We start from the raw sequence: 89,733 nt of genomic DNA, 5'->3' as shown, positions 1-89,733 counted from the left end.
CCGAGCGGACGCACCAGCAGTCCGCGCTCGAGGAAAAAAGCGCGCAGTTTTGGCCCGATCTCGGCCAGATAGCCGGCTGAGCCGGCGTGCAGATCGAGGGCCGCGATCGTGCCGGTCACCCGACTGTCGGTGAAGTTGGCATTGTCGCGAAAGCGCTGAAGCCCGGCGGCCTGCATCCCGCTCAAGGCCGCGATCCGCTCGGCCACTGGTTCGTCGCGCCAGATCTCGACATTGGCGAGCGCTGCCGCGCAGGCAATCGGATTGGCGGTGTATGAGCTCGAATGAAAGAAGGTTTTCTTACGGTCTTCGGAATAATGGGCCTGGAAGATGGCATCGGTGGCGAGCGTGGCGGCTAGCGGGATCACGCCGCCGGTCAAGCCCTTCGAGGTGCACAGGATATCCGGAGAGATCGCGGCCTGATCGCAGGCGAACATGGTTCCAGTGCGGCCCCAGCCGGTCATCACTTCGTCGGCGATCAGCAGCGTGCCGGAGGCTTCGGCAATCTTCTTCAGTTCGGCCAGAACCCAGGCCGGGTACATCAGCATGCCGCCCGCACCGAGCACCAGCGGCTCGACGATCAGCGCGGCGGCGTGCCGGTCGCGGCTGACGGCCTCGAACCGATCCAGCGTCTCCTGCTCTCGCCCGGCGGCCGGGAAGGGGATGGTATCGACCTCGAACAGCAACGGCTCGTAGGCAGCGTTGAACACACCGCGGGCGCCGACGCTCATCGTGCCGATCGTGTCGCCATGATAGCTGTGCTCCATGACGACGATGCGCGAGCGCGGTGCGCCGATGTTGCGGAAATAGCCGAGCGCCATCTTCAGCGCGACCTCGACGGAGGTCGAGCCGCTGTCGGAGTAGAACACCCAGTCAAGGCTGGCTGGCGCGAGGCCGACAAGCGCCCTGGCCAGGCGTTCGGCCGGCTCGTGGGTGAAGCCGGCGAAGATGATCTGATCGAGGCTCGACGCGGTTGTCTCGATAGCCTTCATGATGCGCGGATGGCGGTGGCCGTGCGTGACGACCCACCAGGAGGAGATGGCGTCCAGGATGCGCGTGCCGTCGGCCTTATGGAGATAGGCGCCTTCGGTCATGACGATTTCGGGGATCGTCGGCTCTAGCGCGTGCTGGGTGAACGGATGCCAGACTCGAGACTGCGACATCATTCGCCTCCGGCAATCGAGGCGAAGCCGAAGCCCGCAATCATTGCGTCTCTCAGCGTCTTGTCCGTTAGCGGATCGAGGTGCGGCAGCCTGCCGAGCTGCGGCACGCCGCCGAACTCCACGATTGTCTGTTGCGTGTCGGCCATCTCATCGCCGATGAAGGCGATACCGGCCAGCGGGATGGAGCGCGCCCGCAGGGCCTCGATCGACAGCAGGGTGTGGTTGATTGTGCCGAGCGCGGTGCGGGCGCACAGAATGACCGGCAGTCGCCACTGTGCGAATATGTCGATGAAGCTTGTGCGGCGGTTGAGCGGCACCATCAGCCCGCCCGCACCCTCGATGATGAGCGGCGCCGGCACGCAGGGAACCGAGAGGTCCGCCGCCTCGATCGAGACGCCGTCGATCTCGGCCGAGCGATGCGGCGAGAGCGGCTTCCTCAAACGGTAGACCTCCGGCAGCACGCGTCCCATGGGCAGGCCGGCAAGCCGCCCGACAATCTCGCTGTCGGTTTCGCCGTCAAGGCCCGATTGCACCGGCTTCCAGTAGAAGCCGTCAAGCAGGCCGGCGAGTCCAGCCGAGAAGACCGTCTTGCCAATTCCGGTATCTGTTCCGGTGATGACGAGGCGCAGGGTCATGCCGAGCCCAACCCCTCGGCGAGCACTTCGACCATGGCCGAGGTATCGGATTCGTCGACGTTGAGCGTCAGTGAAATGCGCAGACGCGACGTGCCCTCCGGCACCGTCGGCGGGCGGATGCCGCGTATGTCGAAGCCGCGCGCCTGTAGTGCCGCCGCCACCGCCATGGTGCGCCTGACGTCGCCAATGACAACCGGCTGGATCTGGGAGCCGCTGGGCTTCACGCCACAGCGCTCCGCCAATTTGCGACCGGCGAAGGCAACGCGCTCCTGCAACTGGAGACGGCGCAAAGGCTCATCGACGAGCATTGCGAGTGCTTCGCGCACTGCCACTGCCATCAGCGGCGATGGCGCTGTGGCGTAGATGAATGGCCGGCACCGGTTGACGAGGTAGTCGCACAACGTTCGTGGAGCGGTGACAAGCGCGCCCGACGCGCCGATCGCCTTGCCGCATGTGTGAAGCGCGACGATGTTGTCGCGGCCCTCGAATGCGGCGGCCAGCCCGCGACCGTCCGGTCCCCAGACGCCGGTGGCGTGTGCTTCGTCGACGACGATGAATGCCTCGTGCCGATCGGCAAGCGCGACGAGGCTCGCAAGAGGCGCGCGGTCGCCATCCATGCTGTAGAGGCTTTCGACTGCGATCCAGACACGGCCCAGGGCTCCGCCGGCGCGCCAGTGCGTGATCGCATCCTCGACAGCGTTGACGTCGTTGTGCGTGGCCAGCACGAACTGGGCGCGCCCGGCCTGCGCTCCCTCATGCATGCTGGCGTGAGCAAGCTCGTCGAGGACCAAAAGGTCGCCCTTTTGCGGCAGCGCGGTCAGCAGTGCGAAGTTGGCTATGTAGCCGCTGCCGAAGAACAGCGCGCGTTCGGCGCCGAAGAATGCCGCCGCGTCCGCCTCCAGTTCCTCATGCTCCGGTGCGTTGCCGCGTAACAGCCGCGACCCGGTGGCACCAACCGGCGTGCCCCGCGCAATCGCCGCCGCAACCGCCTCGCCAAGTCTCCTGGAGGCGGCAAGTCCGAGATAATCGTTCGACGAGAAGTCAAGCCCGGCGCGCGGCGAAAGCGTCCGCAGCCGGTCCCTACGCTCCAGCCCCTGCAAGGTCGCCTCGTGCCGGCCCAGCGGTGCCCCGTTCATTGCGCCTCGAGTTCCATCGGCTCTATGCCGAGACGGCAGAACAGCAGAGTATCCTTGTCTTCGCCCGGATTGTCCGCCGTCAGCAGCGTGTCGCCGACGAAGATCGAGTTGGCGCCGGCAAAGAAGCACAGCGCCTGCATTTCGTCGGTCATCGCGGTGCGGCCGGCGGAAAGGCGCACATGCGATTTCGGCATCATGATGCGCGCCAGTGCGATCACGCGCACGAATTCGATCGGCTCGATGGGCTTGGCTTCAGCCAGCGGCGTTCCGGCGATCGGGATAAGCATATTGATCGGAACGCTTTGCGGATGTTCCGGCAGATTGGCCAGCGTCACCAGCATGTCGATCCGGTCCACCGGCTCTTCACCCATGCCGACAATGCCGCCGCAGCAGACCTTGATGCCGGATTGGCGGACAAGCTCGAGCGTTTCGAGCCGGTCAGCAAAGCTGCGCGTGCTGATGATCTCGCTATAGTAGCGTTCCGACGTATCGATGTTGTGGTTGTAATAGTCGAGACCAGCCTGTTTCAGGCGAGCGGTCTGCTCGAGATCGAGCATGCCGAGTGTCATGCAGGTTTCCATGCCGAGCGCCTTGACGCCTTCGACCATCGCTACGACCGCATCCATGTCGCGCGCCTTGGGATTGCGCCACGCGGCACCCATGCAATAGCGGGTGGCGCCGGCGTCACGCGCCTTGGTCGCCTCGGCGATGACGCGCTTGACCTCCATCAGCTTCGAAGCCTTCAGCCCGGTCTCGTGATGGGCCGACTGGCTGCAATAGCCGCAATCCTCCGGGCATCCGCCGGTCTTGATGCTGAGAAGCCGGCTGAGCTGGACCTTGTTGGGATCGAAATTCTGGCGATGGATCGTTTGCGCCAGGAAGAGGAGATTGTTGAAAGGCGCATCGTGAAGTGCCCGAGCTTTCTCCGACGTCCACGTCCCATCGTCATCGGCTTGCTGTATCGTCGTCGTAGGACTCGTTGCGTGCAGGTCCATGCGGTTTCTCCGGTTCTGGCTTTTTCGGGGTCTTCACTTTCTGATTGACGAAGAGGGAGGTCATCGACCGCTCCCGTCCGTTCGCCGCGCGATCATGAGCTCCGATAGTCGAGGCCGATATCCAGGATCGGCGCGCTGTGGGTCAGTCGACCGATGGAAATCAGATCAACGCCGGTCGCGGCAATCGCTGGCGCCGTATCGGACGTGATCGTGCCTGAAGCCTCCGTGATCGCCCGACCGCCGACGATTGCGACGGCGCGACGCAGATCGTCGAGGGACATGTTATCGAGAAGGACTGCATCGGGAGCGAAACCAAGGACCTCCTCCAACTGGGCCAGGGTATCGACCTCGACTTCGATCTTGACGAGATGGCCGGCGCTGTTTCGTGCCCGCTCGAGCGCGGTGCGAATTCCGCCGGCGATGGCAATGTGGTTGTCCTTGATCAGGATGGCGTCGTCGAGGCCAAAGCGGTGATTGGCGCCACCTCCTGCGCGCACGGCGTACTTTTCGACTGCCCGCAAACCGGGCGTCGTCTTGCGGGTGCAGACGATCTTCGCACCATGTCCGCGAACCGCGGCCACGATCGATGCCGTTGCCGTGGCGATGCCGCTCAGATGGCACAGAAAATTGAGTGCCGTGCGTTCGGCCGTGAGAATGGCCCGGGCCGGGCCAATCACTGTTGCAATGATCTCGCCATCCACGACATTGCTGCCGTCTGCCCGCTCCACGGAGATTTCGACGTCAGGATCGATCAGCCGGAAAGCAAGCATCGCCAGATCGAGACCGGCCACAACGCCCGACTGGCGCGCCGCCAGCACGGTCCTCGCCTGGTGTTCTTTCGGGACGACGGCGTCCGTGGTCACGTCACCGGCTCTGCCAAGGTCTTCGAGAAGAGCCGCCCGGACAAGCGGCTCCAACATGACCGTGGGAAGTGGTGCGAGCTTCATAACCTGGCCCCCTCGAGGCTCGGGACGTGTGCGAGTTCCCGCGCTGCCGCCAGGGCATCGGCGAGAGTAAGTTCGAAACGTCTGGCAACGGCTTCACGATGCGGAAAGTCGGCGCGGTAGTGGGCGCCACGGCTTTCCTCGCGCGACAAGGCGGCGATCGTCATCATCAGCCCGACAGACGCGGAATCCGATGCCGCGTCGTTGGCCTCGGCGAGCGGCAACAAAGCACGCGCTGTTGCTTTCAAACATTCACCATTCCGGACGATGCCGAGTGCGCTCGAGAGGAGAGGGCGCACGGGTATGGGGTCGGGCGATGGGTAATCGCGTGCAAAGACAGGCTTTGTCCGGCGCGCAGGCGTACCGGCGACGCTTTCCGCGACCCAGCGCGCGCACACGATGGCCTCGGTCAGGGAGTTGCTAGCGAGCCTGTTCGCGCCATGCAATCCGGTGGAGGCTACCTCGCCGCAGGCCCAAAGTCCTGAAACAGAGGTGCGACCGGCGCCATCCACGGCGACGCCACCCATGTGGTAGTGCTGTGCGGGGCGGATAGGAATGAGGTCATGTGCCGGGTCGATGCCGACTACGCGGCAGGCTGCTGCGATCGTTGGAAACTGCCGCGCGAAGGTCGTGCCGGGCTTCCCTCGCGCATCGAGAAAGGCGCGGTGGCCTTTCGAGAGATGTTGCCAGATCGCTCGCGCCACCACGTCACGCGGCGCGAGCTCCGCACCTTGTAAGCCTTCGAGGAAGCGCTGGCCGGCTTCATCGACGATGATCGCGCCTTCGCCGCGAACCGCTTCGCTGATGAGCTGCATGGGGCGGCCCGGCCCGTCGAGCGCGGTCGGGTGGAACTGGATGAATTCCAGATCGGCAAGGACAGCACCTGCGCGCGCTGCAAGTGCCAGGCCTGGTCCGCAACTGCCCAAGGGATTGGTGGTGTCGATAAACAGGCCGCCAATCCCGCCTGTTGCGAGGACCACCCGTCGCGAGCCGAAGAATACCGAACCCATCGAACAGCTTGCCCAGACACCCCGGACCGCATTCTGCTTGACCGCCAGCCGACGCGCTTCCACACCTTCGACGACCACGATCGACGGGGCGGAACGCACAGCCGCGACCAAGGCACGCATGACTTCGCGTCCCGTGCCGTCGCCACCGGCATGAACGATGCGCCGTCGGCAGTGCGCAGCCTCCAGTCCAAGGCGCAATGACCTTTCCGGCGTGTAGTCGAAACGGACCCCAAAACCCTCCAGCGTTTCGATCGCGCCGGGCGCCGCGTGCAGGATTCGGCTTGCCATTTCCGCGTCGCACAGCCCATCGCCAGCGGCGAGTGTATCGGCCAGGTGCAGTGCCGGATTGTCGTCATCGGCGAGGCTGGCAGCCAGGCCGCCCTGTGCCCGCATGCTGGACGTGTCCGTTCCGAGTGGCGTCCTCGACAGAAGAAGCACCGGCTCAGGCGCCATATAAAGCGCAGTCATCAGCCCGGCGATGCCGCCGCCGATGATGATGGGTCTGCCAAAAAAGCTACGGACGTCCGCGTTCATACGGCCAGCATCCGCTCGACAGCCAGCCGCGCCCGGCTGGCGATCTCAGGATCGATGCTCACAACATGCCGATTTTGCTCGAGAGCCACGCGGATGTTGGTGAGCGTGATCCGCTTCATGTGTGGACACAAATTGCAGGGGCGGATGAATTCGATCTCGGGATGCTGGAGCGCGACATTGTCGCTCATCGAACATTCCGTCATCAGCACGACGCGTGGCGGCTTTTGCCTTTCGACATAGTCGGACATGGCAGCAGTTGAACCGGAAAAATCGGCCTCTGCGACCACGTCGGGCGGGCATTCGGGATGCGCGAGCACGATCACACCGGGATGGCTTTCGCGCAACTCTCGGATGTCGGCCGGTGTGAAGCGCTCATGCACCTCGCAGTGGCCTTTCCAGGCGATGATCTCGACCTCGGTCTGGGCGGCGATGTTCTGGGCCAGATATTCGTCCGGCAGCATGATGACACGCGGAACGCCAAGGGACTCCACCACGGCCTTCGCATTGCCGGAGGTGCAGCAGATATCGGACTCGGATTTCACTTCGGCCGATGTGTTGACGTAGGTGACAACAGGCACGCTCGGATAGCGTTGCCTCAGCAGCCGGATGTCCGCGGCAGTGATCGAATCCGCCAGCGAACAGCCTGCCCTGAGGTCGGGGATCAGCACCATCTTTTGCGGATTGAGCAGCTTTGCCGTCTCGGCCATGAAATGAACGCCGGCCAGCACAATGACATCCGCTTCAACCGTCATTGCCTTGCGGGCGAGCGCCAGGCTGTCGCCGACGATGTCGGCTACGCAATGGAAGATTTCCGGTGTCTGATAGTTGTGCGCCAGGATGACGGCGTTTCGCTGCCGCTTCAGATCAAGAATGGCATCGATATCATCGGCGAATACCGGCCATTCAATCGGGGGGATAACGCGCCGAACGCGGTCATACAAAGCCGCGCTCGAAGGCAGGATGGCGCTCATCGAGCCTCCGATTATAGTCTACAAGAATATAAGGTATATATCCTTTATGACTATAAGGGATGTCAAGCCCGCATAAGCGGCAATTTTGTCCCGGCCACCGGCCTCTCGTCGAGAATGTCGTGGCGGAAGCGGTAGAGCTGCGCCGGCCGGCCTCCGGTTTCGGTGGTCGTCTCCCCGGTCTTTTCGACCAGCTCCTGCTGTTCGATGAGCCGGCGAAAATTTGGTTTGTTGATGAGCCTGCCGGAGAGCGCTTCAACGGTTTGCTGCAACTGCAAGAGCGTAAAAAGCGGCGGCATCAGTTCGAACACGACGGGTCGGTATTTGATTTTGGAGCGCAGCCGCGCAATAGCCGTTGCTAGGATACGGCGATGATCGGCGATCATGGATTTACTTGGAACCGCGGTGGGCGCGGCTGAAGGTCCGACACGCACCGCTTCCTCCACAAGCGCTGCCTCATAGAGAAGCTCATAACGCTGCAGCGCGAACTCTTCGTTCCATGACCGGTCGTCGAAGCCGAAGGCGACAGCAGCGCGCCGCTGGCGGTCAAGCCGTACGGCTGTGTCGTCAGCGCTGCCCGCCCACTCCCTCAGACGTGGCCGCAGATCTTCCAACACCGCCGTCGGCGCGCCGGAGCGATGATCCTCCCATGGAAAATAGTCGTACCAGCTTGCCCAGCAGCGCTTGGCTGCGGCGCCCAGGTCTTCGGCCTGTGTGAGCGCGAGATAGCTGATCGAGATGACGCGCTCCTCAGCGCCGATCCTGTCGCGATCGGCGAAAGTGTAGAGTTGTTCGATATAGCCGAGCGGGTGGCCGGTCTGTTGTTCGACCCATCCCCTGAGGCCGGACTGCAGTGAGCGGTGAGCAAGTTCGAACGGACCTGATGGCAGGGCGTTTGCCTGCGGGATGGTGAGAACGCAGGGAACACTGTTGTTCATGGCGACGACGACGGCGATCAGGTCCGCATTGACGTTGTTGCCCCTCTTCCCTCCAGATTTGAGTTGCCTGGTCGGCTTTCCCTGATGGTCCATGATCCCTGATCCGGCTGGGCTGAGTTACGCTTACGGAAGCAGCTGAACCGATTTAGATTGGTTTTCCACGATAATGTCGGCGCGTCAACATCGTGCCCGTGCGTGATTTTAGCTCTTCGCACCTGCACACAAATGTGCCAAACGCGACACCCACGGTTGGTAACGTTAGGGAAGGAGGCGCGGGTTGAGCGCAGTTGGTGATACAAAGGCGATTACACCGCCAGATATTCGCTTCCGGAAAGGCCAGGCGCCGCTCGTCTGCCTGACGGCATATACCGCGCCGATCGCGAAGCTGGTTGATCGACACTGCGACATCGTTCTCGTCGGCGACAGCGTAGGCATGGTGCTGCACGGCCTGTCGTCGACCCTGGGCGTCACCCTCGACATGATGATCATGCACGGCCAGGCCGTGCGGCGCGGGCTCAAGCGCGCGCTCTTGGTCGTCGACCTGCCGTTCGGCTCCTACGAAGAGGGGCCGGAGCAGGCGTTCCGTAACGCTGCCCGCCTGATGGGAGAGGCCGGTTGTGCGGCAGTCAAGATCGAGGGCGGCGAGAACATGGCAGCAACCATCCGCTTCCTGACGGCTCGCGGCGTCCCGGTGATGGCCCATATCGGGCTGACTCCGCAGGCGGTGAACACATTGGGCGGCTATCGCTTGCAGGGACGGGGAGACGATGCGGACCGGATCAGGCGTGACGCCGCTTCGGTCACGGATGCCGGCGCTTTTTCGGTGGTCCTGGAGAAAGTGCCCGAGCCGCTTGCACGGCGGATCACCGCAGAGATCGCCATCCCCACAATCGGCATCGGCGCCTCGCCAGCGTGTGATGGCCAGATTCTGGTGGTCGACGACCTTCTGGGCATGTTCACCGACTTTCGACCGAAATTCGTCAAGCGCTATGCCGAACTAGGCGCTGGGGCCGAGGCGGCGATTGCCGCCTACGCCGCCGACGTGAGGGAACGGCGCTTTCCTTCCGCCGAACATGTTTACGCCACCGCCTCGAAGGCTGGAGAGGTCGCGTGAGCGTGGCAATCGCTCGAACTGTTACCGAGCTTCACGCTATGTGGCGGGATGGGGCCGCCCGGGCGCAAGTGTCGCGATGGTGCCGACCATGGGGGCATTGCATGAAGGACATCTGAGCCTCGTGCGTGCAGCGCTTGAGAAGGCCGATCGGGTAATCGTGACGCTGTTCGTCAACCCGAAACAGTTCAACAATGCCGCCGACATTGCGACCTATCCCCGGACAGAAGACGAAGATGCCGCAAAGCTCGTGCCGCAGAGTGCGCATTTACTCTATGTGCCGGATGCTGGGGCGATGTACCCGGAAGCCTTCGCCACGTTTCGGTGTCCGGTGTCGGCGACGGCCTGTGCGGCACCTTCCGGCGGGGCCATTTCGATGGCGTGGCGACCGTCGTCGCCAAGCTCTGCCTGCAGACCGGCGCTGACTTCGGCTTCTTTGGCGAGAAGGACTTTCAACAGCTTCAGCCTGGTCAGGCGCATGGTCCGTGACCTGGGAATTCCTATCACGATTGTTCCCTGTCCGACAGTCCGCGAAGCCGACGGTCTTGCACTATCATCGCACTATGTCCGGCTGTCGCCAGTGGAGCGTGCTGTTGTGCCCAAATTACCAACGGTCTTGCTCGAGACGGCTGAGGGGCTTGCGCGCGGCTCGCCTGTCCTGCCAACGCTTGCCGAAGCGCGCGAAGCAATTCTGGCTGCAGGCTATCGCGAGGACGAATACCTCGAACTTCGCGACGAGGCAGATTTGCGACCGACGACAATTCTTGACCGACCGGCACGCTTGGTGGTCGCGACCTGGGATCGCCAGTTCCCTGTTCGGGCGCGGCCTGTTGAAGAAGATCGGGCTCACCCGTTCGCGATCAGGTGCGTGCGCGATCCAACGTAGCTGCCACCTGAGGGGCGGCGGCTATAGACAGTTCCTGGCGTAATTGGTCACAGCTTCGTAACTGACTGGTCGACAATGCAATTGCCAGCGAGGTTATTGTGCATTGCACAAAACCTGATGCGCGGTTAGCCTTCTTCCATAGCGGGAATCGGGTTTGGGTAATACGGGACGAAGCACTGAGAACCGGTGCTTCGTTGATAGTGCATTCATACCTAAGGATCCTGATCACCGTGAAGAACCCCGACAAAGCCGGCGCCACAAGTCTGGAGGCGATCGCGCGGAACGGCAGCATGCTGCGTCGCATCGCCATACGCATTCCGACCTATCTGTCGGATCTTCGTGAAAACCCAGCGTGGCTGCCGATGTTCATGCTCGCCCGCACGATGCCGGCAAGGAAAATGCACTGGCGTGGTGCAAAGCCTGTTCGAGCGTCGCAGAAAGCCCAGGACACAATGTTTGTCGGCGTCAATCGCCGGGACGTCGTTGACGCGCTGCGGTCGGATGGGCTTTTTTCCGGACTCGTTTTGCCGACATTTGTCCATGAGGAGATCGCAGCCTTCGCGCGGTGCACACCTTGCTTCGGCAACTTCGATCGTCGTCTAGAATTCATGCCGACGGAACATGCGAAGGCTGAGGCCCAGTTCAGCCGTCCGTTACTCAGCGGGCACTATTTCGAACGCATCCTCGGCTGCACGGCAGCGGTCGCCATCCAGAACGACCCGCTGCTACTCGACATTGCAGCCCACTATCTCGGCGCTCAGGCGAAACTGATCACCACCCGTGTCTGGTGGAGCTTTCCGACCGGCCAAGCCTCCGACGCGGAGAAGAACCTTGCCTCCCTCGACAAATACCACTTCGACCTCGACGATTGGCGGATGCTCAAGTTCTTCTTTTACCTGATGCCGGTCGACGAAGGCACTGGCCCGCATGTCTATGTGCGCGGCAGCCACAAGCGCCGCAGCCTCAAGCATCAGTTGACCTTGCTTGTCGGCCATTCGGCCGAGGAAGTCCTCAAGTTCTACGGCGGCGACAGCCCGGTCACGCTGACCGGCGAGGCCGGCCTCGGCTTTGTTGAGGATCCGTTCGGCTTCCATATGGGCACCGTGCCTTTACGCACGCCGCGGCTGATGATGGAAGTTGGCTTCGGCGTTTCGCCACCCTCGCGCCGACGATTCCATGGCGAGCCGGTTGTCCGCTGATCTAAAAGAAGTCCCTAGCAGGGTGTTGAAGAAGTGGCCGGACTGCAAGCGATCACTTGCTGTCGGCTGACCACTCCATGTCATTTTTCAAATCATCGAAGCATGTCATGCAGACCCATTCATAGCAGGCACCCTTCGGGTAGTCGTCGCCGGTTGCGTAGCCTTCGTGCTCGATGTCCGGACCTTCGAATTCAGCGAATTTAGCCCAGCAAGCGGCGCAGTGGTCGTGATCCCACGTTTCGCTCCAGCGGGCGTAGCGGCGACGTTGCAATCGAAGCCCTTTGAGGTGGTTGGCGTTGTCGATCCGCCATTGCTTGTCTTGTTTGACCGTCATCTCGACTCCGCCATGAGTTTGGGCAGCCGCACCAGATTGTAGGCGGCGGCCGCGAAGGTGAAGGCCCACCCGACGCGATCGCGGCCGCGCAATTTGGTCTTCTCCTGCCCGGCGACGGTCTTGATCCATCCGAACGCCTCCTCGATGCGCTTGCGGATACGCTGGCTGACAGCATAGCCGCTATGCCTCGTCGTGCGCCCATCGATCGCCGAACAACGGCCGTTCGTGTTCTGCGCTACGTGTGGTGTTACCTTCATCGAGCGCAACTCGTTGACGAAGTCCTCTGCGTCATAGGCCTTGTCGGCGCCGAGAGTGATCGCGCGCGACCGGTCGGCGCGAGGTTCGATCATGTGCAGGGCCGCCACCCGCTCGGCATGTCCGTCGGCCAGTGTCAGACAGGCTTCGACCAGCAGGCCGTGGCGGTTCTCCATTAGCCCATGTCCCATAAAGCACAACCTGGCCTCCTTGCCCCGCCCTTTGCGGTAGAGCCTAGCGTCGGGGTCGGTGGTCGAGGCGTGCGTCTCGTTCGATCGCCTCTCGCCGTGGAAGTCCGCATCCGCATTGCGTCCGCCGCCGTCAGCCGGCGGTTCGCCGTGACCGCCGCTTGGGCCGCCCTTCGGCTTGACGCTCTTCATCGAAGCCCAGGCCTCGATCAGCGTGCCGTCGACCGAGAAGTGATCTGTGGACAGGAGCTTCGTGACTTTGGGCTGCGCCAGCACGGCCGCCAGGAACTTTGCCGCGATATCGCCTTCCAGCAACCGGGCTCGGTTTTTGGAGAACACTGAATGGTCCCAGGCTGCGTTGTCGACGCCGAGGCCAACGAACCAGCGGAACAGGAGGTCGTATTCCAGCCGCTCCATCAGAAGCCGCTCCGAGCGGATCGAATAGAACGCCTGCAAAAGCATCGCCCGCAGCAGCTTCTCCGGTGGGATCGATGGCCGTCCGATCGGCGAATACAGCGCCGCGAACTCACGCTCTAACGTCGACAGGGCTTCAGTCACGATGGTCCGGATCGCCCGCAATGGATGATTGCGCCGAACCCGGGCCTCAAGGTCCACGTAGCTGAACAGTTCGGCAGTTCGATCGTCGCCGCCGCGCACTCGTCACCTCCGAATCCCTTCGAAGCCAGTGAATCACCGCTGCGGTCCGGTGGCGAGTGCCTTTTTCAACAGCCTGCTAGACAGCCTTCCTGAGTGAAGGCCGATGCCTCGCAAGACAATAAAGCCACTGCGTCATCCTGAGTGATCGGCATCCACGGTTGGCGTTTTCCGCCACATGTGCCCATTCATCGGGGATGATCGCCAAAGCGACATGGATTCCTCGGGGCTTCTGCTACTCAAGTGCAGGGAGCCATCGCTCCATTGCATCTGCTCGATATTGTATTGCTCAGAGGCCACACGAGCCTACCAGTCGGCGGGAAGTAACCCTTCTCCTGCTCCCATGCCCACGGCGGCAGAACCAGCGAACTTCCCTTCCGCCGTGGATGCCGCGGCAGCCATCCGTTGACATGAGGGCGGACCGACAATCGCGCTGCGCATGGATCCCGTGACAATGTCTGCTGATCGAGGCTCGGATAATCATCAAGGATCTGCCGACGCGAGTGGGTTGAGAACATCGGGGACTGCAACGGCGGTTGCGTTGGGAATTCCCTGGCCGGGCGAAGGCCGGGCTGATGCCCGCTGAGCTGCTTCGGGCCGCAGGCGTGCGCCTGCGTTCACCTCATGAGAGCGTCAAGCGCAACGAGGAGATCTAAATCAGGGCCCTCAAACGAATCTTCATCTATCCACAGTATGGATGGTAGCCATTATAACTATCAATTTTACCAATATAACTGGATGCTACTATAACATCCATGATCAAAGCGAGCAGGTGAACGTCTCCGTGATTGCTGTGGGGCTGACGCTGACGGGAAGAATTCGGGGACGAACATGTGCGGGATTGTTGGCATCGTTGGGCTACAGCCAGTATCGGAGCGGTTGGTCGACGCGTTGAAGCGCCTGGAATATCGCGGCTATGATTCAGCCGGCGTTGCGACGATCACCGAGGGTGCCTTGCACCGCCGGCGCGCAGAGGGAAAGCTTGTCAATCTCGAAAAGAGGCTGAAGGAAGAGCCGCTGAGCGGCACCATCGGCATCGGCCACACGCGTTGGGCAACCCATGGCGCATCGACGGAACGCAATGCGCACCCACACTTTACCGACGGTGTGGCCGTCGTTCATAACGGCATCATCGAGAATTTCGCCGAGCTGAAGGACGAATTGACGGCAGCGGGAGCCCAGTTCCAGACCGACACCGACACCGAGGTTGTCGCGCATCTCTTGGCAAGATACCGCCGCGAGGGCATGACGAGGCAAGAGGCGATGCGTGCCATGCTGAAACGCGTCAAAGGCGCGTACGCGCTTGCCATCCTCTTCGAGGATGATCCGTCAACCATCATGGCGGCGCGCAACGGACCACCGCTGGCGATCGGTCACGGCGACAGTGAGATGTTCCTGGGCTCCGACGCGATCGCACTTGCTCCCTTCACGAATGAAATCACTTATCTTATCGACGGCGACTGGGCCGTTATCAGCAACACGGGCGCACATATCTTCGATTTCGATGGCCATCCTGTCGAGCGTGCGCGCCAGACCTCCATGGCCGCGGCCTATCTGGTCAACAAGGGCAACCATCGCCACTTCATGGAGAAGGAAATTTACGAGCAACCCGAGGTCATCTCCCAAGCGCTCGGTCATTATATCAACTTCACAGACAGTCGCGCTGATACGGTTTCTAGCATCGATTTCGCCAGGATACCGAGCTTGGCGATCTCTGCCTGCGGAACCGCCTATCTCGCCGGATCGATCGGAAAACACTGGTTCGAGCGCTACGCGCGCCTACCGGTCGAAATCGACGTTGCGTCCGAATTCCGTTACCGCGAGATCCCGTTGTCGCCGCAGTCGGCGGCTCTTTTCATTTCGCAGTCTGGTGAAACCGCCGATACGCTAGCGTCGCTGAGGTACTGCAAGGAGCTTGGGTTGAAAATTGGCGCCGTCGTCAATGCTGGCGAATCGACCATCGCTCGGGAGGCCGATGCGGTCTTCCCGATCCTTGCCGGCCCGGAGATCGGCGTGGCCTCCACCAAGGCTTTCACCTGCCAGCTTACCGTTCTTGCCGCACTCGCCATCGGCGCCGCCAGGGCCCGCGGAACCGTAACCGAAGACGAGGTGCAGGCTCTCGTCAGGAGCCTCGCCGAAATGCCGCGCATCATGGGCCAGGTACTAAACAGCATCCAGCCGGAGATCGAACTCCTATCGCGCGAACTGTCAAAATTTCATAACGTCCTGTATCTCGGCCGTGGCACCAGTGTCCCACTGGCGATGGAAGGTGCGCTGAAGCTCAAGGAGATTTCCTACATCCATGCCGAGGGCTATGCCGCGGGTGAATTGAAGCACGGCCCGATCGCATTGGTCGACGAGAACATGCCAGTGATCGTCATCGCGCCACATGATCGCTTTTTCGACAAGACCGTCTCCAACATGCAGGAGGTGGCTGCCCGTGGAGGTCGGATTATCCTCATCACCGATGAAACAGGGGCGGCCGCATCGAAACTCGACACCATGCACACGATCGTACTGCCGGCCGTCGACGAGATTATCGCGCCGATGATCTTTTCGCTGCCGATACAGCTTCTTGCCTATCACACGGCGCTCTTCATGGGCACAGATGTCGACCAGCCACGCAATCTCGCAAAATCGGTCACCGTCGAATGATTGTGAGGCTTTACAGGTCGCAACGTTCGTCCATCCGAAACTGCCAACATCTTTGTCTTTAGACCCGAAGCCCAGATGACCATTATTGCTCGCCGCAATTTCGGGAAACGCGCAGTCGCTGCAGTCATGAAAATCGCCTTTCTTTTTCGGCAGGTCGCATGATTGCGCAGGGCAACCGGATAGAGCTTGCTGAAGCTGGCGTCAGCACGGCCGTCCGGCAATACATGTCCCCTGGCCGTTGATTGCAAGAATGCGGTCGTTCAGAGTTGGGTTGGCTCGTGTCAGACCGTCGCCGCCGCTTCCTCTTTCGGATGCATGTGGCCGATGGGTTCCAGAGTTCGAACTCGGCAAATCGCAGGAAGCCCTGTTCTGCGATGCGCCCGCCGGCTCGCATCAAGTTGCAACCGGGTTGAGCCGCTTCGCGCGGCAGCCCAGTGACAACTGGCCTATGAGGCGAGCACGAACGAGGCATCAATCCGGGCTCGAGCATATTGGTCGAGACACCCATGATGACTATGGCGGCTGTGCCGACGAGCAATAGCCGGAACGAGAACGCGGCAAGCGCACCGTTGGCCTAAGGCGGCAGTTGGCGGCTCGACGCTGAAGCTGCTGGGCAACCAGGCGGCCGACGACTATCGATGGCTGAAGCCGATGATCTGCACCCTATGGTGCCTTTGATCTCCATCTCGCGCAGCGGATTGCTTTCGACGTGAAACGGGGGGCCTGGATTGAAAAGACGCAGCCTATTGGGGCCATCGCTTTTGCCACTCTCGTCAGAGGTATCGAGGATGACGCCATAGGCCGTTGAGTACCCGGGACTGGCTTCGATGGCTCGCCACCGTCGCGTGCATAAGGGATGTCTTTGAAGCGCCCGTAGCCGTGGAGCAGCTTGCCGGACACCGACCAAGCATGCCGGGTTCATTTTCCCAAGCACGGGTATGCTCGGCAAGTTGCACGAAACGCTGGCATTGTCTTTCGCTGGCATTGACTTTCAAAGACGACGGCAGCGGACGCAGATAGGCAAAGGTGACCAAGGAGGTGGTCAGAGCCCGCGGCGCTTTCGGCTATCCTCGGCCGGCCATCTCAGGGAAAGGAACCAAGATGTCGGCTTCACCATCCAGCATTCCATACGCCTGGCCGGAAGCGCAACGCCAATGTTTCGACTAGCACAGGTCGCGGTGTCCAACTCACATACCCACATCACGCAGCGTCCAATATGTCCGACTCTTCAAGAATTCCCACAGGCAGGGACAGCGATCTGGCGATGCGATGCCGATAGCCCTTGTTGTACCTCAGACCCGACTCGATGTTTTGGATTTCCTCAGCGGCTAGCCCGCATGCCACCGCCAGGTCCTCGATCGTATATCCGAGGTGCTCACGATAAGCGCGAATGACGTGGGTTCCCTCCGATATAGCCTTCAAAACCGGCTCGGGAATGCGCGAAGCCTTCATAAACACCTCCAAGAAGACCAGGGCACCTGACAAATCGGGAGACTTCTTCCCCCGATCTGGCGCTCCCGGCAATTCAAATAAATGGACGTCGATTCGGCCGATAGGCCCCATCCATGGAATGGGCCACCTGAAATTGGCAGCCAAATCGGGATATGGCGGTTCAGCTGGTTCTGATCAAGTCCAAGAACCTGCCCTAAGACGGGCCTGATCGGCTGAAGCATCACTCCCTGCGATTCCGCGGCTTGTCATCGCCGATGGCTTTTGCTGAACAGGAACTCGAACTCGCGCCTGCCGCCACGTCCAGTGGCGGGCCTGTGCACCGAGCCTGGCGGACGCTTACTCCATTGCTGACCACCGTCAAAAAAGCCCTGTTAACCAGATTTTTAATCCGCCAATCCTTATTCGCAGACTGAAAGGGTGAGGTGACCGATGTGTGATTCAAACATAAGCGCGTTTCCGCTGCATCGGCGGCGGAAATTGGTCGAAGGTATTGCCCGGGTCCTGCAATCCAGGAACAGAAAGGACGCACACGACTTCTGGCGCAGCACCGCCAAGAAAATTCTCGTTCAACTGTCCGAATCGGGAATTGCACCGGGGCTCGCCGAACAGGAAGTTAGAATGCTTCTTCATGCTGTCTTAGGCGATATAGCCACCCGCAGTGCTGCGACACGTGCGCGATAGCATCGGCTCGCGACGAAGGGATTGCTGACGGCGTGCTTGTGCTGGTCGGCAGGGCGATACTGACTGGAACATCAAGGTAGCCGGCGAGAGCGGCCCATCACGTTAGCAACGATCTGCCGACATCCCGCGCCGCTCGTACGAGCGCATAGCGCACCCAGACGTTACTGGGTTGACTATAGGCATCTAAATCGCGAAAAGGGGCCGCTCTTCGTGAGTGGCGTGCGCCGGCAGTCTAACCCCAAGCCCCCCGCCCAGGCTGCCGGCGCGCTTCTAGGAATGCCGAGGTAGGGCGCACCGACGCCTCCTTTGCCGATCCCCCAGCAGGCAGCCAGTGTGACCGTCGCATGCGCGTAAACTCTTGCGCTTCCTCTGGCGCGTCAAGCCCACCGCCATGGGGTGCGCCAGTTTGGTGTTCACCCACCTGCCATTTGCGATCATGTGTCGACGTGACCCAGCAAGAGCACCGGAAGCTCCTGCCTGCTTGAAAAAAGGCAGGGCGGCGCGGCGGCGCCGCTGTTGCCATGTCGGAGTTTCCCTTGGCATAGGATCAGAGCCCTTCGACTTCCGCCAGAAGGAGGCGATGGTGGTCGATTCTCCCGCCTCCGAATTCGGCGGCACCGGGGGCGGCAGGGCCAGGCCCCATTTGCGCGTTGCGAAAACCGCGGTGAATGTTGCTCGATGCCAGGCAGAGACCTCGCTCTAAACGATCGCATCGATGCAACGTAAGATTGGTCGCCATGGTCACGGTCACTGCTTTGCCGCGGTCGCCGGAGCCGTTGTCGAGCACGACTGTCATCCCGGCGATGTCGGCGCCGATGTCGCATGCAAAAATCCACAGATTCACTCCGGCCAAATGTTAGCTGCCAAGCATATGCCCGGCCTTTCGCAAGGCGCCCAGAAAGAGACTGGCATGGTCGTCGACATCGATCTTGGCCTGCATCGGCAGGGGCATGCTGGTCCAGTTCTCCAATGGCGCAATGAAACGTGAGAAAGCGCCGTTGACGATGCAATGGCGGGTAACATGGCCTTGTCTGTCCAAAGCCAGCACGCCGGCCTGGTCGCCCGGATATCGGATGGCTGCGACCCGCTGGACCTCAGCGTCGCCGTCGACTCGCACGTCGAAAAGCAGGATACCACGGCTCCTGGCGGCTATCGCCGCGGCTTTTTCAGTGAAGCTTAAGGGGAGTGAGCGGACGCTTTCGACCGCCATCTGGAAAACCATCAAGTCCAGTTCATTTACGGCCATAAGGGTAATTGCGCGCAACACAGGGGTGATTGCAATCGACGCCCACGGCTTGTTCACAGATGTAGGTCCACCGCCGATCATTTAGTTTGGATTTGCCATCGGCCCCTGACCGACGACGTGCTGCGGTTCGAACCGCTCCTGTAGCGGAAGGCGCGGGCAGTTCGTGAAGTTGGGCTTCTGCTCGACGACCGTTAATGACTTCCGTCACTGGAAGTTCGGGATCCGTGATTGAACCGTCGAGAACCTTGCCGTTTCGTGTGTCCGACTTTTCCAGGCTCAGCGTCACCTGTGAGCCCCGCGCACCGCGGCACGTCAGCGCATCAAACTCGTCCCCCCGTTCACAAACGAGACTCCCTGAGGTACTGCGAGCGCAGAGAAATCTCCGGTCGCAGCCTACCCGGTCAAAACAGGGACCCCACGATGAAGACTCTCGTCATCTGCTCCGGCGGACTGGACTCCGTTTCCCTTGCTCACAAGGTGGCGGCGGAGCACGAACTCGCCGGCCTCCTATCTTTCGATTACGGCCAACGACACAGGAAGGAGTTGCGCTTTGCCGCTCTTTGCGCGGAGCGACTGAGCGTCCCGCACCGCATCATCGACATTCGTGAAATCGGCCGCGGCCTGTCCGGGTCCGCGCTGACGGATAATGTGGCTGTGCCCGACGGCCACTACGCTGAAGACACGATGAAGACCACGGTCGTGCCGAACCGGAACGCCATCATGTTGGCCATCGCCTTCGGTCTCGCGGCCGCTCGCCGCGCTGACGCGGTGGCGACGGCCGTGCATGGTGGGGATCATTTTATCTATCCGGACTGCCGGCCAGCCTTCATCGACGCTTTCCAGGTGATGCAAGACCGCGCGCTCGACGGCTACGCGAACATCCGCCTCTATGCGCCTTATGTGAACCTCACGAAGGCGGACATCGTTGGTGATGGAGCAACATACGGCACGCCATTTGTCGAGACTTGGTCCTGCTACAAGGGCGCCGAGCGTCACTGTGGACGGTGCGGGACCTGCGTCGAGCGGCGCGAGGCGTTTCATCTCTCCGGGTGCCCGGACCCCACCGACTACGAGGACACCGACTTCTGGCTCGAGGCGCTGCGGAGGAGGAGCGTGTAATGTTCCGAATCACCAAGGAATTTCACTTCTCGGCCTCGCATCAGCTCATGTCTTTGCCGCCAGACCACCAGTGCGCGCGCCTGCACGGGCATAACTATATCGTCGAAGTGGAGCTTTCGGCGAAGGAACTGAACGAGCACGGCTTCGTGCGCGACTATCATGACTTGGCACCGCTCAAACGCTATATCGACGAGAGCTTCGACCACCGACATCTCAACGACGTGCTGGGACATGGGCAAGTCACGGCGGAATATCTGGCCAGACATTTTTATGAATGGTGCAAGGCACGCCTGCCCGAAACTTCGGCCGTGCGGGTAAGTGAAACGCCGAAAACATGGGCGGAATGCCGGCCATGACCGATACGCATCCCGCAATCCGCGTGAGTGAGATTTTCGGGCCGACGATCCAGGGCGAGGGAGTACTTATCGGTTTGCCGACCGTCTTCGTCAGAACCGGCGGGTGTGACTATCGCTGTTCCTGGTGCGACAGCCTGCATGCAGTGGACAATCAATTCCGCCATGAATGGGAGACGATGTCCATCGGCGCGGTATGGCAAAACGTGCTTGCGCTTTCCGGTGGCCGCCCGATGATGGTTTCGCTGTCAGGCGGCAATCCGGCCATCCAGCCGCTCGGCGCGCTGATCGAGCGCGGCCATGGTGACGGTTACCGTTTTGCGCTGGAAACCCAAGGGTCGGTGGTCAGGGACTGGTTTGCCGACCTTGACGTGCTGGTCCTCAGCCCAAAGCCGCCCTCAAGCGAAATGACGACCGATTGGGCCGCGCTCGAGGCGTGCCTCCAGGCGGCACAGGGGAAGCCGCAAATCGTGCTCAAGCTCGTTGTTTTCGATGAGAGTGACTACGCCTTCGCGAAAGACACCGCCGCCAGATTTCCTCGACTTCCGATCTATCTGCAACCTGGCAATCACACGCCGCCACGTCCGGGAAATGAACAGGCGCCTGTCGACCTTGAAGGAATAGTGAAACGCATGGAGTGGCTGGTTGATAACGTGACCCGCGACAGGTGGTTCGAAGCCCGCGTGCTGCCGCAGCTGCATGTTATGCTCTGGGGTAACAAGAGAGGCGTCTAGCCTGCCCCGGCTTTTTCACGCAAACTGCGCCTGCGGATATTCGGTTGGACGGTTGGCTATGTTCGACGGCGCAATCGGAAGACCTGGGGACTGCTGTCGCCGGCACCAAGAGCGTGGCCAGCTGCTTCGATAGTTCCCTCCCGATTCGGACTGTTGCCAAGGCGTCGACGAGTGTCGGCCTTGTTGGCGCAGATAGCGAATACGGTTGGCGCTTGCGATCAGGAGCAGTTCTACCTTCGAGGTCGTTTCTCACCCACTAAATTGGAGCCATCCGGGCTGTGCTGGCAACTGTCGAGGCCGCGGGCGCAGTTCTGGTCGATATTGAGATTCCCGATCTGATTGATCACATCGCCAAGACCTCGCTCTATGGCTGCCATTCCAGGCACGACATCAATGTCTTTTTGGCCTCGCGGCCCAATATGCCGACCGGCTCGCTCGAGGAAATCAAGGCAATGGTACCTACGATCCTGCGGTCGACCTGCTGGTTGGCATTTTCGACGGGCCAAACAAGCCGGAGGACGATCCGGACTACTATTTCAAGCTCGCCGCACGTGACCGCTTCCAGCGCGTTAGCAAACATGCGCTCGACGCCATCGTCTTCCCCTCGGTGCAGGTGCTTCCGCCGCTTCAGGACGAGATTCGCGCCGGCAACCATCCGTGTCTGACCTTCCCGACCAACACGCTGATTGGGTCGCAGACCTGGTTGCCCTCGATCTGCCTGCCCGCAGGCTTCTGTCAGGGCATTCCGGTTGGCCTCGAACTGCTCGTCCAGCCCTACCGGGAGGCCAATCTGTTCCGCCTCGGATACGGTTTCGAGCAAACGACCAAATATCGCAGGCCGCCAGTCTTCGATTAGTCCCTTCCGCCATTCGGGCTGCTGGCTGCCTGCACGAACTACTGAGCGGCCCGGCTAGGCGGATTTGGTCTGTTCCCATGGGAGGCCCATTTGACCACTACCATCCCGGGCTATTGCACGCTTTGCCGGTCGCGTTGCGGCACGTTGAATGAGGTAGACCGCGAGATGTTGATTGCGGTACGCCCCGATCCGTCTCACCCCACTGGCCAGGCCATGTGCATGAAGGGTCATGCCGCGCCGGAGATCGTTCACAGCCCGCATCGCCAGCTTTATCCGCTCAGGCGCACCACGCCCAAGGGCTCAGCCGGTCCAGGCTGGCAGCGCATCACCTGGGAAGAAGCACTCTCCGAGACAGCTCGGCGTCTTGGCGAAATCAAGGCCGAAAGCGGCGCTGAAGCAGTGGCCTTCGCCATCACATCGCCGAGCGGCACGCCGCTGTCTGACAGTATCGACTGGATCGAGCGTTTCATACGTCATTTCGGTAGTCCAAACATCTGCTTCGCCACCGAGATTTGCAACTGGCATAAGGACTTCGCCCACGCCTTCACCTTCGGTTGCGCTATGCCGACCGCGGATTATGAGAATGCCGACACGATCCTGCTCTGGGGCCACAATCCGGCCAATACATGGCTGGCGCAGGCCCATGCCATCGGACGCGGCCGCAAGAAGGGCGCCGCCATGGTGGTGGTCGATCCGCGTCCCATAGCACTGGCGCACCAAGCCGACGTCTGGCTGCCTGTCCGGCCGGGAACCGACGCCGCGCTCGCGCTCGGCCTGATCCGCATGCTCATCGAAACACGCCGCTACGATGAAGACTTCGTTCGACGCTGGACGAATGGGCCATTTCTGGTGCGCTCGAGCGCGCGATCTTTTACCGGGCGACGAGACTGAGCGCTACATCGTCTGGGACGAGCAGGCCGGATGTCCTATCGCGATCGATCCGGGTGCAGTGCGATCATCCATCGATCCGCAGCGCTTGGCACTGCGCGGCACCTTCACCGTCACTCTTGAAGCAGACGGACAACGCGTCGATATCGGCTGCATGCCAGCCTTCGAGCATCTGACACGCGAGGCTGAACCCTACGACGCGCTGCATGTGCAAGCCGTCACCAACGTACCCCCGGAGGCGCTGAGGGCGGCGGCCGACCTCCTCTGCGGGGGACGGCGTATCGCCTACCACGCCTGGAGCGGACTGGCACAGCACACCAACGCGACACAGGCCGATCGCGCAGTTGCTACACTCTACGCGCTCAGCGGCAGTTTCGATCGCATCGGCGGCAACCGTATCAGGCGCAGTCCACCCTACAATCCCGTCAACGCTTTCGGCTACATCCCGAAGGAGCAAATGGCGAAGGCCCTCGGCATCCGAACGGCCGATCGGCCCGCCCGCAATGGGCTGGGTCACCGCCCGCGACCTTTACCGGGCTGTGTCGGAAGGCGTGCCTTACAAGGTGCGCGGGATGATGGCGTTCGGGACGAACCTGTCGCTTTCGCAGGCGGATAGCAGGACGGCCGAAGCGGCGCTCAAGGCACTCGAATTCCATGTCCATTGCGATCTCTTCGAGACACCGGCCGCGCGTAACGCCGATATTTTTCTGCCGGTGAATTCTCCCTGGGAGCATGAGGGCCTCCGCATCGGCTTCGAGATCAGCGCCGCCGCCGCCTCCCTTATCCAGCTTCGCCCGCGGATGGTCGCTCCGCGTGGCCAGTCCCGCTCCGACAACGATATCGTCTTCGATCTTGCCAGCCGACTCGGCATGGGAGACGCATTCTTCGGCGGAAGTCTCGAGGCGGGCTGGAACCACATGCTGGCTCCGCTCGGCCTGACCGTGGATGAGCTGCGCGCGGCGCCCCGGGGCCTACGATGGCCGGTTGACGCGCCTGAGCGGAAATTTGCGCTGACACTTGCCGACGACCCCGAAAAGATACGCGGCTTCGACACGGAGACGCGTCGCGTCGAACTCTATTCCGAACGTCTGCATCGATGCGGCCAGCCGGCTATCGCCAGCTATGTTCCGCCGGCGGAACGTACCGGACCGGACAACATCCGCCGAGGCCGGAAGTATCCGTTAATCCTTAGTTCGGCGAAAAACGGCCTCTACTGCCACAGTCAGCACCGCAGCCTGGCTTCGCTGCGAAAGCGCGCGCCCGAGCCGATTGCCGAAATCAGCCCAGCGCTCTCAGCCGCGCGGGGCATCGCTGAAGGCGACGGGATCAGGATATCCACCCGAGAAGGCCAGGCGCGCTTCATAACCCGGGTCACGCCGGGCCTTGCCGATGACATCGTCGTTGCCGAATTCGGCTGGTGGCAGGCCTGCCCGGAGCTCGACCGCCCCGCTCTCGCCATCGAAGGTGGCGAAGGCAGCAATTTCAACAGCCTGATCTCTGGAGATGCCAGTGATCCCGTTAGCGGATCGACGCCGCTCCGATCCTTTCTCTGCGATATCGAGCCCGATCCGTTGTCGCAGAAGGGCCAGCGGCGGTGGCAGGGCTACCTGCCATTTCGCGTCTCCGCGCTCCAAGCCGACGCCGAAGGTGTCATGCGCGTTTGTCTCACAGCAGTGAACGGCGAGGCACTACCGGATTTCCACCCCGGGCAGCATGTAGAGATCAGAGCCCGGATCGGATCGGCGGTGGTCAGTCGAGCCTATTCGCTCATCGATGCCGCGCGCGTCGACCAGCGCCAGACCTATAACATCACCGTCCGGCTTCGGAACGTCGTTCTTGAGGACAGCACGGCGGTGTTCGGCGTTATGTCGAACCATATCCATACCGAACTGGCTGTCGGCGAAATCGTCGAATTGAAGTCACCGTCAGGCAGTTTCGTCCTGCCGCGCCAATCTCCGCAGCCGATGATATTGATGGCCAGCGGCATTGGCATCACGCCATTCATGAGTCTGCTGGAGTCTCTGCCGGACGGTGATCCAGCGGAAATCTGGCTCCATTATGGAAACACTAACAGCCGTACACATGCCTTCAGCGAGCGCATTGCCTTCCACGAACAGCGGCTACCGGGACTGACGGTCGTCAATTACTACAGCAAGCCGCTTGCCACGGACCGGCGCGGCGTAAACCACCAGGCGACAGGCCGGATCAGCGCAACCGTGGTTGCAGACGACCTCATTGCGCGCCGCGCCCGAGTCTATATGTGCGGGTCGGCGCCGATGATGGAGGACGTAAGAACAGGTTTGGTCGCGCGCGGGCTGCCGGCCTTCGATATTTTCAGCGAGGCCTTCACTTCTCCTGCAACTGCGATGGTCGATGACGGCAAGACGTTTCGGGTGTCCTTCAGTCTCTCGCGCAAGCAACCGGATACATGGTCTCCTGCAAGCGGCCCGCTGCTCAGTTTTGGTGAAGCACTGGGCGTGAATCTGCCGAGCGGGTGCCGGGTCGGGCAATGCGAAAGCTGCGAAGTCCGCATTCTGTCGGGCAATGTCCGTCATTTGCATGGAAGCGAGCCGGATGATCACACCGTCTGCCTGACTTGTCAGGCAGTGCCGATAACCGACATTGTCCTTGATGCCTGACTTAGCGGATCCCAGTACGGCTGTCTTCTCGACAAAATTGTCCAGCCGCACCGGAGGAGCAAGGCAGCCAAGCGTCTGCTAATTCGGTGAACGAAGACGCAGAGTTTTTCCTCACGCTGATCGTCTGCGACGGGTCTTGTTTCTCTAGAGCAACACGGCTGCCGGTGATAGCTACGGGAAAACATCACGCAAAAGAACATGCGCAGCGTCAATGGCGAGGATGAATCATGGAATCCGAACATATTAGATTTTGAGCGTGCTGCCGCGGCGCGGATACTGGCCGCAAGAAGCTTAAGGATGACGGCTCAACCGCTCGCTTCGAAACAAAAAGGCCCGTCCGGAGGCGTGCCCGCTGCCGGTAAGACGTAGGACGGCCAAGGCGCGAGCCGACGAGGCCAAGTGGCTGTTATAATGAGCTGCTACACCGTTACCTCACCGCCGTGCTTGAGAAGGTCAAGTTGAACGATCGACGCGGCCCGATTTTCGAAGCTTCGCCAGCAAGATTGATGCCGTGCCTCGGTAGCTAGCACTGACCTGCTCGGCCATGGGCAGTGAATTCCACGCGGTTAGTTTGGCCACTAGAAAATCGTTGTCTGGGTTTATTGGTGCGGAGCTAAGTTGACCCTCTTTGTCCATCATGATTGCCACGGTGCCGGTTGCGCCATATCCAATCGCCGCCATTCTGCGAATGCGGGTGTCGCCGTCCACGCGAATGTCGAACAAAACCGAGCCGCCAGTTTTCTCCGCGACGTCGTCCACCCGATCGGAAAACGGACGCTGTATGCCGCCTGTATTGGCGAGGGACTGCTCCAACAGCGCCAGTTCAACATACTCCGCCATCATCCCGCGAGAGTGCGCGGCATGCCGCGCAGGACCAATAGGCCGTGGACGGCTTATCCACACAAAACAGCCGCCAATCGAGACGGCGCCTGGGAACCCCATGACCAAGAACCAACGCGCCGCCGCGCGACGGCACAGCCGTGCGAAACACAAGGCGACGCATTCGCTAAACCAGATAGCGGTCAAGCAGACCGCAACGCTGGAGCGGATGATGTTGCAGACCAGCCGGTCCGGTTCGCTTGCAGTATTGCAAGCGAAACAATTCTGAGACCCAAATGACCCGTCGAAGTCAGCACAAACGCGACGGTGGACCGCCTGTGGCAAGCAAGGTTGTGCGCTGGCGGCCTGCAGACCGCGCCGGAATGACTGCTCGCTGTTGGCCAGAGTTCGCCGACAATGCCGGGGCGAACGATTTCCTTGCAGGCGTGGCACCAACGTGGGAGTTTTCCACCCTCATGTCGGACTGCAAGGTGTTGCGGCTGACATTTGGTCGACGATCCCATCGAGCGGAAACCAGGGTTGCTATCCCAGCCGGGTTCAATTCGCGGATCGTCATGCCACCGCAGCCGCCGCACCTTGAAAAGGCGGCAGGCCGCTTTTACCGTCTTGCCTTGCGCCAGCCTGCCGCGACTGCCTCCGCCTCGGACCAGAACCAGCGCTCGCCATATCGAGGGCTAATCTTGGTTTCCCAATAATGTTCTTGACCAGGGATGTGGTAGATTCGTTCCCCGGTGTTGACGGAAATATTCCCCTTGATATCGCAACTGCCCGAGCCGGTCATGGCGCCGCCTGTCGCGACGCCTGGCACAACGAGATCTGCGACAGTTTCGAGGCTGCTTGGGCTCCCCGTGAGAAAGGCGGCTAAGGGAACTATCACCATCGCAATGAGAAATTGCGGTTGCCAGCGGCGACGCCGCTTCCTGGCGCGCTTTCGCCACCGGTCAGCCTGATTGGCACCCTGCTCGCGATTGACTTTGCCCATGCCCCTCTCTCCCAGACTGGAGGATGCGTCCTTTGCGAACGAGAGTCCATGCGCACGTGATGCCAAGGCTGATTACGGGGTCCGCCAGCGCGTTCCAAGCATATGAGGACAGGCGGCCCTTCTTTCGATGAAGGCACGCGCCTGCGGCGAGTGCAGAAATCCGCACATGCACGGCGTGAGAGATCCCGCGCGTTTCTCGCGCCACTGCGGTTTGGCACGGAGCTTGCGGCGGCATTGGTACAGCGTTCGACCGGAGCGCCGCGGTGGAAGAAGCCCGGGACGGTCGAAACTCGCCCCAATCCGGTCAGGGAGAGAAAAATGCTAGCTCCACCAGTCCGCAGCGCGAATCCCGCGCCTCGCAAGCCTCTCTACGCCCAGCTTTACGTGCAGGTGCTTGTCGCCATCGCCCTCGGCGTCGCAACTGGCTATTTCTGTCCGGGGATCGGCGAGAGCCTGAAGCCGCTGGGCGATGCCTTCATCAAGCTCGTCAAGATGATCATCGCGCCTGTCATCTTCCTGACAATTGCAACCGGCATTGCCGGTATGAACGATCTTCACAAGGTCGGCCGTGTCGCCGGCAAGACCATGGTCTACTTCCTGAGTTTCTCGACGCTCGCACTGATCGTCGGCCTCATCGTGGCCAATGTCGTTCAGCCCGGCGCCGGCCTCAATATCGATCCCGCCTCGCTCGACCTGCAGTCCGTGAACAGTTACGCCGCAAAGGCCCACGAGCAGTCCGTGACGGACTTCCTGATGAACATCATTCCGTCGACGATCGTCGGCGCGTTTGCGCAAGGCGACATCCTGCAGGTGCTGTTCTTCTCGGTTCTCTTCGGCATCGCGCTGGCGATGGCCGGTGAGGCGGGCAAGCCTGTCGTTTCCTTCCTTCAGGCGCTCATCGCGCCCGTCTTCAAGCTCGTCGGCATTCTGATGAAGGCTGCCCCGATCGGCGCTTTCGGCGCGATGGCCTTCACCATCGGCAAATATGGCATCGGCTCGGTTGTGAACCTGGCGATGCTGGTCGGGACGTTCTATTTCACCGCCTTCCTCTTCGTGTTCGTCATCCTCGGCGCGGTCTGCCGTTACAACGGCTTCTCGATCGTTGCTCTCATCGGCTACATCAAGGAAGAGCTGCTGCTTGTCCTCGCAACGTCCTCTTCAGAGGCCGCGCTACCCTCACTCATGGAGAAGATGGAGAAGGCCTGCGCCGCGCGTTCGGTCGTGGGCCTCGTCGTCCCGGCCGGATATTCCTTCAATCGGGATGGCACCAACATCAACCTGACGCTGGCGGCCCTCTTCATCGCGCAGGCGACGAATACGGATCTGTCGATCGGCGATCGGATCCTGCTGCTTCTTGTCACCATACTCTCGAAGGGAGCAACTCGCATTACCAATACCGGCTTCGTCACGTTGGCCGCGACGCTCCTTGTCGTCCCGACCGCTCCGTTCGCCGGCGTGGAGCTGATCCGTGCTGTCGAGCAATTCATGTTCGAATGTCGCGTGCTGAGGAATCTGCTCAGCAACGCTGTGGGAACGCTCGCCGTCGCCTGCCGGGAGGCCGAGCCGGATGAAATTCGTTTGGCAGGCGCCCTCGCGAGCAGACCTTCGGCGCTTTGGCGGTGGAAGGTCAGGTCACCCGGCATGGCGAAGGGCGGCCACGGTTGGCCGGCTCGCGCGAACGCCTATCAGGTATTGAGGGCAGGGCGCGAAGCCGTCGTAGAGGAGCCGTTCGCTGGTAACGCCACCAATAGAGCCCCGCAACTTATCGTACTCCGGGAACTGCGGGGCAAGCGATCAAAAGTAATGACCCACCTTTACGCCAAAGGCACCAATGCTGGCCTGCCGTCCGCCGCTCATTGGAGCCCGCCCCATGTCTAAGCCAAACTGCCGGCTCTGTTGCCACGATCGCACCGATGAGGACATCAATCTGGCGCATAATCTAGCGGAAAGCGGTCATCGGAGAATTTTGACTGGGTCTCCTCACTCCAGGACCACGAGCTCGCGCGCCAGGAGCCCTGTCACATCTTGGTTGCGATAGCGCGATGCGATGCATGTCCTATGCGCCAGTTCGAATCATTCGCACAACGCCAGGTCGGTGGGCTTCGAGCGGCATGTTATCGACAAGGTCGAGACCCCGATCCTGGATCCGGCGAAGACGATTGTTGTCTGCTTCCGATACAAAAAGGCGGCCGGACTCAACGTGGCGCTTGCGGGACTTCGAAATGAAATAGGGTGCCGGAAGGCACGACCGGACGATATCGTCGCTAATGCCATCGCATCTGGTCCGTTGTGAAATCCTATCTTGACGCGAAAGTGGTCGATGAAGAGTCAAAAACGTAGCGCAATCGGTTCACGATCGACTGAAAACCGTGACCTTTCCTCTGCGGTGCTCAGATTGCCGCCGAATGCCTGGCCGCTCCACTTTCGAAATATTTGTCGAACTTCACCGCAATGCTCCTCACGAACGGACGATTTTCCGCCGGCACGACGAAACTGTCGCCTTGGAGTTCAAGCAGTCGAGCGGGATCCTGAAGGGCGATGGAGCTTGCCTGAAGAAGCAGCTTTTGGCCGGCTTCCCCGAAGCTCTCCACCAGGTCGATCGCCGAGAAGGCGAAATCGCACATCAGCCGCTCGATGATCCAGCCCCGGCCGCGATCGTCGTCGGACAGCACGATCCCGCGCACAGCAGCCAACCTGCCGTCTGCAACCATGCGGCCGTACTCGCCGGTCGAAGGCATGTTCTGCACGTAGCCCTGGCGAAAACGGCCGATGGACGAAGGGCCAAGTCCGATCAACGTCTCGCAGCGATCCTCGGTGTAACCCTGAAAATTGCGATGCAAAGTCCCCGCGCGGGCCGCTATAGCCAACGCATCGCCCGGCTTTGCGAAATGGTCGAGCCCGATTGATTCGTACCCCTCGTCCACAATCGCTCGCGCGGCAAGTCGCGATTGAGCGAACCGCTCGGTGGTGTCGGGAAGCCATGCCTCGTCGATCATCGTCTGGTGTTTCTTGAACCACGGTACATGGGCGTAGCCAAAAAGCGCTATCCGGTCTGGCTCCAGGGTCAGCGCCCGCGCGACGGTGGAGGAGACGCTCTCCCTTGTCTGATGCGGCAAGCCGTAAAGCAGATCGAGGTTCACGGACTCGACACCGCGTGAGCGAACTCCGTCGACGACTGCCTTGGTCTGCAAAAAGCTTTGCTTGCGATTGATTGCCTTTTGCACGTTCGGATCGAAATCCTGCACGCCGAGGCTCGCCCGCGTCATCCCGATTTCAGCAAGTGCATCAAGGCGGGCTTCGTCCGTATTGTTCGGATCGATCTCGACGCTGATCGTCGCATCGCCGAGAAAATCGAAGCTGTCCCGCAGGACCGTGCCCAGTGTCATCATGTCCTCGGGCTTCAGCATCGTCGGCGAACCGCCCCCGAAATGAACTGCGCGAACTCGGCCCTTGCCGCTGACAAGGCCGCCAACAGTCGCAATCTCCGCATACAGCGAGCGCAGATATGCGGCCACTGGCTCATAGTGGCGGGTCTGCTTGGTATGGCACGCGCAGAACCAGCACAGCCTGTCGCAATAGGGAACATGCAGGTAAAGCGATATCTCGCCACCGCTTTCGAGCGCCTCCAACCAGCCGCGGTAAACGACAGCATCGATGCCCGGATGGAAATGCGGCGTGGTCGGATAACTGGTATAGCGCGGGACGTTCTCGCCAAGTCTGGCAGCTAGTTCCGGTAGCATGTCGTGACCCACGGTGTTTGCTTTTCGCTGGAACTCTGGAGGCATTGACGAGCCAAGCCCTGATTTGGGTCAACCTCCGGCACGGACAAACTGCCGCAAGGATTTTTCTACCGTCGATTGCTATCCTGCCGACAAATTGGGACCGGTAGAGCGATCAAATGACAGTACGGCAGGACATTCGCAGTTCCGGCATTCCCGCTCTTTGCCTGTCTTGCGAGGCACGGCACCACGGCGTCTGTGGTGCGCTCGATCCAGACCATTTGGCTCGGCTCGCCAAGACGTCGTCGCGGCACAAGATCGATCCGGGGGTCGAACTGATCGGCGACGCTGAGACTGTCGACAGCTATTCAAACCTGCTTTCAGGCGTGGTGAAGCTGACGAAGAGCCTTTCGGACGGCCGCCAGCAGATTGTCGGCCTCCAGTTCGCGCCGGATTTTCTGGGACGGCCCTTCAGAGTCAAAAGCACGATCAATGCGGAAGCCGCAACAGCTGTCTCGCTGTGCTCGTTTCCCAGGGCGGCCATCGAACGGACGATGAAGGAATCACCAGAATTTGAGCACCGCCTGCTCAAGCAGACGCTCTACGAACTCGACGAGGCACGTGAATGGATGGTGACTCTGGGGCGCAAGACCGCACCGGAGAAGGTGGCGAGCTTTCTCCTCATGATCGCCCGGAATATCGATTCCAGTCTTGAGCCTGGGGCCAGGTCGGCGTGCTTCGAGCTGCCGCTGACGCGTGCCGACATTTCTGATTTCCTTGGAACCACAAACGAGACGGTGAGCCGTCAGCTGACCAGACTGAGAATGGACGGTGTGATCCGGATCGAGAACAACCGCCATGTCACAGTGGACAGCATGAGCCGGCTGGAACAGCGCTGCGGCGGCCGAGGCGCAACCGCCCCTTGAATGAGCGATGTATCGCGCTTCGAAGAAGCCGCGTAGCATGAACCCGACTGCTTCCACACTCGCTATCGGATGACGATCTCCGATCGCCAGGAGCGTTTTGGCCACCTCGTCTTGCGAAGCATTGATCCCCGAGGTGCTCGACGCGCAACCGGCTGGTGGACGCAAGATTGGGCTCGGCCAAGGTCAGCACGCCTTATACGCGCAGGAAAAATGACCGTCTCCTCGAAGCGTTCGCGCTGGCTGTCCCAAGGCATTTGAAGGCGATCGACGTACGGCAAGGCACCGGCTATATTTTCCAGCGCGTCGCAGACGCGCGCTTCACCACATCGTCCGGAATCGCCTCCACACCGGCCCGGCCCGGGGAACCGGACTTGTCCATAAACGGGGCGGCCCGTTCGGCATTTTCTCGTTCAATCGCCATCTTCCAATCGCACCGAACTCAATGCTGCCCCGAAGCAAAAATCGTGCGGCTCTGACATGGATCAGGGCAAGCAGGCGGCGGCTGCGCAATTAGTGGACTGCGGATTTGGCGTCCGTCGGAATTGGAGATCGGAACTTGCGATGAAATTCGGCACAGAGATCGTCCTTCTAAGCCTGTTCGCGTTTGCGGCTTTTGTGGCTGCCGGCTTCGGCGTGGACGAGCCATTCCGACAGCATATGTTGGTGCTGCTCATCGCGCTGCTGGGTTTCGCCGCTGTTCTTCTACGCAACACGAGTTTCGCGCCGGCAGCCGCGGTCGATCCGTCAGCCTATATGGATGGTCCAATCCGATACGGCGCCATCGCGACCATGTTCTGGGGTATCGTCGGCATGACTGTCGGTGTGGTCATCGCGCTGCAGCTTGCCTACCCCGATCTCAACATCCAGCCCTGGTTCAATTTCGGCCGTTTGCGGCCGCTGCATACGTCGGGTGTCATTTTTGCTTTCGGCGGCAATGCCCTTCTGTGCACGTCAATGTATGTCGTGCAACGAACCTGCCGCGCGAGGCTATTCGGCGGCAATCTCGGCTGGTTCGTGTTCTGGGGCTACCAGCTCTTCATCGTCATGGCCGCGACTGGCTATCTGCTCGGCATCACCGAGAGCCGTGAATACGCCGAACCCGAATGGTATGTGGACATCTGGCTGACCATCGTTTGGGTCGCCTATCTCATCCTGTTCCTCGGCACGATCCTGAAGCGCAAGGAACCGCACATCTACGTCGCCAACTGGTTCTACCTCTCCTTCATCGTGACCATCGCGATGCTGCATGTGATCAACAACCTCTCGATGCCGGCGTCCTTCCTCGGTTCCAAGAGCTACTCCGCCTTTTCCGGCGTTCAGGACGCCTTGACGCAGTGGTGGTATGGCCACAATGCCGTCGGCTTCTTCCTGACCGCCGGCTTCCTCGGCATGATGTATTATTTCGTGCCAAAGCAGGCGAACCGACCGGTCTATTCCTACCGCCTTTCGATCATCCACTTCTGGGCGCTAATCTTCCTCTATATCTGGGCCGGTCCACATCACCTGCACTACACTGCCCTGCCTGACTGGGCGCAGACGCTCGGTATGGCATTCTCGATCATGCTGTGGATGCCTTCCTGGGGCGGCATGATCAACGGTCTGATGACGCTCTCCGGCGCATGGGACAAGCTCCGCACCGATCCGATCATCCGCATGATGGTGATGGCCATCGCCTTCTACGGCATGTCGACATTCGAAGGTCCGATGATGTCGATCAAGACGGTCAACTCGCTGTCGCACTACACCGACTGGACCATCGGGCACGTCCATTCCGGTGCGCTCGGCTGGGTCGGCATGATCTCGTTCGGCGCGATCTACTACATGGTGCCGAAGCTCTGGAACCGTGAACGGCTCTACTCCCTGAGGCTCGTCACCTGGCACTTCTGGCTGGCGACGCTCGGGATAGTAGTCTACGCCGCTGTCATGTGGGTCTCCGGCATCATGCAGGGCCTGATGTGGCGCGAATACGACGAGCAGGGTTTCCTGGTCTACTCCTTCGCCGAAACCGTGGCCGCCATGCACCCCTACTATGTCATGCGCGCCATCGGCGGAGCCATGTACCTCTCCGGCGCCCTCATCATGGCCTGGAACATCACCATGACGATCCTTGGCTACCAACGTGAGGAAGATCCGATGCCGGGCTCTGTTCCAGCCTTCCAGCCTAAGCGATCAGGAGCGAGAAATTGGGCTTGATGGACAAACACGCAATCATCGAGAAGAACGCCTCGCTTCTTCTCGTTGGTTCCCTTCTTGTAGTGACCGTCGGCGGCATCGTTGAGATCGCACCGCTCTTCTATCTCGACAACACGATCGAGAAGGTGGAGGGCATGCGTCCCTATTCGCCGCTCGAACTTGTCGGGCGCAACATCTATGTGCGCGAGGGCTGTTATCTCTGCCACAGCCAGATGATCAGGCCGTTCCGCGACGAAGTCGAGCGCTACGGTCACTATAGTCTCGCCGCCGAGTCGATGTACGATCACCCGTTCCAATGGGGATCGAAGCGCACGGGGCCGGATCTCGCACGGGTCGGTGACCGCTACTCGAATGTATGGCACGTCGAGCACCTTACGGATCCGCGTTCGGTGGTGCCGGAATCGATCATGCCGAGCTACGCGTTCCTCAAAGACGCATCGATCGACGTGAAGGACTTCTCGACGCATCTGGTCGCCAACAGGCGTGTCGGTGTCCCTTACAACGATGACATGATCGCGCACGCCAATGTCGACCTGATGGCGCAGGCCGATCCCAGCGCCGACACATCCGGCCTTGAGGCCCGCTATCCCAAAGCCAAGATCGGCGACTTTGACGGCAACCCGCAACAAGTCACCGAAATGGATGCCCTCGTCGCCTATCTGCAGATGCTCGGCACGCTGGTCGATTTCAAGAACTACGACGAAGCCACCGGCTACCGCTGAGGAGCTTTATCCATGGATTACAATTTGATGCGAGAGTTTGCCGACAGCTGGGGTCTGGTCGCCATGGCGCTTTTCTTTGTCGGTGCAATTGCCTTCGCGCTCCGCCCCGGCAGCCGCAAGATGGCCGACGAAGCTGCCCAGATTCCCCTTGAGGACGGCAGATCATGAGCAACAACGAGCACATCGACGAAGTGTCGGGAGTCTCCACGACTGGTCATGATTGGGACGGTATCAGGGAGCTGAACACCCCGCTTCCGCGCTGGTGGGTCGTAACCTTCTACGTCACGATTGTCTGGGCGATCGGCTACACCATCGCCTATCCGGCATGGCCGCTGCTGAACTCGGCGACGAAAGGTGTGCTCGGCTATTCCAGCCGCAACCAGGTCAAGAACGATCTGGCGGTGGCCGAAGCCGCCAAGGGCAAATATGTCGAGGCGGTAGGGTCCAAGAGCGTCTCGGAGATTGCCGCGGACGATGGCTTGCGCGAATTCGCGGTCGCCGCCGGTGGCGCCGCCTTCAAGGTCAATTGCGTCCAATGTCATGGCTCCGGTGCCCAGGGCTCCAAGGGCTTTCCCAATCTCAATGACGACGACTGGTTGTGGGGCGGCAAGGCCGAGCAGATCCAGCAGACGATCACGCACGGAATCCGCTTCGCGTCCGATACTGACACGCGGATCTCGGAAATGCCGGCCTTCGGTGACATCATCACCCCTGACCAGATTGCTCAGGTGAGCGCATACGTGGCCAGCCTTTCCGGCAAGGTCCAGGACGCAAGCCTCATCGAGCCAGGCGCCAAGGTCTTTGCCGAAAATTGCGTCGCCTGTCATGGCGACAATGCAAAGGGCAACAAGGAACTCGGCGCTCCCGATCTGACCGATGCGATCTGGCTTTATGGACCGGGCGAGACGGCCATCGCCGCCCAGGTCCGCGCGCCGAAACAGGGCGTGATGCCGGCCTGGATCGGGCGGCTCGGCGAGACCAAAGTCAAGGAGCTTGCAGTCTATGTCCATTCGCTTGGCGGCGGAGAATAGTAACCCAAGCCTATTCTCGACCCCCCTCCCGCCAAGCGACGAGGCCCGGCGCGCGCCGGGCCTCGACTGCATCGCGGCATCGGGCGACTGACCTGCATCAACGCATCGCTGCCCGCCATACGGCAAGCTTGCTCAACGCGGGCATCAGCCAGAACCGATGGGCCTGGCTTTCGGCGAAATCGTCGCTGGTGACGGGAGCTTCTCGTGCTTGATGATAGGCAGACAGAACGGCTGGAAGCCGAGGCGGCCAACTCCGCCAAGCTACGACAACCACTCTATGCCGCGCGCAAGAAGATCTTCCCCAAACGCGCCACAGGCAGCTTTCGCCGGTTCAAATGGCTGGTGATGGCGATCACGCTTGGTACCTATTACCTGACCCCTTGGCTGCGATGGGATCGCGGGCCATTTGCCCCCGATCAGGCTGTGCTGATCGATCTCGCCAACCGCCGCTTCTATGTCTTCTTCATCGAGATTTGGCCGCAGGAATTCTACTACGTAGCAGGCCTTCTCGTCATGGCCGGCTTTGGCCTTTTCCTGATCACATCCACGGTTGGCCGCGCCTGGTGCGGCTATACATGTCCGCAAACCGTTTGGGTTGATCTGTTCCTGGTCGTCGAGCGAGCTATCGAAGGCGATCGCAATGCCCGCATGAAACTCGACGCCGGACCCTGGAGCGCACGCAAGCTGGTCTTGCGCACGGCCAAGCATTTCATCTGGTTGCTGATCGCGGTGGCGACCGGTGGCGCCTGGATCTTCTATTTCTCCGATGCGCCTACCTTGTTTCATGACGTCTTTACTGGCAGTGCCGCACCGGTAGCTTACATCACTGTCGCGGTGCTGACAGCGACCACCTACACGTTCGGCGGGCTGATGCGCGAGCAGATCTGCACCTACATGTGTCCCTGGCCGCGCATCCAGGCAGCCATGCTCGACGAGAGTTCGCTGACCGTTACCTATAATGATTGGCGCGGCGAACCGCGCTCGCGCCACGCCAAGAAGGTGCAAGCCGCGGGGCAGTCGGTCGGTGACTGCGTCGATTGCAACGCCTGCGTCGCCGTCTGCCCCATGGGCATCGATATCCGCGACGGCCAGCAACTCGAATGCATCACCTGTGCGCTTTGCATCGACGCTTGCGACGGCGTCATGGATAAGCTCGGCAAGGAGCGAGGGCTGATCTCCTACGCCACGCTCGACGATTACAATGCGAACATGGCTCTTGCTATGACGGGGGGCGCCACGCTGGTCAATCCATCGCTTGTGAGGACCGCTGACGGACGTTTCATCGATAATCTGGCGCATTTCCAGCTGCGCAAGATCTTTAGGCCGCGCATCTATGTCTACACGGGCTTGTGGTCACTGGTCGGCATCGGACTGCTCTATTCTCTGATGACCCGCAACCGGCTCGAAGTGAACGTGCTTCACGACCGCAACCCGCAATTCGTGACGCTGTCCGATGGATCCATCCGCAACGGCTACACCGTTAAGCTGCTCAACATGATCCCCGAGCCAAGGACGATCGTCGTCACGATGCAGGCGTTGCAAGGGGCTGACATGAGCGTGGTCGGCGACGATATCGCGGCAGGTCGTTCCTTTGCCATTCCGGTCGAGCCCGACCGCCTGAAAATGTTGAAAATCTTTGTGCGCCAGCCGGCGGATCAGATCCACGGCGCAGCGCAAATCTTCACGTTCCGGGTCGAGGACAAGGCGAGTTTCGAGTCGGACGAATACACCGCCACTTTCAACGCACCGGAGACCGCCAGATGAGCGCGAATACGCAGAAATCCCGCGAATTCACCGGCCGGCACATGCTATTCACCATCCTTGCCTTTTTTGGGGTGGTCATCGCGGTCAATCTGATCATGGCGACGCTCGCCAACACAAGCTGGACCGGGCTCGTCGTCGAAAATAGCTATGTGGCGAGCCAGGAATTCAACAAGAAAGCAGAGGAAGGCCGGGCTCAGGCGTCACTTGGCTGGAAGAGCCGGTTGACGATTGCCGGTGGCGAGATTCGCTACAGCCTCGCAGATGCGGCAGGCAAGCCTGTCGCATTGCACGGCGTCAAGGTGATCTTCCGTCATCCCGCCTACGAAAAAGGGGACGAGTCCATCACTCTTGCCCTTGCCTCCGGCCAGGAATACGCGGCCCGACATACGCTCCGGAATGGGGTATGGATCATTGAGGTGGACGCAGACGCAGGTCTCGCAAAGTCCTATCGCGAAGTCCGCCGTGTCATCGTTTCCCATGGAGCGCTGCAATGAGCTGTTGTGCGCCGGGCGCGGAAATGGCGCTGGATCTTGAGACATCCGTCCTGCCCTCGAGCCAGGAAATCCGATTGGCGAGCCGATCGCTTGGCTATGACCTTCACCAGACCGATCTTTCAGTGCCGACGGTTCATTGCGCGGCCTGCATCCATTCGATCGAGAAGGCGCTTGGCAGGCTCGATCACGTCGAGGGCGTTCGCGTCAACCTGTCGACGAAACGGGTCTCGATCCAGTGGCGCGGGAATGATATTCCGCCGGTCGTTGCCGCGCTTGGACGGCTCGGCTACGAGGCGCATCTGTTCGACCCCGAGGTTGGCGAGAAGGACAAGACACTTTCGGAACTGATCCGCGCCGTCGCGGTCGCGGGCTTTGCGGCGGGCAACATTATGCTGCTTTCGGTCTCGGTCTGGTCAGGTGCGGAAGGCGCGACGCGGGACCTGTTCCATTGGGTGTCGGCGCTGATCGCCATCCCTGCGCTCGCCTTCGCCGGCGGCATCTATTTCCGCTCGGCCTGGAATGCGCTCCGCCACGGCCGCATGAATATGGATGTGCCGATCGCGGTCGGCGTCTCGCTCGCCTATGCCATGAGCCTTAACGAGACCATCAATCACGGCGAGCACGCCTATTTCGACGCGTCGGTCTCGCTGCTGTTCTTCCTGTTGATCGGCCGCACGCTGGATCACGTGATGCGGGAGCGTGCCCGCACCGCTGTGAACGGCCTGGCGCGGCTGGCGGCACGCGGCGCCATGGTGCAACGCGATGACGGCACACGCGACTACCTGCCTGTCGGCGAGATCGAACCGGGCATGCAGCTGCTGGTCGCTGCCGGCGAAAGGATCCCCGTCGACGGCAGGATCATTCGCGGAGCCTCCGATCTCGACTGCTCGCTGGTTTCCGGCGAGAGCACACCGAAAACCGTGGCGTCAGGGGAACGGGTCCAGGCCGGCACGCTCAATCTTACCGGCCCGCTGACCGTCGAGGCTACCGCTGCTGCGAAGGACTCCTTCCTGGCGGAAATGGTCAGGCTGATGGAAGCCGCCGAGGGTGGTCGAGCGCATTACCGCCGGATCGCCGACCGCGTCTCGGCGCTCTATGCGCCGGTGGTGCATCTCACCGCCTTCGTGACTTTCCTCGGCTGGGTGGCGGCAACCGGCGACTGGCATCGGGCAGTGACGATCGCCATCGCCGTTCTCATCATCACATGCCCATGCGCACTCGGCCTCGCGGTGCCGATCGTGCAGGTCGTCGCCGCGCGGCGCCTGTTCGAAAACGGCATCATGGTCAAGGATGGTTCGGCCATGGAGCGCCTGGCGACGATCGATACAGCGGTCTTCGACAAGACGGGCACTCTGACGCTGGGAAAACCCCGGCTCGTCAACAGGTCATCCATCGATCCGGCCATGCTGGCCCTCGCCGCCGCGATGGGCGCACATTCCCGCCATCCGCTTTCGCAAGCAATCGCCGGCCTGGCGAGCCCGGCCGGGCAACCGACATTCAATGAAGTGACCGAGCGTCCGGGTTTTGGCATCGAAGCGACAGCCGCAGGCAACACCTGGCGCCTGGGCCGGCGCGGATGGGCCGGCGGCAAGGGTCGGACCGGCGCCGAAGGCAAGACAGGTGGAACGGTGCTGACCCGAAACGGAACGATCGTCGCATCCTTCGAATTCGAGGACGCCTTGCGGGCGGACGCGGACACGGCCATTGCGCGGTTGAAAAATGCCGGACTTACGGTGGAAATGTTGTCCGGCGATACGGTCGTCGCATGCGCCGAAGTCGCGGAGGCGTTACCAGTCGACCATTTTACCCCCACTCTCCTGCCGTCAGGAAAGGTCGAGCGGATCAGGCAGCTGAGCAATGACGGTCACCGGGTAATGATGGTCGGCGATGGTCTGAACGACACGCCCGCGCTGGGCGCGGCGCATGTCTCGATCGCCCCGGCCACCGCCGCCGACATTGGCCGCAACGCTGCGGATTTCGTATTCCTACGCGAGAGCCTTCTGGCCGTGCCTCTTGCGCTGGACGTCTCGCGGAAAGCCGGGCGGCTGATACGCCAGAACATCGCGATCGCGATCGTCTATAATACCATTGCCGTGCCGATAGCCATTCTAGGGCACGTCACGCCGCTGATCGCTGCGGTGGCCATGTCCGCTTCGTCGCTGCTTGTCATTGGAAATGCGCTGCGCCTGCAACGCTTTGCAACCACCGAGGTGACGAGAGCTCCTTTGGCAACGCGCTCCGGCATTCACGAATCAATGCAGTCGTGATGACGACGCTCGTCTACCTCATACCATCAGCTCTGTTCCTTGGCGCTCTTGGGCTGTCCGGCTTTCTGTGGGCGTTGAGGAGTGGTCAATATGAGGATATTCACGGGGCCGCTGAGCGCATCCTCATCGACTGGGACGACAAGCCGGAACGCTGACCCAGGTCGCTATGCTGACGATTGTCAGGTGCCGGTGGTCAACCGAGTCGACTTGGGAACAGCCTGCTGAGGCTGTCGCTCGAAGGACTGCGTGGGCGTTCTGCCAGAATACGTTTGCTAAGAAAGAGCCGCACCGAAGGGGAAGCCCGCTATTCCAATACGAGCTGACCAGACCGCGGCCAACGACCAGCCGACTGTGAACCCGCCGTTGCCGGCTTTGTCGTGTCTGGCTGATCCAGATCAAGGTTATCTCATCATCGGCATGGTTTCGTCGACCAGCCTTTCAAGGGAGAACACATGTCTAACGGACAGTTTGGTCGTCACTATCAGCCAACCGCCGACGTGAGAATCTCGCTTGCCGGCTGGCTATCTGCCTTGGCTGGGCGCCCATCAGCCGCGTTCCTGGCTCCATCGTTCGTTGCCGATCTATGCGCATTTTTCTGCCCAGTGGCCTGAGGGTATGCGGCTGGCACTGGAACGCAGGTCCGTCGATCCACGGCTAGCGGCTCAACTCCAGCAGCATCCCACGCAGATATCCGACGCGATGGCGGCACGCTGATGGCAGGGTCCCCCGAGCGGTTTGACATCGTCGTCATCGGAGCCGGGCCGGTCGGACTTTCGTTCGCCGCATCGCTTGCACAGAGCCGGCTCAAGGTGGCAGTCATTGAACAGCAGCCGCTCGAAAGGCTGGCAAATCCGGCTTTTGACGGTCGCGAGATCGCGCTGACCCACGCATCGGTCAGAATTCTTCGCGAGCTCGGCGTCTGGGATGCCATCCCCGCTTCCGACAAATCACCACTTCAAGGCGCGCGCGTGCTCAACGGATCGAGCCCTTTTGCGCTGTGCTTCGATTCTCCCGGCGGATCTCGGGAACCACTCGGGTTCTTGGTTCCAAATTGTCGGATCCGCGATGCCTTGTTCAAGATCATCCGCTTGCAAGATGATGTCCAGTTACTGTGCGGCCACTCGGTCGTTGGTGTCAAAAACAGCGAGACAGGAGCAGTCATAACGCTCTCTGACGGCAGGCAATTGACCGCTCGGCTTCTCGTTGCAGCCGATTCGCGTTTGTCCGCCACGCGCGGTCTGCTCGGCATCGGCGCCGACATCAATCGGGTTGGCAGCTCGATGCTGATTTGTCGGGTGAGGCACGAGCGCGCCCATCACCAGATCGCAGTCGAATGGTTCGATCACCATCAAACGATAGCGATGTTGCCACTCATGGAAGGTGTGTCCTCGCTGCTTGTCACTTTGCGCTCAAGCGAGGCTGACAGACTGCTTGCTTTCGACGACGATTCGTTTCTGGTGGAATTGACGAAGCGGTGTCGCGGGCGCCTCGGAAAAATGACCTTGGCAAGCACCCGCCATGCCTATCCGCTGGTCACGACGTGGGCGCACAGGTTCTGGGCTCCGAGCGCCGCGCTCATCGGCGACGCCGCCATTGGCATGCACCCGGTGACCGCGCATGGCTTCAACATTGGCCTCAGCGGCCAGAAGCAACTCGCCCATAAGATCATGACAACATGTCGCGACCGCCATGACATTGCCGATCCCGACATGCTCCAGAGATACGAAAGCCGGCTACGCCTGTCGGCGGCACCGCTCTATCATGCTACAAACATACTTGTCGGTCTCTACTCAGGCGAGCACCCGGCGGCACGGCTTGCAAGACATGCGGGGCTTCGCCTTGCCCAATATCTTCCCTTTGTCCGCCATGGCATTTCGGCCATGCTTAGGCGGTGAATCGCAGATAGCGTTGCCGCTCTCGAACCGCTGAATAGTTAACCCGTCCTTCAGTGGGTGTGCATAGGCTTATCCTGCCAAGAAGCCTTGGAAGGTAAGACAACCCGCCCATGGACCTGAACAACGAAGACACGCTGAACGCCAAAATCCGTCAGGATCAGCTTGCTGACCTGAGGGCCGGCTTCTTCGTGTCAATGCCGATAAGCACTGTCCTGTCAGGCCTTATATTGACGGTGCAGGCTATTTCTGGCGGCGGTTCTAGCGCCGCGATCTGGTTCCTGGTCGTCAATGCGATAAATGTCGGCCGCCTTGCGCTCGCCCGTTATCAGCTAAGGCAAACGGAACGCCATGATGATTCTGCAGGGACCTCGCAGCGGCTCCGCCGGTTTGGCGTTCTTGCCCTTATGGCAGGGTTTGCATGGTCCTTTCTTGCCGTTCTCACGGCCGGATACACGACACCGCACGCACCGCTGCATCTGATCATTCTGGCTGGCATTGCAGCTGGCGCTGTTACGTACGGCAGTTCATATGCCGCTGCCGCGATCAACTTCATCACACCCCCGCTCCTGATCACAGCGGGGTGCTTGCTGGCAAAAGGCAACTTCGAAGGCTGCGTTCTGGCTTTTGCCGTTCTGCTCTTCCTGGGCGGCCTGGTGCGAGCCTCCTTTGTTGGGCAAACGCGCTTCCGCGAAGCGAGCCGCCTGAGGCATGAGGCCGAGCGGCTTGCAGCCGAAATGGAGGCCAGTTCCAGGCAGGACCACCTGACGGGCCTTCTCAACAGGCGTGGCCTCGAACACGCCATCGGCCGGTTCGAGGCCACAGCCGGCCTCTTTGTGGCGATGCTGATTGATCTGGACGGATTCAAATCCGTCAACGATACCTACGGTCACAGGACCGGTGATGAACTGCTCGTCATGATCGCCCGCCGGATAGAGGAGGAGGCACCGGAAGGCTCAACGCTCGCCCGCATCGGCGGCGATGAATTCGTGCTGTTTTTTCCCTTGGCGGGGGATTCGCTTTCTGCCAGTGATCTCGCCTCCAATATCATAGCCAAGATTGCCCGCTCGTATCGGGAGGTGGCGTCCGTCCGGATCGGGGCATCGATAGGGATATACCTGGCTGAAAGCCCGGGACTGACGGAAATGTTGTTGCGGGCCGATATCGCCCTTTACACGGCCAAGCGGCGTGGCCGGAACGAATTTTGCCTGTTCGATGCCGAACTCGACAGGGAACTGCAGCGCCGCCAGTCCATCGAACGCGACCTTCATTCGGCGATAAAGACGAGAAGCTTGGGACCCTGGTTCCAGCCCATCGTGAAACTCGACACCGGGGCCGTGATCGGTTTTGAAGCCTTGCTAAGGTGGTCCCATCCGATTCATGGTGCCATCTCTCCACCCGAAATCATGACAGCCGCGCGCCACACCGGAATGCTCGAGCTTCTGACCCAAACGGTCTTCGCCGACTGTTGTGTTCTTATCGATGGCTTGGTGAAAGCCGAGTGTCGTGATCTTCGCGTGGCGATGAATGTTTCGCCGCGCGAACTGGAAGCCGGCGATATCGACGACATGGTTCTGGATGGTCTGGCGGCAAAAGGCCTGCCTGCAACGATGTTCGAAATCGAGATTACCGAAGAATCCCCGGTCGACCCGGACAGGGTGGACGAAAAGCTCGGACGTCTTTCCCATGCCGGCATTGCCATCGCGCTCGATGACTTCGGCACCGGCTTTTCCACATTGGCATCGCTCAAGGACAGTCGGATACGCAAGGTGAAGATAGACCAGGGCTTCATTCGCGGCTTGGCCAGATCCCGGGAGGACCGGCTGCTTGTCAAAACGGTCATCGATCTTGGCAGGAGCCTCGGGATCGAGGTCATGGCCGAGGGCGTCGAAACAGAGGCGGATCGGCAAACCCTGCACAAGCTTGGCTGCCGAACCGCTCAGGGCTTCCTGTTCTCCAAGGCAATGCCTCTGAGCCAGGCGCTTGACATGGCGGTAAAACAGCATGCCAAGGCGTTGTGACCGGCGCCCGCCGCGCTTTCCTACGCGGCCGTGCGCTCTGGAATCGTGGGGACAGAGACTTGCCTGTCTGAAACGCGTGGCCGTCCGCGTGTGCGTCAGCCGGCGAGCAGGTCTTTGTAGCCAGTCGTCACCATCCAGTTGGCCCGGTCGATATGGCTGCGAAGCGCCTCGCGGGCGCGTTCGGGCTCAAGGGTCGGGTCGATGCCGAGAATGAGATCGGCCATCTCCGCTTCGCTGGCATTGTCGGCGCGGGCGCCCAATCTAGCAGACGCATGTTAGCGTCGAACGGCGCTTGCGATGTTGGACGCCGCTTGCTTGTTGCTAGTTTTGTCCGATAAAGCTCCGAGGGAAACGCGAGGGGACGGAGCATTGACTCTTCGCGGCATGACACGAAGCGACGACTGATCGCACACGTCGGTTATCATCAAGGAAGAGGAAATGAAGCGCCAGATCCGGCCATTTATCGTGGAGGTCAAACAAAAACGGGGCAATGGCAAACAGAGCCGATCGATCTGGGGCGATCTCGACCTGTCCGCTATTGCCGCCGAGACAATGAAAGATTCCAACGAGGAGATAGGACTGCAAAACCGTCAGCATATTGACTCTCATGTGACACCCATTGATGTTGAAGATGGATATAAACCAAGAGCGGAGCATCTTATGGCCGACCTTAGGGCAGCCGAACTAGCGCAGTCCCCGACCGAAGCGCCTGCGAATACAGAAGCCGCTGACGCAAAGAAAAAGAGAACTCCGCGGCCGAAAGCAGCCAAGGCACAGCTAGAACGCCCGGCTCGAAAGCCAGCCGCTAAGATGGCGCCTGCTGCGACGGACATTTCGGCGTCAGTTCGCAACGCGCGAAAAACTTACTCGGCAAAGGAACGCGGCCAACTCCTCTTACAGATCGAGAAATCGATTAGTCGTGGCGAGAGCATCAAGAGCGCCACAGCACAGGCTAGCATATCGGAACAGACCTATTACCAGTGGAAGAAGAAGGCTACGCCGCCCGCGTCGGACAGCGGTGAGCTAAAGGATCTGATCGCGCTTGAGGAAGAGAATGCTCATCTGAAGAAGCTGCTCGCCGAGCGTCTTCGCAAGGAGAATGCGGAGCTAAAGAAAAAGCTCGGGCTCAATTAGGCCGGGTCAGCCGCTGCCTTAGCCTCGACACCCGCTCAAGTTGGCAGCAGCATCTCGCCGTCGACGATGCGTCAGATTAAGGCGTCCGTCTCCGGTTGCGTGGCAGGTCGCCGAGCGCAGCCGCCGATTTATCATTCGCCGTCGGCGGCACAATACAGGGACGAGGGGACGTGGCTGTCGCTGCAGGGCTATCGGCTTGATGATTCAGCGGCTCACCCGTTCGGCCAGCTATGTGACGCGTTCGCCTTGCCGAATTTCTCGCGGGAACTGCATCAGATCGCATTCCCAGTGTCCGATCTGCCTTCTGTCTCGAGCTATGTCGGACGGTGCAAAATGCTCAGTTCCGGGCTGAATTGACGACCATGGAGCCGCCTGACTGCCTCGGCCGGCGGTCGGGCGCGGCTCTCCGGAAGATTGCGCTACAGCTCTCCCGGCCGCTCCGGATAGGCCAGGCGATCGATCGTCTCGTGGCGACGCGGACCCAATGCGACCACCCAACCTCTCCGCTGGGCGATCGTGCCATCATACCAGAAGGACGGGCATGTATCACTATCCTCGCTTAGGGTCGGAGGTCGTGTTGGAAGAGGAGGCGCCGCCCGAGTGAAACGCAGGTGAATACGGACTGACAGAATATAGCGTCTGCCGGCCATTACATATTTGGACAGACCTGCGCTCGGCTCGATCCGGGAGTGCCTTCCGTGATCGCACCATATTCTGCTGAGTGCAGTCCGGTATTGATCCGGGGCGGCCCTATGTCGTGCTGATCAACTTCCGTCCTTCCCTAGAAGGCGGCAGGACTATAGTCTTGCGTCTCGCTTACAATGGTCTGACGTTACCGCTTTAGTTCCGGTATCGTCCATTGGACGTTCCGTATTTTAGTCAATCGAGATGTATCCCAAGCGCGTGCCAACTAGATACCGCTGTCGTCGGAATCCAGCTTTGACCGTATTGTGTTGATGGCGTCCACAATGGTATCGGCAGTCTGCCGGTCTAGCGCGATATCCAACAAGCCTTCAGTTGTCTGGATCGACAGGATGCCAAGAGGGCCTCTCTCGTCCATGACAGTGCTAACGTGAATTTCGGTCGGCACGAAAGGCAGCGCCTTTTTTCCGGTACGCTTCATTGGGTACTCATTGCCTTGGCCAGCTTCGACAATCGCGCAACGCGGCGACGATTTCAAGCGGACCAGACGACGCTACCCAGCCATAGGGATCCGTCATCAACGAGGTCGCGCATTGCTTGCCTATGATCATGCGGCCGTCATATGTTGGCGTTAAATACCCTTAATTCCGGATTTTTGGATAAATGGATAAAAAGTCAGATCTCCTCGCATTGGCAGCACTTGGCTAGGATACCCGGCTCGAAGTCTTCCGCCTGCTGATTAAGGCGGGTGCCGATGGCATGCCCGCCGGCGAAATCGCCTCGCGCCTTGATTGCAGAACACCATGTCAGCGCACCTGAAGGTCCTTGACAATGCTTGGCCTGGTCCGCGCCGAGCGTGACGGCCGAAGGGACTTCATGATGGCGCATCCGATCCTGAAGGTTGCTGTTGGGCAGCCGGGCAGCAGAAACAAGTCGAATGCCCTGCACCCGGTTATCCGGAAACGACCGCGCCCCGAGGCGATGAATGAGGACAAGGACAAGTCCCGCCAGAAAATTGAATAGCTCTATCGTCACCGCGAAGGCGCCGCCTGCCTGCGGGACTCCGAGATCGCGAACGTCATTACTAACAGCGTCAGCGGGCAGGGGATCAGGTCCGCCATGAAGCAGATCGTCGGCCTTCGCTCGGCGCGCGCCAAGATCCCCGCCGTTTATGTCTACGAAGATTTAGGGCGCGAGGCGGCCATCTCCAGTACGAGGTATGTCCCTGATCGTGGTCGCGATCTGCTTGAAAGCTTTGGCCGTGCCCGGGTGTTTCGGGTCGTCTACATCGACGGTTTGCAGGGCCGAGCGCCTGAAGCAGCAGCCGACATCCTCGACCTTAGGCAGGTCAATCATTCCACCGTAGCCATCCAGGAGCTGATGCACACCACCCCATCGGGTTTTTGCACCGGATCCTGATGTTCTGGGCCGAGCCGCGCTCCTCTCAGGAATGCTTTGTCGCCTTCAAGGCTACAAGGATGATTCCAGGCTGCGGGCGCTTCAGGACTGCGTGCTGTTCCTGCAGGCACAGAAATTGGGATTCTCCGTTCTAACGGGCAACATCAGCGACTTCGACTACTTGCTGCAGCTGAGCCCGAAAGGTCGAGTTTTGATGTATCGGCGAATCTGATTGTATTTGTGTGAGTTCTCGCTGAAGTGCGACTGCGCAGCGAGGGTAGGTTAGCGCGTTCACCGATTGGCCGACAGTATCTTCTGACGGAAGACTTCGGCCGGTGTTCTGAAGCCGAGGCATTTTCGGGGCGTTGAGTTGAGATGGGCGCACACCTGGTGCAGGTCTCGATGCTCGATCGACAGTGGATCGGTGTCTCGCGGAAGCCATTTGCGAGCACCGCGGTTGGTGTTTTCCACCGTGCCTTTCTGCCACGGCGCCTGCGGATCGCAGAACCATGTCTGAACGCCGAGACCGGCCTGAAGGTAGGGCCAGTCTGTGAACTCGGTGCCGCGGTCAAAGGTGATTGATCGGCGGGCGGAATAGGGAAGGGGACCAAGCACGTCAATCAAGCCGTCCATGATCGCGCGCGACTGCCGGTCGTTGTTGCGTAGGAAGACCGTGAAGCGGCTCACCCGTTCGACCAGCGAAGTGACGTTCGCCTTGCCGAATTTCTTGCGGAACTGGATCAGGTCGCATTCCCAGTGTCCGAGCTGCTTTCTGTCCCGAACAATGTCCGGACGATGCAAAATGCTCAGTTCCGGGCTGAATCGACGGCCATGACGCCGCCTGACGTGCCTCCGCCGGCGTCGGGCGCGGCTCTCCGGAAGATAGCGCCACAGCTTCAGCTCCTGGCCGTCGGCCGAATAGGCAAAGCGATAGATCGTCTCGTGGCAGACGCGGACGCTGCTACGTTCAAAAGCCAGTCGACCGGCGATCTGCTCTGGCGACCAGCCATGCTTGATGCGGCCAAGCTTCTCAGCAATCGCATCAACACTGACGCCAGCCTGGCGCCATCGCTCGACGATCTTCCGCGAGATCGCGCGCAACAAGTTCGAGGATCGGGAGATGCCGGATCTGACCGGCTATTTCTGTGTGGCGGCCAACAATCGGTCCAGGGAACGCCGCAGCCGTTTTCGCAAACTGGTTCGGCATCCGAAGCTTCGCGCATCGATCATCGAGCGCCAGCGCTCGATCTTGCGGCGTTCATCCAAATCGATCTGGGAGTAGGTGCGTTTCATCTACGGTTCCTTGCATGCGATAGGTCATTGGTATCGCTGCAAAGTCGCAGTTCAAGATAGAACGCACCCTGCTACATCAGGTAGTCGCATAACATGTATTATGGAACTGACTTTAATGTCGCAAAATCAATAGTTTAGGAACACCCCGTTTGAACATTCCACTACGCCGATAAGCGAAAACCCGGAAATCTAACGCAGGGAAATGCTCGCAACAGGGTCAAGATTCAGGACACGTATCGCCACCCTGTGTTGTGAAATGCCGGTGATTGCGGCACGCAGCATATTGCAAACGGATAGAATCAAATCTCGGGTCCGCTCCACCTTCTGCAACAGCTGGATTTCGACTGAGATCTGCGCTTGGTCGTTCATCCCTCGGAAAGGAATGATTGCGAACTGACAAATGGATGCGTCGACCTCAAGCTCACGGCAGAGGATATCTCGCAGCGCCGGCAGCAACGCCTCAAGACCGTCGACTTCCTTTGTCCAAACGGCTTCCTCCACAAATATCTTGAGGTTGGGCATGGGCTGACTCCCTTTGTGCCAGAAATGATAGGCCTGCTTAGCGCGACGCCGCGTTGGCGCAGGGGTGGACCGGCGGCTGCTGTCGATCAACGAGCACGAAATCGAATTGCGAGCGCCAGAGCGTCGGGCCACCCTCCACACGTTCAAAAGGCGCTACGAGCGTCTCCTTCACGCCGAACACGGTATCGGAGTCCAGGTAAGGGTCGTCACCGACAAAGGTGTGGGTCACGAGCCTCTGGTAGCTGTGCGCGGTCACGAGGAAATGCATGTGGGCGGGGCGGTATGCATGCCGACCGAGCTGGCCGAGCATCTGACCGACAGGCCCGTCGTTAGGGATCGGATAGGAAACCGGCTTGATGCCGACGAACCTGTATGCACCGTCCTGGCCGGTGACGAAGATGCCGCGATTGTTCCATCTGGGCTGGATGCCCGGTTGTTGGACGTCGTAGAAACCCTCAGCATTGTCCGACCACACATCGACGTGCGCCCCCGCGACGGGATTGCCGTCGAGGTCGAGCACCCTGCCCTCGTAGAGACAGCTCTCGCCCTTGCCGTCGAGGTTGATCGTGTCTCCCATCTTCCGTATGGGCGCGCCGGCGACGTGGAACGGTCCGAAGACGGTGCTCTCCGTCGCGCCCGCGGGCCGGCGGTTGTTGATGGCATCCACCAGCATGGAGAAGCCCAGCGTGTCGCTGAGCAGAATGAACTCCTGGCGCTCGCCGCTACACATCTGCCCGGTCCTGGTCAGGAAGTCGATGGCGGTCTCCCACTCGCCTTGGGTAAGCTGGGTCTCCTTGGCGAAGGCGTGGAGATGGCCGACCAGGCAGGCCATGATCTCGGCGAGCCGACGGTTGACGCTCCTGACCATGCGCTCGTTGACGGCTTCGACCGAACCGTCTTCGGAGAAAAGGCGCTGCATTTCGTTTCTCCCTCGTCATGTTGCTGTCGGTTTTTTGGGCGGCTTTCGCGCTTTCCGTCGAGCCGTTGCCTGTGCAGGATGTCGTGATACCGCCCGCCTATTGCGGGGGCTTTCCTTCCCATGCGCGTTGCAGCAATGAGCGGATGGCGTCGCGGTCAATTGGCCGCGGGTTCCAGTAGGGGTTGCGCACGGCCAGGTCGGCGGCGCAGTCAAGGTCACTCTCGGCGAGCCCGAGATCGCGCAGGGCGAGCGGCGCGCCCAGCGAGGCGGCGAAGTCGTGGAGGCCGCCGCCGAGCGAGCCACCGAAGAGATTTGCAATCGGCTTCAGCGCCTCGGCTGCGGCGGATGCGTTGTGTGCCACTGAGTGCGGCAGCAAGATCGCGTGCGTTGCCGCATGCGGTAGGTCGAAGCTCCCTCCCAGCGTGTGGCAGAGCTTATGATGCAACGCCATTCCGACGGTGCCGAGAACGGTGCCGCAGAGCCAGGAACCATAGAGGGCGAGCGAACGCGCCTCGCCATCAACTGGATTCTCCACGATGCACGGCAAAGCCTGTTTCAACGCGCGAATGCCTTCGACGGCCTGCCATGTAGAGATCGGATTGCGGTCCTGCGCATAAAGGCCCTCTACCGCGTGGGCCATGGCGTTCAGCCCGCTTGAAACGCTCATGTCGACCGGCAGGCCGAGGGTCAGGTCGGGATCGTAGATCACAGCTTCCGGCAGGATGCGGGGATCGCGTCTGGTGGTCTTAAGGCTTTCCTCCGTCTCTCCGAGAATGGGGGTGACCTCCGAGCCGGCATAGGTGGTCGCGATCACTATCTGGGACGTATCGTTGCGCCACGCGATCGCTTTGCCGAGCCCGATAGTCGACCCGCCGCCGAAGGAGACCACGCAGTCCGCGCGTTCGTCTTCGTACGCCACCAAGGCTCGCTCGGTGACGGAAACCGGCGTGTGCATCGTCGCGCCGGCGAAAACCCCGACCGCCGCCTCGCCCAATTGTCCAGCGAGCCTCTCAGCGTCCGCCTTCCGGGACGGGGTCGACAAAACGAGCGCCCGCTTGCAGCGCAGGCGCGCGACCTCGGCGGGAAGCTGTGACACCGCGCCCCGTCCGAAGACCACGCGTCCCGGATTGAGCGTAAGGGCAAAGGTTTCGATCATGGTGGCGGTGGTTCCCAGAGCTGGCAGCGCGAGCCAGCTATGCGTGCATACTGTTCGTCGATACCGTATCCTGTGCGCCTTCATTGGCGATTTTCTCAAGGCCGGACATCCTTCGCCCGAGCACGGTCTCGATCGTGCATTGCGCATCCGCATCGCGTGTCCCGCGCCACGCAACGACCTGGTCGGGGCGGATAAGCACCAACGGCGCTTCATACAGGCTTTCCACCTCGGCCGAGGCAATGTCGACTACGCTCAGGTCCATGCCAGCTTGGGCAGCCGCAGATGTAATGGCGTCCACCGCCGGGGGCGTCCTTCCCAAGCGCAGCAGCGTCCATTCGAAGCCGAACAGATCATAAAGCGAGGTCGACGCATCGATCCATATGTGGGGAGCGCGCCCGCCAGGCGCGCTTGTGGGGGTGTAAACGTCCGGGCGATCCTCGGCCGGCGGTCTCTTCTCCGACAATATGATCGGAGACGCGTCGTACCGGGCGCCGAAGGTAATCCCGGGAATGTTGAACTCCGCCTTTCCGTGCCCAGAAAGATAAGCGCCGGCTTCTCTTCGGAGAGCCACACCTTGCGCCGTGTTGTCTTCTAGGCCGGGCTTCGCCGTATAGAGGCCGATCGAATCGGCGAACTGCTTGGCAAAGCCCGTGTTGCGAACCGCGATGGGACGCCGCTCAATCTCATAGCTGTCGAGTATAGTCGGCGAGCCCACGCCCTTGATCGCTGCTGCCAGTTTCCATCCCAGATTGACCGCATCGTCGACGGCGGTATTGTAGCCCAGTCCGCCCGCTGGCGTGAACAGATGGACGGCGTCTCCGCCGAGGAACACCCGTCCCCGCGAATAGCTCTCTGCGACGAGCGCGTAGCCGGCCGTCCAGGTGCCGCGGGAAAGCACCTCGGCTTCCACGGGATGGCCGACCGCGGCCTGGAACATTTCCAGCGCCTGCTTGTCCGTGATGTCTTCCTCCTTCTCGCCTTCGCGAAGCTGCGTGTGAAACGCGAATTCGCCTCGGCCGTCCACCGCGGCCATGAAGGCGCGGCGCTGGTTGTTGAAAGTCACGTTCATCCACGCCGGCGCGAAGGGCACGACCTCGTAGAATTGCGGACAGCGCAGATAGATCGCGAACATGCGCCCGCCGAAGAAATCTCGCACCGCGCCCGCATCGCCCTTGTAGGCGATACCGAGTTGTCTGCGCACGAAGCTGCGGGCGCCATCGCCGCCGACAAGATACTTGGCCCGGACGGTGCGGCGAGAGGTGGTCTGGACTTCCTGCGCCGTGACCGACACGCCGTCCTGAGAGTCGATGAACTCGCTTACGCGCCAGCCATAGTTGATCGAGACGCCGGGCTGGGCTTCGGCATGCTTTCGCAACACCTGCTCTACATATTTCTGCGACACGCGATGCGGCAACTCGGCCGCGCTCCAGGAGCCCGAAAGAGACGACACTCTCTCGCGCGCTTCCCGGGCGGACGGCAGGCGGAAGCGTCCAAGCTCGTGTCCAGTGTAGCGCGTGAAATAAGCGACGTCGGTCGGAAAATCGTCCGGCAGGCCAAGAGCACGGACCTCCTCGGCGAACCCTAGACGCCGATAGTGCTCCATCGTGCGGGCCTGGGTCGCGTTCGCCTGGGGATTGAATGCCGTCGAAGGCTTCTCATCAAACAGGGTGACCGAGATTCCTCGCCGACCGAGCTCGTTCGCAAGCATCAGGCCAAACGGCCCGCCACCCGAAATTGCAACATCGACCACGGCACCGTCCACACAGATCCTCCCCAAAATGCCCTGAAGATCATAGCATTTGGTAAGGAAACCAGACGATTTGTCAAGGCACTATTCTCGCTCGACATCCCCCTCGCGGGCCTCGACATACTTTGCGAGCACTTCAACCATCAAGTCGACCATGGCAGGACCGAGCTCGGCGCGCATTTCACTCTCGGCAACCTCCAGGCTGCGATGAAATGCCTCGAGCCAGGCCATCCCCTTGTCGGTGAAGCACACGAGCTTCGCGCGGCCATCCGTCGGATCAGGCCTCTTCTCGATCAGTCCGGTCCGCTCGACCTGATCGACCAGTTCGCTCATGGACTGCTTCGTCATGGACGCCCTGCGCGCGAGTTCGGTGAGTCGGGTCCCGTCCTCATCGAGATTTCGCGTAAGATTAATATGGGCGACGCTGAGTTCGTCATGCCCATTCGATCGCAGATTCTCCACGATCTGCGCCTCGAACAATCTCACTGCCTCGTTCATACGACGGCCAATGTTGTTGCGCCGCCAGGAATTTCTAAGTCTCATGCCAATCGTCTCTGCTCCCACTCGGTCAGCTTATACATCCTTCTACCGCGCGCTACGCCGTGCTTTCGGCTTTTTCAATCTCTGCGGCCAGTGGATTGACACATCGGCTCCGGCGAATATATCGTCAGGTATCCGAACAATATAGGAAGGCGGTTGACGGCCGCCAAGGGAGGAGAGATGCGTCATCAAGAAGTTCGCGTCGCGAACTGGAGGCCTGCGCTCAGCAGCCGTCCGGCGACGCCGCTTGATTTCTCGCGGCATGGCATCGCTTCAGCTTGGCTTCGTCGATTGTCTCCCGATTTGCAAAATAGGGTTGGCTCGTGAGGTTGGGGGTTTCGCTCCTCACTAGGGGGTTGGCAAGGTGATATTTCACATCGAGCAGGATCAATCACGATGGTAAAGGCAAACGGCGAGAAGTCGCTGCAAACACTTATCGACGAGAAGCGGGATCTCGTCGAGTATTTCTACAATGATACCCTTGCCCCTCACTATCGGGCCAGGACGGGTCTTACGGCGGCGTACATCCCTCCTGAGTTCACGAATTGGCGCGACGAACAGCGTGCATGGCGGGAATCGGCGATCCTCTTCGATCAGTCGCATCATATGCCGGAGATGCTTCTGAAAGGTCCCGACGCTCTTCGGCTTCTCGAGAAGATCGGCATCAACAGCCTCGCGAATTTCTCGACGGACAGGGCAAAACAGCTGGTCGGCTGCACGCCTCGAGGCCACGTGATTGGCGACTGCGTCGTGTATCGACTTGAAGAGGAAACCTTCGAACTCATCAGCAGCATGCCGTTGCTGAATTGGGTTCAATTCAATGCCGAAAAGGGCGGCTACGACGTCACTATCGAGCGTGACGACCCGACCCCATACAATCCAGCCGGAAAGCGCTGGTTCTATCGTTTCCAGCTGGAAGGTCCGAACGCAGGCAAGATATTCAACGACGCCGTGGAGGGCGATGCACCCGAGATTCCGTTCTTCCGCACGGCGAAAGTGAAGATTGGCGGCTGCAAAGTCCTCGTGCTGCGGCATGGCATGGCTGGACACCTCGGCGCGGAGCTGTCCGGGCCCTATGAAGAGATGGACAAGGTGCGCTCGGCTCTCGTTGCCGCTGGCGAGAAGCACGGGCTGAAGCAGGGGGGTACCAAGACCTACTTCAGCACCATCTTCGAGTTCGGTTGGATGCCCTATCCCCTGCCAGGCATATATACCGGCGCGGAACTGAGGGATTACCGTGAATGGCTTTCCGGCAATGGCTGGGAAGCCAACGCGCAGCTCGGCGGCAGTTTCCTGTCGGACAACATTGAAGACTACTACGTCACACCATGGGACCTCGGATACGGTCACATAATCAAGTTCGACCATGATTTCATTGGACGCGCAGCGCTCGAAGCTCTGCCGGAAGGAAAGCGACGCAAGAAGGTCACTTTGGTCTGGAACAGGGAGGATGTGGCGAAGATCTTCGGGTCGCAGTTCGGTGACGGGCCGCGGTTCAAGGCACTCGACTTTCCAGTTGCCTACTATGGTTGGCCGCAATTCGACGAGGTCAGGGCGCCGGACGGCTCCTTGGTTGGGCATTCCTGTCATTGCGGTTACAGCGCCAACGAAGGCGAGATGCTGTCACTCGCGATGCTCGATGCGGCTTGCGCGACGCCGGGCACCCAGATTGTCCTGACATGGGGCGAACCAGGCGGAGGCTCTCGCAAGCCGCATGTCGAGCGCCATGAGCAGCTCAAGGTTCGCGCGACAGTCGCCCCGGCCCCCTACGCGCAGTCCGTGCAAAAGTTGAAGCGAGCAGCCATTGGCTAGGTTTCGCGTCACCTCGCGCGACCCGTCTCGTAGACCATCCCCTCTTAGCCGGGGTGGTCGCCCTACTCACCGGCTAGTCTGCCAAGAAGGGATCCGAGTGGACTCTCAACCCAGCTACCCTTTTGACCTTCGCGCAAAGCTGCTGGGTTCGTCTGCCGCCGACCACTCGGTGCATCTGTCGAACAATCTTTCACCGGCGCCGCATAGCCGGTGCATCTGGCTGAAGCATTTCGTCAGCTTACATGACGAAATAAGGATACAAGTGCAATATGCAGCGGGCCATCCAAACGGCAGCGGTCATAGCACTCGGTTCTCGGTAGCAGAAAATCTTGCGCGCCTTGTCGCTTCAATCGGATTTCACCTACGGCGACGGCCAATCGACGAGGCTTCGCTGCTTGACAATTTAGTCAAGAATCCTTACTAAAATTGAAGGGAGAGACATCAGGTTTCACAAGGTAAACCGGCCGAGCTTAGCACTGTGAGACCCGGCAATCCAAGGGAGGGAATACGATGAGGAGACTTTGTGCGGGCCTGCTTGCAACCGCGATCGCAACGTTCGCGCTTGGAGGCGCGGCGCTCGCGGAAACCATCAAGGTGGGTGTGATCGCAACATTCTCGGGCCCGAACGCCATCTGGGGCAAGCAGTTCAAGGAAGCTATTCAAGTCTATGTCGCGCAGCATGGCAACGAGGTGAACGGCAATACGATCGAGTTCATTTACAAGGACGTCGGTGGGCCGAACCCGGATGCGAGCAAAGCCGCCGCTCAGGAACTGCTCATACGCGAGGGCGTGAAGTATCTGGCCGGTTTCGATTTTACCCCGAACGCGCTCGCCGTCGCTCCGCTGATCAATCAGGCCAAGGTTCCGGCGATCATATTCAATGCGGCAACCTCTGCGATCAACAAGCAGTCGAAATACTTCGTGCGCACCAGCTTTACCTTATGGCAGGTGGCAGTGCCGGCTGCACAGTGGGCCGCCAAGAACGGCGCCAAGAAGGTAGTCACCGCCGTTTCGGACTACAATCCAGGCATCGACGCCGAGACCGCCTTTGGCAGCGCCTTCGAACAGCAGGGCGGGACGATCGTTGAGAAAATCCGTATGCCCTTGCAGACGAACGATTTCGCTCCTTTCATGCAGCGCATCAAGAATTCCGGGGCTGATACGGTTTTCGCGTTCCTCCCTGCCGGACCCGCCACGTTCGCCTTCACGAAGGCCTATAGCGAGAACGGACTGAAGGAAGCTGGCATTGGCTTTATTGGGACCGGTGAGACTGACGAGACGACCATTGACGCTCTCGGCGAACAGGCAATCGGGCTGACTACGGCCTATCACTATTCGGATGTCCACACCTCGGAGCTGAACCGGGCGTTTGCGGCCAAGCTCGCCGAGCTTTTTCCAAACTCTAGGGCCAATATGGCTTCGATGGGCGCTTATGACGGTGCGCATTTGATCTATAAGATGATTGAGCTAGCCGGAACGGATGGCGACAAGGCGATCGAAGCCGCGAAGGGCTTGTCGTGGGAAAGCCCACGCGGCCCGGTGAGCATAGATCCAACATCGCGCCATGTCGTCCAGAATGTCTATATCCGCCGTGTGGAGCGCGATGGAGGACGCTTGGTGAACCGCGAATTCGATCTCGTGAAAAGCGTTCCGGACCTCGGGTTCGATCGCTGACACATCCTGGCATAGTGGGTGTCCGAGCCCACCATGCCGCATTGCTGAAAACCTCTGTTTCTAGATCGGTGTTAGCTGATGACGGTCGCCCTCAGCATAGTTGTCGACGGCATCGCCTATGGCATGATCCTGTTCATGATTTCCGTCGGCTTGTCAGTGACGATGGGCTTGATGCGGATCGTCAATCTCGCCCATGGCGGCTTTGCCCTGCTTGGCGGCGCGTGCGCGCACGTGCTGACCATGCGATATGGGGTGCCGTTCGTCCCGGCCCTCGCCGCCTCTGTGATTGCCGTGATCGTGATCGCGATCCCCCTCGAGCGGCTGGTCTACCGTCACATCTATCGCTTCAGCGAACTCGAACAGGTTCTTGCAACGATCGGGATCGTCTTCGTGATGATCGCCACCGTCAATCTCTTCCTCGGCTCCACCCTTCTACCGATCCGGATGCCGCCGGAAGTAAGCATTCCGATTAATCTCGGCTTCAAGGTGCTCCCGCTACATAGAATTATCGTCATCGTCGTCGGGCTTCTGATGGTGACGGGGTTATACCTGCTCGTGGAACGCACCCGGTTCGGCATCTTTCTGCGCGCGGCAGTCGACAACCAGAATACTGCGGCATCACTCGGGATCGATACCCCCAAAGTGTATCTGGCCGCCTTCGCTCTTGGTGCGGGGCTGGCGGCAGTCGGCGGAATTCTCGGCGCCGAGTTGCTACCTATCGAGGCATATTATCCTCTCCGATACATGGTCCTCTTTCTCATCGTCGTGACAGTCGGCGGTATGGGGAGCATTGTCGGATCGTTCATCGCGGCTTTAGGCCTCGGCATCCTCGATACGGCCGGCAGATACCTGCTTCCCGATGTTGGGACAATTTTCTTCTTCCTTGCGATCATAGCGCTTCTGGCCCTGCGCCCGAACGGTCTTTTGGTCAGACCATCATGATCCGAATTTCTACAATCGACACCGTGCGCACGTCGCTGGGTGGCACCGGCAAGCTCCTGCCCGTTGCCATCCTGATCACCTGTGCTTTCGCCGCCTTCTGGCTGTTTCCGTACGATCTGGGGTTCATGACCCAGATGCTGATCATGATGGTCTTCGTGGTCTCTTTCGACCTGATCCTCGGTTATGCGGGTATCGCGACGCTGGGTCATGCGGCAATGTACGGGTGTGGGGCTTATGCTGCCGGGCTCTTTGCGATCCACGCGTCACCCGATCCACTGCTTGGGCTTGCCGTCGGCGCGGTGATCGGAGCCCTGATCGCGTTCTTTTCCGGCCTGCTGTTGATGCGCGCGCATGGGTTGTCGCTGTTGATGCTTTCGATCGCGATCACAATGGTGTTGCAGGAGATCGCCTCGAAGGCGCGTGACGTCACCGGCGGCGCTGACGGACTGACCGGAATATCCATGACGCCGATCCTGGGGGTCTTCGAGTTTGATTTCATCGGGAAGACAGCGTTCTGGTACGCGTTCAGTGTCCTGTTTGTCATCCTGGTGGTCCTGCGTATCCTTGTTGCATCTCCCTTCGGTCTCGCCCTGCGAGGCATCAAGGACAGTCCTAGCCGAATGCGTGCAATCGGCACACCGGTCTATTGGCGCAAGGTGACGGCCTATGTGATTGGGGGAACGATCGCAGGTATCGCCGGCGCCCTTTCTGCCCAAATCACCAGCCTGGTCAGCGTGGAAGCGTTCAATTTCGCGCTATCCGCGGATGTCATGGTGATGCTGATTCTTGGAGGTGCCGGTCGCCTCTACGGTGCGTTGATCGGGACGCTTGTGTTCATGACGGTTCGTCATGTCGCAGCCAGCATCGACCCTTTCAACTGGCTGTTCGTCATCGGCTTCATGCTTCTGGCAGTTGTTTTCTTCCTGCCTGATGGTCTTATCTCGCTGCCTAGGCGGGTGGCGCGCATGATCGGAGCGCGCAGATGACATCGGGCCTCAGGATCAGAAACCTCTCGAAGAATTTCGGCGGACTGCAGGTCGCGAGGAACATCACGCTCGACATTCCCACAGGAGCTCGCGCTGCACTGATTGGCCCCAACGGGGCTGGAAAGACAACCTTTGCAAACCTGATCATTGGAGCGCTTCAGCCTTCATCAGGCTCCATTCATCTTGACGACAAGGATATCAGCCAGCTTCCCGAGGCTGCCCGCGTAAGAGCAGGCATCGCAAAGACCTTCCAGAACACCAACCTTTTCAAGGACCTGTCCGTTCGGGACAACATCCGCCTGCCCATCCTCGAGCGAGAGCACAGGACGTTTCGCTTTCTGGAACGCTACGATGGCGATGCGGCCATCGAGGCCGAGGTCGAACAGCTTCTGGCCGACTTCCGTCTTCTCCCTCTGGCCAACCGCCTCGTTCGCAGCCTCGCCTACGGACAGCAGAGGTTGGTCGAACTTGCTTTGACTCTTTCGCTAAAGCCCAGGATCCTGATACTCGACGAACCCGCCGCAGGGGTTCCGTCATCCGACAGTCATCTGATCGTCGATGCAATCAAGCGGTTGCCGACCGATCTCTCGGTGTTGATCATCGAACACGACATGAAACTGGTGTTCGAAGTTGCAAGCAGGATCATCGTCCTCGTTAACGGCGCGGTTCTCGTTGAGGGCACGCCGGAAGAGATCAGCCGCGACTTGCGCGTGCGCGAGTTGTACCTCGGAGCGGGCCATGGCTGAAACACTTTTGGAACTCGAGAATGTCGTCGCGGGCTATGGCGAGACCCATATCCTGAGAAATGTCTCTCTGAAGGTTGTGCAAGGGGAGCGACTCGCGATCATCGGGCGAAATGGCGTCGGAAAGACCACGACGCTCAACACGGTGATGGGTCTGACGCGGCAGCATTCGGGAACGATCCGACTCAAGGGACAGCCCATTGACCGGCTCCCTCCCCATAAGCGATCGCGCCTCGGCCTCGGCCTTGTTCCGCAGACGCGGGACATCTTCCCTTCTCTCACCGTGGAAGAGAACCTGCAGGCCGGCGTGCGCAACGGCGCCAGCATCGAGGAGGCCTATGACCTCTTCCCTCGACTCAAGGAGCGCCGGCGAAACGGCGGTCGCCAACTTTCCGGCGGCGAACAGCAAATGCTGGCCGTCGCCCGAACGCTGATGGGAAAGCCGGACATCATCCTGCTCGACGAACCGCTGGAGGGCTTGGCTCCGGTCATATGTGAGAGGCTGGTCGCAGTGTTTCAGGAGCTTTCGAGGCGTGGGCATACGATTGTGCTCGTCGAGCAGCATACAGCCATCGCGCTCGATTTCGCCGAGCGCGTGATCATCATCGAACAGGGGGGCATCGTGTTCGAGGGCGCCGCGTCGGAGCTCAAGTCCAACAAGGAGTTGCTCGATCGCCACGTCGGCATCGCAGCTCCGCATCACTGACACGACCAATCGGGAGCCGTGGTATGCAACTGGTAGCGGATCATATCGCCACGAAGATCTCGGCCGATATTCCTGTGTGGGACATCGATCCGTACGATGCGGAGATTCTCCGTAACCCGGCACCCTATTATGTCGAACTGAGAAAGCGTGGTCCGTTCGTCCACATTCCCCGGTATGCCATTCTCGCTTGCGGTCGCTTCAATGAGACTAGGGAAGTTTTCTCCGACTGGCAGCGCTTCGTTTCCTCCCGAGGAGTTGGCCTCACGGATTTCCAAGTCGCTCCGTCCTGGCGCAAGCCATCCATCGTATTGGAGGTGGAACCGCCCTATCACACAAGGACGCGAACAGTCATTTCACGCGCCCTGTCTCCCCGTGCGATGAGTGTGCTCAAGGATGCTTTCGCCGAGAGGGCAAACGCGCTGGTCGACGACCTGGTCGAGCGCGGCGAGTTCGATGTGGTTCCGGATCTGGCTGAGGCATTTCCCGTAAGTGTGTTTCCTGCGGCCGTCGGGCTTCAAGAAATCGACACGCGCGCGCTGGTTGATTTCGGTGCGTTCGGCTTCAACGCTTTGGGTCCTGATAACGCCTTGCGCAGCGCTGCGCTGGAACGGGGACCCCAAATCATGCCCTGGATCATGAAGCACTGCAAACGCGAAGCGTTGGCTCCGGGGGGCTTCGGCGAAACCATCTACGCGGCAGCCGATGCCGGCGAACTGACCGAGGACGAAGCTGCAATGCTCGTGCGGTCGCTGCTGTCGGCGGGCGTCGACACGACCGTGACCGGCATTGGCAACGCGGTGTGGTGCCTTGCGTCAAATCCGGGCGAGTTCGAAAAGCTCAAGAGGGATCCCAAGCTTGCCCGGCCAGCTTTCGAGGAAGCACTGAGGTATACGTCGCCGGTCCATTCGTTTTGCAGGACGGCCAGTGTCGACACCACCGTGGGCGGTGTCGACATACCCCAAGATACCAAGATCCTCTGTGTTCTCGGCGCGGCCAATCTTGATGAAGATCAGTGGCCGGAAGCCAGGTACTACAAGGTCGACAGACGACCTGTCGGTCATCTCGCATTTGGTGTGGGGATCCATGGCTGTGTGGGCCAGAACGTTGCCCGAGCGGAAGCAGAGGCAGTCCTGACTGCGATCGCAAGCAAGGTCGGATCAATCGAGTTCGTTAGCGAACCTGTCTGGCGCCCCAACAATGCGATCCATGCGCTCGACAGCATGCGCGTGCGCTTTACGCTACGCAATAGCTAGGAGTGCTGGCACCGTGGTTTCAGTAAGCTGCTGCCGCGCACCGGACGGTCGTGTTGCGACGATCGACCGAAGGCGGATGTGGCACTCGATGTTGGCCCTTGAGCGTGGCGCGCCCTTCAATAGCCGGCTGCCATTCCTGCTTCTCAGCCTTCGAGGCGAACAAGGAGGGGTTGCCGCGCACTGCGTCGATGACTTCGGAGTTCGCTGCGAGTCGATCGAGCACGGCACGGATGACGGTCGGACGCTTCGACGATTGAATCGATCTTCATGGCGTTCGCGGCCGTATGAAGATCCTGATACATCCGCACAAAGCGGTCCGACGGTCCGACACTTTGTGCCATTGCTGCTTCACTACGTTTCGCGAGTTCCCCCTCACGATTTCGGTGACCGATCGCACCGACTGCGCCACGCCACGCGGCAGTGGTTCGGCCACTATTGCGGATGCGTTGGCGGTGGGAGCACGCTTCAGGATTGACGACTAGGAACCTATTAGGGCCGCTGCCCATGTTGAGAGGGTTTGTCGCTTTCGCGACACGGTGATGTTCGGTCGGCGTGCCCACACACGCTCAGTTACGCCATTGAATAATATGTAGCACAGTTTCTGAGGTTCTTTCTGCGCGGTTGGCACGACTCTTGATGCTCTCGTTGCGCGACAGCAGGTTGCGCCAACTGGAGTTGCGAATGCGTATCCCGAGACGGCTCGTCCTTCCTATCATCGCCCTCTGTGTCTTTGTGCTTTCGGACACGGCCGCCGCGCGCTTTCTGCTACCTCATCGTGCCGTTTACGACATGACGCTGATCAAGGCTTCCGACAGATCAGGGATTGCCGACGTAACGGGTCGTATGATTTATGAGTTCTATGGCTCTGCCTGCCTAGATTATACAACCAATACCCGCATTGTGACGCGCATCGACTCGGTCACCACGAGTGGGCTGACCGACCAGCAAATGACGACCTTCGAGGCTGCCGACGGCAACACTTTCTCATTCATGACCAAGACCTATGTCGACCAGGCACTTCAGAAGGAGGTGCGCGGCACGGCGACACGCGAGGGCCAGAACGTCATGGTCAGGCTGGAGAAGCCGGAGCACAAGGATTTCGACATTGGCTCAACACAGTTTCCGACGCAGCATATGCTCGACATTATGAACCGTGCCGATGCCGGTGAGACCCTTTATGAGACTAGACTGTTCGACGGCGTCGGCGATGCCGACAAGGCTATGACCACGAGCGTCCTAATCGGGAAGAAGGCCGAGGCCGAGAAGAATGACCCTGAGGCGCCAGCTCTCGCCAAACTGGAAAAGGATCGCGCTTGGCCGATCGAAGTTGCCTATTTCGACGACAGCACGGAGCGCGGCGACGAACTTCCGCAAACTATAATCAACTTAAAGTTACATGAAAATGGGATCGCGCGTGACCTAGTGATGAACTATAGCAACTTCTCTCTTTCCGGCAAACTCGTCAAACTCGAGCTGTTGGATATGAAGTCGGGTATCTGCGACAAGTAGCAATGGCCCCCGGCCGCGGTGGCAGACTTCACCTCTTCAGCGGCTGGCGCAACTGCGCGCCCAAACCGGCTCGCCAAAAACGGGACTTTCAAATCGGAGGCCCGCGCTCTCGGGGTGGGGCAATTTCGGCTAACCCGCGAGCCTCGTTTGCTCAACGAAAATTGACCGAGTTCGAGAAGGTACAAATCATAAACGGTCGCAAGGCGCGGCATCTCCGCCAATATCCGTCGGCCGAGATCGACGCGACCTTTAGGGACCATACTGCGAGCATGGAAATCCTCGTTTGCCCATCCGCGATAGACGTAGAGGCACCGGACCGCAGACTGTTCTCTTCGAGCGTTCGCTTTACAGACGGCGGGGATCGTCAGCTTCTCGACAGCTTGCCCGAGTAGTTTTGAGCCTCCGGTGACCTATAAGCGTGAGACAAGCTTGGACCTACCTAACTTCAATCCAACGGATCCGGCTTGGCGGGAGACGTTCGACGCCATGCAACGGCAGCAGGCGGCGCACGCCGGGCACAATTGCTTTGAGCAGCACTTGCTGCGCGAGGCGCGCCAAGCCGATGCCGCGTCCGTCGCACGGATCCATGCGCCTCGAGACCGCTTTTATCCTCGTCTGTCTGACAAAGACCGGTGCCTCATCGACGCGGCGATCAAGGCCGAGGTTGCGCGCCGGGATCTGAAAGGGCCGACGTCCAGGGGTTATGCAGCCGCTCTTCGCAGATTAGCGGATGATCTCGGATCGCAAGGCAAGACGCTTTCTGCGCTCGATCACCAATCCTTGATTGCTTACGCTAAAAGTTTCTTTGCCCATGACGGGACAATGGTGGCCGCGTTGACAGTGCTTCGTAAGCACCGCGACCCCGGCGCTCCTGCTGACGGACGTCAGCGTAATGACCCCCCTGTGGAAGACAAGAACCTCATCGAGCGGGTTGTCCAGGCGGCGGCTGCGGACCGGGGATGGCTACCGAGCACCGCCGAGCAGTATGATAGGACTCTTCGCAGATTGGCGACATCCCTCGGCCCAGGCCAAACGATTACTGCAATCGATCACAATTCCTTGGTCGCACATGTCAAGTCATTCGGGGACCGGGATAAGGAGGCGATGGGAGCCGCGCTGACGGTGCTTCGTGAATATCGTGAGCCAGGTATTTTAGCGGATCGCAGGCCTCCACATCATGGTTCCTCTGGTGCCGACCCCGTCGCAGGGGTCCATGCGCCTCGAGACCGCTTTTATCCTCATCTGTCTGATAGCGACCGGAGCCTCATCGACGCGGCGATCAAGGCCGAGGTTGCGCGCCGGGATCTGAAAGGGCAAACGCCCAGGGGTTATACGGCGGCTCTACGCAGATTGGGGAATGATCTCGGGTCGCAAGGCAAGTCGCTTTCTACACTCGATCACGAATCCTTGGTTGCTTACGCTAAAAGTTTCTTTTCCCATGACGGGTCAATTGTGGCGGCGTTGATGTTGCTTCGTAAGCATCGCGACCCCAGTGCTCCTGCTGACGGACGTCCGCGCAATGAACCCTCTGTGGAAGACAGGAACCTCATCGAGCAGGCTGTCCAGGCGGCGGCTGCCCGACGGGGATGGCTACCGAGCACCGCCGAGGAGTATGATAGGACCCTTCGCAGATTGACGAAATCCCTCGGCCCTGGCCAAACGATTACTACACTCGATCACGATTCCTTGGTCGCACATGTCACGTCATTCGGGGATCGGGATAAGCTGGCAATGGGAGCGCTGACGGTGCTTCAAGAATATCGTGGGCGCGGTACTTTAGCTGATCGCAGGCCTCCCTCCATGGAAGGCGGGCGCCTCATCGATGATGTGGCTCGTGTCAGCGGACACCCCGAGACGACACCCGCCAACGGCTCTCGGCAGGCGGAGGATCGGGCCGTCCAGTCGCCGTCAACTTTCAATTCGGCGGAGCTTTGGGAGGGGGCGGATCAAGCTGGTCAGTTGCCAGCCGACAGTTGGGGCACGGTGAACTTTTGGCAAGGTGTGCCCTCACCTCCCTTTTCGCCGGCAGGCGCTGTTGATCAGCCAAGCCCAGCCCTCCCCTCGCCGGGGCTGGCTGTCAATCCAGAGGAGGTTCTGCGAGGGGCGGATCAGCCGGAGCAGTTGAGACCAGCGAAGAGGCAGAGGACGCTGAGCAATCCCCAAGGGGATGCCATTGAGCGGCAACTGAGCGCGATCGGCAATTCAGGCGGTCGCGTGCTGCAGGCCCCCATCCATCAACTGGCTTCGTCGTCAAGGGAAGCGCAGCCCATAATGCAGGGGAGCGGGCAAGATTACATACCAGCGCCGCACACCGGAGGTGGTGGGGCGATCTTAGGCGCCTCGGCGCTGCAGCCGGATCGTTCAACAACGGTTTGCGTAGGTGGCGACAAGCGTCCTCTTTATTCCGAAGATGCGTCCCTCATGGAGGGTCTCAGGGCGGCACTCATCGCCCGTGGGGCCAAGGACGGCACCGCCACGCGCCATGTGAATTGTCTTCTCAACTTCAGTCGTTGGCTCGTTGAAAACGACAAGCAGGGCATTGCTCCTCGGCTTCACGACAAGTCGCTGGACGACGACGTCAAGGAGCTCGAAAGAAACGGGGGGTCGTCGTCCATCGTTCCGGCTCTCAAGTATCTGAAGACATACCAGGCGGGCGCACCCGCGCCAACGATAGGACGTACTGTCCTGAATCCTTATCCCGACGACGCGGCCCTCATCAAAGAGTACAAATCAGCAGCGCCTGCGAGCGGGCTCAGTCCAGATAGCGCCAGTAACTATGCAAGTGCCCTTGGCAGTTTCGGTCACTACCTGCGTCAAAACAACATGCCGGGCATTGCTGCCCGGCTTCATGACAAGTCGCTGGATGAAGATGTCAATCGCTATCCCGGTAGTTACAAACGGGTCGTATTCGCTCTGGCTCACCTTCGCAAGTCACTGCCGCGCAGCGAAGCGTTGGAACCTGAGCGCCAGATTGCCACCGTGCCGCGCGCTGTCGGATCTCCAGTGGCCCTCCCCGGGGAAGGTTACGATCAGGATCAACTTTGGGAGATGCTGGAAGAAGCTGGCCTACCGTCTTCCCTCGCGCCAACCGCGCGCCATTCCCAGGCCCCGGATTTCGGAGAGGCCGTTCGTCACTTGAACTGGCGCCACGCCCACCAGCGCGCGCCAGACGAGTTGATCGCTGCGCTGGACAGGAGCAACCTCATGCCGAACCAAGAGGTTCAACTGACCAGCTTTTTGATTGATGGCGAGCGCTACACGGCGGGTTGGTTGCCGCTAGGGGGTAGGCCGAGAACCCCACTCAATCCGCGAGGCGTTGCCATTCGCCTCAGATATCGACCGGAAGCCGCTCCGCTGCCCAACTCGCGGCCGGGGAATCCCACCTGGCCACAGCTGTTCGACCGGACGATGGAACCACCCAGGGCGGTTTCCGCAAGGGCTGAGGGGGCGGCAGGACTGAATGACGTTCAGCTCATCCATCACGCCGAAGTCGGGCCGATGAGTGAAGCTGCGTCAGCGGCAACGCCGAGGGCTCCGTCGGACATCTACGGCGGCCTTGCCTCTCTGGTTCATTTGCCGGTCACTCCGCAGGAGCTGCGGGATGATGCCCACTATGCGCCGGGGCTCCCGCGCCTACCATCCGACGTTCAGCTCGTCCATGGGCCGATGAGTGAAGCTGCGCCCGCGGCCACGCCGAGGGCTCCGTCGGACATCTACGGCGGCCTTGACTCGCTGGTTCATTTGCCGGTCACTCCGCAGGAGCTGCGGGATGATGCTCACTATGCGCCGGGGCTCCCGCCCCTACCATCCGACGGTCAGCTCATCCATCACGCCGAAGTTGGACCGATGAGTGAAGCTGCGTCAGCGGCAACGCCGAGGGCTCAGTCGGACATCTACGGCGGCCTTGACTCTCTGGTTCATTTGCCGGTCACTCCGCAGGAGCTGCGGGATGATGCCCACTATGCGCCGGCGCTCCCGCGCCCACCATCCGACGTTCAGCTCGTCCATGGGCCGATGAGTGAAGCTGCGTCCGCGGCAACGCCGAGGGCTCAGTCGGACATCTACGGCGGCCTTGACTCTCTGGTTCATTTGCCGGTCACTCCGCAGGAGCTGCGGGATGACGCTCACTATGCGCCGGGGCTCCCGCGCCTACCATCCGACGTTCAGCTCGTCCATCACGCCGAAGTCGGGCCGATGAGTGAAGCTGCGTCAGTGGCAACGCCAAGGGCTCCGTCGGACATCTACGGCGGCCTTGACTCGCTGGTTCATTTGCCGGTCACTCCGCAGGAGCTGCGGGATGATGCTCACTATGCGCCGGAGCTCCCGCGCCCACCGTCCGACGCTCAGGTCGGAGCTTTGCATCCGACAGCCTCGCTCCACGATGGCGGCTGGCTGGAGCTCGGCGCCAGTGAGTGGCTGGCCGACAAGCATATCTTGGCGGATTACGCGCTCCTGGCACAGGATCTGCAGAGGGACAATCCTGATCTCGCCGCGCGGACGCGGCTCGTGGATCCCCTCGTAGCCCTTTATCATCTGCGCTTGGGCGCCGAAATCCTCGCGCTACGCGCATTCCAGCGCATAGTCCATGATCAGAGGGGTAACGATACAGCTGACTTCCTGTTTGTACCAGTAAGCAATGCCCAACCTGATCGCCCCGGCGACCACTGGTCGCTGTTGCTCGTCGACCGCCGTGTGCGGGAAAGCCCTGTCGCCTATCACTACGACTCCGCCCGCGGGTACAATGACCAGCCCGCAGCAGAGTTCGCAGCAAGGCTGGGCGCTCGCCTCGAGCCAGCCCGCATGGCCCAGCAGCCGAACAGCTATGATTGCGGCGTCTTTATGGTCGACGGCACGCGGGCTCTGGTTAGACGATTGGCGCAAGGACACCAGCCAGCCGTGCTGCACCTCGACAATCTCGTCGCCGACCGGCAGGCACTCCAGAACCGACTCAGGGGCTGACGTCGGTTTCTGCCCATGGATATGGCCGGAGGAAGCGACCGCGCACGGTATCACACCTGCGAGCCGTTCCGAGAAATGGAGTCGTAAATCCGATCCAAAATCCGTGCTCTTGGAGGGGAGCCGCTTCTGTTGAGAAAAGACCGGATTTTATCGCAAACTTTTGGCAAAGGTCTCAGAAAAGCTATCGCTAGTCTCTCAGGCTCCCTGTCAAGGCTGAAAGCGAGAGGGAACAACTGCTTGGTGCAAGTGTGCAAAGCAGTTGGATTGGCTGGAACTGCACAGGGCCGGTGGGGGAACTCGATGCCTTCTCATGCTCTCGAACCTGACGTCAGGTCATCGTCAGTTTGACCGAGTATGGTTCGCAGCAAGGCTTAGACAGCCTCCACCTGCGAAAAGACTTAAGCCGAAGGGAAGCGTCATGTATAATCCAATCAGTGGCTCATCCACACGCGCTAGCCAAGCTGACGAACCGGGTCAGTCGGTTGAGAGCGATAGTTTTACGGAAACACTTGCGGGAATGCCGTCCCGGTCGGCGTCGGATCCCCATGCGAGTTCGTCTTCTGCGCCGACACACCCGTACTCGCTTGCTTCCCAACCTCCTGTCGTCGAGCTCGAAAGGTCTTCATTCGCCAGAAAAGTGAAGGACTTTTACGGCGATGAAATCAAGCACATCGCCGAAAATCCACAAGAGTACTCGCCTTTCGTGTCCTCAAAAGCCGGGCGCACGGCAACAATCGCTCGGCTCTACGGTGGCACTGACACTGATACGCCCAAGGCGCGATATTTCAGTTATGATCTGGGCGAAAAAAGCGTTGGGCTTTTAAGAACAGAGGGCGGATTTGGCATCAATAACGAGCCGTGGCGGGAACAGTTTCCTGGTCGAAAAGAGATCACATCGGTTGTAGATCTTCGGGTTACTCATCCGCTTGTCGAGAACGCAGGTGATATTCTGCTCGAGCATCAACTTCGACTCGACGGCGAACGGCCGTTGATCATGTCACGCCCCGCTTCGCAAGGGATGGAAGCCCGGCTGGCGCAGATGGGGTTTGTTGACGTGGGTGAAAATCGGTGGGTGCTTGACCCGACGCAGCGTCCCGACAAGTGGACGGAAAATAGTGACGGTGAATGGCAGCGGGCCGACAAACCTGGGCTATATCTCTCTAAAGCCGTGAGCGATGATAGCGGTAGTGCCACAAGTGTTGAGGGGTATTCGAGTGGAGCCAGTATCGAGACGGATTCGTCCGATGATGACCCGTCTTGGTACTTCCAACAATTGAACCTGAACCAAGGATAAGGCACCAGCTGGCTTCGATGGACCTGTTGTTGGACACACTCGCTCTAAACAACTATCCGCCCCTGCGTCACGCATCTCGACAATTTCGAAAGGGCGGCAAGCAATGCCGCCCTTTCTTCGTGTCCATTGCGCCGGTTGTCGGCGACCCGCAAGCCGGGGTATAGGCCCGACAAGGGTTAAGCTTATGTTTGGACGGATACTGCCTTTTCTCCTGGGGCTGGCTTTACTGTTGGGTAGCGGCTGCGCGCGCAGCGATGATGGTACGGTGATTATTCCGAGAGCGCTTGATACGAGGCGATTCTTTGACAAAGAGCCGTCACACCTGCAGCAGCCACAGATCGAAACCAGCGTGTTTCCGGTTGCGACACAGGAGCCGGAACGGCTCGAACCGCGCCGTACGGCAAGTCTCAAGACATCAAACAGACGGGCATCGCCGGCCGCAAGTCCTCCGCTCTCCTCTTCCGAGCCACACAAGCCGCTTGTCTGCAAGAACATCAGCGAGCCCGGCAAGCGGTACCGTGTGGTTTGCGAATAGGACACTTGGTTTGGCCAGCATTCTACCCACGCGGTGCCTTCTGGATCAGGTTGTCCAGAGCGACGTCTCCGTTCTTTCCCATGATCCAATCATTCTATCATTCCCAGCTTCACGAAACGCAACGAGTTCACAGGCGGCTTCCGCGAAGCGCTTGGCTACCGATCAGAACAGTTTTTGAAAGAAAAGGCCGCGCTCGGTAGCGATCGCAACCGCATGGGCCAAGCTTTTGGCACCCAGCTTGGCCCGTGCCAGATCGAGATGAAATCGCACCGTGCGAGGGGATAGCGACAGTATCTCTGCGGTCCGTTTGACCTTCTCTCCCCTCGCGTACCATTTCAGGCATTCGATCTCTCTATCGGAGCAGACCGTCTGATGGCGTGGCCTTCCTTGGATTCGACCGATAGCATCGTGAAATTCGCCGGCGAGATACTGGAAGTCGCGGGCCTCGGATTTGAGAAACGCCTGCCACGCCGCAGCGTTCTCGTTGCTCGTCACGCTCAGAATGCCGCGGTCGCCGTCGACACCCCTAACCGGGAACGTGATGCCATGCTTCCCGACACCATGTTCCCTCGCTTCACCAAAGAACGTGCGCACGGCCTTGTCCGATAGGTCGATCTCCTTCCAATCAACCAATGTCACAGCACGTAGCCCATGGCGAAGCACGGGATCGATGTCGAAAAAATCCTTCTCGATATAGCGTTTCACCCAGTCAGGCGAATAGGTGGTCACATAGAATGGCTTGCTCGGTTCCTCGTAAACCGGACTGACGGTAAGAAAGGCCGCCGTCTCAAGGCCGTAACTTTCGACAATTGTGTTCAGACGGTCCGCTGCGTCCGCAAGAGAGGCAACTGCTCGAATACCTTCCGTCATGTCGTGAAACTTTGAGTCAAATTGCGCCATATCCAGCTTACCTCCTTGATATCGACGTGCCTCTCCAGCCATTCGTACGCCCATCTAACCAGGTTGCTCCTCGCTCGATCCCAGCGTCTCGCGACCTGTCAAAAGTGACAGGCGAAACCGCCAGTATACTTAGGTTGCAACCCCATTTATTCCAGGTTGCATGGCCACAACCCGGCGTGGAGGAAACGCCTTGGATACGATCGTATTTTCGTCAAACGATGTGGATCGGCTGACTAACCCTGTGCGTACCGCGCGTCGTGCGTCACATCGGAGTTCCGGAACGACCGACCACGAGGTTTGCCGTTTCTGTTCGGAGCTGGAACAATTAGACGCTGATAGGGATGCCCTTTTTGCTTTGTCCCCTCCACCTGTGCCGGGCAACCCTGCGCAGAGCAAGCAGTTCTTCACAAAGCTGAATGCGATTACGGCTCGCTATTTAGCGCTCGAAGAGCGGCTTCGAGAGGCTCGCAGCGACACTAGGCAAGGCTACCCCCGAAGCCGCTGAGTTCGTCCAGTCGGATGCCGCTGCGACGGCTGCGGCGTAGCGCGCATTCAGGCTACCGATTGCCCGATGGTCCAGACTTGCCGAAATCCAGAAAATCAGACCGCCCAGCGTCAACTCGACACCGAGGCTCCCTACCTAGCCCATCGGGCACCAATGCGGATACGATCACACTCCTCCCCTCGCTGCATCTGAGTCAGAGACACTTGCACAGCGATTTGCAAGATAGTTTATTGACTCAATGATTCCGAAGAGGAGTGATTCATGGGAACCAGTAATCAACTTTTGCTTCGTGCACCTACGGCGGCGTCGACGGCTGCGACCTGGGCCAGACCGCGACGCTGGGAAAGCAGACGTGGCCTTATGGCGTTGTCGCCATGGCATGGCTCGCTCCACCGGAAACCCTCACCTGCAAACCCATGACCCCCGAGACCGAGATGCATTCTTTTCGTCACATCCTCCACCTCGTCGCATCCGCGGCCTTGCTCGCCGGTTGCGCCGGGCGAGTGCCGGATGCTTCACATTGGGCCGGCCCCGTTTCGGTTACGGACTCCTATTGGAAGCCCGATCGGGTCAGTCGCAGCCGGCAAGAATATGCGCCCGATTTGGGCCGCTTCCCACCGGTCATTACCCAGCGAACCGGCTATCCGACCGAAGCTCAGGCGAATAGCGCCTTGCGCCGCTCGCATTGGAGCTCCGTGCCTGTGCGCACGCTCGTTACCAAGGAAGGCATCAAGACGATCTCCGTCCCTGCGGAAGCCCCGGACACGATCGCCGCAGGCGTTCGTGTCTTTGCGTGCCGGCCCGGAGCGCTCAATGGCTATACCGGTCGCGTGCAACACTACGAAGGCCCCGTCGTCGCATGCGCTTCCGACCTCCTGTCTGCCGATGGTCGCGTGGTCGCCCGAGTACCCCTCAATTTCTACTACTGGCAGAAGGCTTGGCGCGTCCAAGACCCGAGGCCGTCCTACACGTCCGTCCCATGGGCTGATCAGGAGCCCTCGCCACCCAAGAGCAAGGGCTGGTTCGGCAACCGCTACTGAGCAGCGGCCGTCACACTGCCGCGTGTCGGCTGGCCAGATGCGCACAGAAGCCGACGGCCAAACCAATCGCAAGGCGCCGGCGTCGCCATGGAGGCCGCATCGCTCACCTCCAGCCGAAAAATCGTGATTTCCGCAACTTTTTCTTTTAGGTACAAGCAGGCGAGGGACTATTTTCGCAAGGCTTTCGTTCTATCCCTTTCCAGGGCGAAATAAGTGACAGTGCTCGGCATTGCTGACGGTCGCCCAACTCGCGGGGGTGTCGTGCATTCGGCATTTCGGGATCGAGCGGCAGGCTGCACAGCCTCCCAACCTCGTAGCTACCTCACGGTCCTATCGATTAGGTTCTGCTCTTCTTCTGGGGCTCGCTTTGCACGAAAACGTCCAGCACTTGCGCGATATGAACCCCTGACGGCGATCCGTTGCGCACCATACCCCTCGATACCGCCGAGCGCATGGCTCCAATGACGCAGCATGCCGCGACGAGCGCTGCCACGGCATCGCCGTCGGTTTCGGTCAATAGCTGCTCCGCCAGCGCCCTCGCTCCTCGGGGAATTTGATCGACATCTTCACCACCAAGCGACCACTGACGATTTTCTTCCGTCACGGCGACACCTCCCGGACTGTTCGATTTGACCATTGGCGGCCGAGCTGGCGGAACGGATCTCCGATTGCCACCGTCAGCACATGAGACAGCCCGATCGCGACCGCGATCGAGAGCGTTGCCGTCGCCGGAGCCTCCAGGAATTGGCCAAGCGACCAGTTGAACAGCGCCAGCACCGGCAGATGGATCAGATAGAGGGCATAGGAGATGCCTCCCAAGCGGCGCAGCATCCGCCCCGGCCAGTTCACAGAATCATCCCGCAAGGTCGCCCTTGTCACGATCCACCCGCACATCAGCGCCAGCACGGCAGTCGCCACGCCATGCGTCGCCGGCGGCAAGATCGCCAACATGAAGGCCGCGATCGACATCCAGAACGCCGCTTCCATGTTGCCGATCACCCGCAGGTGTTCCGCCAGACGGGGCCATGCGCTTGTGCCCATGGTTGCTCCGATCGCCAGCCCGACCGCGATTGCATCGATGCGGAACGTCCAAAGCGTCCCGCCCCAGGGCCGCAGCGTGAACGTCCCGACCACGAGAACGAGTCCGGCCAGCGCGACGAGCGCCCGCCGCGGTAGCAAGAACACCAGGAGCGGAGCCAGTAGATAAAATTGCATCTCGGTGGCGACCGACCAGAATGGCCCAAACGCAAAGGCGTTCCCGCATCCTGTGGCGCCCCCGAAACAGGGCGCCCAATGCGCATTCGAGATGAAAGCGAATGCCGCCTTCGCGTCTGCAGGCTCAACGCCGCTTCCCGGGATGATCAACCCGATCGAGAGAATGGCGCCGACGCACCAGGCCAGCGGCACGATCCGCATGACACGCCTGACATAGAACGCGGAGGCCGCCTCGAGCGCTCCGCGCTCGAGGCGCAGGCTTCGCAATGAGCGTTCCACCACCAGGCCGGAAATCACAAAGAACAGGTCGACCCCGACGCTCCATGCCGGCGCAAACAGCAGAGCAGCGACCGGCCCGCCTTCTCCGAAGACCGGCCCGACATGCGACAGCACCACCAGCCCGATCGCCAGGCCTCGCAATTCATCCAGCCTCGAGAGGCGGGCTTCTTGTCCCATCCAAAATCATGCTCGACAATCATTACGACATTGATTTAATCATAGGGCATAAAAGCGAGACAAGGAATGCATGGCCCCCTGACATTTGTCGCAGTTGCGGCTGCCCTTACATTGGCGCCCCATGCTTCGGCTCAGTCGCTCACGCATGATGCCAACGCCTGGCGCGCCGTCGCCTACGCCGATCTCGAGCTCCCTAATTCGGAAGCCGTGCCCTACGCCTCCCTATGGGCCGACCGACTGAAGAAAAACAACGACGCCTATGTGGCCAAAGGCGATATGCGCTTTGCGGTCGCCAATGCACCAGCTTCCGAGAGTCACATCGTCGTTCGCAGCCCAACCAAAACCGTCGTCCTCTCGGTCCTGCACACGCTCACCGGCTGCTCGCCGATCCGCACCGATCCAGTCGGCAAAGCCACGCTGAAACGGTGTCCCATGCGCTTGGCGATCTATCAGAACGGCCGATCCACGGTCGCTGACGCTGGCTCCGGCTGTTTCATCGAATATGGCGCGCAACCGAACAACGTCCGCCCCGACCTCGCTCGGAATGGTGCAATGGGTGCATATGATGTTCAGGCCAAAAGCATTCGCGCCGGCATCGTATTCCAAGGTGAAATCGCCCCGGAATGCCAATTCCGGGTCCCTATCCCGCAAACCTAGGGGAAGCCGCGATGCCTGGTTTGCTTCCGGCAACCTCGATATTCGGAAGGAGCGCAACCATGATCGACATGGAAAACCTGACCTTATTCAGTACACCAGCGTGCCACCGGCCATCGCCAGCGGATCAAGGCTTCTTTCACAACGCGCGATGCGCGGTATTGACCGCGGCTCCTGCCGGCGGTCACGGCGGGATGATGTTCAGGAGATCTGCCATGGCCAGCCCGACAATCTTCGCGACTCTAGCCGTCTTGATCTCGCCGGCAATCGCGCAAGCGCTTGATCCGCTCAAGGCTCCGCAGGGATCATATGTAGCGTCCACACACACATGTGCCGATCTCGACCAAGGCGTCGGCGCTCTCGAACTTGCCGAGTTCGACGGCGACGCAATCACCGTCGGCGCGAGCACCTGCAAGATAGCAGGCACCCGTCATGCTGACGATGCGTTCCAAGCCTCATGTACCGAACGTGGCAGCAGCTCCCCGGTCATCACGCCGATGAAGATTACGCGCCCATCCAGCGACGCGCTCTCCATCAATGGCGCCATCTATAATTTCTGCCCGGGGAAGTAAGATGCTGCGTCCCTTCCCAATACTCCTCTCCGCGCTCCTGGTCGTTGGACAAGCGCCTGTTGCGCAAGCGAATTCCTTCGATCAGGATGCAAGTTCTTGCGACCTCCATAACAAAACAACCCTGCGTTCCCTTTGTACGAACGGCGCGGGTGTGCCGAGCTATCCGTCCATGCAAGAGATGATGGAGCGCAGCCCGAACATCGCCAATATGATTGTAGACGCCGCCAACAAGTATGGCGTTGATCCCAAGCTCGCTCTTGCCGTATCCGCTCACGAAGGCGCGATGTCAGCATGTGCCGGCTCCTTCAGTGGCGTTCTTGGGCCGATGCAGCTTACGGGGGCCACGGGCCGGGCCTACGGAATGGATCGGGGCATCTTGTCAGAAAACATTGAAGGCGGCGTAATGACGCTTCGCGATGCCGTCAAATCGTGCGGCGGCACTTCAAGTATTCGCTGCCTCGCCGATCGTTACAACGGCAGCACTGAAAGCCAGCGCCGTAACTGGACGAACGACGTAAACCGCCGCTATGCCGCCCTCAATTCGGCCGGCCAGTCCATTCCTCAGGGATGCGGCGCGCAAGCGATATGCCAAATGGGACCAGGCGACTTTCCGACGCCCAATGATGGTGACACGAAACTCGCTTCATCCGCTCCCGGTCCCGCCGGCAGCGACATCAACGTTGCCCCTGGTCAGGTGTAACCCCCGCCTTGCCATTGAGGGCCACGCCGTCGGCCCGCCGCCTTCAATGGGAGAGATTTCGCGACGAGAGCTTTCCAAATCCCCGTTTCAGATGGCTTGCCAGCTCCTGGCGCACATCATCAGGCCATTGCTCCATCCCAACGCAGTTCACTTCGGCGGCAACCAGCGACCAGTACAGCAGATCCGCGTGTCGTCCTTCGAACAGAGCCGCCACGATGAACTGTCCGATCACCAACGTGATCGTCTCGGGCTTGCCTTTCTGCCGTAGAAAATCCGAAACCTCTTCCACCCATGGTTTCGGGTGGCAATCGACGAACGCGGCCGCTTCCTTATAAAGCGCATCGTCCGCTGCGACTTGCCAGATATTCGCTCGCATCGTGAACCCTTCAGCAACATAACGCCATTGCATCGACGCTGGCGGATTTCTTGGTGCGAGTCAAATAAATATAGAATAGATTTTCTGCCAATCGTAGCAAATTAATCTACGCTGGTTGTTTAGCAGCTTCTACTTTTCTTGTATCTACTGGTTTGCCCTGCGCCCCTTTTTGGCCGGAGGCAGCCGCTTCTTCTCGGAGGTTGCCCCAGCGGGGCTGGCGGCCTCTTTCAAAGAAGGAACACCACTGAACTCCGTCATCGAGCGCTTCACAGCACGCGTGGCCTCTATATGCCGCGCAATCTCGGTAAAGCTGAAGCCAAACGTCTCGATGTCCCGCTTCACGCTGTCGTCGTCGCCAGTACGACCAATGAGCGTCCACACCGGAACCTTCAAGTGCCGCGCCAGCCGCTCCAGCGTGACGAATGTCGGGTTCCCCTTCCCCGTCCGCAACTGGTAGAGCGTGCCGCGCGATAGCCCCGTAGCGTCGGCAAAACTCGCATAGTCCGGGTACTCATTCTCGATTTGGCGAAGTCGCAGCGCGAGCAGGATCGAAAGCCAACCATCGCTGTCTTCTGTCTTGTTTTTAAATATCGGCACAGCTGCCCCCCCTGCTTATCGGTCGGAATATGACGGCCATTTTTTGCAGAATGTCTAGTGCTCAGGGCTTGTAGCCGAAACGATAACTCATTGCCCTATTAAAGTGTCGCGGCATCCTCCCCATACTCCCGCAAAGTGACGGCGTACAGGTTATGACCCGCCAAATCGTTCCAGATGCACGATAGCATTTGACGATCTGCATTGCCTTTTGACAATGAATAATTCAATGAGTCCGGCTTGGATGTCCTGGCATCCGGAGGGACAACCCTGATCTCTACACTTGCGGCAGGCAGACCCTCCAATCGTTGCCCGACCACTTCGAATGACTTGGTTCAGGTCACGCCCTACGATGCCACGCTGACCACTGCTGATCTGGTGTAGGCGAGACCTCAACAGCGATGGTTCTGGCGATTACGCTCAAGACGGCGCCGCAAGGCTCGGCCCCGGGACCAATCTCTATCCCTGTTTGAGATGGGAATGCCGCCGGGTAATACTCTGAAGCCGATACCGCCAAAAACGGCACCATGCTCGCAAGCCGTCGAAAAACGCTTGATCCATGAGGGGCTACCTATCTCCACTGATCATTATAATGACGATCAATCTGTGATATTATAATGATCAACATCGAAATAGGAGACTCTCTGTCATGTTCATGAGGTTCGCGTTTGCAATTTTCGCCGGCGGCGTGCTCGCTTTCTTCGCCCTGCCCGATCACGAAGCCAGCCTTCGCATGCTCAGCTTTTCCACTGCTTTCTTGATCTTGTCCCTCGCCGCCGTCTGTGTCATCGAGTTTCTAAACCGCAGTATCGAACGTTATCGTCTTCGGTCGTCGTTGCAACCGTCGCCATGTGATGACGATCTTCCTTTGCATGACGCTGCAAAAGTCGAGCGCTCCGCCTGGTCAACGTCCGGCGTCAACCCCAAGGAGTCGAAACTAGCCTGGCAGTACCGCGTCAACGATCAGCGCCTTGGCCGCTTCAAACTCTAACAGGCTCTCCTTGCCAGGATCTGCTCAATCACGCACATAGACGAGCCTGCCGTACCGTCAGGTCTGCGATCTCGCTTGCCGTGGCGTTCGTGATGTGGCGGCGGCCTCAGCGGCATGTCAGGCATGATCCAACCCGCCGGGGACCGGTTATCGATTTGCAGGCGGATTCGAAGACTGACCAGCCGCGTTAGATGCGTTGCGGATGTTGTGGAGGATGATGGCATTCGGATCAGGAACGTTGGCGAACTGCCACAGGCCAAGGTGCTGCTTTTTAGCGACCTCCTGCGCGACAATATAGGGAGCATGAACCGGAGTGCCGTTCGGAGTGATGGCCGCAAAGGCCCATCCTGTTGAGATCAGCGCCGTGCCGAGATCGATGCGAGAACCGGCCGCGGATCCTGATACAGGCTGTGCAACGCAGACGACGAAGCGCGTTTTGGTCGCGACTTGCCAGGCGGCCGTGTAGCACTGGGGTTTGAGATCCCGGATAAGAGAGACGAGCATGGCGAGGCTGGCCTCGCCGCAATCGACACGCCCCCCTGCCGCATTTGTGAAATAAGTGCCTCGCAGGCAGGCTTGAACGCCGTAGAGACGGTGGGTCTCGCCGGCATAGGTCCAGGTGTCGCCGGTGCTGAAAGATGCTGTGGCAGGGATCTGAAACCAGGGATTGGGTTTGTCCTCGGCCAGTGCCGGAACACTGGCGAGGACGGCCGCGAGAAGGCCAACAACGGCTGAGAAGCCAGGCTTCATTATTGATACCTGCTCAGATCGAACCAGAAGCGCTGTTTGCCGTCTGTGGTCGTGAGATCGAGATAGTTTGGCTCCGTCCTCTTCTCGCGCGGCGTCACGGCGGATGTTGGACGCGCACCGGAACCCGAGCCTCTCGAGTAAGTGCCCCACGAGGCATTCGTTGCATTGCGCGGCGCGCAGAAAGCGCCGTTGCTGTCGGGCTTGTAGACAGTTTGTGAGCGAGAGCTGTTGTCGCTTCCGCCCGATTCGGTCTCGGGCGAGACGGCGATCGTGCCGTCCGGGCAGGGTTTGAATTTCTCATATCCGATACGACCGGAGCTGCCGGCCTCGGGGCACTGAGGCCAGGGCTCCCCATGCGCGACCATACGGAAAGCGCGCTCGACCGGAGGCACACATTCCCCGACGCTCGCCCAACCCTGCGGGTTGAGGATGCACAGCAAAACCTTGCAGCCAAAATCATTAGCATGGGCCGGCGCCACCGACAGAGCCGACAAGGTCGGCAAAAACGCCACAACGGAAAGAACCCTGCTCATTTTCATTGCGCCAGCCTCATTTTCGCGATTGCGGTTCATCGATTCATTGTATTAATTCAGCATTTCAGAATCGGCAACGGCGCAGATTATTTTAATGATTCGATCCCGCAAAACAGTACTGGCCGTGGGTGCGATCGTGGTGATGTGCCAGGCAGCGTCTGCGCAGGAAGCTTCCGGGAAGTTCCAGGGCAACGTCACGGCACCTGCTGGTCGCATCGTCAACGCGACTGTCGACGCAAAGGGCCGGGTGATACCGGCCTTTGAGGTTGGCAGCCATGACGTGCAGCGGATCGGTGCGGCGGGAAGCGCTGACAGCGCGGCCGCTACGGTGACATCGACCAAGGTCGACAACCCCTGCCCCGGCGTCGCTGCCCTGTCGAAGGAAGAGGGACAGCGTATCGTCGAAACGGTCGCGCGCCAGCAAGGCTTTGCCCCGCCGCTCGTCCTCGCGGTTGCCCGGGCCGAAAGCCGCTTCAATTCCGGCGCGCTATCGTCCAAAGGTGCCTATGGCCTGATGCAGCTTCTGCCGTCCACGGCAGCAAGCTACGGGGTCGATATCTGCGATCCCGCGGATAATGTGAAAGGTGGGATCGGCTTTCTGCGGGATCTGCATCGCAGATTTCCGAACCCGATATACATGCTCGCCGCCTACAATGCCGGCGAGGTCGCGGTTCTCAAATACAAGGGCGTGCCGCCCTACTCCGAGACGGTTGGCTACGTCGCCAACGTCATCAACGATTTCTACCAATGGCCATCGGTCGGGTCTGAGGCAGTGATGCCAGGTGGGGCGGTGAGCCTTGACCTGGCAGGCGTTCAACCGGCTGCGGCCGGCGCGGCGGATCAACAAAATGTTCCGCGCACCAACTCCCGCAATGGCGGCACCACGACGTCTCGCGAAGCGACGGCGTCGGTCTGGCAGGGCGGGATGGTGCAAAACTTTGACTGAGGAGAAGCTTTGATGACCATGTGGAAGATGATTGCGACACGCAGCGCTGGTGTGGCGATGCCGCTCATGCTCTTGGCAACGCAGGCGATGGCCGGAGGCGGAAATCTCCAGCCGGTGCAAAGCACGTTGCAGACGTTGGTGCAGACCCTGACCGGGCCGATCGCGACGGCTTTGGCGGTTCTGTTCTGCATTTTCATGGGCTTCATGGCCTGGGCGGCACGCCTGTCATGGTTTGTGGCTGGAAGCTGGGTCTTGGGTATCGTGCTGGTCTTCGGCTCGGCACAGATCGTCGAATTCTTTCAATCCGCGGTCGGCAGGTGATCGGCGTGGCAGACGGCCGGATCGATCCTGGCGAGCCCAGGTTACTGATCACCCCTCTCGTCAAGGGCCTGACCCGAGCGCCGACGGTGCTCGGCATCCCCTACGAGCTAGCGGGGTTCATCGGCGTGCTGACCGCCGTCGTGTTCCTTGCAACCCATAATCTGATCATGCTCTGCATCTGCGTGCCGCTCTATGCGGTTGCCAGGATCGCGATCATGCGCGATCCCATGTTCATCGAGATCATGTTCATCCGTTCACGAAAGATGCCGCCCCGGAGCGCCAGCTTCTGGGGGGCGCGCAGTTATCGGGTGTGACGTGGCGATCGCACGGGCTCTTCGCGATGAACTGAGTTTCGGGGCCGTATCTCGTCGGGAGAACCCGGTTTCGGCCCATATACCCTACTCGCGGCATGTGTCCGACGAGGTGATCAAGACGCAGGACGGCATGTTGATGTCCTTCGTTCACATGAGCGGGCTGTGCTTCGAGACGATCGATATCGCCGAGATCAATTCGCGCCTGCTCGGTCGCAACGATCTCATTCGGGGGTTGGCGAATTCCCGCTATGCGATCTACTCGCATATCCTGCGCCGCGAGGTGAAGCCGGCGATCGAGTCGAGCTTCGAGAATAAGTTCTGCCAAGAGCTGGACCAGCGCTATACGGCGGCCCTGCGCACCCAGCGCATGTTTGTGAACGACATCTACCTGACGATCGTGCGGCGCGAACTGCAGGGAACCGTCGGGACAGCGGATCTGGTGATCCGCAAGCTTTTGGGACGCAGGGCGGCGGACGGTCGCTCTTCGAGCGAGGAGCGGTCGCTGATCGAACTCACGGACGTGATGAAAGCCGTCCGAGAGAGCCTGCAGGCGTATGGCGCGCGGGTTCTGACCGTCGTCAAGCGCAACGACGTTTGGCATTCCGAGCCGCTGGAGTTCCTGGTGCAGCTTGTCAATGGCGGCTGTCCGCGGCCCATGGCACTGCCGCGCATGAAGCTCGCGGAGGCGCTGGCGACCAAGCGGCTGTTCTTCGGCCCGAATGCGCTGGAAATTCGCGGGGCGTTCACTGGCGAAACGCGATACGGCGCCATCATTTCGGTAGGCGAGTACCCTTCCATTACGGGACCGGGGATGCTCAACCCAATGCTGAAGGTGCCGCACGAATTCATCGTGACGCAATCCTTCGCCATCATCGACAAGCCCCAGGCGCTGACCCAGATGGAGCGGGTCGGGCGCAAGATCGACATGTCGGATGAAGCCGGCTCGATCGTCGCCGATCAACTCGGCGAAGCGCGCGATGAGCTTTTATCTTCGGAAGCGCTCTATGGTTTGCATCATCTGACGGTGCTGTGCCTCGGGAAAACCATGGACGACGTGGCGCGCTGCGTGACCGACGTCGGTACCGCGCTGACGGAGGTGTCCGCCCTGTGGGTTCGCGAGGACCTCAATTGTGAACCAGCGTTCTGGGCCACCCTGCCCGGCAATTTCGCCTATGTGGCGCGCAAATCGATGATCTCATCGAAGAACATGGCGGGCTTCTCGGCTTTCCATAACTATCCGAGCGGCCGGGCTGGTGGGGTGCATTGGGGAACGCCGATAAGCGTGCTCGAGACGACGTCGCAAACGGCCTACTTCTTCAACTTCCATGTTCGAGATCTCGGCAACTTCACCCTGAACGGTCCCTCGGGCTCCGGCAAGACGGTGCTGCTCGGCTTTCTCGCGGCACAGGCGCAGCGCATCACGCCGCGCCCCAAGTTGGTCATGATCGACAAGGACCGCGGCCTGGATATCTTCGTGCGGTCGCTTGGCGGCCGCTATGAGGTTCTCAAGGCCGGCGAGCCTTCCGGCTTCAATCCGTTGCGGCTGCCTGATACGCCGCACAACCGGGAATTTCTCTTCCAGCTTTTCAGTTTCATGCTGCGTCGCGCCGACGGACACGCCCACTTGACGCGCGAGGAGCAAGTCATCCGCAACGCGATCGCCCAGGTGGCAAGCGCACCGCCCGAAGGTCGAACAATGGAGGAGTTCGCCGAGCTGTTGCGTGGTGCGATGCGCGCCGGCGATGACGATCTCTATTCGCGTCTCCAGCCATGGATGAGGCCCGATCAGCGCGGTTGGTTGTTCAACAACGCTGAAGATTCGTTTTCGATGTCGTCCATTTTTGGCTTCGACATGACGAGCGTGTTGAGCGACGCAACGACCAGCACGGCGGCCTTGCTCTATATCTTCCATCGCATCGAGGAGCTGCTTGACGGGCAACCGGTCATGATCTTCCTCGATGAAGGCTGGAAGCTCCTGGACAATGATATTTTCAGCTACTTCATCAAGGACAAGCTGAAAACCATTCGAAAATTGAATGGCATCATTGGCTTCGGCACACAGTCTGCGGCGGATATCGTGAAATCGTCGATCGCCAACACGCTGATCGAACAGACGCCGACCAATATCTTTTTCCCCAACCCGAAGGCAGATGAGGAGTCGCACAGGGCGTTCGGGCTGTCCGAGCGCGAGATCAAATGGATCCGCGAAACCCCGCCGGAAGCCCGCAAATTCCTGATCAAGCATGACCAGGACAGCGTCATTGCGCGCCTTAATCTGGGCGCGATGCCTGACGCGATCAAGATCCTCTCCGGTCGAATTGAGACGGTCCAGGAGCTCGACGCACTGCGCGCGCGGGTCGGCGACGATCCGCAGGTTTGGTTGCCAATCTTTCTTGGGAGGGACCCGGAATGAATGCCATCGTTGGCGCGACGGCCGCCGTTGTGATGATTTTCGCCGGATCGATGGCGATGGCGGCCGTGCCGGTTTCTGACAGCTCTATTCTGTCGCAGCGAAGTGAGGACAAGGCCGACAAGGTTCAGATCAAGCTGATCCAGGAGGACACGAAGTCCGCGACGCAGGGCGTCAAATGCTCGGTGACGACCCCCAAAAAGGCGCAGAACGTGACGAGCCCCAAGGCTTCGGTCGATCCCGCGAGTGGCCGGGCCTCCCTGGAACAGGTCAATCCCGACGTCAAGGGCTCAACGGCGTTCGCCTCGACCGGAACGGGATCAGGCGCTGTCGGCGGCAATGCAGGCGAACGAAGCCTTCTGGACAGCACCGGCCAGGTGGCCGGCGGGATGAATGGCAGCATGTCGACCGTGGGTCCCAACAAGCAGGTCTTCGAGACCATGGGCCAGGATATCGGGACCGACCAAACGGTCATGGAAGCCTTCGACCGCAATAGCGCAATCCGAGCCCAAGGCGGACTGACCTTCAACGAGGTGATCCAGGCAACTGGGTTCTTCGCCCAAGCTTTCAACGTGCGAAACATCGGCACGGCCACACTGACAAGCCGGGGATCCTCCGGCCTGGTGGTGCCCAATCCCCCGCCCGCGCCGCCTGGCCCGGGCGGCTCGACGAGCTGTCCCGGAGGGACGAGCGGCGGCACGGCCGCCAACACGTGCTGCCCCTCGACGGACAGCGCATGCCCGGTGCCGCGCACGACCGACACGGTTGAAAACGTGTCGCCCATGCTTTCGCAAATCCAACGGGACGCGAACAGCGCTCCCGTGACCATGACGACCGACGAACTGATGTCGGCCGTCAAGCAATATCAGGCTCAATAGGAGAAAACGCTATGCGTGGAATTCCGTTAACAGCGGTACTCTTGCTTGGCTTTGGCGGCATCGCCATTGCCCAGGTGCCTACGATCGACGAGGCCAATCTGGAACAGGCTCGGCAGATTGCATCGGCAACGAGCGAGATCCTCAGCACCGACCGCAACATCATGAACTATACGCAAGCGACGCTCCAGGCCGTCACGGGCGACCGGTCGGGCGAGGCTGGTCAGCTCGCGCAGATCGCCTTGGGCAATGGTGGCTTCTCCATGGGAAGCGCACCTTCGCTTGGTAGCGTGATCTCGGGCGGCTCATTGTCGTTTGCCGGCCTCGGCAACGGATCGCAGGGAATGGTTTCAAACCTGATCAACGGCCTGCAGCTGGTGAAAACCATTTCGGGTCTGATCAATGGTCAGACGACGCAGATGGATAAGAACTACAGCGCCCTGGTGAACGTCGCGGCCACGGTCACCGGGCTGGTGGACTCCTCGCAAAATGGGGTGAAGACCCGTTCCAGCGCTTTTCAGTCGGGCGCTCAGAGGATCGGCACGGCGCAGGACATCAAGGGCTCGATCGATCAGAACAGCCAGATAATGGTACAAACCGGTCTGACCGTGAACGAACTGATCGGCGCGGTGAACACCGCCACGGCGGCCGCCAACCAGGAAAACATCGATCGTATGAACCTGATCACCCAGGCCACGCGGGGGCTCGAATACAAGTCCGGCCAATGACGGTGCGCTTGCTTCTATCAGTGGCCGCCCTCATTGGCGCTCTCGCGACCTCGGGGTGCGGCCACAAGCCCCTCAAGGCTCCATGCTCGCGCGACGAGGGACCGATGCAGCCGATGGCGTTTGCGGCGCCCGAACCAAGAACAGAAGCGAAGAAGTCATTCGAGTGCGGTCCGATGAAGGCACTCAATAGCGATCCATCGCTGTTTACAGGCGGGACGGCGAACAAATGAATTTCAATATCACGACGCTTCTGCAACAGGTCGACAAGTTCGGCAATAACTACGTATCGCAAGCCTACCAGAACCTCGCGTCGGCCCTGACCGGCGGGGGACAGGTGGGTGTCGCCGGCCTGATGCTGACGCTGTACGTGATATTCTGGGCCATCAGCATCTGGCAGGGAACCTCGACGGGATCGGGAAAAGAGATGGTCTGGCGCCTGTTTCGCGCCTTCGTCATCTACGCTCTGGCGACCAACTGGGGGGACTTTCAAACATATGCGTATTCGTTCGCCAATGACACACCTTCCGCGATCGGGAACAGCCTTCTCACGAGTGTTTCGGCCAATGTGACCGGGACATCAGCCGGGCTGAACTCCGTCAACTCCGTGCAGACGGCCCTGCAGAATATCTGGGATTCGCTCGCCAACTCCACGTCCGCCTTTATCAAGAGCCTTGGGGTGTTGAACTTCGGCGGCTACGTGCTGGCGGCGATCATCCTTGTCGTTGGCGCGCTGCTCATCGGTTATGCGATCTTCCTCATCATCCTGTCGAAGATCTTTCTTTGGCTTTTGCTGGCGCTCGCCCCAGTGTTCATCATTCTCATGCTGTTCGGCTACACAACCCGGTTCTTCGCCGGCTGGATAACCGCGATCGTGCAGTACATGTGTGTGCAGATTCTGGTGTACGCCTTCTGCGCCTTCTTCATCTCGATCACCCAGACCTATTTCGACGCGGTCAACCGGTCGAACGGTGCTGCGACGACGACCTTGACCGAAGCCGCGCCGCTGATCCTGATCTGCCTCGTCGGCGTGCTGCTGCTGTCGCAAATCACCAACGTTGCCGCCTCGCTAGCGGGCGGAATTGGTATTGGAACGCCTTCGTTTGGGCGCTTCTACGGCGGCGCCTTCGCGGCGATGGGCCAAGCCGGTCAGCGCAGGCTGATGGGACGCTTGGGCTGGAGCACGCGGCCGGAACGCCTGGCGGGTCGCGAGCGGGCGCGCGTCAGTCTCGCACAAAGAAGGTACGAGGATTCAGCGGAATATGCGCGGCTTTCCCGAAAGCTGACGGATCCCGCATAGTCTTGGGGCACCAATGAGCGATGTGAAGGAAAACGCTGGGGCACCGGCGAAGGAAACCCAGTCTCCTTTGCCGTACTATGTGGATGCGGCAATCTGGGAAAAAGATATCGCGCGGCGCAATCGTTGGTCGCGATCGCTGGCGTGGTGTGTGGCGAGCGTCGCCTCGGTCATTGCCGTAGCAGCGGTGGGCGCTCTGATCCTTGCGCTGCCGCTCAAGACTTATGAGCCCTACATGGTGGTGGTCGACAAATCCACCGGGTTTGTCGAGGTCAAACGGCCGCTGGCCGACGGGCCTTTGCAGCAGGACGAGTCGATGGGGATGTTCGATATCGTCCGTTATGTGAAGGCTCGCGAGACTTACGATCCGAAGGCGCTGAAGGACAACTTCGATCTGGCGCAATTGCTGAGCGCCGGCGATGCCTCGAGGGAGCTCGTCGAGCTTTTCAGCCCGGCGAACAAGGTGACGAATCCCGTGGTGCTGTACGGGCGAAACACCGTTGTGGCTGTGACTGTGAAGTCGGTGACGTTTCCTAACCAAAGGACCGCCCTGGTCCGTTTCATGACGGAGGAAAAAAGCCAGGCGAACACGGTGCAGCGGCATTGGGTGTCGTTGATCCGGTTCCGCTACACCGGCGTGCCGGCCAAAAACGAGATCCGCTTTCAAAATCCGCTTGGCTTCCAGGTGCTCGAATATAGGCGCGATCAGGAGACGGCGCCGGCACCCACCGCGGAGACACCGCAATGAAGATCGCCGGCATCCTGATGGCAATCTGGCTCGGCGTTTGCGCGGTTCACCCGGCCCTTGCCGAACAGACCCCTCGGGCGGGATCTCGTGACAGTCGTATTCGCTTCGTCTGGTATCAGAAGGACGATGTGGTGTCGGTGCCCGCCAGCTATGGCGCCTCGACCATGATCGAATTCGGCGATGACGAGAAAATCGAAACCCTGGGCGCTGGCGACGTCCCGGCCTGGAGCATCGAGCCCAACAAGAAGGGCAATGTGCTGTTTGTGAAGCCGATCGAGAAGAACGCGGGCGGGAATCTCAATGTCCTGACCAACAAGCGCAGCTATGTGTTCTTCCTCAACGGCGAATTTCGGCCGGTTGCACAACAAGTCTACGCAATCAAGTTCCGCTATCCCGAAGAGGCGTCGGGCGCAGCGCTGATGGACGAAGCCCAGGCCCGGGCGGCTCAGCCGAACCGGCAGGGATTCAAGGCCGAAAACGCCAACTCGTCCTATGCCTATAAGGGGTCGTCGGCCAATAAGCCGCTCGTGATTTACGACGATGGCGTGAAGACCTGGTTCCGCTTCGATCCAGCAAGGGAAGTGCCGGCGATTTATGTCGTCGACAGCGAGCGCAATGAGACCCTTGTGAACTATCGCCGCGAGGGCGCGTACATCGTCGTCGACAAGGTCAACTACCAATGGACCCTGCGCAACGGCAACGACGCGACCTGCGTCTTCAATCTGAGGCTGAACAATGTGAACGAACCGACCGGGATTGAACCTTACGAGCCGCAACGTGTCGGCGGTGGGACTGTTCGGAAAGTCAGGGGACCCGATGCCATCTCCCAATGAGTACAGAATGCTGGCTGAGGAAGGCACGGCGGTCGCCGCGCCAAAATTCGGAGCGACGACATTCTTCAGGATCGCGGTGCCGCTGGGTGCGGTGCTGTTCGCCGGCTGGATGATCTATGCGGCGACGCGTGCGCCAGACAGGCCGCTGTTGACGGCGTCGGATGGCGAGGAGTTTCACACCACACAGTTTCCCGCACCAGGGCTCGATACGCCGCGCCCCCAGCTTGATAACGGCACCCTGAAAATCCCGACGGCTCCCGAGGAGCCGCCGGCAGCGCCGGCACAGCCACCGTCGGCGGTCGAGGCGCCGCCTCCCCCTCCACCGGCCCTGCAACCGCCCGCAGCTCCACCACAGGTGCAGGATGATTCCGAAGCCCGTCGTCTGGCTGAGGAAGAACGGCGCAGGCAGGAAGAAGAGGAGCGGCGCAAATGGGAGCGCTTGCGCGCCAAGCAGCTCGTCGTCGATAGCGGCGACGCGCCTGGCAGTGCATCAGCACTGGCCGCCAATGGAGCGGATGCCGCGGCGCCTGGAAACGCCAGCGAGGGCGAGGAGGACCCCAACCGGCGTTTTTTGGCAAGGGCGAGCCGGAGCGGAGCGGATACATCGAAGGCCACGATGAACCCGCGCACGGACGCTCTGGTCGCCCAAGGGACGATGATCAAGGGCGTGCTCGAGACCGCCATCCAGAGCGATCTTGCAGGCATGGTTCGGGCCGTGGTTTCGGAGGATGTGTGGTCGTTCGACGGCCGCAGGGTTTTGATCCCCGCTGGCTCCCGCCTTATCGGTGAATACCGCAGTGGCCTCGCAACCGGCCAAACGCGGGTGTTCATTGTGTGGACACGCCTGCTTCGATCGGACGGCATGTCGGTGCAGCTCGGCTCGACCGGCACCGACGAGCTCGGTCGGAGCGGTATGCCGGGCGAGGTCGACAACCATTATTTCGAGCGCTTCGGCTCGGCGATCCTTCTGAGTGTCGTGGGCGGCGCGACGCAGTTCATTGCCAACCTTGGCAATGACCAGAACGGGTCGAACACCAATCAGACCTATACGGATCCGCAGACCGGACAGACGGTAACAATCCAGACGCAGCCCAACCAGCACATGCAGAGCGCGCGCCAGATCGGCGCGCAACAGGTCTCGCAAAGCCTCAACCGCATTGCCGAAGAGGCGCTTCGCAATTCGATCAATATCGCGCCCACGATCCATGTCGACCAGGGGTCGCGCATCATGGTGTTCGTCCGCCGGGACCTCGATTTTTCCGAATTCTATCCGGACCCGGTGCGCGAGGCGTTGAGGGAGATCCGACGTGAACGGGCAGCAAAGAACCGTCTTTCTAAATAAGGCGCTGGAGCCCGTGCGGCGCTGGCTCGACGACGATCGCGTGGTGGAAATCTGTGCAAACGGGCCTGGACGGGTGTGGGTCGAAATCGTCGGCTCGACACATATGGAGCCCTTCGACGTGCCCGGGCTCGACGGCGCCGCGATCACCTACCTCATGGAACGTATAGCCGCATCATCCTCGCAGTCCGTCAGCGAGGAAAATCCCTTGCTTTCGGCCGCCCTGCCGGGCGGCGAACGCTTTCAGGGCGTGCTTGCGCCGGCGACACCGGCAGGAGGCGCCTTCGCAATCCGCAAGCAGGTCATGAAGGAAATGCGCCTTGAGGATTATCGGAAACGTGGGTCGTTCGATACGATCTCCGTCCAGGATCCCGGCGAACTGAGCGAGACCGACAGCGCCCTTTGCGAATATCTCGACGCCGGCAAGATCGAGGATTTCCTGCGCCTGGCCGTG

General features: G+C 60.3%; 83 protein-coding genes and 3 pseudogenes (1 of these 86 cut by a window edge). 53 read left to right on the top strand and 33 right to left on the bottom strand.

Translation table 11 applies throughout. The features are described from left to right. From ABID19_RS29180 to ABID19_RS29145, 8 genes are all read right to left on the bottom strand, one after another. Nucleotides 1-1,160, bottom strand: a 1,160-nt coding sequence (locus tag ABID19_RS29180) for an adenosylmethionine--8-amino-7-oxononanoate transaminase (RefSeq protein ID WP_354494179.1), incomplete at its 3' end; no start/stop codon positions are given. Then, nucleotides 1,160-1,795 (bottom strand): dethiobiotin synthase, encoded by a 636-nt coding sequence (gene bioD / locus ABID19_RS29175; RefSeq protein WP_006205533.1) that lies wholly within the window; start codon nucleotides 1,793-1,795, stop codon nucleotides 1,160-1,162. The genes ABID19_RS29180 and bioD, both read right to left, overlap by 1 nt. Then, the gene (locus tag ABID19_RS29170; protein WP_006205534.1) at nucleotides 1,792-2,931 is read right to left on the bottom strand and encodes an 8-amino-7-oxononanoate synthase; all 1,140 of its coding nucleotides are present in this window, start codon (nucleotides 2,929-2,931) and stop codon (nucleotides 1,792-1,794) included. Before ABID19_RS29170 ends, bioD begins: the two co-directional genes overlap by 4 nt. Next, complete coding sequence (bioB, locus tag ABID19_RS29165) at nucleotides 2,928-3,926, bottom strand: biotin synthase BioB (RefSeq protein WP_263807250.1); 999 nt, start codon at nucleotides 3,924-3,926, stop codon at nucleotides 2,928-2,930. The genes ABID19_RS29170 and bioB overlap by 4 nt, the downstream gene beginning before the upstream one ends. 92 nt (nucleotides 3,927-4,018) lie before the next feature. Continuing rightward, entirely contained in the window at nucleotides 4,019-4,873 is an 855-nt protein-coding gene (gene nadC / locus ABID19_RS29160; protein ID WP_263807251.1) for a carboxylating nicotinate-nucleotide diphosphorylase, read from the bottom strand. Beyond that, nucleotides 4,870-6,414 carry an L-aspartate oxidase gene (locus ABID19_RS29155; RefSeq protein ID WP_263807252.1) on the bottom strand — a complete coding sequence of 515 codons (1,545 nt, stop codon included), beginning with the start codon at nucleotides 6,412-6,414 and terminating at the stop codon, nucleotides 4,870-4,872. Before ABID19_RS29155 ends, nadC begins: the two co-directional genes overlap by 4 nt. Continuing rightward, complete coding sequence (nadA, locus tag ABID19_RS29150) at nucleotides 6,411-7,385, bottom strand: quinolinate synthase NadA (protein WP_263807253.1); 975 nt, start codon at nucleotides 7,383-7,385, stop codon at nucleotides 6,411-6,413. The genes ABID19_RS29155 and nadA overlap by 4 nt, the downstream gene beginning before the upstream one ends. Nucleotides 7,386-7,447: 62 nt before the next feature. Beyond that, nucleotides 7,448-8,413, bottom strand: a complete 966-nt coding sequence (locus tag ABID19_RS29145; RefSeq protein ID WP_006205539.1) for an NUDIX hydrolase — start codon at nucleotides 8,411-8,413, stop codon at nucleotides 7,448-7,450. A 184-nt stretch (nucleotides 8,414-8,597) separates the two neighbouring features. Here ABID19_RS29145 and panB point away from each other — a divergent pair, with 184 nt between their 5' ends. The 3 genes from panB (at nucleotide 8,598) to ABID19_RS29130 (ending at nucleotide 11,516) form a co-directional block, all read left to right on the top strand. Next, the gene (panB, locus tag ABID19_RS29140) at nucleotides 8,598-9,434 is read left to right on the top strand and encodes a 3-methyl-2-oxobutanoate hydroxymethyltransferase (protein WP_006205540.1); all 837 of its coding nucleotides are present in this window, start codon (nucleotides 8,598-8,600) and stop codon (nucleotides 9,432-9,434) included. 76 nt (nucleotides 9,435-9,510) lie between these two features. Beyond that, complete coding sequence (locus ABID19_RS29135) at nucleotides 9,511-10,317, top strand: pantoate--beta-alanine ligase (RefSeq protein WP_425277678.1); 807 nt, start codon at nucleotides 9,511-9,513, stop codon at nucleotides 10,315-10,317. A gap of 224 nt (nucleotides 10,318-10,541) precedes the next feature. After that, nucleotides 10,542-11,516 carry a hypothetical protein gene (locus ABID19_RS29130; RefSeq protein WP_050900867.1) on the top strand — a complete coding sequence of 325 codons (975 nt, stop codon included), beginning with the start codon at nucleotides 10,542-10,544 and terminating at the stop codon, nucleotides 11,514-11,516. Nucleotides 11,517-11,568: 52 nt separating this feature from the next. Here the strand turns inward: ABID19_RS29130 and ABID19_RS29125 are convergent, their stop codons facing one another. Together ABID19_RS29125 and ABID19_RS29120 are read right to left on the bottom strand one after the other, a co-directional pair. Then, nucleotides 11,569-11,850 (bottom strand): hypothetical protein, encoded by a 282-nt coding sequence (locus ABID19_RS29125; RefSeq protein ID WP_263807303.1) that lies wholly within the window; start codon nucleotides 11,848-11,850, stop codon nucleotides 11,569-11,571. After that, entirely contained in the window at nucleotides 11,847-12,950 is a 1,104-nt protein-coding gene (locus tag ABID19_RS29120; RefSeq protein ID WP_263807304.1) for an IS5 family transposase, read from the bottom strand. Before ABID19_RS29120 ends, ABID19_RS29125 begins: the two co-directional genes overlap by 4 nt. An 828-nt stretch (nucleotides 12,951-13,778) precedes the next feature. On the opposite strand from ABID19_RS29120, the gene glmS reads away from it, so the two are divergent. Further along, a complete protein-coding gene (gene glmS, locus ABID19_RS29115; protein WP_263804946.1) occupies nucleotides 13,779-15,602 on the top strand; it encodes a glutamine--fructose-6-phosphate transaminase (isomerizing) in 1,824 nt (607 codons plus the stop codon). 1,200 nt (nucleotides 15,603-16,802) lie between these two features. Here glmS and ABID19_RS29110 read toward each other — a convergent pair. Further along, nucleotides 16,803-17,054: a helix-turn-helix domain-containing protein gene (locus ABID19_RS29110; RefSeq protein WP_040583815.1), complete on the bottom strand. Its 252-nt coding sequence runs from the start codon at nucleotides 17,052-17,054 to the stop codon at nucleotides 16,803-16,805. Between the two features lie 429 nt (nucleotides 17,055-17,483). Here ABID19_RS29110 and ABID19_RS29105 point away from each other — a divergent pair, with 429 nt between their 5' ends. Then, entirely contained in the window at nucleotides 17,484-17,735 is a 252-nt protein-coding gene (locus ABID19_RS29105) for a DUF6074 family protein (protein ID WP_263792257.1), read from the top strand. Between the two features lie 547 nt (nucleotides 17,736-18,282). Here ABID19_RS29105 and ABID19_RS29100 read toward each other — a convergent pair. After that, nucleotides 18,283-18,588 (bottom strand): hypothetical protein, encoded by a 306-nt coding sequence (locus ABID19_RS29100; protein WP_263792254.1) that lies wholly within the window; start codon nucleotides 18,586-18,588, stop codon nucleotides 18,283-18,285. A 3-nt stretch (nucleotides 18,589-18,591) separates the two neighbouring features. Next, nucleotides 18,592-18,981 (bottom strand): hypothetical protein, encoded by a 390-nt coding sequence (locus ABID19_RS29095; RefSeq protein WP_412177248.1) that lies wholly within the window; start codon nucleotides 18,979-18,981, stop codon nucleotides 18,592-18,594. 420 nt (nucleotides 18,982-19,401) lie between these two features. On the opposite strand from ABID19_RS29095, the gene queC reads away from it, so the two are divergent. Genes queC through queE form a run of 3 tightly spaced genes read left to right on the top strand, consistent with a single transcriptional unit; the run spans nucleotide 19,402 to nucleotide 21,187 of the window. Continuing rightward, a complete protein-coding gene (queC, locus tag ABID19_RS29090; RefSeq protein ID WP_006205545.1) occupies nucleotides 19,402-20,100 on the top strand; it encodes a 7-cyano-7-deazaguanine synthase QueC in 699 nt (232 codons plus the stop codon). After that, the gene (gene queD / locus ABID19_RS29085) at nucleotides 20,100-20,456 is read left to right on the top strand and encodes a 6-carboxytetrahydropterin synthase QueD (protein WP_006205546.1); all 357 of its coding nucleotides are present in this window, start codon (nucleotides 20,100-20,102) and stop codon (nucleotides 20,454-20,456) included. Before queC ends, queD begins: the two co-directional genes overlap by 1 nt. After that, nucleotides 20,453-21,187, top strand: coding sequence for a 7-carboxy-7-deazaguanine synthase QueE (queE, locus tag ABID19_RS29080; protein ID WP_040583817.1), 735 nt, complete (start codon nucleotides 20,453-20,455; stop codon nucleotides 21,185-21,187). Before queD ends, queE begins: the two co-directional genes overlap by 4 nt. 364 nt (nucleotides 21,188-21,551) lie before the next feature. On the opposite strand, the gene ABID19_RS29075 is transcribed toward queE, so the two are convergent. Then, on the bottom strand, nucleotides 21,552-22,007 hold the full coding sequence (locus ABID19_RS29075; protein ID WP_244426062.1) for a hypothetical protein: 456 nt from the start codon (nucleotides 22,005-22,007) through the stop codon (nucleotides 21,552-21,554). Between the two features lie 126 nt (nucleotides 22,008-22,133). Between ABID19_RS29075 and ABID19_RS29070 the strand changes: the two genes are divergently transcribed. From ABID19_RS29070 to ABID19_RS29060, 3 genes are read left to right on the top strand one after another with little or no spacing between them, the layout of a single operon-like run. Beyond that, nucleotides 22,134-22,934 (top strand): molybdopterin-dependent oxidoreductase, encoded by an 801-nt coding sequence (locus ABID19_RS29070; RefSeq protein ID WP_263804947.1) that lies wholly within the window; start codon nucleotides 22,134-22,136, stop codon nucleotides 22,932-22,934. Then, nucleotides 22,879-23,547, top strand: a complete 669-nt coding sequence (locus tag ABID19_RS29065; RefSeq protein WP_354494177.1) for a hypothetical protein — start codon at nucleotides 22,879-22,881, stop codon at nucleotides 23,545-23,547. Before ABID19_RS29070 ends, ABID19_RS29065 begins: the two co-directional genes overlap by 56 nt. Beyond that, on the top strand, nucleotides 23,435-25,570 hold the full coding sequence (locus ABID19_RS29060) for a molybdopterin dinucleotide binding domain-containing protein (protein ID WP_354494176.1): 2,136 nt from the start codon (nucleotides 23,435-23,437) through the stop codon (nucleotides 25,568-25,570). Before ABID19_RS29065 ends, ABID19_RS29060 begins: the two co-directional genes overlap by 113 nt. Nucleotides 25,571-26,023: 453 nt before the next feature. On the opposite strand, the gene ABID19_RS29055 is transcribed toward ABID19_RS29060, so the two are convergent. Together ABID19_RS29055 and ABID19_RS29050 are read right to left on the bottom strand one after the other, a co-directional pair. After that, nucleotides 26,024-26,413 carry a hypothetical protein gene (locus ABID19_RS29055; protein WP_354494175.1) on the bottom strand — a complete coding sequence of 130 codons (390 nt, stop codon included), beginning with the start codon at nucleotides 26,411-26,413 and terminating at the stop codon, nucleotides 26,024-26,026. A gap of 595 nt (nucleotides 26,414-27,008) precedes the next feature. Then, on the bottom strand, nucleotides 27,009-27,392 hold the full coding sequence (locus ABID19_RS29050; protein ID WP_263804950.1) for a sunset domain-containing protein: 384 nt from the start codon (nucleotides 27,390-27,392) through the stop codon (nucleotides 27,009-27,011). Nucleotides 27,393-27,710: 318 nt separating this feature from the next. On the opposite strand from ABID19_RS29050, the gene ABID19_RS29045 reads away from it, so the two are divergent. Continuing rightward, nucleotides 27,711-29,270, top strand: a complete 1,560-nt coding sequence (locus ABID19_RS29045; RefSeq protein WP_006204587.1) for a dicarboxylate/amino acid:cation symporter — start codon at nucleotides 27,711-27,713, stop codon at nucleotides 29,268-29,270. Between the two features lie 512 nt (nucleotides 29,271-29,782). Here the strand turns inward: ABID19_RS29045 and hemN are convergent. Beyond that, nucleotides 29,783-31,132, bottom strand: a complete 1,350-nt coding sequence (hemN, locus tag ABID19_RS29040) for an oxygen-independent coproporphyrinogen III oxidase (RefSeq protein ID WP_263804951.1) — start codon at nucleotides 31,130-31,132, stop codon at nucleotides 29,783-29,785. 158 nt (nucleotides 31,133-31,290) lie between these two features. Here hemN and ABID19_RS29035 point away from each other — a divergent pair, with 158 nt between their 5' ends. From ABID19_RS29035 to ABID19_RS28980, 12 genes are all read left to right on the top strand, one after another. Beyond that, a complete protein-coding gene (locus ABID19_RS29035; RefSeq protein WP_040583499.1) occupies nucleotides 31,291-32,037 on the top strand; it encodes a Crp/Fnr family transcriptional regulator in 747 nt (248 codons plus the stop codon). A gap of 167 nt (nucleotides 32,038-32,204) precedes the next feature. After that, a complete protein-coding gene (locus ABID19_RS29030) occupies nucleotides 32,205-32,513 on the top strand; it encodes a hypothetical protein (RefSeq protein ID WP_156788634.1) in 309 nt (102 codons plus the stop codon). Nucleotides 32,514-32,598: 85 nt separating this feature from the next. After that, a complete protein-coding gene (gene ccoN, locus ABID19_RS29025) occupies nucleotides 32,599-34,230 on the top strand; it encodes a cytochrome-c oxidase, cbb3-type subunit I (RefSeq protein WP_006204595.1) in 1,632 nt (543 codons plus the stop codon). After that, nucleotides 34,221-34,952, top strand: coding sequence for a cytochrome-c oxidase, cbb3-type subunit II (ccoO, locus tag ABID19_RS29020; RefSeq protein WP_006204597.1), 732 nt, complete (start codon nucleotides 34,221-34,223; stop codon nucleotides 34,950-34,952). Before ccoN ends, ccoO begins: the two co-directional genes overlap by 10 nt. Nucleotides 34,953-34,964: 12 nt before the next feature. Further along, a complete protein-coding gene (locus tag ABID19_RS29015; protein ID WP_006204598.1) occupies nucleotides 34,965-35,120 on the top strand; it encodes a CcoQ/FixQ family Cbb3-type cytochrome c oxidase assembly chaperone in 156 nt (51 codons plus the stop codon). Continuing rightward, entirely contained in the window at nucleotides 35,117-35,983 is an 867-nt protein-coding gene (gene ccoP / locus ABID19_RS29010) for a cytochrome-c oxidase, cbb3-type subunit III (protein ID WP_006204599.1), read from the top strand. The genes ABID19_RS29015 and ccoP overlap by 4 nt, the downstream gene beginning before the upstream one ends. Before the next feature lie 204 nt (nucleotides 35,984-36,187). Next, the gene (ccoG, locus tag ABID19_RS29005; protein WP_263804952.1) at nucleotides 36,188-37,747 is read left to right on the top strand and encodes a cytochrome c oxidase accessory protein CcoG; all 1,560 of its coding nucleotides are present in this window, start codon (nucleotides 36,188-36,190) and stop codon (nucleotides 37,745-37,747) included. Further along, nucleotides 37,744-38,241: a FixH family protein gene (locus tag ABID19_RS29000; RefSeq protein WP_006204603.1), complete on the top strand. Its 498-nt coding sequence runs from the start codon at nucleotides 37,744-37,746 to the stop codon at nucleotides 38,239-38,241. Before ccoG ends, ABID19_RS29000 begins: the two co-directional genes overlap by 4 nt. Then, nucleotides 38,238-40,508 carry a cation-translocating P-type ATPase gene (locus tag ABID19_RS28995; protein ID WP_263804953.1) on the top strand — a complete coding sequence of 757 codons (2,271 nt, stop codon included), beginning with the start codon at nucleotides 38,238-38,240 and terminating at the stop codon, nucleotides 40,506-40,508. Before ABID19_RS29000 ends, ABID19_RS28995 begins: the two co-directional genes overlap by 4 nt. Further along, a complete protein-coding gene (ccoS, locus tag ABID19_RS28990) occupies nucleotides 40,508-40,663 on the top strand; it encodes a cbb3-type cytochrome oxidase assembly protein CcoS (RefSeq protein WP_006204605.1) in 156 nt (51 codons plus the stop codon). Before ABID19_RS28995 ends, ccoS begins: the two co-directional genes overlap by 1 nt. A 558-nt stretch (nucleotides 40,664-41,221) precedes the next feature. Next, nucleotides 41,222-42,403 (top strand): 5-demethoxyubiquinol-8 5-hydroxylase UbiM, encoded by a 1,182-nt coding sequence (gene ubiM, locus ABID19_RS28985; protein ID WP_006204607.1) that lies wholly within the window; start codon nucleotides 41,222-41,224, stop codon nucleotides 42,401-42,403. A gap of 110 nt (nucleotides 42,404-42,513) precedes the next feature. Then, nucleotides 42,514-44,421 carry a putative bifunctional diguanylate cyclase/phosphodiesterase gene (locus ABID19_RS28980; RefSeq protein WP_263804954.1) on the top strand — a complete coding sequence of 636 codons (1,908 nt, stop codon included), beginning with the start codon at nucleotides 42,514-42,516 and terminating at the stop codon, nucleotides 44,419-44,421. Nucleotides 44,422-44,516: 95 nt separating this feature from the next. Here ABID19_RS28980 and ABID19_RS28975 read toward each other — a convergent pair whose 3' ends face one another. Continuing rightward, nucleotides 44,517-44,645, bottom strand: a complete 129-nt coding sequence (locus tag ABID19_RS28975) for a hypothetical protein (RefSeq protein WP_263792225.1) — start codon at nucleotides 44,643-44,645, stop codon at nucleotides 44,517-44,519. A gap of 214 nt (nucleotides 44,646-44,859) precedes the next feature. On the opposite strand from ABID19_RS28975, the gene ABID19_RS28970 reads away from it, so the two are divergent. After that, nucleotides 44,860-45,555, top strand: coding sequence for a transposase (locus ABID19_RS28970; RefSeq protein ID WP_318528268.1), 696 nt, complete (start codon nucleotides 44,860-44,862; stop codon nucleotides 45,553-45,555). A gap of 207 nt (nucleotides 45,556-45,762) precedes the next feature. On the opposite strand, the pseudogene ABID19_RS34380 reads toward ABID19_RS28970, so the two are convergent. Beyond that, nucleotides 45,763-45,974, bottom strand: a pseudogene (locus ABID19_RS34380) (IS30 family transposase); the annotation flags it as partial. Nucleotides 45,975-46,465: 491 nt separating this feature from the next. Then, on the bottom strand, nucleotides 46,466-46,678 hold the full coding sequence (locus tag ABID19_RS28965) for a hypothetical protein (RefSeq protein ID WP_006204612.1): 213 nt from the start codon (nucleotides 46,676-46,678) through the stop codon (nucleotides 46,466-46,468). Nucleotides 46,679-46,860: 182 nt separating this feature from the next. Here ABID19_RS28965 and ABID19_RS28960 point away from each other — a divergent pair. After that, nucleotides 46,861-47,064: pseudogene (locus tag ABID19_RS28960) on the top strand (ArsR/SmtB family transcription factor); the annotation flags it as partial. A gap of 252 nt (nucleotides 47,065-47,316) precedes the next feature. After that, a complete protein-coding gene (locus ABID19_RS34375) occupies nucleotides 47,317-47,616 on the top strand; it encodes a hypothetical protein (RefSeq protein ID WP_412177245.1) in 300 nt (99 codons plus the stop codon). A 270-nt stretch (nucleotides 47,617-47,886) separates the two neighbouring features. On the opposite strand, the pseudogene ABID19_RS28950 reads toward ABID19_RS34375, so the two are convergent. The 6 genes and pseudogenes from ABID19_RS28950 to ABID19_RS28925 all read right to left on the bottom strand — a co-directional run bounded on the left by ABID19_RS28950 (nucleotide 47,887) and on the right by ABID19_RS28925 (nucleotide 53,730). Further along, nucleotides 47,887-48,888 (bottom strand): annotated as a pseudogene (locus ABID19_RS28950) (IS30 family transposase). 189 nt (nucleotides 48,889-49,077) lie between these two features. After that, a complete protein-coding gene (locus ABID19_RS28945; protein WP_006204615.1) occupies nucleotides 49,078-49,410 on the bottom strand; it encodes a hypothetical protein in 333 nt (110 codons plus the stop codon). Nucleotides 49,411-49,447: 37 nt separating this feature from the next. Continuing rightward, nucleotides 49,448-50,329 (bottom strand): dioxygenase family protein, encoded by an 882-nt coding sequence (locus ABID19_RS28940; protein ID WP_263804955.1) that lies wholly within the window; start codon nucleotides 50,327-50,329, stop codon nucleotides 49,448-49,450. A gap of 97 nt (nucleotides 50,330-50,426) precedes the next feature. Then, nucleotides 50,427-51,485 (bottom strand): maleylacetate reductase, encoded by a 1,059-nt coding sequence (locus ABID19_RS28935; RefSeq protein ID WP_263804956.1) that lies wholly within the window; start codon nucleotides 51,483-51,485, stop codon nucleotides 50,427-50,429. A gap of 37 nt (nucleotides 51,486-51,522) precedes the next feature. Beyond that, nucleotides 51,523-53,247, bottom strand: coding sequence for an FAD-dependent oxidoreductase (locus ABID19_RS28930; RefSeq protein ID WP_263804957.1), 1,725 nt, complete (start codon nucleotides 53,245-53,247; stop codon nucleotides 51,523-51,525). A gap of 69 nt (nucleotides 53,248-53,316) precedes the next feature. Beyond that, a complete protein-coding gene (locus ABID19_RS28925; RefSeq protein WP_006204619.1) occupies nucleotides 53,317-53,730 on the bottom strand; it encodes a MarR family winged helix-turn-helix transcriptional regulator in 414 nt (137 codons plus the stop codon). A gap of 438 nt (nucleotides 53,731-54,168) precedes the next feature. Here ABID19_RS28925 and ABID19_RS28920 point away from each other — a divergent pair, with 438 nt between their 5' ends. From ABID19_RS28920 to ABID19_RS28875, 10 genes are all read left to right on the top strand, one after another. After that, nucleotides 54,169-55,584: an aminomethyl transferase family protein gene (locus tag ABID19_RS28920; RefSeq protein ID WP_263804958.1), complete on the top strand. Its 1,416-nt coding sequence runs from the start codon at nucleotides 54,169-54,171 to the stop codon at nucleotides 55,582-55,584. 510 nt (nucleotides 55,585-56,094) lie between these two features. After that, nucleotides 56,095-57,258, top strand: coding sequence for an ABC transporter substrate-binding protein (locus tag ABID19_RS28915; RefSeq protein WP_263804959.1), 1,164 nt, complete (start codon nucleotides 56,095-56,097; stop codon nucleotides 57,256-57,258). Nucleotides 57,259-57,336: 78 nt separating this feature from the next. Continuing rightward, the gene (locus ABID19_RS28910) at nucleotides 57,337-58,200 is read left to right on the top strand and encodes a branched-chain amino acid ABC transporter permease (RefSeq protein WP_263804960.1); all 864 of its coding nucleotides are present in this window, start codon (nucleotides 57,337-57,339) and stop codon (nucleotides 58,198-58,200) included. Further along, nucleotides 58,197-59,186: a branched-chain amino acid ABC transporter permease gene (locus ABID19_RS28905; protein WP_263804961.1), complete on the top strand. Its 990-nt coding sequence runs from the start codon at nucleotides 58,197-58,199 to the stop codon at nucleotides 59,184-59,186. Before ABID19_RS28910 ends, ABID19_RS28905 begins: the two co-directional genes overlap by 4 nt. After that, nucleotides 59,183-59,932 carry an ABC transporter ATP-binding protein gene (locus ABID19_RS28900; protein WP_263804962.1) on the top strand — a complete coding sequence of 250 codons (750 nt, stop codon included), beginning with the start codon at nucleotides 59,183-59,185 and terminating at the stop codon, nucleotides 59,930-59,932. The genes ABID19_RS28905 and ABID19_RS28900 overlap by 4 nt, the downstream gene beginning before the upstream one ends. Then, nucleotides 59,925-60,635 (top strand): ABC transporter ATP-binding protein, encoded by a 711-nt coding sequence (locus tag ABID19_RS28895; protein WP_263804963.1) that lies wholly within the window; start codon nucleotides 59,925-59,927, stop codon nucleotides 60,633-60,635. Before ABID19_RS28900 ends, ABID19_RS28895 begins: the two co-directional genes overlap by 8 nt. 23 nt (nucleotides 60,636-60,658) lie before the next feature. Then, on the top strand, nucleotides 60,659-61,888 hold the full coding sequence (locus tag ABID19_RS28890; RefSeq protein ID WP_263804964.1) for a cytochrome P450: 1,230 nt from the start codon (nucleotides 60,659-60,661) through the stop codon (nucleotides 61,886-61,888). A 681-nt stretch (nucleotides 61,889-62,569) separates the two neighbouring features. Beyond that, nucleotides 62,570-63,397: a cell envelope integrity EipB family protein gene (locus ABID19_RS28885; protein ID WP_263804965.1), complete on the top strand. Its 828-nt coding sequence runs from the start codon at nucleotides 62,570-62,572 to the stop codon at nucleotides 63,395-63,397. Between the two features lie 486 nt (nucleotides 63,398-63,883). Continuing rightward, nucleotides 63,884-68,356 (top strand): Ulp1 family isopeptidase, encoded by a 4,473-nt coding sequence (locus tag ABID19_RS28880; RefSeq protein ID WP_263804966.1) that lies wholly within the window; start codon nucleotides 63,884-63,886, stop codon nucleotides 68,354-68,356. A gap of 517 nt (nucleotides 68,357-68,873) precedes the next feature. Beyond that, the gene (locus tag ABID19_RS28875) at nucleotides 68,874-69,650 is read left to right on the top strand and encodes a host specificity protein (RefSeq protein ID WP_412177249.1); all 777 of its coding nucleotides are present in this window, start codon (nucleotides 68,874-68,876) and stop codon (nucleotides 69,648-69,650) included. Nucleotides 69,651-70,347: 697 nt separating this feature from the next. On the opposite strand, the gene ABID19_RS28870 is transcribed toward ABID19_RS28875, so the two are convergent. Next, entirely contained in the window at nucleotides 70,348-71,085 is a 738-nt protein-coding gene (locus tag ABID19_RS28870) for a helix-turn-helix transcriptional regulator (protein ID WP_263804968.1), read from the bottom strand. A 1,206-nt stretch (nucleotides 71,086-72,291) separates the two neighbouring features. On the opposite strand from ABID19_RS28870, the gene ABID19_RS28865 reads away from it, so the two are divergent. Then, nucleotides 72,292-72,630, top strand: a complete 339-nt coding sequence (locus tag ABID19_RS28865) for a hypothetical protein (protein ID WP_354494173.1) — start codon at nucleotides 72,292-72,294, stop codon at nucleotides 72,628-72,630. A 337-nt stretch (nucleotides 72,631-72,967) separates the two neighbouring features. On the opposite strand, the gene ABID19_RS28860 is transcribed toward ABID19_RS28865, so the two are convergent. Beyond that, a complete protein-coding gene (locus ABID19_RS28860; protein ID WP_006205846.1) occupies nucleotides 72,968-73,234 on the bottom strand; it encodes a hypothetical protein in 267 nt (88 codons plus the stop codon). Continuing rightward, the gene (locus ABID19_RS28855; protein ID WP_006205845.1) at nucleotides 73,231-74,301 is read right to left on the bottom strand and encodes an acyltransferase family protein; all 1,071 of its coding nucleotides are present in this window, start codon (nucleotides 74,299-74,301) and stop codon (nucleotides 73,231-73,233) included. The genes ABID19_RS28860 and ABID19_RS28855 overlap by 4 nt, the downstream gene beginning before the upstream one ends. A 66-nt stretch (nucleotides 74,302-74,367) precedes the next feature. Here ABID19_RS28855 and ABID19_RS28850 point away from each other — a divergent pair, with 66 nt between their 5' ends. The 3 genes from ABID19_RS28850 to ABID19_RS28840 are packed head-to-tail and all read left to right on the top strand — an operon-like array spanning nucleotide 74,368 to nucleotide 76,227. Continuing rightward, nucleotides 74,368-74,958, top strand: a complete 591-nt coding sequence (locus tag ABID19_RS28850; RefSeq protein WP_263804970.1) for a hypothetical protein — start codon at nucleotides 74,368-74,370, stop codon at nucleotides 74,956-74,958. A 59-nt stretch (nucleotides 74,959-75,017) separates the two neighbouring features. After that, nucleotides 75,018-75,527, top strand: a complete 510-nt coding sequence (locus tag ABID19_RS28845; RefSeq protein ID WP_263804971.1) for a hypothetical protein — start codon at nucleotides 75,018-75,020, stop codon at nucleotides 75,525-75,527. A 1-nt stretch (nucleotide 75,528) separates the two neighbouring features. Next, nucleotides 75,529-76,227 carry a transglycosylase SLT domain-containing protein gene (locus tag ABID19_RS28840; protein ID WP_263804972.1) on the top strand — a complete coding sequence of 233 codons (699 nt, stop codon included), beginning with the start codon at nucleotides 75,529-75,531 and terminating at the stop codon, nucleotides 76,225-76,227. Between the two features lie 43 nt (nucleotides 76,228-76,270). Here ABID19_RS28840 and ABID19_RS28835 read toward each other — a convergent pair whose 3' ends face one another. Both ABID19_RS28835 and ABID19_RS28830 read right to left on the bottom strand, forming a co-directional pair. Continuing rightward, on the bottom strand, nucleotides 76,271-76,636 hold the full coding sequence (locus ABID19_RS28835) for a hypothetical protein (RefSeq protein ID WP_006205841.1): 366 nt from the start codon (nucleotides 76,634-76,636) through the stop codon (nucleotides 76,271-76,273). A 111-nt stretch (nucleotides 76,637-76,747) separates the two neighbouring features. Next, the gene (locus tag ABID19_RS28830; protein ID WP_006205840.1) at nucleotides 76,748-77,200 is read right to left on the bottom strand and encodes a helix-turn-helix domain-containing protein; all 453 of its coding nucleotides are present in this window, start codon (nucleotides 77,198-77,200) and stop codon (nucleotides 76,748-76,750) included. Nucleotides 77,201-77,846: 646 nt separating this feature from the next. On the opposite strand from ABID19_RS28830, the gene ABID19_RS28825 reads away from it, so the two are divergent. Beyond that, a complete protein-coding gene (locus tag ABID19_RS28825; protein WP_263804973.1) occupies nucleotides 77,847-78,188 on the top strand; it encodes a hypothetical protein in 342 nt (113 codons plus the stop codon). A 147-nt stretch (nucleotides 78,189-78,335) separates the two neighbouring features. Here ABID19_RS28825 and ABID19_RS28820 read toward each other — a convergent pair whose 3' ends face one another. Then, nucleotides 78,336-78,938, bottom strand: a complete 603-nt coding sequence (locus ABID19_RS28820) for a thermonuclease family protein (protein WP_263804974.1) — start codon at nucleotides 78,936-78,938, stop codon at nucleotides 78,336-78,338. Then, on the bottom strand, nucleotides 78,938-79,510 hold the full coding sequence (locus ABID19_RS28815; protein ID WP_263804975.1) for a hypothetical protein: 573 nt from the start codon (nucleotides 79,508-79,510) through the stop codon (nucleotides 78,938-78,940). The genes ABID19_RS28820 and ABID19_RS28815 overlap by 1 nt, the downstream gene beginning before the upstream one ends. A gap of 55 nt (nucleotides 79,511-79,565) precedes the next feature. Between ABID19_RS28815 and ABID19_RS28810 the strand changes: the two genes are divergently transcribed. From ABID19_RS28810 to virB11, 11 genes are all read left to right on the top strand, one after another. After that, entirely contained in the window at nucleotides 79,566-80,417 is an 852-nt protein-coding gene (locus ABID19_RS28810; protein WP_263804976.1) for a lytic transglycosylase domain-containing protein, read from the top strand. A gap of 12 nt (nucleotides 80,418-80,429) precedes the next feature. Next, nucleotides 80,430-80,738: a TrbC/VirB2 family type IV secretion system protein gene (locus ABID19_RS28805; protein WP_006205835.1), complete on the top strand. Its 309-nt coding sequence runs from the start codon at nucleotides 80,430-80,432 to the stop codon at nucleotides 80,736-80,738. Between the two features lie 5 nt (nucleotides 80,739-80,743). Further along, nucleotides 80,744-81,052 (top strand): VirB3 family type IV secretion system protein, encoded by a 309-nt coding sequence (locus ABID19_RS28800; RefSeq protein WP_040583984.1) that lies wholly within the window; start codon nucleotides 80,744-80,746, stop codon nucleotides 81,050-81,052. Between the two features lies 1 nt (nucleotide 81,053). Next, complete coding sequence (locus ABID19_RS28795; protein WP_263804977.1) at nucleotides 81,054-83,465, top strand: VirB4 family type IV secretion/conjugal transfer ATPase; 2,412 nt, start codon at nucleotides 81,054-81,056, stop codon at nucleotides 83,463-83,465. Continuing rightward, nucleotides 83,429-84,340, top strand: a complete 912-nt coding sequence (locus tag ABID19_RS28790; RefSeq protein WP_354494172.1) for a hypothetical protein — start codon at nucleotides 83,429-83,431, stop codon at nucleotides 84,338-84,340. Before ABID19_RS28795 ends, ABID19_RS28790 begins: the two co-directional genes overlap by 37 nt. 11 nt (nucleotides 84,341-84,351) lie before the next feature. Then, nucleotides 84,352-85,065: a type IV secretion system protein gene (locus ABID19_RS28785; protein ID WP_263804979.1), complete on the top strand. Its 714-nt coding sequence runs from the start codon at nucleotides 84,352-84,354 to the stop codon at nucleotides 85,063-85,065. A 226-nt stretch (nucleotides 85,066-85,291) separates the two neighbouring features. Then, nucleotides 85,292-86,362 carry a TrbL/VirB6 family protein gene (locus tag ABID19_RS28780; RefSeq protein ID WP_263804980.1) on the top strand — a complete coding sequence of 357 codons (1,071 nt, stop codon included), beginning with the start codon at nucleotides 85,292-85,294 and terminating at the stop codon, nucleotides 86,360-86,362. A 13-nt stretch (nucleotides 86,363-86,375) separates the two neighbouring features. Beyond that, nucleotides 86,376-87,107, top strand: a complete 732-nt coding sequence (locus ABID19_RS28775) for a VirB8 family type IV secretion system protein (RefSeq protein WP_263804981.1) — start codon at nucleotides 86,376-86,378, stop codon at nucleotides 87,105-87,107. Further along, on the top strand, nucleotides 87,104-87,940 hold the full coding sequence (gene virB9, locus ABID19_RS28770; protein WP_263804982.1) for a P-type conjugative transfer protein VirB9: 837 nt from the start codon (nucleotides 87,104-87,106) through the stop codon (nucleotides 87,938-87,940). The genes ABID19_RS28775 and virB9 overlap by 4 nt, the downstream gene beginning before the upstream one ends. After that, entirely contained in the window at nucleotides 87,924-89,282 is a 1,359-nt protein-coding gene (gene virB10 / locus ABID19_RS28765; protein ID WP_354494171.1) for a type IV secretion system protein VirB10, read from the top strand. Before virB9 ends, virB10 begins: the two co-directional genes overlap by 17 nt. Continuing rightward, nucleotides 89,248-89,733 carry the start of a P-type DNA transfer ATPase VirB11 gene (gene virB11, locus ABID19_RS28760; protein WP_263804984.1) on the top strand. Its footprint extends 561 nt past the window's final position, so only the first 486 of its 1,047 coding nucleotides appear in the window; its start codon is at nucleotides 89,248-89,250; its stop codon lies off the right edge, out of view. Before virB10 ends, virB11 begins: the two co-directional genes overlap by 35 nt.

Origin of the sequence: Mesorhizobium robiniae (assembly GCF_040545535.1) — a bacterium.
In the GTDB taxonomy this organism is placed as follows: domain Bacteria; phylum Pseudomonadota; class Alphaproteobacteria; order Rhizobiales; family Rhizobiaceae; genus Mesorhizobium; species Mesorhizobium robiniae.
This window is presented reverse-complemented; position numbering and strand designations above follow the sequence as displayed.

Bases quoted from the DNA above. Each gene is read 5' to 3' on its own strand.
- ABID19_RS28915 (WP_263804959.1), top strand. From the start codon at position 56,095: ATGAGGAGACTTTGTGCGGGCCTGCTTGCAACCGCGATCGCAACGTTC.
- ABID19_RS29155 (WP_263807252.1), bottom strand. From the start codon at position 6,414: ATGAACGCGGACGTCCGTAGCTTTTTTGGCAGACCCATCATCATCGGC.
- ABID19_RS28970 (WP_318528268.1), top strand. From the start codon at position 44,860: ATGAAGCGCCAGATCCGGCCATTTATCGTGGAGGTCAAACAAAAACGG.
- queC (WP_006205545.1), top strand. From the start codon at position 19,402: ATGAAGACTCTCGTCATCTGCTCCGGCGGACTGGACTCCGTTTCCCTT.
- ccoS (WP_006204605.1), top strand. From the start codon at position 40,508: ATGACGACGCTCGTCTACCTCATACCATCAGCTCTGTTCCTTGGCGCT.
- ABID19_RS29095 (WP_412177248.1), bottom strand. From the start codon at position 18,981: ATGGCCGTAAATGAACTGGACTTGATGGTTTTCCAGATGGCGGTCGAA.
- bioB (WP_263807250.1), bottom strand. From the start codon at position 3,926: ATGGACCTGCACGCAACGAGTCCTACGACGACGATACAGCAAGCCGAT.
- ABID19_RS28855 (WP_006205845.1), bottom strand. From the start codon at position 74,301: ATGGGACAAGAAGCCCGCCTCTCGAGGCTGGATGAATTGCGAGGCCTG.
- ABID19_RS28835 (WP_006205841.1), bottom strand. From the start codon at position 76,636: ATGCAATGGCGTTATGTTGCTGAAGGGTTCACGATGCGAGCGAATATC.
- ABID19_RS29055 (WP_354494175.1), bottom strand. From the start codon at position 26,413: ATGATGGCGGAGTATGTTGAACTGGCGCTGTTGGAGCAGTCCCTCGCC.
- ABID19_RS28995 (WP_263804953.1), top strand. From the start codon at position 38,238: ATGAGCTGTTGTGCGCCGGGCGCGGAAATGGCGCTGGATCTTGAGACA.
- ABID19_RS29110 (WP_040583815.1), bottom strand. From the start codon at position 17,054: ATGAAGGCTTCGCGCATTCCCGAGCCGGTTTTGAAGGCTATATCGGAG.
- nadC (WP_263807251.1), bottom strand. From the start codon at position 4,873: ATGAAGCTCGCACCACTTCCCACGGTCATGTTGGAGCCGCTTGTCCGG.
- ABID19_RS28825 (WP_263804973.1), top strand. From the start codon at position 77,847: ATGTTCATGAGGTTCGCGTTTGCAATTTTCGCCGGCGGCGTGCTCGCT.
- queE (WP_040583817.1), top strand. From the start codon at position 20,453: ATGACCGATACGCATCCCGCAATCCGCGTGAGTGAGATTTTCGGGCCG.
- ABID19_RS28785 (WP_263804979.1), top strand. From the start codon at position 84,352: ATGCGTGGAATTCCGTTAACAGCGGTACTCTTGCTTGGCTTTGGCGGC.
- ABID19_RS28975 (WP_263792225.1), bottom strand. From the start codon at position 44,645: ATGGCCGATCTCATTCTCGGCATCGACCCGACCCTTGAGCCCGAACGC.
- ABID19_RS28925 (WP_006204619.1), bottom strand. From the start codon at position 53,730: ATGAACGAGGCAGTGAGATTGTTCGAGGCGCAGATCGTGGAGAATCTG.
- ABID19_RS28810 (WP_263804976.1), top strand. From the start codon at position 79,566: ATGATTCGATCCCGCAAAACAGTACTGGCCGTGGGTGCGATCGTGGTG.
- ABID19_RS29060 (WP_354494176.1), top strand. From the start codon at position 23,435: ATGGGCTGGGTCACCGCCCGCGACCTTTACCGGGCTGTGTCGGAAGGC.
- ubiM (WP_006204607.1), top strand. From the start codon at position 41,222: ATGGCAGGGTCCCCCGAGCGGTTTGACATCGTCGTCATCGGAGCCGGG.
- ABID19_RS28890 (WP_263804964.1), top strand. From the start codon at position 60,659: ATGCAACTGGTAGCGGATCATATCGCCACGAAGATCTCGGCCGATATT.
- ABID19_RS29145 (WP_006205539.1), bottom strand. From the start codon at position 8,413: ATGGACCATCAGGGAAAGCCGACCAGGCAACTCAAATCTGGAGGGAAG.
- ABID19_RS28805 (WP_006205835.1), top strand. From the start codon at position 80,430: ATGACCATGTGGAAGATGATTGCGACACGCAGCGCTGGTGTGGCGATG.
- ABID19_RS29105 (WP_263792257.1), top strand. From the start codon at position 17,484: ATGTGTGATTCAAACATAAGCGCGTTTCCGCTGCATCGGCGGCGGAAA.
- ABID19_RS28820 (WP_263804974.1), bottom strand. From the start codon at position 78,938: ATGAAGCCTGGCTTCTCAGCCGTTGTTGGCCTTCTCGCGGCCGTCCTC.
- ABID19_RS28945 (WP_006204615.1), bottom strand. From the start codon at position 49,410: ATGCCCAACCTCAAGATATTTGTGGAGGAAGCCGTTTGGACAAAGGAA.
- ABID19_RS29015 (WP_006204598.1), top strand. From the start codon at position 34,965: ATGGATTACAATTTGATGCGAGAGTTTGCCGACAGCTGGGGTCTGGTC.
- ABID19_RS28905 (WP_263804961.1), top strand. From the start codon at position 58,197: ATGATCCGAATTTCTACAATCGACACCGTGCGCACGTCGCTGGGTGGC.
- ccoP (WP_006204599.1), top strand. From the start codon at position 35,117: ATGAGCAACAACGAGCACATCGACGAAGTGTCGGGAGTCTCCACGACT.
- ABID19_RS28900 (WP_263804962.1), top strand. From the start codon at position 59,183: ATGACATCGGGCCTCAGGATCAGAAACCTCTCGAAGAATTTCGGCGGA.
- ABID19_RS28850 (WP_263804970.1), top strand. From the start codon at position 74,368: ATGCATGGCCCCCTGACATTTGTCGCAGTTGCGGCTGCCCTTACATTG.
- ABID19_RS29065 (WP_354494177.1), top strand. From the start codon at position 22,879: ATGGGCCATTTCTGGTGCGCTCGAGCGCGCGATCTTTTACCGGGCGAC.
- ABID19_RS28920 (WP_263804958.1), top strand. From the start codon at position 54,169: ATGGTAAAGGCAAACGGCGAGAAGTCGCTGCAAACACTTATCGACGAG.
- ccoN (WP_006204595.1), top strand. From the start codon at position 32,599: ATGAAATTCGGCACAGAGATCGTCCTTCTAAGCCTGTTCGCGTTTGCG.
- ABID19_RS29135 (WP_425277678.1), top strand. From the start codon at position 9,511: ATGGTGCCGACCATGGGGGCATTGCATGAAGGACATCTGAGCCTCGTG.
- virB10 (WP_354494171.1), top strand. From the start codon at position 87,924: ATGCCATCTCCCAATGAGTACAGAATGCTGGCTGAGGAAGGCACGGCG.
- ABID19_RS28910 (WP_263804960.1), top strand. From the start codon at position 57,337: ATGACGGTCGCCCTCAGCATAGTTGTCGACGGCATCGCCTATGGCATG.
- ABID19_RS28965 (WP_006204612.1), bottom strand. From the start codon at position 46,678: ATGAAGCGTACCGGAAAAAAGGCGCTGCCTTTCGTGCCGACCGAAATT.
- ABID19_RS28940 (WP_263804955.1), bottom strand. From the start codon at position 50,329: ATGCAGCGCCTTTTCTCCGAAGACGGTTCGGTCGAAGCCGTCAACGAG.
- ABID19_RS28840 (WP_263804972.1), top strand. From the start codon at position 75,529: ATGCTGCGTCCCTTCCCAATACTCCTCTCCGCGCTCCTGGTCGTTGGA.
- hemN (WP_263804951.1), bottom strand. From the start codon at position 31,132: ATGCTACCGGAACTAGCTGCCAGACTTGGCGAGAACGTCCCGCGCTAT.
- ABID19_RS28775 (WP_263804981.1), top strand. From the start codon at position 86,376: ATGAGCGATGTGAAGGAAAACGCTGGGGCACCGGCGAAGGAAACCCAG.
- ABID19_RS28880 (WP_263804966.1), top strand. From the start codon at position 63,884: ATGCAACGGCAGCAGGCGGCGCACGCCGGGCACAATTGCTTTGAGCAG.
- ABID19_RS29050 (WP_263804950.1), bottom strand. From the start codon at position 27,392: ATGGGCAAAGTCAATCGCGAGCAGGGTGCCAATCAGGCTGACCGGTGG.
- ABID19_RS28895 (WP_263804963.1), top strand. From the start codon at position 59,925: ATGGCTGAAACACTTTTGGAACTCGAGAATGTCGTCGCGGGCTATGGC.
- ABID19_RS28815 (WP_263804975.1), bottom strand. From the start codon at position 79,510: ATGAACCGCAATCGCGAAAATGAGGCTGGCGCAATGAAAATGAGCAGG.
- ABID19_RS28980 (WP_263804954.1), top strand. From the start codon at position 42,514: ATGGACCTGAACAACGAAGACACGCTGAACGCCAAAATCCGTCAGGAT.
- bioD (WP_006205533.1), bottom strand. From the start codon at position 1,795: ATGACCCTGCGCCTCGTCATCACCGGAACAGATACCGGAATTGGCAAG.
- ABID19_RS28885 (WP_263804965.1), top strand. From the start codon at position 62,570: ATGCGTATCCCGAGACGGCTCGTCCTTCCTATCATCGCCCTCTGTGTC.
- ABID19_RS28935 (WP_263804956.1), bottom strand. From the start codon at position 51,485: ATGATCGAAACCTTTGCCCTTACGCTCAATCCGGGACGCGTGGTCTTC.
- ABID19_RS29045 (WP_006204587.1), top strand. From the start codon at position 27,711: ATGCTAGCTCCACCAGTCCGCAGCGCGAATCCCGCGCCTCGCAAGCCT.
- ABID19_RS29125 (WP_263807303.1), bottom strand. From the start codon at position 11,850: ATGACGGTCAAACAAGACAAGCAATGGCGGATCGACAACGCCAACCAC.
- ABID19_RS28845 (WP_263804971.1), top strand. From the start codon at position 75,018: ATGATCGACATGGAAAACCTGACCTTATTCAGTACACCAGCGTGCCAC.
- queD (WP_006205546.1), top strand. From the start codon at position 20,100: ATGTTCCGAATCACCAAGGAATTTCACTTCTCGGCCTCGCATCAGCTC.
- ABID19_RS29035 (WP_040583499.1), top strand. From the start codon at position 31,291: ATGACAGTACGGCAGGACATTCGCAGTTCCGGCATTCCCGCTCTTTGC.
- ABID19_RS29170 (WP_006205534.1), bottom strand. From the start codon at position 2,931: ATGAACGGGGCACCGCTGGGCCGGCACGAGGCGACCTTGCAGGGGCTG.
- virB9 (WP_263804982.1), top strand. From the start codon at position 87,104: ATGAAGATCGCCGGCATCCTGATGGCAATCTGGCTCGGCGTTTGCGCG.
- ABID19_RS28870 (WP_263804968.1), bottom strand. From the start codon at position 71,085: ATGGCGCAATTTGACTCAAAGTTTCACGACATGACGGAAGGTATTCGA.
- ABID19_RS29000 (WP_006204603.1), top strand. From the start codon at position 37,744: ATGAGCGCGAATACGCAGAAATCCCGCGAATTCACCGGCCGGCACATG.
- nadA (WP_263807253.1), bottom strand. From the start codon at position 7,385: ATGAGCGCCATCCTGCCTTCGAGCGCGGCTTTGTATGACCGCGTTCGG.
- glmS (WP_263804946.1), top strand. From the start codon at position 13,779: ATGTGCGGGATTGTTGGCATCGTTGGGCTACAGCCAGTATCGGAGCGG.
- ABID19_RS28780 (WP_263804980.1), top strand. From the start codon at position 85,292: ATGAATTTCAATATCACGACGCTTCTGCAACAGGTCGACAAGTTCGGC.
- ABID19_RS28875 (WP_412177249.1), top strand. From the start codon at position 68,874: ATGCCGTCCCGGTCGGCGTCGGATCCCCATGCGAGTTCGTCTTCTGCG.
- ABID19_RS34375 (WP_412177245.1), top strand. From the start codon at position 47,317: ATGAAGCAGATCGTCGGCCTTCGCTCGGCGCGCGCCAAGATCCCCGCC.